The 115,343-nt window shown below is 34.0% G+C and carries 98 protein-coding genes (1 of these 98 running past the window's edge); 31 read left to right on the top strand and 67 right to left on the bottom strand.

The window, feature by feature from the left end; translation table 11 throughout:
- Positions 1 to 84: the 3' end of a TIGR03915 family putative DNA repair protein gene (locus ITJ86_RS12280; RefSeq protein ID WP_195871938.1), read on the top strand. It extends 690 nt beyond the left edge of the window; the window shows 84 of its 774 coding nt (coding positions 691-774); its start codon lies beyond the left edge, outside the window; its stop codon occupies positions 82 to 84.
- On the opposite strand, the gene ITJ86_RS12275 is transcribed toward ITJ86_RS12280, so the two are convergent.
- Both ITJ86_RS12275 and ITJ86_RS12270 read right to left on the bottom strand, forming a co-directional pair.
- A complete protein-coding gene (locus tag ITJ86_RS12275) occupies positions 77 to 1,798 on the bottom strand; it encodes an FAD/NAD(P)-binding protein (RefSeq protein WP_195871937.1) in 1,722 nt (573 codons plus the stop codon). The two genes, ITJ86_RS12280 and ITJ86_RS12275, sit on opposite strands and share 8 nt — an antisense overlap.
- Before the next feature lie 70 nt (positions 1,799 to 1,868).
- Positions 1,869 to 2,351, bottom strand: coding sequence for a hypothetical protein (locus tag ITJ86_RS12270; RefSeq protein ID WP_195871936.1), 483 nt, complete (start codon positions 2,349 to 2,351; stop codon positions 1,869 to 1,871).
- 140 nt (positions 2,352 to 2,491) lie between these two features.
- Between ITJ86_RS12270 and ITJ86_RS12265 the strand changes: the two genes are divergently transcribed.
- The gene (locus tag ITJ86_RS12265) at positions 2,492 to 5,431 is read left to right on the top strand and encodes an FAD-binding and (Fe-S)-binding domain-containing protein (RefSeq protein WP_195871935.1); all 2,940 of its coding nucleotides are present in this window, start codon (positions 2,492 to 2,494) and stop codon (positions 5,429 to 5,431) included.
- A 1-nt stretch (position 5,432) separates the two neighbouring features.
- On the opposite strand, the gene ITJ86_RS12260 is transcribed toward ITJ86_RS12265, so the two are convergent.
- Positions 5,433 to 6,299, bottom strand: coding sequence for a UDP-2,3-diacylglucosamine diphosphatase (locus tag ITJ86_RS12260; RefSeq protein WP_195871934.1), 867 nt, complete (start codon positions 6,297 to 6,299; stop codon positions 5,433 to 5,435).
- Positions 6,300 to 6,531: 232 nt separating this feature from the next.
- Here ITJ86_RS12260 and aroC point away from each other — a divergent pair, with 232 nt between their 5' ends.
- The 5 genes from aroC to ITJ86_RS12235 all read left to right on the top strand — a co-directional run bounded on the left by aroC (position 6,532) and on the right by ITJ86_RS12235 (position 10,630).
- Complete coding sequence (gene aroC / locus ITJ86_RS12255; RefSeq protein WP_195871933.1) at positions 6,532 to 7,596, top strand: chorismate synthase; 1,065 nt, start codon at positions 6,532 to 6,534, stop codon at positions 7,594 to 7,596.
- Between the two features lie 12 nt (positions 7,597 to 7,608).
- The gene (locus ITJ86_RS12250; RefSeq protein WP_195871932.1) at positions 7,609 to 7,869 is read left to right on the top strand and encodes a hypothetical protein; all 261 of its coding nucleotides are present in this window, start codon (positions 7,609 to 7,611) and stop codon (positions 7,867 to 7,869) included.
- Between the two features lie 141 nt (positions 7,870 to 8,010).
- On the top strand, positions 8,011 to 9,456 hold the full coding sequence (locus ITJ86_RS12245; protein WP_195871931.1) for a dicarboxylate/amino acid:cation symporter: 1,446 nt from the start codon (positions 8,011 to 8,013) through the stop codon (positions 9,454 to 9,456).
- Positions 9,457 to 9,475: 19 nt separating this feature from the next.
- Entirely contained in the window at positions 9,476 to 10,291 is an 816-nt protein-coding gene (locus ITJ86_RS12240) for a sulfurtransferase (protein WP_230080293.1), read from the top strand.
- A gap of 3 nt (positions 10,292 to 10,294) precedes the next feature.
- The gene (locus ITJ86_RS12235) at positions 10,295 to 10,630 is read left to right on the top strand and encodes a hypothetical protein (RefSeq protein ID WP_195871930.1); all 336 of its coding nucleotides are present in this window, start codon (positions 10,295 to 10,297) and stop codon (positions 10,628 to 10,630) included.
- Positions 10,631 to 10,852: 222 nt separating this feature from the next.
- Here the strand turns inward: ITJ86_RS12235 and ITJ86_RS12230 are convergent, their stop codons facing one another.
- From ITJ86_RS12230 to ITJ86_RS12215, 4 genes are all read right to left on the bottom strand, one after another.
- Entirely contained in the window at positions 10,853 to 12,991 is a 2,139-nt protein-coding gene (locus tag ITJ86_RS12230; RefSeq protein WP_195871929.1) for a DUF4139 domain-containing protein, read from the bottom strand.
- Positions 12,992 to 13,433: 442 nt separating this feature from the next.
- Positions 13,434 to 13,856 (bottom strand): thiol-disulfide oxidoreductase DCC family protein, encoded by a 423-nt coding sequence (locus tag ITJ86_RS12225; protein ID WP_195871928.1) that lies wholly within the window; start codon positions 13,854 to 13,856, stop codon positions 13,434 to 13,436.
- Positions 13,857 to 13,924: 68 nt separating this feature from the next.
- Entirely contained in the window at positions 13,925 to 16,093 is a 2,169-nt protein-coding gene (locus tag ITJ86_RS12220) for an endonuclease MutS2 (RefSeq protein ID WP_195871927.1), read from the bottom strand.
- A 47-nt stretch (positions 16,094 to 16,140) separates the two neighbouring features.
- Entirely contained in the window at positions 16,141 to 17,634 is a 1,494-nt protein-coding gene (locus ITJ86_RS12215) for a YfcC family protein (RefSeq protein ID WP_195871926.1), read from the bottom strand.
- Between the two features lie 56 nt (positions 17,635 to 17,690).
- On the opposite strand from ITJ86_RS12215, the gene ITJ86_RS12210 reads away from it, so the two are divergent.
- A complete protein-coding gene (locus ITJ86_RS12210; protein ID WP_195871925.1) occupies positions 17,691 to 18,362 on the top strand; it encodes a uracil-DNA glycosylase in 672 nt (223 codons plus the stop codon).
- A 338-nt stretch (positions 18,363 to 18,700) separates the two neighbouring features.
- Here the strand turns inward: ITJ86_RS12210 and ITJ86_RS12205 are convergent, their stop codons facing one another.
- From ITJ86_RS12205 to ITJ86_RS12185, 5 genes are all read right to left on the bottom strand, one after another.
- The gene (locus ITJ86_RS12205; RefSeq protein ID WP_195871924.1) at positions 18,701 to 19,555 is read right to left on the bottom strand and encodes a substrate-binding domain-containing protein; all 855 of its coding nucleotides are present in this window, start codon (positions 19,553 to 19,555) and stop codon (positions 18,701 to 18,703) included.
- 77 nt (positions 19,556 to 19,632) lie between these two features.
- Positions 19,633 to 20,505: a nucleoside phosphorylase gene (locus tag ITJ86_RS12200; protein WP_195871923.1), complete on the bottom strand. Its 873-nt coding sequence runs from the start codon at positions 20,503 to 20,505 to the stop codon at positions 19,633 to 19,635.
- Positions 20,495 to 21,436, bottom strand: coding sequence for a DUF1835 domain-containing protein (locus ITJ86_RS12195; RefSeq protein ID WP_195871922.1), 942 nt, complete (start codon positions 21,434 to 21,436; stop codon positions 20,495 to 20,497). Before ITJ86_RS12195 ends, ITJ86_RS12200 begins: the two co-directional genes overlap by 11 nt.
- Before the next feature lie 5 nt (positions 21,437 to 21,441).
- Complete coding sequence (locus tag ITJ86_RS12190) at positions 21,442 to 21,771, bottom strand: translation initiation factor (RefSeq protein WP_195871921.1); 330 nt, start codon at positions 21,769 to 21,771, stop codon at positions 21,442 to 21,444.
- A gap of 110 nt (positions 21,772 to 21,881) precedes the next feature.
- Positions 21,882 to 22,832: an isopenicillin N synthase family dioxygenase gene (locus ITJ86_RS12185; protein WP_195871920.1), complete on the bottom strand. Its 951-nt coding sequence runs from the start codon at positions 22,830 to 22,832 to the stop codon at positions 21,882 to 21,884.
- 235 nt (positions 22,833 to 23,067) lie between these two features.
- Here ITJ86_RS12185 and ITJ86_RS12180 point away from each other — a divergent pair, with 235 nt between their 5' ends.
- Positions 23,068 to 25,068: an alpha-ketoacid dehydrogenase subunit alpha/beta gene (locus ITJ86_RS12180; RefSeq protein WP_195871919.1), complete on the top strand. Its 2,001-nt coding sequence runs from the start codon at positions 23,068 to 23,070 to the stop codon at positions 25,066 to 25,068.
- 74 nt (positions 25,069 to 25,142) lie between these two features.
- Here ITJ86_RS12180 and ITJ86_RS12175 read toward each other — a convergent pair whose 3' ends face one another.
- A complete protein-coding gene (locus ITJ86_RS12175; protein ID WP_195871918.1) occupies positions 25,143 to 26,441 on the bottom strand; it encodes a dipeptidase in 1,299 nt (432 codons plus the stop codon).
- A 160-nt stretch (positions 26,442 to 26,601) separates the two neighbouring features.
- Here ITJ86_RS12175 and ITJ86_RS12170 point away from each other — a divergent pair, with 160 nt between their 5' ends.
- On the top strand, positions 26,602 to 28,914 hold the full coding sequence (locus ITJ86_RS12170) for a T9SS type A sorting domain-containing protein (RefSeq protein ID WP_195871917.1): 2,313 nt from the start codon (positions 26,602 to 26,604) through the stop codon (positions 28,912 to 28,914).
- Between the two features lie 409 nt (positions 28,915 to 29,323).
- Entirely contained in the window at positions 29,324 to 29,749 is a 426-nt protein-coding gene (locus ITJ86_RS12165; protein ID WP_230080292.1) for a 3D domain-containing protein, read from the top strand.
- Here ITJ86_RS12165 and ITJ86_RS17390 read toward each other — a convergent pair.
- Together ITJ86_RS17390 and ITJ86_RS17385 are read right to left on the bottom strand one after the other, a co-directional pair.
- Positions 29,733 to 29,936, bottom strand: coding sequence for a hypothetical protein (locus ITJ86_RS17390; protein WP_230080291.1), 204 nt, complete (start codon positions 29,934 to 29,936; stop codon positions 29,733 to 29,735). The two genes, ITJ86_RS12165 and ITJ86_RS17390, sit on opposite strands and share 17 nt — an antisense overlap.
- A 54-nt stretch (positions 29,937 to 29,990) precedes the next feature.
- Positions 29,991 to 30,299, bottom strand: coding sequence for an ExbD/TolR family protein (locus ITJ86_RS17385; RefSeq protein WP_230080290.1), 309 nt, complete (start codon positions 30,297 to 30,299; stop codon positions 29,991 to 29,993).
- Positions 30,300 to 30,436: 137 nt separating this feature from the next.
- Here ITJ86_RS17385 and ITJ86_RS12155 point away from each other — a divergent pair, with 137 nt between their 5' ends.
- Positions 30,437 to 31,951 carry a DEAD/DEAH box helicase gene (locus tag ITJ86_RS12155; RefSeq protein WP_195871916.1) on the top strand — a complete coding sequence of 505 codons (1,515 nt, stop codon included), beginning with the start codon at positions 30,437 to 30,439 and terminating at the stop codon, positions 31,949 to 31,951.
- Positions 31,952 to 32,049: 98 nt separating this feature from the next.
- Positions 32,050 to 32,781, top strand: coding sequence for a hypothetical protein (locus ITJ86_RS12150; protein WP_195871915.1), 732 nt, complete (start codon positions 32,050 to 32,052; stop codon positions 32,779 to 32,781).
- On the opposite strand, the gene ITJ86_RS12145 is transcribed toward ITJ86_RS12150, so the two are convergent.
- From ITJ86_RS12145 to ITJ86_RS12095, 11 genes are all read right to left on the bottom strand, one after another.
- Entirely contained in the window at positions 32,771 to 33,334 is a 564-nt protein-coding gene (locus tag ITJ86_RS12145; protein WP_195871914.1) for a pseudouridine synthase, read from the bottom strand. The genes ITJ86_RS12150 and ITJ86_RS12145 overlap by 11 nt on opposite strands.
- 2 nt (positions 33,335 to 33,336) lie before the next feature.
- A complete protein-coding gene (locus tag ITJ86_RS12140; protein WP_195871913.1) occupies positions 33,337 to 34,146 on the bottom strand; it encodes a DUF1853 family protein in 810 nt (269 codons plus the stop codon).
- Positions 34,147 to 34,214: 68 nt separating this feature from the next.
- Positions 34,215 to 34,628 carry a hypothetical protein gene (locus tag ITJ86_RS12135; RefSeq protein ID WP_195871912.1) on the bottom strand — a complete coding sequence of 138 codons (414 nt, stop codon included), beginning with the start codon at positions 34,626 to 34,628 and terminating at the stop codon, positions 34,215 to 34,217.
- A 3-nt stretch (positions 34,629 to 34,631) separates the two neighbouring features.
- Entirely contained in the window at positions 34,632 to 34,934 is a 303-nt protein-coding gene (hpf, locus tag ITJ86_RS12130) for a ribosome hibernation-promoting factor, HPF/YfiA family (protein WP_195871911.1), read from the bottom strand.
- A 172-nt stretch (positions 34,935 to 35,106) separates the two neighbouring features.
- Entirely contained in the window at positions 35,107 to 35,226 is a 120-nt protein-coding gene (locus ITJ86_RS17630) for a T9SS type A sorting domain-containing protein (RefSeq protein WP_195871964.1), read from the bottom strand.
- Positions 35,226 to 36,209, bottom strand: a complete 984-nt coding sequence (locus ITJ86_RS12120) for a PorP/SprF family type IX secretion system membrane protein (protein WP_195871910.1) — start codon at positions 36,207 to 36,209, stop codon at positions 35,226 to 35,228. Before ITJ86_RS12120 ends, ITJ86_RS17630 begins: the two co-directional genes overlap by 1 nt.
- A gap of 28 nt (positions 36,210 to 36,237) precedes the next feature.
- Entirely contained in the window at positions 36,238 to 44,448 is an 8,211-nt protein-coding gene (locus ITJ86_RS12115; RefSeq protein WP_195871909.1) for a T9SS type B sorting domain-containing protein, read from the bottom strand.
- A gap of 68 nt (positions 44,449 to 44,516) precedes the next feature.
- Positions 44,517 to 47,264, bottom strand: a complete 2,748-nt coding sequence (locus ITJ86_RS12110) for a PorP/SprF family type IX secretion system membrane protein (RefSeq protein WP_195871908.1) — start codon at positions 47,262 to 47,264, stop codon at positions 44,517 to 44,519.
- A gap of 1 nt (position 47,265) precedes the next feature.
- Complete coding sequence (locus ITJ86_RS12105) at positions 47,266 to 48,669, bottom strand: T9SS type B sorting domain-containing protein (protein ID WP_230080289.1); 1,404 nt, start codon at positions 48,667 to 48,669, stop codon at positions 47,266 to 47,268.
- Between the two features lie 181 nt (positions 48,670 to 48,850).
- Entirely contained in the window at positions 48,851 to 50,173 is a 1,323-nt protein-coding gene (locus ITJ86_RS12100) for a hypothetical protein (protein ID WP_195871906.1), read from the bottom strand.
- Between the two features lie 281 nt (positions 50,174 to 50,454).
- A complete protein-coding gene (locus ITJ86_RS12095; protein ID WP_195871905.1) occupies positions 50,455 to 50,907 on the bottom strand; it encodes a hypothetical protein in 453 nt (150 codons plus the stop codon).
- 540 nt (positions 50,908 to 51,447) lie between these two features.
- On the opposite strand from ITJ86_RS12095, the gene ITJ86_RS12090 reads away from it, so the two are divergent.
- Together ITJ86_RS12090 and ITJ86_RS12085 are read left to right on the top strand one after the other, a co-directional pair.
- Entirely contained in the window at positions 51,448 to 52,059 is a 612-nt protein-coding gene (locus tag ITJ86_RS12090) for a peptidase associated/transthyretin-like domain-containing protein (RefSeq protein ID WP_195871904.1), read from the top strand.
- Between the two features lie 159 nt (positions 52,060 to 52,218).
- A complete protein-coding gene (locus ITJ86_RS12085) occupies positions 52,219 to 53,145 on the top strand; it encodes a mechanosensitive ion channel family protein (RefSeq protein ID WP_195871903.1) in 927 nt (308 codons plus the stop codon).
- Positions 53,146 to 53,150: 5 nt separating this feature from the next.
- On the opposite strand, the gene ITJ86_RS12080 is transcribed toward ITJ86_RS12085, so the two are convergent.
- Both ITJ86_RS12080 and pta read right to left on the bottom strand, forming a co-directional pair.
- Positions 53,151 to 54,335 (bottom strand): acetate/propionate family kinase, encoded by a 1,185-nt coding sequence (locus tag ITJ86_RS12080; protein WP_195871902.1) that lies wholly within the window; start codon positions 54,333 to 54,335, stop codon positions 53,151 to 53,153.
- A 12-nt stretch (positions 54,336 to 54,347) separates the two neighbouring features.
- Positions 54,348 to 56,456 (bottom strand): phosphate acetyltransferase, encoded by a 2,109-nt coding sequence (pta, locus tag ITJ86_RS12075; RefSeq protein WP_195871901.1) that lies wholly within the window; start codon positions 56,454 to 56,456, stop codon positions 54,348 to 54,350.
- A 261-nt stretch (positions 56,457 to 56,717) separates the two neighbouring features.
- Between pta and ITJ86_RS12070 the strand changes: the two genes are divergently transcribed.
- Positions 56,718 to 56,909: a cold-shock protein gene (locus ITJ86_RS12070; protein ID WP_195871900.1), complete on the top strand. Its 192-nt coding sequence runs from the start codon at positions 56,718 to 56,720 to the stop codon at positions 56,907 to 56,909.
- Between the two features lie 75 nt (positions 56,910 to 56,984).
- Here the strand turns inward: ITJ86_RS12070 and ITJ86_RS12065 are convergent, their stop codons facing one another.
- Positions 56,985 to 57,725 (bottom strand): acyl-CoA desaturase, encoded by a 741-nt coding sequence (locus tag ITJ86_RS12065; RefSeq protein WP_195871899.1) that lies wholly within the window; start codon positions 57,723 to 57,725, stop codon positions 56,985 to 56,987.
- Between the two features lie 123 nt (positions 57,726 to 57,848).
- Complete coding sequence (locus ITJ86_RS12060) at positions 57,849 to 58,418, bottom strand: Crp/Fnr family transcriptional regulator (RefSeq protein WP_195871898.1); 570 nt, start codon at positions 58,416 to 58,418, stop codon at positions 57,849 to 57,851.
- Between the two features lie 198 nt (positions 58,419 to 58,616).
- Between ITJ86_RS12060 and ITJ86_RS12055 the strand changes: the two genes are divergently transcribed.
- Positions 58,617 to 58,865 (top strand): cold-shock protein, encoded by a 249-nt coding sequence (locus ITJ86_RS12055; protein WP_195871897.1) that lies wholly within the window; start codon positions 58,617 to 58,619, stop codon positions 58,863 to 58,865.
- A 56-nt stretch (positions 58,866 to 58,921) separates the two neighbouring features.
- Positions 58,922 to 60,268, top strand: a complete 1,347-nt coding sequence (locus ITJ86_RS12050) for a DEAD/DEAH box helicase (RefSeq protein ID WP_195871896.1) — start codon at positions 58,922 to 58,924, stop codon at positions 60,266 to 60,268.
- Positions 60,269 to 60,302: 34 nt separating this feature from the next.
- Here the strand turns inward: ITJ86_RS12050 and ITJ86_RS12045 are convergent, their stop codons facing one another.
- A complete protein-coding gene (locus tag ITJ86_RS12045; RefSeq protein ID WP_195871895.1) occupies positions 60,303 to 61,049 on the bottom strand; it encodes an arylesterase in 747 nt (248 codons plus the stop codon).
- Between the two features lie 24 nt (positions 61,050 to 61,073).
- Between ITJ86_RS12045 and ITJ86_RS12040 the strand changes: the two genes are divergently transcribed.
- The 4 genes from ITJ86_RS12040 (at position 61,074) to ITJ86_RS12025 (ending at position 66,886) form a co-directional block, all read left to right on the top strand.
- A complete protein-coding gene (locus ITJ86_RS12040; RefSeq protein ID WP_195871894.1) occupies positions 61,074 to 61,763 on the top strand; it encodes an ABC transporter ATP-binding protein in 690 nt (229 codons plus the stop codon).
- 44 nt (positions 61,764 to 61,807) lie between these two features.
- The gene (locus tag ITJ86_RS12035) at positions 61,808 to 64,300 is read left to right on the top strand and encodes an ABC transporter permease (RefSeq protein ID WP_195871963.1); all 2,493 of its coding nucleotides are present in this window, start codon (positions 61,808 to 61,810) and stop codon (positions 64,298 to 64,300) included.
- 98 nt (positions 64,301 to 64,398) lie between these two features.
- Entirely contained in the window at positions 64,399 to 66,156 is a 1,758-nt protein-coding gene (locus tag ITJ86_RS12030) for a transcriptional regulator (RefSeq protein WP_195871893.1), read from the top strand.
- A gap of 205 nt (positions 66,157 to 66,361) precedes the next feature.
- Entirely contained in the window at positions 66,362 to 66,886 is a 525-nt protein-coding gene (locus tag ITJ86_RS12025; protein WP_195871892.1) for a hypothetical protein, read from the top strand.
- Positions 66,887 to 66,976: 90 nt separating this feature from the next.
- Here the strand turns inward: ITJ86_RS12025 and ITJ86_RS12020 are convergent, their stop codons facing one another.
- The gene (locus tag ITJ86_RS12020) at positions 66,977 to 68,317 is read right to left on the bottom strand and encodes an exonuclease domain-containing protein (protein WP_195871891.1); all 1,341 of its coding nucleotides are present in this window, start codon (positions 68,315 to 68,317) and stop codon (positions 66,977 to 66,979) included.
- Between the two features lie 131 nt (positions 68,318 to 68,448).
- On the opposite strand from ITJ86_RS12020, the gene ITJ86_RS12015 reads away from it, so the two are divergent.
- Entirely contained in the window at positions 68,449 to 68,649 is a 201-nt protein-coding gene (locus ITJ86_RS12015) for a CsbD family protein (protein ID WP_195871890.1), read from the top strand.
- A 203-nt stretch (positions 68,650 to 68,852) separates the two neighbouring features.
- Here ITJ86_RS12015 and ITJ86_RS12010 read toward each other — a convergent pair whose 3' ends face one another.
- The 12 genes from ITJ86_RS12010 to ITJ86_RS11955 form a co-directional block, all read right to left on the bottom strand.
- Positions 68,853 to 69,374, bottom strand: a complete 522-nt coding sequence (locus tag ITJ86_RS12010; RefSeq protein ID WP_195871889.1) for a 5' nucleotidase, NT5C type — start codon at positions 69,372 to 69,374, stop codon at positions 68,853 to 68,855.
- Positions 69,375 to 69,476: 102 nt separating this feature from the next.
- Positions 69,477 to 69,770, bottom strand: a complete 294-nt coding sequence (locus ITJ86_RS12005; RefSeq protein ID WP_195871888.1) for a hypothetical protein — start codon at positions 69,768 to 69,770, stop codon at positions 69,477 to 69,479.
- A 131-nt stretch (positions 69,771 to 69,901) separates the two neighbouring features.
- On the bottom strand, positions 69,902 to 70,804 hold the full coding sequence (locus ITJ86_RS12000; RefSeq protein WP_195871887.1) for an EamA family transporter: 903 nt from the start codon (positions 70,802 to 70,804) through the stop codon (positions 69,902 to 69,904).
- A gap of 51 nt (positions 70,805 to 70,855) precedes the next feature.
- The gene (locus ITJ86_RS11995; protein ID WP_195871886.1) at positions 70,856 to 71,497 is read right to left on the bottom strand and encodes a thiamine phosphate synthase; all 642 of its coding nucleotides are present in this window, start codon (positions 71,495 to 71,497) and stop codon (positions 70,856 to 70,858) included.
- A gap of 260 nt (positions 71,498 to 71,757) precedes the next feature.
- The gene (locus tag ITJ86_RS11990; protein WP_195871885.1) at positions 71,758 to 72,687 is read right to left on the bottom strand and encodes a DUF302 domain-containing protein; all 930 of its coding nucleotides are present in this window, start codon (positions 72,685 to 72,687) and stop codon (positions 71,758 to 71,760) included.
- 215 nt (positions 72,688 to 72,902) lie between these two features.
- Positions 72,903 to 73,700 (bottom strand): type 1 glutamine amidotransferase domain-containing protein, encoded by a 798-nt coding sequence (locus ITJ86_RS11985; RefSeq protein WP_195871884.1) that lies wholly within the window; start codon positions 73,698 to 73,700, stop codon positions 72,903 to 72,905.
- 96 nt (positions 73,701 to 73,796) lie between these two features.
- On the bottom strand, positions 73,797 to 74,957 hold the full coding sequence (locus tag ITJ86_RS11980) for an iron-containing alcohol dehydrogenase (protein ID WP_195871883.1): 1,161 nt from the start codon (positions 74,955 to 74,957) through the stop codon (positions 73,797 to 73,799).
- A 19-nt stretch (positions 74,958 to 74,976) separates the two neighbouring features.
- Positions 74,977 to 75,975 carry an NADP-dependent oxidoreductase gene (locus ITJ86_RS11975; RefSeq protein ID WP_195871882.1) on the bottom strand — a complete coding sequence of 333 codons (999 nt, stop codon included), beginning with the start codon at positions 75,973 to 75,975 and terminating at the stop codon, positions 74,977 to 74,979.
- 12 nt (positions 75,976 to 75,987) lie between these two features.
- Positions 75,988 to 76,620 carry an NAD(P)H-dependent oxidoreductase gene (locus tag ITJ86_RS11970; RefSeq protein WP_195871881.1) on the bottom strand — a complete coding sequence of 211 codons (633 nt, stop codon included), beginning with the start codon at positions 76,618 to 76,620 and terminating at the stop codon, positions 75,988 to 75,990.
- Between the two features lie 9 nt (positions 76,621 to 76,629).
- The gene (locus tag ITJ86_RS11965) at positions 76,630 to 77,298 is read right to left on the bottom strand and encodes an NAD(P)H-binding protein (protein WP_195871880.1); all 669 of its coding nucleotides are present in this window, start codon (positions 77,296 to 77,298) and stop codon (positions 76,630 to 76,632) included.
- Between the two features lies 1 nt (position 77,299).
- The gene (locus ITJ86_RS11960; protein ID WP_195871962.1) at positions 77,300 to 77,884 is read right to left on the bottom strand and encodes a TetR/AcrR family transcriptional regulator; all 585 of its coding nucleotides are present in this window, start codon (positions 77,882 to 77,884) and stop codon (positions 77,300 to 77,302) included.
- Positions 77,885 to 78,067: 183 nt separating this feature from the next.
- Positions 78,068 to 78,988 (bottom strand): glutaminase, encoded by a 921-nt coding sequence (locus tag ITJ86_RS11955; protein WP_195871879.1) that lies wholly within the window; start codon positions 78,986 to 78,988, stop codon positions 78,068 to 78,070.
- 173 nt (positions 78,989 to 79,161) lie between these two features.
- Between ITJ86_RS11955 and ITJ86_RS11950 the strand changes: the two genes are divergently transcribed.
- The 4 genes from ITJ86_RS11950 (at position 79,162) to ITJ86_RS11935 (ending at position 83,426) form a co-directional block, all read left to right on the top strand.
- A complete protein-coding gene (locus tag ITJ86_RS11950; protein ID WP_195871878.1) occupies positions 79,162 to 79,782 on the top strand; it encodes a MarC family protein in 621 nt (206 codons plus the stop codon).
- A 221-nt stretch (positions 79,783 to 80,003) separates the two neighbouring features.
- On the top strand, positions 80,004 to 81,842 hold the full coding sequence (locus ITJ86_RS11945) for a cation:proton antiporter domain-containing protein (RefSeq protein WP_195871877.1): 1,839 nt from the start codon (positions 80,004 to 80,006) through the stop codon (positions 81,840 to 81,842).
- Between the two features lie 114 nt (positions 81,843 to 81,956).
- Positions 81,957 to 82,121 (top strand): adenylosuccinate synthetase, encoded by a 165-nt coding sequence (locus ITJ86_RS11940; RefSeq protein WP_195871876.1) that lies wholly within the window; start codon positions 81,957 to 81,959, stop codon positions 82,119 to 82,121.
- Between the two features lie 300 nt (positions 82,122 to 82,421).
- Entirely contained in the window at positions 82,422 to 83,426 is a 1,005-nt protein-coding gene (locus ITJ86_RS11935) for an LLM class flavin-dependent oxidoreductase (protein WP_195871875.1), read from the top strand.
- 70 nt (positions 83,427 to 83,496) lie between these two features.
- On the opposite strand, the gene ITJ86_RS11930 is transcribed toward ITJ86_RS11935, so the two are convergent.
- Positions 83,497 to 84,390 carry an outer membrane beta-barrel protein gene (locus ITJ86_RS11930; RefSeq protein ID WP_195871874.1) on the bottom strand — a complete coding sequence of 298 codons (894 nt, stop codon included), beginning with the start codon at positions 84,388 to 84,390 and terminating at the stop codon, positions 83,497 to 83,499.
- A gap of 273 nt (positions 84,391 to 84,663) precedes the next feature.
- Entirely contained in the window at positions 84,664 to 85,401 is a 738-nt protein-coding gene (locus ITJ86_RS11925) for an NUDIX hydrolase (RefSeq protein ID WP_195871873.1), read from the bottom strand.
- A gap of 263 nt (positions 85,402 to 85,664) precedes the next feature.
- Between ITJ86_RS11925 and ITJ86_RS11920 the strand changes: the two genes are divergently transcribed.
- The 4 genes from ITJ86_RS11920 (at position 85,665) to ITJ86_RS11905 (ending at position 90,720) form a co-directional block, all read left to right on the top strand.
- Complete coding sequence (locus ITJ86_RS11920; protein WP_195871872.1) at positions 85,665 to 86,549, top strand: hypothetical protein; 885 nt, start codon at positions 85,665 to 85,667, stop codon at positions 86,547 to 86,549.
- A 65-nt stretch (positions 86,550 to 86,614) separates the two neighbouring features.
- Positions 86,615 to 88,330 (top strand): purine-cytosine permease family protein, encoded by a 1,716-nt coding sequence (locus ITJ86_RS11915; RefSeq protein WP_195871871.1) that lies wholly within the window; start codon positions 86,615 to 86,617, stop codon positions 88,328 to 88,330.
- A 5-nt stretch (positions 88,331 to 88,335) separates the two neighbouring features.
- Positions 88,336 to 89,835: a mannitol dehydrogenase family protein gene (locus ITJ86_RS11910; protein WP_195871870.1), complete on the top strand. Its 1,500-nt coding sequence runs from the start codon at positions 88,336 to 88,338 to the stop codon at positions 89,833 to 89,835.
- A complete protein-coding gene (locus tag ITJ86_RS11905; RefSeq protein WP_195871869.1) occupies positions 89,836 to 90,720 on the top strand; it encodes a carbohydrate kinase family protein in 885 nt (294 codons plus the stop codon).
- Between the two features lie 289 nt (positions 90,721 to 91,009).
- Here ITJ86_RS11905 and ITJ86_RS11900 read toward each other — a convergent pair whose 3' ends face one another.
- The 21 genes from ITJ86_RS11900 to ITJ86_RS11800 all read right to left on the bottom strand — a co-directional run bounded on the left by ITJ86_RS11900 (position 91,010) and on the right by ITJ86_RS11800 (position 114,992).
- Positions 91,010 to 92,665 (bottom strand): collagen-binding domain-containing protein, encoded by a 1,656-nt coding sequence (locus tag ITJ86_RS11900; protein WP_195871868.1) that lies wholly within the window; start codon positions 92,663 to 92,665, stop codon positions 91,010 to 91,012.
- 700 nt (positions 92,666 to 93,365) lie between these two features.
- Positions 93,366 to 93,983, bottom strand: coding sequence for a Pycsar system effector family protein (locus tag ITJ86_RS11895; RefSeq protein ID WP_195871867.1), 618 nt, complete (start codon positions 93,981 to 93,983; stop codon positions 93,366 to 93,368).
- Positions 93,980 to 95,974 (bottom strand): polyphosphate kinase 1, encoded by a 1,995-nt coding sequence (gene ppk1, locus ITJ86_RS11890; protein ID WP_195871866.1) that lies wholly within the window; start codon positions 95,972 to 95,974, stop codon positions 93,980 to 93,982. The genes ITJ86_RS11895 and ppk1 overlap by 4 nt, the downstream gene beginning before the upstream one ends.
- Before the next feature lie 5 nt (positions 95,975 to 95,979).
- Positions 95,980 to 96,867, bottom strand: coding sequence for a DUF6268 family outer membrane beta-barrel protein (locus ITJ86_RS11885; protein ID WP_195871865.1), 888 nt, complete (start codon positions 96,865 to 96,867; stop codon positions 95,980 to 95,982).
- A 2-nt stretch (positions 96,868 to 96,869) separates the two neighbouring features.
- Positions 96,870 to 98,111, bottom strand: coding sequence for a cation:proton antiporter (locus ITJ86_RS11880; RefSeq protein ID WP_195871864.1), 1,242 nt, complete (start codon positions 98,109 to 98,111; stop codon positions 96,870 to 96,872).
- A 1-nt stretch (position 98,112) separates the two neighbouring features.
- Positions 98,113 to 98,778 (bottom strand): potassium channel family protein, encoded by a 666-nt coding sequence (locus ITJ86_RS11875; RefSeq protein WP_195871863.1) that lies wholly within the window; start codon positions 98,776 to 98,778, stop codon positions 98,113 to 98,115.
- 6 nt (positions 98,779 to 98,784) lie between these two features.
- Positions 98,785 to 99,795 carry a S1C family serine protease gene (locus tag ITJ86_RS11870; RefSeq protein WP_195871862.1) on the bottom strand — a complete coding sequence of 337 codons (1,011 nt, stop codon included), beginning with the start codon at positions 99,793 to 99,795 and terminating at the stop codon, positions 98,785 to 98,787.
- A 227-nt stretch (positions 99,796 to 100,022) separates the two neighbouring features.
- Entirely contained in the window at positions 100,023 to 100,325 is a 303-nt protein-coding gene (locus ITJ86_RS11865) for a YHS domain-containing (seleno)protein (protein WP_317190627.1), read from the bottom strand.
- 19 nt (positions 100,326 to 100,344) lie between these two features.
- Positions 100,345 to 102,294 (bottom strand): thiamine pyrophosphate-dependent enzyme, encoded by a 1,950-nt coding sequence (locus tag ITJ86_RS11860; protein WP_195871860.1) that lies wholly within the window; start codon positions 102,292 to 102,294, stop codon positions 100,345 to 100,347.
- 12 nt (positions 102,295 to 102,306) lie between these two features.
- Entirely contained in the window at positions 102,307 to 102,678 is a 372-nt protein-coding gene (locus tag ITJ86_RS11855) for a hypothetical protein (RefSeq protein ID WP_195871859.1), read from the bottom strand.
- A gap of 4 nt (positions 102,679 to 102,682) precedes the next feature.
- Positions 102,683 to 104,089 (bottom strand): FAD-dependent oxidoreductase, encoded by a 1,407-nt coding sequence (locus ITJ86_RS11850; protein ID WP_195871858.1) that lies wholly within the window; start codon positions 104,087 to 104,089, stop codon positions 102,683 to 102,685.
- The gene (locus ITJ86_RS11845; protein WP_195871857.1) at positions 104,089 to 104,835 is read right to left on the bottom strand and encodes a hypothetical protein; all 747 of its coding nucleotides are present in this window, start codon (positions 104,833 to 104,835) and stop codon (positions 104,089 to 104,091) included. Before ITJ86_RS11845 ends, ITJ86_RS11850 begins: the two co-directional genes overlap by 1 nt.
- An 18-nt stretch (positions 104,836 to 104,853) precedes the next feature.
- Entirely contained in the window at positions 104,854 to 106,464 is a 1,611-nt protein-coding gene (locus ITJ86_RS11840; protein ID WP_195871856.1) for a glutamate synthase-related protein, read from the bottom strand.
- Between the two features lie 28 nt (positions 106,465 to 106,492).
- Positions 106,493 to 110,011 (bottom strand): metallophosphoesterase family protein, encoded by a 3,519-nt coding sequence (locus ITJ86_RS11835; RefSeq protein ID WP_195871855.1) that lies wholly within the window; start codon positions 110,009 to 110,011, stop codon positions 106,493 to 106,495.
- Between the two features lies 1 nt (position 110,012).
- Positions 110,013 to 110,393, bottom strand: a complete 381-nt coding sequence (locus tag ITJ86_RS11830) for a hypothetical protein (RefSeq protein ID WP_195871854.1) — start codon at positions 110,391 to 110,393, stop codon at positions 110,013 to 110,015.
- Entirely contained in the window at positions 110,393 to 110,656 is a 264-nt protein-coding gene (locus ITJ86_RS11825; RefSeq protein ID WP_195871853.1) for a hypothetical protein, read from the bottom strand. The genes ITJ86_RS11830 and ITJ86_RS11825 overlap by 1 nt, the downstream gene beginning before the upstream one ends.
- 230 nt (positions 110,657 to 110,886) lie before the next feature.
- Complete coding sequence (locus ITJ86_RS11820) at positions 110,887 to 112,548, bottom strand: FG-GAP repeat domain-containing protein (protein WP_195871852.1); 1,662 nt, start codon at positions 112,546 to 112,548, stop codon at positions 110,887 to 110,889.
- Positions 112,535 to 113,194 (bottom strand): DUF6796 family protein, encoded by a 660-nt coding sequence (locus ITJ86_RS11815; RefSeq protein WP_195871851.1) that lies wholly within the window; start codon positions 113,192 to 113,194, stop codon positions 112,535 to 112,537. The genes ITJ86_RS11820 and ITJ86_RS11815 overlap by 14 nt, the downstream gene beginning before the upstream one ends.
- Positions 113,195 to 113,635: a DUF2062 domain-containing protein gene (locus tag ITJ86_RS11810; protein ID WP_195871850.1), complete on the bottom strand. Its 441-nt coding sequence runs from the start codon at positions 113,633 to 113,635 to the stop codon at positions 113,195 to 113,197.
- A 119-nt stretch (positions 113,636 to 113,754) separates the two neighbouring features.
- Positions 113,755 to 114,318, bottom strand: a complete 564-nt coding sequence (locus tag ITJ86_RS11805; RefSeq protein ID WP_195871849.1) for a TetR/AcrR family transcriptional regulator — start codon at positions 114,316 to 114,318, stop codon at positions 113,755 to 113,757.
- Positions 114,319 to 114,401: 83 nt separating this feature from the next.
- The gene (locus ITJ86_RS11800) at positions 114,402 to 114,992 is read right to left on the bottom strand and encodes a Crp/Fnr family transcriptional regulator (protein WP_230080288.1); all 591 of its coding nucleotides are present in this window, start codon (positions 114,990 to 114,992) and stop codon (positions 114,402 to 114,404) included.
- Positions 114,993 to 115,343: the final 351 nt, after the last annotated feature.

Here is a 115,343-nt window from a genome sequence, read left to right as displayed (position 1 = left end):
GAATCACGTAAAAATATGAAACTTCATATTAGACATGTGCCCAAGCGCTATTGGAAATATTTAAGCGAAAAACAACCTAATTAGATTTTAGTTGGCTAACATAAGCTTTTGCCCAATCTTCAATTCGTGGTCCAAAACATTCTAAAATAGCATCCACACCAATTACGCTACCTTTAGCCAAACGGCCTAGAACAGCAATAGGTACATCATTTTTATCATCTGGAGTTATGACATAACCATCAGCAGTTGTCTCAATACCAAGCTTTGAATGAATGGGTTGTATTAAATCATTTTGAAGTAGGTTTTTAATAAGCGGTGACGTAACGTCTAACAGTTTTGGAGCATCTAAAACACTATTTATCATAGTAGAACACGTTATAGATTCTTTGTCAGCATTTGTGAAGTTCCAACCTTCAGCTGTCAATTCTATTTCTGGATCGTCAACAAAGTCTAGCGATAAAACATCAGCATCAACTAAAGCTAAAAGCTGTTGCATACTTTTAATTGGAGGACCGTAAGAATACCGTTTACTGTGTTCGTCTAACCCAATCACTTGCTCAATTATGTCATCATTCACTTTAGCATGCGAAAACGCTTCGTATAAACTGGGCTGGCAATGACGCCAAACTTGTCCTATGCAAAAATCTAATGATACCGGAATAGCTCCTAAAGCCATATCAATATAATTCTGAATGAGATTATATGTTGAAATACTAGAATCTTGAATCAAGGGATGACTAAAATTTTCAGCATTCAACCAGTTTAAAATAAGTGTCTTTAATTCTGCTTTGCTTAACGAATGTGAAATTCCTTTATCTTTTAAATCTAAAAAAATCCGCACTGTTATTTTCGCAATAGGATCCGTTAAAAAATCAATGGAATCCGTTGCTGTTGATTGTTGAGAAACGGCTTCAATCTCAGATTTAAAACAATCTAATTCTTCTGCAGTAGGTTGGTACCATAAATCTATACTTTCATTTAAAGGTTTTGGAACCAATGGTAAGCCATCCAAAGAAAAAGGGACAAGTTTTACCTGTTGTTCTCTTACTTTGTAATAAATAGTTTCAAAAGTATCTTGCTTTATTACTTTAAAATTCCCAAAATTATTGATGGTAAGATAACGCATTACATCAATCATAGCCAATCCAAAACCTCTAATTCCTATGTTAATAGTTGATTGATTTTTTATAGATTTAAACTGAGTAATTGGATAAGGATCTTTAAAAAGCGATAATGATTTAAAGGAGTGAGCAAATGATTGCCATGCTTTCATTTGGTCAGAAAGTGCTGTGGGTTGATGTCCTATAGTTAAAAGTAAATCATCACATTGCCAAGAGTGGTTCGCGGTATCAATGTAAAGTTTCTGACTTTTTAAATTAATATTTTGAACTTCAGCATTCCTATATTTGAACGATTCTAATGTCGTTAAAGCAATTTCTAATGATCTATAGCGCTCGTTAAGATAGTTTCCTAGTTTATTTCTTGCAGGAAAAGCATCAGGTTCCTTTTTGTTTTGAGAAAACTGACACCAATCATGATAAGACGGAAACGCTTCAATGGTAATATCACCATATGCGATTTTAGGTCGCTTTTTAATACCAATTAAGGCACGTTCTGTAATATTAATCCAATTAGAATCGGGTTGCGTTTGGTCCCAAACATTTCCGGTTCCTGGGCTGCTATTGGCATCATATACATGGATATCAATAGGTGTATCTGTCTTACTCAGTTCAATGAGAAGGTTCTCTAATGCATATAGACCTCGTGGTCCCATTCCTATGATTGCAAGTTGTTTCATACGGTTTAAAATTAACCAAAAAAACCACCTCGTAAAAGGTGGCTTTAAAGATATAATTTATAACTTTTTTTTAAAATTGGTATCTAATTCCTAAAGCGATATCAAAATCTAAATCATCATTAAAATCGCCAAAACCAAGTTCTGGTCTAAAATCTAAAGATAACAATAGCGGAATATCGAAGTTGTATTCAATACCAACATCACCTGCTACAAAAACAAAAGTATCGTTAAAATCATCTCCATGGTTATTATCATAGCTATAGGTCCCTAATCCACCACCAGCACCTGCATACCAGTTAAAACCTCCATCTATATTCCATACCCATTGGTACAATCCGGCGAGTTTAAAACCATCGTAATTATTTCCACTTCTCCAACCTAAATCTACTTCTAATCTATTGTTGTCACCAAGTGCACGTTGATATGTCACTTCTGTACCAAAGCCATCACTATCACCTAATCTCAATCCAAGCGCATTTTCTGCAATCTCTTGTGCGCTAGAAAAGCTTACAAATCCGATAGCAAAAACACCTAATAAAAATAATTTCTTCATAATAATATTGATTTTTTAATTGTTAGTTTTAACAACTTATAAGTTGCCATTAATCATTGAGCAAATTTAAATCATAATAAAAAGATTTGTCATAATTTTATGACAAAATTATAATCCATATCAATCCATTGTTAACGCTAATGCCTAATATCAACACTGAGGATCTTAAAACACTTAATTCTAAATTAGCAGGTGAGCTGTTTTTTAGTGATTTAATGCGCAAACTCTATGCTACAGATGCTTCAGTATATAGAAAATTACCCTTAGCCGTTGCGTTGCCAAAAAGTAATAAGGATATTAAATTACTAATTGATTTTGCAAAAAACAATCAAACGTCTTTAATTCCAAGAACAGCAGGAACCTCATTAGCTGGTCAGTGCGTAGGAGAAGGTATTGTCGTTGATGTTTCAAAATATTTCACTCAAATTTTAAACATTAACGAATCTGAAAAAACGGTAACCGTTCAGCCAGGTGTTGTTAGAGATGAGCTGAATAATTACCTAAAACCTTTTGGCTTGTTTTTTGGACCAAACACATCGACGTCTAACCGTTGTATGATTGGTGGTATGGTTGGTAATAATTCATCTGGAACCACATCAATTCAATATGGAGTTACACGCGATAAGGTTTTAAAACTAAAAACCATTTTAAGCGATGGAAGTGAGGCTGAGTTTTCGAGTGTAACACGCGATGAATTTCAAGATAAATTAAAATTAGATACACTTGAAGGCACTATTTATAACACTATTTACAATGAATTAAAATCAGAACGTGTTCAAAACCAGATAAAAGAAGCGTTCCCGAAACCCGACATACATCGTAGAAACACAGGTTATGCTATTGATGAATTAATTAAATCTGATGTTCTTTCAACTTCAACTTCAACTTCAACTTCACATTTTAACATGTGTCAATTGTTAGCCGGAAGCGAAGGAACCTTAGCCTTTACAACCGAAATCACCTTACAGTTAGATGATTTACCACCTACAGACAGTGCAATGATAGCCCTGCATTTTGATAGTATTGAAACCTGTTTAAAATCTGTATCACACGTTATGCAACACAATTTGCACACCTGTGAAATGATGGATAATTCCATATTAAACCTTACAAAGCACAACAAAACACAACAAGAAAATAGAGCTTTTATTGAAGGTAATCCAATGGCTATTTTAATGTGTGAGCTTAAAGCGGATAGTTCTCAAGAACTTGAAACCTTAATCGATCATTTTTTAAAAACCGTAAAGACTTTAAATCTTAGTTATGCTAATCCGGTTTTAAAAGGAGATACCATAAATAATGCTGTTGAATTACGAAAAGCAGGCTTAGGGCTTTTAGGAAATCTAATTGGCGACAAAAAAGCCGTTGCTTGTATTGAAGACACTGCAGTTGCCTTAGAAGATTTAGATCATTACATTTCAAAATTTACAGCACTAATGGCGTCCTATAACCAAAGTGCGGTATATTATGCACATGCTGGAGCAGGTGAGTTGCACCTAAGACCAATATTAGACTTAAAACAAACTGAAGATGTTGCGCTATTCCGTAAAATTACGACAGATGTAGCCAAATTAGTAAAGAAGTACAAAGGTTCAATGTCTGGTGAACATGGTGATGGTATTGTGCGATCAGAGTTTATACCGTTGATGATTGGTGATGCTAATTATGAAATCTTAAAACGAATTAAATCGGTTTTTGATCCTCATACCATTTTCAATCCTGGAAAAATAGTAGATGCTTATCCCATGGATAAAAACCTTCGTTATGAAGTTGATCGAAAAGAACCAGAAATAGAAACATTATTAGATTTTTCGCGTTCTGATGGTATTTTACGTGAAGCCGAAAAATGTAATGGTTCTGGTGATTGTAGAAAATTACCCGAATTTGGAGGTGTCATGTGTCCGAGTTATAGAGCAACTAAAAACGAAAAAGATACCACACGAGGACGTGCTAATACGCTTCGAGAATTTTTAACCAATTCTGAAAAAGAAAACAAGTTTGATCATAAAGAACTTAAAGAGGTTTTCGATTTATGTCTGAGTTGTAAAGCGTGCGCAAGTGAATGTCCAAGTAGTGTAGATGTCGCTAGTTTAAAAGCTGAATTTCAGTACCAATATCAGAAAGAAAACGGCGTGTCTTTTAGAACAAAATTGTTTGCTTACAACAATAGGATTAATGGGGTTGCGAGTCGTACTCCTGCATTAATTAATTTTATGTTTTCTAATAGGTTTACGGGGTCTATTATAAAATCTGTTGGTGGAATTGCGAAAGAAAGGAGTTTGCCTTTGTTGTCAACTAAAAGTTTAAGTGAAATATCACAAATAGCTAACAATAATGTAGTTGGTGATGGATATGTAAAAGAAGTTATTTTGTTTATTGATGAATTTACAAATCATCTTGATGCTGAAATTGGAGCGGATGCCATCACACTTTTAAATCATTTAAATTACAAAGTAACTTGTGTTTCTCATGCTGAATCTGGTCGTGCAATGCTCTCAAAAGGATTGCTTGAAGATGCCAAAAAAATGGCGAATACTAATGTTGCAAAATTTAAAAATCTAATTTCAGAAAACACCGTTCTTATTGGCATTGAACCATCGGCTATTTTAACATTTAAAGATGAATATATAAGACTAGCTGACGATAAAGAAGGTGCTCAATCAATCGCTAAACACAGCTTTTTAATAGAAGAATTTATTCAACAAGAAATTGCACTGGGACATATAAAACCAGAACAATTCACCAAAGAAGATAAAACCATAAAGTTTCATGGACACTGTCATCAAAAAGCCTTATCGAATCAGAAATCGAGTTTTGATGTTTTAAACTTACCAGAAAATTACAAGGTTACTATTATTCCGAGTGGTTGCTGCGGCATGGCAGGCAGTTTTGGTTACGAAAAAGAACATTATGAGGTCAGTATGCAAATAGGCGAACAAACCTTATTTCCTTCTATTAGAAAAGCTTCTCAAAACACTGTGATTTCAGCTAACGGCACCAGCTGTAGACATCAGATTAAAGACGGAACAGGTCGTGTGGCCAGACATCCTATTTCGATACTAAAGGACGCTTTGTTATAGGTTAGTCTTTAGACTTCTTTTTCTTTTTGTCAGATTTAGGACGATCAACAATAGTAATTGCAGCGATTAAATCTTGCAATTCCATATCTTTTAATTCTTCATCAGCGTAAAAAGCAGACATTTTATCTTCGTTGTAATTGTATATTTTCCAACGTTTAAACTGATATTCCAATGCCGTAAAGTTTTCTACCCAATCACCAGAATTTAAATAGGTTGTTTTACCGTGTTTGTTTTCTTTTTTGAGCATTTTAGGCTGATGAATATGACCACAAACTACATAATCATAACCATTTTCTATTGCTAAATCGGTAGCTACATTTTCAAAATCATTGATATATTTTACTGCACCTTTTACGCTGTTTTTTATTTTTTTGGATAACGAATAGCGCTCTTTTCCAATTTTGTCTAAAATCCAGTTCGTTAATTGATTAATGAGTATAAGAAAATCGTAACCCCAACCCCCAAGTTTAGCTAACCATTTTGCATTTTGAATGGAAATATCAAAAACATCACCATGGAAAAACCAAGCTCTTTTACCATCTAAATCTAAAACTAGTTTATTGACAATGGACACATTTCCAATTTCGGTATCTGTAAACTTTCGCAGCATTTCATCATGGTTTCCGGTGATGTAAATAACTTCAGTACCATTGGCTGCAAAGTCCATTATTTTCTTAATCACACTAAGATGCGATTTAGGAAAATACCGTTTTTTAAATTGCCAAATATCCACAATATCGCCATTCAAAATCAATTTTTTAGGCTCAATACTATTCAGATACGTTAATAAATGCCTAGCATGGCAACCATAAGTACCAAGATGTACATCTGAAATGACCGCAATTTCTATTTTTCGTTTTATTTTCACTACGAAAGGAATCTATTATTACAAAGAACTTCAATATATTTAAGAAACAGGTTATGACATAATTAACTATGTATGAGCAAAATGTTATTAGAATATTACCTGAATATTAAATGTTTTTATGTTGAAGATTAAGAAGGTTTTAAAAACTATATACAATAGTAATTTTAGGAAAAACGGTATGGTATTTTCGTTTTTATAATATAACAATTACATTAGCGTAAAATAAATGGCAATGGCAGGAAATTCCTTCGGAAAATTATTCAAACTTACAACTTACGGTGAATCACACGGTAAAGCAATTGGAGGCGTTATAGATGGCTGTCCATCAGGATTAAAACTCGATTTAGAAGCCATTCAGCAAGATCTAGACCGAAGAAAACCAGGACAATCTAAAATAGTTACACAACGTAAAGAACCAGATACTGTAGAATTCTATTCGGGTGTATTCGAAGGTTTTACGACAGGAACACCAATTGGTTTTGTAATTCATAACACCAATCAAAAATCTAAAGACTATTCGCATATAAAAGATGTATATCGTCCAAGCCATGCAGATTACACCTATGATAAAAAATATGGTATAAGAGATTATAGAGGTGGAGGACGTAGTTCTGCACGTGAAACCGCATCTAGAGTTGTTGCTGGAGCCATTGCCAAGCAAATGCTGAGCCAAATTAAAATAAACGCGTTTACCTCTTCGGTTGGCGATATATTTATTGATAAACCATATCAAGATTTAGATTTTAATAAAATTGAATCTAATGTTATTCGTTGTCCTGATGAAGCCACAGCTGAAAAAATGATTGCTAAAGTTGAAGCGATAAAAAAGCAAGGTGATACTATTGGAGGCACTATAACTTGTGTGATTCAGAATGTACCTGTTGGTTTAGGAGAGCCTGTTTTTGATAAATTGCATGCAGAATTAGGAAAAGCCATGTTATCTATAAACGCCGTAAAAGGATTTGAATATGGAAGTGGGTTTTGTGGAGCAAAAATGAAAGGTAGTGAGCACAATGATCTATTTAATGAAGATGGTTCTACCCAAAGTAATTTGTCTGGAGGCATACAAGGTGGTATTTCTAATGGTATGGATATTTATTTTAGAGTCGCTTTTAAACCTGTAGCAACAGTTATTCAAAAACAAAATGCCTTAAATAGTTCTGGCGAAATTGTAGAGATGCAGGGCAAAGGCAGACACGATCCTTGTGTGGTTCCAAGAGCTGTACCAATTGTTGAAGCCATGGCTGCTTTGGTTTTGGCGGATTATGTTTTGTTGGACAGAGTTAGTAGATTTTAACTGTTTTATGGCTTGAATCTAGAACAGGAAAATAAAGCAAAAAGAAAGCTAAAGTCGTTAACGATAGAGGAGTGGCTTACATTTTTTCTTTTTCCAATTAAGAGTAGAAATCAATTATTTCCAACAAAGTCCTTTAATGACCTTGAAGAAAAAAGGTTTGAAAAATTTGGATTTGAAAAGAAGAGAAAACAGGCAAATGAAGCTAAATTCTTTGGTATCTTGTTTTATATTAATCTGATACTGGGAATTATTGTTTTAGTAAATAAATATTAATTATGAGAATCTTGCGAAAGCAGGATTCTCGTAGTAAAATAATCAAGACCTCAAAGGTTTTCATAACTTTGGAAGTCTATAAAGAGTTCAAGACATAATTAAGTTTAATTAAAAAGATTCCTGCTTTCGCAGGAAATAAATATGAAAAAACTAGCATTACACTGGAAAATTATTATTGGAATGGTTCTCGGAATTATTTGGGCATTAGTTTCAAGCACAATGGGTTGGAGTCAATTTACTATAGATTGGATTGATCCATTTGGAACTATTTTTATTAATTTATTAAAATTAATTGCCGTTCCGTTAGTGTTATTTTCTATCATCAGTGGAGTTGCTAATATTGGAGATCCAAAGAGTTTAGGTCGTATGGGCGGAAAGACTTTGGGTATTTATTTACTCACTACAATTATGGCCATTTCCTTAGGGTTATTGTTAGTAAATGTGGTTAAACCAGGGAAACTTATAGACGAACAAAGCCGAATTGACAATCGTATTAGTTACGAAATTTGGGCAGATAGCGAAGGTCATGACATAAAGGATGGTATCAATTACCTTCAAGATCCAGATTTTTTTGAACGCGCTCAAGAGATTTCAGAATTATCTAAAAGTGAATTAAAAGAAGCTGCTGTTGCCGATAAAATGGAAACCGTTAACGACCGTAAAGAAACCACGCCTTTACAACCTTTAATAGATATTGTTCCTAGTAATTTTTTCCATTCGTTATCTGATAATGGATTGATGCTTCAAATTATATTTTTCGCTATTTTCTTTGGAGTTTGTTTGTTGTTTATCCCAACAAGTTCCTCGCAACCCGTTTTAAATTTGGTGAATGGAATTAATGAGGTCTTTCTTAAAATGGTAGATTTTGTAATGCAAGGTGCTCCGTTTTTTGTATTTGCGCTATTGGCTGGAGTTGTAAGTAAAATGGCTGGAGACGATATAGGAAAAGTCTTAGAAATATTTAAAGGATTAAGCTGGTATTCCATAACAGTTTTAGCAGGATTGTTATTAATGATATTTGTAATCTATCCGATGATTTTAAAACTATTTGTGCGAAAAATACCTTATACAGGCTTTTTTAAATCTATGAGTCCTGCGCAAACTTTAGCATTTTCTACTTCTAGTAGTGCCGCTACACTTCCTGTAACTATGGAATGTGTTGAAGAGAACTTAGGTGTCGATAAAAAAGTAAGTAGTTTTGTACTTCCAATAGGAGCCACTGTTAATATGGACGGAACAAGTATGTATCAGGCTGTTGCTGTTATATTTTTAGCACAAATGCATATGATAGATTTAACTTTAGGACAGCAAGTTACCGTCGTTTTAACCGCAACCTTAGCATCTATTGGCTCTGCAGCTATACCAAGTGCAGGCTTAGTAATGTTAATTATTGTATTGAGTTCTGTTGGATTAAATCCTGCATGGATAGCCATTATTTTTCCGGTAGACCGTATATTAGACATGTTTAGAACCGTTGTAAACGTTACGGGTGATGCTACTGTTTGTTCAATCATAGCAGATGGTGAAGATATGTTAGATTATAAAGAACACGAAAACCCAACTCAAACGTTTGATTTAGATTCATGATTACATTAGCGTTTACATAATGAAAACCTTGCAACTTAATACTCCTTTAGTTTCTGTTGACTGGCTCAACTCCAATCAAAACGCGTCTAATTTAATAGTCTTAGATGCAACTATAAATAAAGTCATTGACACTGATTCTGAGAGAATTCCGAATGCTAGATTTTTCGATATTAAACAAAAGTTTAGTGATATTTCGGCACCATTTCCAAGTACCTTACCTTCAAAAGAACAATTTCAATCTGAAGCTCAAAATCTAGGCATTAACAAGGATTCTTGTGTTGTCGTTTACGATGATAAAGGTGTTTATTCTTGTGCGAGAGCTTGGTGGTTGTTTAAAGTTTTTGGTTTTGATAATGTCGCTGTATTAGATGGTGGTTTGCCAGAATGGAAAGCAAACAATTATGAGGTTGAAACTTATAAACCAGAAATTTATACAACAGGTAACATTGAGGTAAATTATAATTCAGAATTAATGGTGAATTTTGAAGGTGTGAACCTATTTACTACAGACAACACCGCACTAATTGTAGATGCACGCTCAGCACCACGTTTTAACTGTTTGGTAGACGAGCCAAGAGCAGGATTACGACGCGGCACTATTCCGAATTCAAAAAACCTACCTTACACCGATCTCTTTAATGGAAACACATTTAAATCCGTTAACGATATTTCAAAAATCTTTAATATATTAGTAAGAGAAAATAAGACTTTGGTTTTTAGTTGCGGCTCTGGTATAACAGCATGTATCTTAGCTTTAGCGGCAACATTGTGTAACTATAAAAATTTAGTTGTCTATGATGGTTCATGGACAGAATACGGTAGCTTAACTGATTAAATAATGAAAACAATAGATTGGACAAAAGACGAACTCGTCGCTTACATTTTACTTTTTGCTGCAAATGCAGATTTTAAAGAATCGGTTGCAGAACGCAACTTAATTATTTCTAAAGTAGATGTAGAAACCTTTAAAGATATTCATGAGGAATTTAAGCTTGATAATGACTATCAAGGCCTTAAAAAGATTATGACAAGCTTAGAACAGCATAACTACGATAAAGATGATATCGACCTGTTACTTGAAGATATAAAAGCCATTTTCTTTGCTGATGGTGATTTTGATATTACAGAACAAAACATGTTATTATACTTAAAGCGCTTGTTTAAAACGGTTTAACGACTTTATTCAATTGCATTTAATTTCGTTATGAATTTGATGCTTGGTGGTAACCACTACTAATGGTGCACTAAAAAAAGCCTCAAAACGAAAATAACATTTCTATCAAAATTATTGACACCAATAAGAAGTTAGACATTCTTCTTATGAGAATTAAACTCATTCCCAACTAACAGAAGTTAGGGTTTAATTGAAATTACTTTGTTTTGAGGCTATGTAATACTATAAGTTAACGCGTTTCTCTTTCGGAAATTTTACGGCGTATGAATGTTTAACATTTGCAGTGGCACTCGATTTTAAATTTAGGGTCCATTTTAAGATACCTTTGTCTTCATCGTAGTTGGAATTTCCGGTTTCTATATCATCTATTTTAATTGTTTTATGCTGACTTTTCGGAATGCGATCTAATATAGTTAACTGAATATCAGATTTTTTGTTGTTTTTAATTTCTATTTCAAAAGCTTTTTGAATCACTTTATTATTTCCAATAAATGTGGTCTTTTTAAAGTCATTGAGTTGTTTGCGTTTTACAATAATATTCGGATCTACTCCAAGCGAAACTGTTAAACTATCTGTTGTTGCACTAGGATTAATGTTTGTTTTGCCAGAATAACTCCCTTCAAAATATACATTTGCTTCTGCTGGTAATAGATTGTACTGTTCCCAATTTCCAATTTTAGCAGTTAAGAATACATTTTCGTTTAAAATTGGTGCAGCGAAATAATTGTATGTCGCAGGCACACTGAACTTATCAATTTCTATTACCGAAATATCTCCATCAGATGGAATGTTGTATTTTTTATTAATTTCGAATCTGGTGTTGGTAATGCCAGTTTCAACCGTAATTCCTAAATCGTTTATGTTGCTTTCAGAGCCGTCTTTTAACGTAATTAAGACTACTCCGTTGGCTCCACGACTTCCGTAAATACTTGTTGTAGCAGCATCTTTAAGTACTGATATTTCTGAAATATTATCTGGATTAAGCTGACTTACATCTCCTGAATACGGAGCTCCATCAACAATATATAAAGGTTGAATACTACCACTTAGTGAACTAAACCCTCTCATTTTAATAGTTGAGTTTGTACCAGGTTGTCCGTTACCTTTAACAACATTGACACCAGCCACTTCACCTCTCAATGATTGATATTCTTTAGAGGCTGTACCATACCCAACAGCTACAACTTCATCTAATCGGTTGTTATCTTCATCTAAAACCACATTCATAATGCTAGAATGAATCGGTAATTCTTCAGTTTTCATACCAACATATGAATATGCTATACTATTACCAATTGTCGTTTTTATCGAATAGCGTCCATCAAAATCAGTTTGTATACCATTAGAAGTTCCTTTTTCAATTACATTAACTCCAGGTATTGGTAAGCCATCAGAAGATGATGTTACCACACCTGAAACATGTTTCACCAATGGATTGTACTTATAATTATAATTTCTGGTAGCACGTTGCGATTGGTAATTACTGTATTCACTTATAAAGTTTAAATATTTAGGGTTTACAATAGGTTTTTCGTTATTAGTATTAGGATCACTTGTGGATAATACTAAGTTAACATCTGTCCAATCGCAACCCGAATTTTGAAAGACATGCGCTTTATATTCCAAACTTAACGGACTATTAATTTTATCAGCTTTTAGATCGTAAATAGGAAACCAACCTGCATTTTTTATATTGTATTTTAGTTTTAAATCTAATGTGGTTGCGATGTCACTATTCAGTTTTAACTTAATCTCACCAGTTTGCACTTTTTCATCAACATTTAATTCTGCTAACTGCTTATTTATATCTGCTTTAGTAGTGCGATGTTTTTCAATTTCATAATTAGAGCTATTTGTTAAGGTCTTTAACTCTGTAATCCGTGTTCTATAATACGTAGCAAACGATTTTAGTTTTTCTAAACTTACAACTTCAGTTGCATTGCCCAATTTTTTATTGCTTTGTATCAAACTTAATTCTTCGTTATAACCAGCAATTAAATGGTGCTGTTGTTGAATCTTAGCATCCAAAGTTTCCAATTGATTTTGTAAGGTTGAAATGGAATCGTTCTGTTTTTGCTTTGATAAATAATTGATGCCATAATTAATAGAAAGGATAGATGCATCTTGTAAACCTGATATTTGAATACTACTTTCTTCAATATGCGGTGATAAGCCATTGAATGTAATTTCGGACTTGCCAGCATTTAGTTTTACTGAAGATTCTCGGTTAATTTCAGCACCATCTAAATAAACGGTTACTGTATTGATGTCACTAGATTGCTGGAAAGCATAAATGCATTGTGTTCCTAGTATAAATAGAAACACTAAGGCTGTTTTTAAAATGTTTTGTTGGGTTGTCATTGTGTTTGAGTTTAGTTGTAACCCAAAACTATGATGGAAGTGACGTTTTAAATAGTTGCAATGAGTGAAACACAACAAACGACTAGTGAACCTTAGACTTCACTTAGTGTTGCCTCGTAATTTATATCTTTAATTGAATACTAAACTATACTTTGTGTGTCATTAATTGAGTACGTAAGAAATATATTACCAAAGTGCGATTGGTAGATATAATTTGCATTTTTCATACCTAAATCAATTTTATAAGTTCTTACATCGAATTTTCTATGTACAATTTAAGGAAGTCTATATATTTGCATCAACAAAATAAAGTGCTATTAATCAATTAATTATTTTCCCTCATTATAAAAAATTGAAACTAGAATTTTTGTTTAAATAAAATTAGTTTTAAGTAAGTTGTTAATTTAAAAAAGTCTTTTCACTGGTTATGGAAAGGCTTTTTTTATGCTAAAAATTTAGATTTTAATTCAGGAGTAGGAATCATACAAGCTTCTTTTTTACCATACCATTTGTAACGGTTTTTGGCGATATAATTATAAACCCAATTTCTAATAAACGCAGGTACAATTATAAAAATAGATAATACGTTAGTTGGAAAACCTAAATGTTTAGCTATTAATAATGCAGCTGTAGATTTGTAGGTGAGTTTATTTTTTTGTGGATTATAAAGTAAAATTGAATCTGTTTTCTCAGTATCGATATTAAATTTTTGAATGACTGTTTTTCCAATGTCACTTTGTAATGGAGCAAACAAGAATTTGTTCTTTTTATCTCTTTTTATCACATACAACACACTAGAGTTGCAAAGGTTGCAAACTCCATCAAAGAGAATGAGTTGTTTATGTTTTGGAACTTCATCTATCATTTTACAATTTCCATCTGGTAACACTTTAAATCATTGTATTTAAATTAGTCTCAAAAACTAATATTACTTTACTTTTTTACAGCTTCTACCAATTCTAATTGGTCTAAGCTAACGTTAGTGGTAAACATGCCGTAATTAACATTGGCTTTGCCTTTTTCAATAGAATCTATACTACCAATTGCTCTTCCGTCGTGCATGCGTACGCGATCACCTACACGTAGTATTGGTTTTGGTTTTTCTACTTTAACTTCTTTTTTCTTAGCCGCTTTTTTCTTCTTACGGATGACTTCAACTTTCTTTTCGGCTTCCTGTTTTACTTGGCGTTCTTTATGTTTTTCAGCACGTTTTTGTTTGGCAGAAAGCTTCTTTCGTTTTGAATTCTCAATCTGAACCAATCGGAATAATTCCGCCATTAATTCACGCTTCTTTTTATCTTCGAAGTACTTTTCAGAGATGTCATTGACTTTCTGGCCTAAGTAAATTAAGCGTTGATTAGAATCATACAATTCTTGAAAGTTCTCTAATTTCTTCTGAACTTTTGCATTGATTTCTTCAAGTTTATCGGCTTCAGAGATTTTCTTTTTTTCGTTTTCCTTTAGTGATAACTTGGTTTTTTCAAGCTTACTGCGTTCTTTTTGTAGTTTCGCAATAGTGGCATCAAAACGTACTTTACCACGTTCAATTTTCTTTTTCGATTTGTTGATTAAGCTGTATGGAATTCCGTTTTTCTGCGCCACTTCAAAGGTAAATGAACTTCCTGCTTGGCCAACGACCAGTTTGTACATAGGTTCTAATGTACGCTCATTGAAAAGCATGTTCGCATTTTCTATATGAGGTAGCTCATTTGCTAGTAATTTTAAATTGGAATAATGCGTGGTAATTATTCCGAAGGCTTCACGTTCGTAAAAGACTTCTAAAAATGTTTCGGCTAATGCTCCTCCTAATTCAGGATCACTTCCTGTTCCAAATTCATCGATTAAAAACAGAGTTTTATTATTACATTTTTTTAAAAAGTAATTCATCTGTTTCAGTCGATAACTATACGTACTGAGATGATTTTCAATCGATTGATTGTCGCCAATATCACTCAGAACTCTATCAAACAAACAGACAGAACTGCGCTCGTGTACCGGAATTAACATACCACTTTGCAACATCACTTGAAGCAAGCCAACTGTTTTTAAGGTAATACTTTTTCCACCTGCATTTGGGCCAGAAATGACTATAATTCTACTGTCTTTTTTTAAGCCAATGGTTTGAGGAAATGTTTTTTCTCCTTTTTCTTTATTGGTTAAATAGAGTAGTGGATGGTAGGCATCGCGCAAATACATACTGCGCTCTTTTGAAAATTCTGGCAAAATAGCATTCATGTTTTGCGCATATTTTGCTTTGGCAGAAATAACATCTATTTGCGTTAAAAATGCTTGGTATTTATGAAGAAGTGGTGAAAATTCACGAATATAGTCTGTCAGTTCTTTCAAGATTTTAATAACCTCTTCTTTCTCTTCGTATTCTAAATTGTTGAGTTCTCTGGTGTGTTGCAGTGTGGTTTCGGGTTCAATATAAACGATGCTTCCTGTTTTACTGCCTCCCATTATCGCTCCTTTAACTTTTCTACGATACATCGCTTTTACAGCAAGCACACGCTTGTTTTCTACCACAGACTCTCTAATGTCATCTAAGTACTCGAGATTATGATAGGTGTTTAATGCTGAAGAAAAACTACTATTTATTTTACCTTTTAATTGGTTTATCGTTTTTCGTAAGCTAGACAGTAGCGGAGAAGCCTCATCTTTAATATCTCCAAAACGATCGACCACAGCATCTACTTGCTCAATGATTGATGTGTTGATTTCTATTGGCTGACTGAATTTTTGAAGTTGCGGATAATACTCTTCAAACTTCTTTAAGAACTTTAAAATTGAATTTACCGTAAGTGACATGCTCACTAACTTTTGTAAACTAGACACTTCGAGATAAGTGTTTTCTATCTTTAGAAGTTTTAATTCTTTAGCAATGGTTTCAAAGCCGTGATTTGGTATTCTATTGTCATTCTCAAATGAGGATAAATATTCGCTGACAAGTATTAATTCTTGTTTCAACAACTCTTCCTTTTTAAACGGTAGAATAGCTAAAACAGCTTCCTTTCCTAAAGCTGTAAGTGTATGTGCGCTAATTTGATCTAAAACCGTAAAAAATTCGAGATCTTTTAGGGTTTTTTCATGAATGTTTATCATGTAAAAGAATACGTTTTAGAATTACAAATTTAAAATATTATACACTATTACAAGTATGAAGACACTGCTAAAACGACTAAGGTTACAATTATTAGAATTATAAATAATGGAAAAATAAATTTTAACCATTTGCTAAAGTTGATTTTAGCAACCGCAAGCGATGCTAAAATTAAACCCGTAGGATTTATAAGATAAAACAAGCCTAAACCATATTGATAGGTGTTAACCACAATCTCACGGCCAATACCAACGGTATCTGCTAAAGGAGCCATTATTGGCATGGTTAAGACAGCCATTCCTGAAGAACTTGGTATAAAAAACGACAATCCTGAATAGATCATGGTCATTGCACTAGTAAAAATGCCTTTATTCATGCCTGTTGTCATATCACTGGCGTAATATAATAAGGTGTCACTAATTAAACCATCTGTCATTAATACGGCAACACCTCTTGCAATTCCTATAATTAAAGCCACACCCAACAAATCGCTTGCTCCTTTTACAAAGGTTTCAATAAAATCCGTTTCACTAATCTGAATAATAAATCCTATTAATATCGCACCAACTAAAAACACCGTCGTCATTTCAACAAACCACCAATCTAGTACAGATACACCTATAATCATAAGAATAAAACTACTCGTAAAAACAAATAAGGCTAATTTTAACCTCCAATTAAAATCAATATGACTGCTGTCTTTTATAGTGAACAACTTAGCAATTTGATCGCGTTGATCATAAATTAGAGATTTACTTGGATCGTTTTTCACACGCTTTGCGTAGCGTAAAATGTAGAGTATAGTAATAGTTAAACATAAAAACAGCATAAATATACGTCCATATAAACCGGTTGTCCAATTGATACCAGCGGCATCACTAGCAATAATCGTTGAAAACGGATTTATGGTAGAACACATCGTACCGATGGCAGAGCCTAAAAAGATACAAGCTACACCAACCATGGCATCGTATTTAGCGGCTAAAAACACGGGAATTAAAATAGGGAAGAAGGCAATGGTTTCTTCTGCAAAGCCAAAGGTGGTTCCACCTAAGGCAACTAAAGTTGTGACTAAAACAATGAGTAAAGATTCCCGACCTTTTAGAACTATAGCGAGCTGACCTATAGCTGCATCAAAAGCACCAGAACTGTTGAGTATGCCTATTAAACCTCCAATAATTAACACTAGGAAAATAATATCTGCTGCTTCAATAATTCCTTTTATAGGTGATTTTACAAAATCGTAAAAACTTTGTGGTTGCGGTTCTAATTTTTGATAAGTCTCAGGAATGTTAATGGGTTTATAAATATCGCCATTCGTAAATTTTTCAATAGGAATTTTAATGTTTAAATCCTCAAGTGTGGCTTGAGAAGCAGGTAATACAATTTCTTCATCTAAGCTTAAACGTGTAAATTTGTCTGTAGCTGTATTATAGCTTAATGTATCGTATTTTCCAGCCGGAACAAACCAGGTTAGAAGGGTAACTAAGCCTGCAATGATGAATAATATAGTCTGAGCAGAAGGGAATTTTAGAGTTTTCATTCTGAATTGTTTGTCGGTAAAGTTAAGTTTTAATACTAAATAATCTGTTTTTAAATATGACTATAAATATAGACCAAAGTTGGAAAAACCACTTGAACCCTGAATTTGAAAAACCTTATTTTAAAGATTTAACTGAATTTGTAAAAATAGAATATCAAAACCATACCTGTTTTCCTAAAGGTTCTGATATTTTTAATGCGTTTAACCGTTGTACGTTTAACGATGTGAAGGTGGTTATTATTGGTCAAGATCCATATCATGGAGAAGGCCAAGCTAATGGTTTATGTTTTTCTGTGAGTGATGGTATAAAACACCCTCCTTCGTTAATAAATATATTCAAGGAAATGGAACACGATTTAGGCATTCCGTATCCTAAAAGTGGTAATTTAATGCCATGGGCAGATCAAGGTGTTTTGCTTTTAAATGCCACCTTAACGGTAAGAGCGCATGAGGCAGGAAGCCACCAAAAGAAAGGTTGGGAACAATTTACAGATGTTGTTATTAAAACGATTAGTGCAGAGAAAACTAATGTTGTGTTTTTACTTTGGGGAGGATATGCTAAAAAGAAAAAGAAATTAATTGACACCTCTAAACATATTGTTTTAGAAAGTGGCCATCCATCTCCATTAAGTGCTAATAGAGGGTATTGGTTTGGAAATAAACATTTTAGTAAAACTAACTCCCAGTTGGAGCAAGTTGGTTCGATGGTAATTGATTGGCAGTTATAGCAGGTTTTGTTTTTGCTATAATTGCTTTTGGTTCTGATTTAGCAAAGTGTGGCACTCTATTATCAGTCTTCCTAGATGTTTTATTACAACTAAAGATTAATAATAAAAAGTTAAGTGCAACTAAGAAAGATAAAATCAGAACAATATTAACAATCATATTTATCTATTTGGGTTATAAATAGCGTTGATAAACAAATGTACTTAAATTTTTGAAATTCTGAAAGTTATATCTAAAAACACTTTAACTAAAAATACGCAACCACCTAATAATAAACCAGCTAACCTTTCTAAAATGTTAAAAAGCCATACTGTTTATAACGTTTTTAATTAAGATATAGTTATATTTCATGAATTAATTGCGCATAATCTACTTTTTCAGAAATGATTTTTAAATCATATAGTTGTTCTTGTACATTATCTAGTGTCTTTTTATCCATAATACTTTGCGACCATTCTGTTAACGATAACCATTCTTGTACATCTTCTAATTCTTGCTCGTAACGATTTGCTATCGTTTTATCGATACTAGGAATGGATTTAAAGTCGGAAGTTGTTTCATTAATAATATCTAAAATGATTTTTAAATCGTCTTCATTATTATCAATAAATTCTTGTCTCACTGCAATTACAAAACAAGGCCATGGTGATGGTAAATTGGCGATTCGTCTAAATATACCATCATCTACAATAGGTTTTGTTGTAAATTTTTCCCACATAAAATAATCGGCATCACCATTTGTCAAGCCTTTAATTGCACCATCAAGATTTTTTATAACTTCAAAGTTAAGGTCTTTTTCTAAGTTCCAATTATTATTTTTTGCGTTGATATAAGCCATTAAATGTGAGCCAGAACCATATCTGCTAATGGCAGCCCTAGCTCCTTTAATATCATTTATTGTATTAAATTCTGAATCTGCAGCTACATGAATTCCCCAATTTAGAGGTGTTTCTACAAATGTCTGCACAATTTTTGAAGGATTACCTTCAATGATATCTTTAACAACACCTTCGGTTAATATTACCGCCATATCAATTTCACCAGAACGCAATGCTTTATTCATTTCACCTGTTCCACCGTAATAATCGTGCCATCTTAGATTGATGTCTTGGTTTTTGTATTCACCATCTTTTAGAGTTAAATACCACGCTAAATTAAAGTGTTCTGGGACACCACCTATATTTACTTTTTTCATTTTATGCTGAACTTGTTTCAGAATCTTTTCTGCTAAACAAGATTTTTTATTTTTAAATTAAATAAGCACTTCGACTATTAAATATTCACAATACGCTCTAAAGCATATAAAATCAATTTATCAACTACTTTTTTAGGGTTTTTACTAAAATCCCCATTAGCTCTATTGGCAATAATAGCATTTAAAGACAAGGCTTCGTGTCCTAATAATTTTGAAAGACCATAGATGACAGACGTTTCCATTTCAAAATTTGTAATTCTAAAATCCTTATAACTAAAGTTGTCTAATTTTGAATTAAGATCAGGATCATGCAGTGGTAAACGTAGTACACGCCCTTGTGGGCCGTAAAAACCACCAGCTGTACCAGTCATGCCTTTGTGAATTTTATCTCCTTCGAAATACTTTTCTAAATACTTACTATTATTAATAACAATGGGTCTGGCTTTGTTTTTATCCCAATGAGTATGTTTCATAAATTCATCTTCAATTTCAGGATTGCTAATCCCATCAATTTGATAAAAATGAAGCATTCCATTAATGTCTAATGCATGTGTACTAATTAAAAATGCGTCTACAGGAATATCATCTTGTAACGAACCAGAAGTACCAACTCTAATAATATTAAGACTTGTTAATTCTGATTTTAACTCTCTAGTTTCTAAATTAATATTCACTAAAGCATCAAGCTCATTTAGAACAATATCTATGTTATCTGGACCAATTCCTGTTGAAATAACTGTTAATCGTTTATCTTGATAATAACCAGTCTGTGTTTTGAATTCACGTTTTTGAGTACTAAACTCAATACTATCAAAATGTTTTGTGATTTTTTCTACGCGATCTTGATCTCCAACAAAAATGATGGTATCTGATATATTTTCGGGTTTTAAATTCAAATGATAAACACTACCGTCTGGATTTAATATAAGTTCTGAATCTTTAATGGCCATAAAATATCGTTTTTATAAGTTTATTCTGTTTGATATTGAATTGGAAGCCTAAGCGATTTACACCTCCATAAACCATATCATTATGTATTTCTTTTGCAAAATTGTTTTGTTCTAATAATGCTTTATAACCGTTTCTATTAAGTACAATTCCTGTTTCACTTTCAGTAAAAAATACATCTAATTTATCTATAATTCTAGATAGCTGTATATCAATAAGACCATAATAACCTTGATAATTTAGGCTATAGCCTAAAAGGTGTCCTTTAGATTTTATAAAATTATCCTTTACAATGGTAAGAATATTGGTTTCTAAAACACTAAGGCCACTTTTTTGATTAGGAAAACGTTCTAAATGTGCTTTTAAACAATTACTCAAATATTTAAAATTCGACTTTTTAACAATATATGGCTTTAAAATATTATGGTCTTTACCACAATAGGTTCTCCATATAGCAATTGCTAAATCAATATCTTCTTTTGTTAATCGAATTCTATCCTTATAATGTGCTTTTAATTGTTCCGGATTAAGTTCATTTAAAGCTTTTAAGCGTTTTTCACCTGCCACACGTCCACTACAAATAAGATAAAGTGGTTTATTAATTTCTTTTTGGTGCAAAAGATTAATCACACCTATTAGGTTAATATGAGAAAACAAATCATACTCAAACCAAAGGTTTATTTCGCTGTAAGCATCAATATCATCTAATTTAGATAATTCTGATAAAATTTCTCTGGTATTCACTTCAATCTCGTAATAGTCTTTCAAAAACTCAATACGAAGTTTTAAAAATTCTCTTGAATCGATAGCCGGAATTGTTGGGCCTTCACAAAGCATCTCCTGCCATGTTACAATATCTTCTTTAAAGTCTAAATCTCTTAAATAAACAGTGAGGTTGTTACCATTTGTAATATGTAAACAATTTTTTGCCATATTAATTAACCTCCAACACGTTTTACATTAAAACCTTTTTCTTTTAATATGGTCATAATTTTATCTCTATAATCTCCTTGAATTATTATTCTGTCATCTTTAAAACTGCCACCAACACTAAGCTTTGTTTTTAAGTCTTTTGCTAATTTCTTAAAATCTTCAGTTGCCCCTGTATAGCCTTCAAGTATAGTAATAGGTTTTCCTTTTCGTTTTTCGTACTTACAAATTATAGGGTCGTCTTGCAGCCATAAACCATCATTTGAATCTTCAGTAGTATCTGTAGGTTCTGGAGTGTGATCTGGAAAGAGGTTTTTTAATTGATCTTGTAAATCCATTTTTTCAGTCTTTAGTCTTCGGTTGGCAGTCTTCAGTAGTTCACAGTCTTCAATCTTTAGCCTATCACGTATTGATAATGGACTGCATACTGTGGACTGAGAACTGCGGACTATTTCTTAATAAGTCCTAGCTCTATTAAACGTTCATTTAAAAATTCGCCAGCCGTAATGTCTTCAAATTGTTTTGGATGATCTTCATCGATACAACTTTCTAAAACATCTAACTTCATTTCGCTGATAGGATGCATAAAAAACGGCATAGAATAGCGCGATGTTCCCCAAAGTTCTCGAGGTGGATTTATGACACGATGTATCGTAGATTTTAATTTATTGTTAGAATGGCGCGATAACATATCACCAACATTAATCATTAGTTCATCTGGTTCAGCTATTGCATCAATCCATTCGCCATCGTTACGTTGCACTTGTAAGCCTCGACCTTGTGCACCCATTAGTAAAGTGATTAAGTTAATATCTCCATGTGCAGCAGCTCTTACCGCATTTTTAGGTTCTGAAGTAATTGGTGGATAATGTATTGGTCGTAAAATAGAATTTCCATTATGAATATAATTATCAAAATAGGTTTCTTCTAAATTTAAATAAAGGGCTAAAGCACGTAAAACGTACTTCGCTGTTTTTTCGAGCATTTGGTAGGTTTGCTTTCCTACTTTATTAAAATCATCTAACTCTTTGACTTCAACATTTTCAGGGTATTCTTTTCTGCGTTCTTCGTCATCTTCTACATATTGTCCAAAATGCCAAAACTCTTTTAAATCGCCTTCTTTCTTTCCTTTTGCGCTTTCTTTACCAAAAGAGACATAGCCACGTTGACCACCAATTCCTGGAATCTCGTAACTTTCTTTTACCTCTAATGGTAAATCGAAAAATTTCTTTACTTCACCATATAAGTTATCTACCAAAGTATCATCTAAAAAGTGTCCTTTTAAAGCTACAAAACCAATGTCTTCATAAGCTTTTCCTATATCGTTTATAAATTTTTGTTTTCGCTGAGGATCTTCAGAAATGAAATCCTTTAAATCTACACTAGGTATTCTATCCATGGGATTTGTGTTTAAATTTTTGTCAATATACAAATGTAACGATAATAGTGCTAAAAAATCAGGTAGGATTTATTGACAATTTGAAGTCTAATTTGAATTATTGAAGCAATTTTATTTACATTTGAAATATCTATATCTAAACCTTCTTACAAAAGGAAGTGATTAATTTTGATGTTTTATGTGACCTTTGAATCCAATAACATAAACCTATAAAACATTACTGAAACAACATTCCATGCCAACAATCACAAAGAGTAACATAGCTTATGATAAACGAAGTTTAAATGACAGAACGTTATTAGAACTTTATTATAATATGCTGAAACCGCGACTAATTGAAGAGAAAATGCTCATTCTATTACGTCAAGGAAAAGTATCAAAATGGTTTTCAGGAATTGGTCAAGAAGCCATTTCTGTTGGTGTCACTATGGCATTAAAACCGAGCGAATATATTCTTCCAATGCATAGGAATCTCGGTGTTTTTACGACACGTGAGATTCCCTTAGATCGCTTATTTTGTCAATGGCAAGGAAAGGCTAGTGGGTTTACTAAAGGTAGAGATCGTTCTTTTCATTTTGGGACTCAAGAATACAATATTGTAGGCATGATATCGCATTTGGGTCCGCAATTAGGAGTTGCAGATGGTATAGCTTTGGGGAATCTTTTAAAGAAAAACGGAAATCTTACAGCTGTTTTTTCTGGTGAAGGCGGAACGAGTGAAGGCGATTTTCATGAGGCTCTTAATGTGGCTTCTGTTTGGAGTTTACCTGTTATATTTTGTGTAGAAAATAATGGCTACGGATTGTCAACTCCTACAAATGAACAGTACAATTGTAAGCATATTGCAGATAGAGGTAAAGGTTATGGCATTGAGTCTTTTATTTTAGACGGCAATAATATTATTGAAACCTATACGAAAGTTCAAAAATTAGCTGAAAGTATTAGAAAAAGACCACGTCCTATTTTAATAGAGTTCAAAACCTTTAGACGTCGAGGACATGAAGAAGCTAGTGGGACAAAATATGTACCTCAAGAGTTGATGGATGAATGGGAAACAAAAGATCCTATTAAAAATTTCAGAAGTTTTCTATTCAGTAAAAAGATTTTAACCGCACAAATTGATGAGGTTTATAATGCTGAAATTAAATCTGAAATTGATGCCGCTTTAGACACAGCCAATGCCGAACCAGATATAATACCTAATGAAACTACGGAATTAAATGACGTATACAAATCATTTGAATATAAGCACTATACATCAAATAAAAACACAAAAGAACTACGCTTAATCGACGCTATTTCTGAAGGTTTAAAACAATCCATGCAGAAGCATAAAGATCTTGTAATTATGGGGCAAGACATTGCAGAATATGGTGGAGTTTTTAAAATCACAGAAGGCTTTGTAGAGGAATTTGGAAAAGATCGCGTTAGAAATACACCAATTTGTGAATCGGCAATTGTTGAAACAGCTATGGGACTATCTATCTCAGGTATAAAATCGGTTGTAGAAATGCAATTTGCAGATTTTGTGACATCAGGCTTTAATCCTGTAGTAAATTATTTAGCAAAATCGCATTACAGATGGCAACAAGAAGCTGATGTGGTGGTGAGAATGCCATGTGGTGGTGGAGTGGCTGCAGGGCCATTTCACTCACAAACTAATGAAGCATGGTTTACTAAAACACCAGGCTTAAAAGTGGTGTATCCGGCATTTCCTTATGATGCCAAAGGCTTATTAGCAACAGCAATAAATGATCCTAATCCTGTGTTGTTCTTTGAACACAAGGCTTTGTATCGTAGTATTCGACAAGATGTACCTACCGATTATTTTACGATTCCTTTTGGAAAAGCCGCCGTTTTAAAAGAAGGTGACGCTGTTACGATTATTACCTATGGATCTGGAGTTCATTGGGCTTTAAATACTTTAGAAAAAAATCCTAATATTTCGGCTGATGTCATAGATTTGAGAACACTTCAACCTTTAGACAAGGAAACTATTATTAATTCCGTTAAAAAGACAGGACGCGCTATTATACTTCAAGAAGACTCTTTATTTGGAGGAATTGCTAGCGATCTTTCTGCAATGTTAATGGAAAACTGTTTTGAATATTTAGATGCGCCAGTAAAGCGTGTAGCGAGTATGGAAACACCAATACCGTTTATTGGCCAATTAGAAGAGCAATATATGGCTAAAGGGAAGTTTGAAGCGGCTTTATTAGAACTTTTAAAATACTAGAAGTAAAGCAAAGTATATATAATATAAGAGCCAGCAAATTTGCTGGCTCTTATATTTTAAATAGCATAAAGGAATTAACTTTCTGCCTGAATCTTTTTTGCTACGGCTTCTACATCATCTAATACACGCAATAAGTTACCACTCCAAAGTTGTTCAATTTGGGCTTCTGTATAACCACGTTTTACCAATTCTAAAGTTACATTAAAGGTTTCTGAAGCATCAGACCAACCTTCGATTCCGCCACCACCATCAAAATCGCTACTGATACCAACATGGTCAATGCCTATTTTTTCAACGAGATAATCGATATGGTTTACAAAATCAATAACATTTACTGCTGCTGGAAAATCTTCTATTTGATTTATTTTTTCTTTAGTAATATCCATAACAGTTTTCCTGTTTTCTAAAAATTCCTTTTGAGATGTTTCATCTAACGCTCTAAAGGCACTCCGATTGTACCATGTAATATCTAAAGAATCTATTACTTTGTTTCGTATCGCTTCCATAGCGTCATTATGAGCATTTTGTTTTTCGGTATTCAAATACGACTTAAAAGCGACCGTCTGTACAACACCTCCATTTTCTTTTAACCAGCCTAATTGTTCATCATCTAAATTTCTACTATGATTGCACAAGGCTCTTGCAGAAGAGTGCGATGCAATTATTGGTGCCTTACTCAATGCTACCATTTGTTTCATCGCTTCTTTTGAAGGGTGAGAAACATCGATCATCATACCAACACGATTCATTTCTGTAACAACTTCTTTTCCTAAATCACTTAGTCCATTATGTAACCAAACATCGTCTTCTTCTCCAGTATTACTATCACAAAGCTGACTGTGTCCATTATGAGATAATGACATATATCGCGCACCAAGATTATAAAATTTCTCAACATTGCTGACATCTAATCCTATAGGATAGCCATTTTCTATTCCAATCATAGCTACTTTTTTACCTTTTGCATGTATCTGTTTCACATCAGCAGACGTTACAGCTAGTTCTATTTCGTTCGGAGCATACTCATTCACTAAGTTATGGATGGCATTAAATTTAGACATTGCGTTGTCATAGGCTTTTTTATATCCAGCTTCAGTTAGTGAGTCTTGACCTGTATAAACAATGAACCATGCCACATCTAAACCACCAGCTTTCATTTTTGGCAAGGTAATTTGTGTGTCTAAATCTTGCGTGTAATTAAGTGAGTCTGTAAAATTTTTCACATTGATATCGCAATGTGTATCCAATGTTATCACACGTTCATGTATCGCTTGGGCTTTTGTTAAGTGGTCATCTTCTTTAGAGGGTTCTGATTTGCAACTCGTGTTTATCATAAGTATTAAACTAAAATATAATATAGATTTTTTGTACATGATTGATTTGTTTTTTTAAAAGTAACTAGAAATATGACTAAAAGCAAACTGTATTTTATTTATAGAAATCTTAATTTTAGGTACCATTTATACCAAAAACCTAAAAATAATTTGAAAAAGTTATTAATTCTGTATTTTTACATTTCTAAAAAAATAAAATATGAAATTAAAACTACTTTTTGCATTCTTATTTGTCAGTTCATTTTCTTTTGCACAACAGTTTCCAGAAGACATTAAACCACCTAGTTGGAGTCAAAATTCGTTAACTGATTTAACCCCTTTTACGCTTCCTACTTTCGATTTGAAAAAATTACAAGAAGAAGATAAAATTAATGACCAAAATAAATCTATTCCTTGGAGATTTGGACATGATATTTATGTAGATCATAATTTCAATGATGTAGGTGAGTGGACAACTTTAGAAAACGGAGACCAGATTTGGAGAATGGCTTACACCTCTAAAGGGGCACATTCATTAAATTTTATGTTCGATGTATTTAAAATTCCCGAAGGAGCAAAACTCTATGTATATAATAGTGATAAAACGGATTTATTAAGACCTTTTACACATCACAACAATAATCCTGAAGAAGTTTTAGGAACATGGTTAGTTAAAGGTAATGTAGCTTATATAGAGTATTATCAGCCTGCAAATGTTTCTGGTAACGCTAAAATTACGGTTGGCTCTGTTGTTCATGGTTACCGAACTGCAGAAACGTATCAAAAAGCGCTAAATGATTCAGGTGCTTGTAATCACGATGTGGATTGTGATATTACACCAGCTTCAGATCCATTTGATATAGATACTAGAAAAGAAGAAGTAAAAAAAGCTGGTGGACTGTTGCTTGCTGGAGGTGCTAGTTTTTGTTCTGGTACTCTTGTAAATAATACGAACAACGATGGAACTCCTTATTTTTTAACCGCAAATCACTGTAGTGGAGGAGAAGGTAGCTGGGCATTTCGTTTTAACTGGAGAAGCCCAAACCCATCTTGTGGTACATTTACTAATAGTACTAATGGAACATTTAATCAAACGGTTAGTGGTTCTATAGTTAGAGCTCAAAATTCTCAATCTGATATGGAATTGGTTGAAATTACAGATGCCAGTTTTTTTGACAGTAACCCAGATGTAGTTTGGGCAGGTTGGAATAAATCTACAACGGAAGTTCCTTCTGTTACCTTTGGTATTCATCATCCAAGTGGTGATATTCAAAAAGTATCTAGAAACGATGAAGGTGCGATTAGAACATCGACCTTTTTTAATGGCAATCCTACAACACAAATGTGGGGAATAAATGATTGGGAATTAGGTGTTACTGAAGGAGGTTCATCTGGATCTGGTTTGTTTAATGAAAATGGTCATTTAATAGGTATGCTTTCTGGCGGAACTGCTTCATGTTCAGGCACAAATGATAATGGAGGTTTTGATTTATATGGACGCTTTGGTGTTGCTTGGGATTATGGTCCTACAGCTTCATCACGACTTAAAGATTGGTTAGACCCTGGGAACACTGGTCTTAACTTCGTAGACGTGTATCCTCAATTACAAACGTATGATAATGATGCGCGAGTTACGGCTGGGGCTGGTATCCCAACAGAATTATGTGGAGAAGATTTTACACCTCAAGTAACACTTATAAACTCAGGAGATTTAACTTTAACATCTGCAGATGTTTCATACTTTATAGATTCTGAAACTAGTACTACAGTAAACTGGACAGGTAATTTACTTAATGGAGAAAGTGTTGTGGTAGCAACACCTGTCTATTCTAATTTAAGTGCAAGTAATCACATATTTACTATTAACGTTTCAAACCCAAATGGAACCACAGATGAAAACACATCCAATAACACATTTGCCGTTAATTTTGATGTATCATCTGCATATGCAACAAATACAATCGTTTTTGACCTTTTAACGGATAATTATGGTTATGAAACTTCATGGGACCTTGTTAATAGTTCGGGGGTAATTGTGGATAGTGGAGTTTATTTTGATTCCAATAATCCTACATCATACGAAGAAATTATTACCATTCCGAGTTTTAATGAATGTTATACGTTTACCATTTACGACGAAGAAGGTGATGGTATTTGTTGTTCATATGGTACTGGCTCATATAGCTTAAGAGATGAAAATGATAATGAGATAATTTCAGGTGGTGAATTTACGGCTTCTGAATCAGTAACATTCAATGTACAAGACCCGTTAAGCGTTAATGAATTTAGTTTAGATGGTTTAATTAATTTATATCCTAATCCTGTAAATAACAACTTAAATATTGATTTGAATAATTTAAATGAAGATGTAAGTTTTGAAATATTTGATACTTTAGGTAAGAAAATTAGTAATGGGGATTTAAGAAGTAATGACACTCATATTTTGAATATATCAAACTATCAAAGTGGGATTTATTTTATAAAATTATCTACCAATACGAGTTCTATGACACAAAAATTTATTAAAAAATAAGAACTCAAAATAGAATTCATAAAAAAAGTCAGTTTCTTTAACAGGAAACTGACTTTTTTATTAAACTCTAAATTGCTATGATTAATGTTAAAGTTTAATGGTTTTTAAGTCATCATCTAAACTATTAGATGTATTGACAATTTTGGATAAAACTCTCATAATAATTGATTTTTTGATTGATGAAATTATGTCTTATGCTGTTATCGGTAACGTCGTTTTTTATTCCAGTTAAAACTTTTTGTTTCAGACATAGTACTCGATAATTGATTGTTGTTTAAAGTTCTCATAATGTTTGTTTTTTAATTGGTTATACTAAATAGACGACGAAACTTTATATTTGTTACAGTACCATGCATAACATAATACGTTTTTAACAAATATTAACGAAATTGAATGTATCTTTATAACTATGAAAATACATCATTTTGTTATTATTCTTTGTTGTCTTAGCATGTATAACTGCAATACAAGAGCAGAAGATAAATGTATCACAAACACTATTTTAGTAACTGCTACGGCATACAATTCCTTAGCATACCAAACCAACTCTAATCCAAATATTACCGCTTTTGGCGATAGCTTAAAACCTGGATTGCGATACATTGCGGTTTCGCGAGATTTATTAGATTCTGGCCTAGTACATAATACCAAAGTAAAAATACAAGGTTTTGATAGTCTATACACGGTTAAAGATAAAATGAATCGTCGCTGGAGAAAACGGATTGATATTTATATGGGTAACGATGTAAACAAAGCAAAAAAATGGGGCAAAAAGAAAGTTAAGATTGAATATTGTATCCAAAGTAATGATTCAATTTCTAATGAGAACGTTTAACCATAATTTCTGAAACTATAAAAGGATAGGCCTTTTGCACTTCAATCAATTCGGCTTTTGATAATTGATCTGGTGTTTTATGATAGACTTGTTTAGCATAACGCATTCTTAAATCGTAATAAGCCTTTGTAATTTCATTTTGAACGGACACAAACAAATCGTAATTGGTAGCAGCAGAATGACTCAAAGAAATAACGGCCTTTTTAGGATGATCTGAAGAGGTTACGGATTGTTTTCCTTCTCAATAATCACAATTGTTATTTCCATTATTATCTATAAAGGCTTCCACTAAAGGAGCAATTTCAGTGAGTTCTACACTATTTTCGTTAATCATAATTTGCTGCTTGTCATTCATTGAAACATGTAATAGGTTACGTTCTGGTATATCTGCAGTACAATCTCCAGTTTCACAAATAGGTGGTAATTTTCGTAAAATACCTTTGTCTGCAGAAATAGTGGTCGTTACTAAAAAGAAAATGAGTAACAAAAAAGCAATGTCTGCCATAGATCCTGCATTGACCGATACAGAATGTCTTTTAAGTGATTTCATAATAAAATATTTTAAATGTTAATAAAATCTTAAACACAATAACAGTACCAATCTTGTTAAATCTTGTTAACAATTCATTCCATAAACCTTTACAATGTGCTATTTTTGCGAAATTAATATCGAACTAAATTCAATTTATGTCGTCAGAAACCGAAACCATTCAACAAAATGCTACTGAGAAAAGTCTCTATGATTTCCAGATCAAGGACCTGAATCGCATTTTTGATGTAATGCGAGATGAGTCTGATGATTTTAATCTCTTATATCAGCTTCCAACAGGAGGAGGTAAAACGGTTATTTTTTCTGAAATCGTTAGACGTTACGTGGAGCAACATCAGAAAAAAGTGGTGATTCTTACCCATAGAATTGAACTTTGTAAACAAACATCTAACGTATTATCTGGTTTTAATGTTAAGAATAAAGTCATTAATAGTAAGGTAAAAACACTTCCAGATCAAGATGATTTTCAGTGTTTTGTAGCCATGGTTGAAACCTTAAATAACCGCTTGTCTGATAATGATTTTGAATTAAAAAATGTTGGTCTTGTTATTATTGACGAAGCACATTACAATTCGTTTAGAAAACTATTTAAGTTTTTTGAAAATTGTTTTATTCTTGGTGTAACCGCCACACCATTGAGTAGTAATATTAAGCTACCAATGAAAGATAACTACAAAAAATTAATCATTGGTGATGATATTTCGACCTTAATAAAAAATGGGTTTTTAGCTAAAGCTGAAGTTTCGCATTACGATGTTGGGTTAACCTCATTAAAAATTGGTATTAATGGTGATTATACGGTAAAATCTTCTGAAGCTTTATATACCAATAGCTTAATGCAGTCTAAATTATTATTGGCATATGAGGAATTGGCTAAAGGTAAAAAAACGCTGATTTTTAATAATGGAATTTATACCTCTAAAGAAGTTTACCATACGTTTAAAAAGGCAGGGTATAACGTTAGGCATTTAGATAATACTGCCAATAAACAAGAGCGTAAAGACATTCTAAAATGGTTTAAAAACACACCAGACGCTGTTTTGTCGTCGGTAAGTATCTTAACGACTGGTTTTGATGAACCATCTGTAGAATCTATCATTTTAAACAGAGCCACAAGATCGTTAACCTTATATTTTCAAATGATTGGTCGTGGTAGCCGAATTTATAAAGATAGAGATACATTTCAAGTTATAGACTTAGGAAATAATGAGGCGCGCTTTGGCGCTTGGGATCAGCCCGTAGATTGGCAACACATATTTAAACATCCAGATTATTATTTAGAGAATATTATAGATGACGATCTACTAGAACGTGATTTTGTGTATAAGATGCCAGATTCTTTAAAGGTGAAATTTAAAAAGTCGTACACATTAAATTTTGATGTAAAAGCAGAATACAAAGACGTTATTAATTCTGGTCAAAAATCATTTACAGTCATAGAACGATCTATTGCACAACATTCACAAATATGTATTGATAATAGTGAAGATGTTTTTGATGCAAGAGAGTTAACTAAAGACCTACAAGACGAAATAGCTTTTAGAATAAAACAGTACTGCTACTGCATAATGAATAGCACTCAAAACTACAAAGATTGGCTATTTGAAGAATATAATAGAAAGTTAAGAATTAGCTTCAACGGCAAGTTTTAACTTTTTTTTGTAAAGATTGACGTTTATATGTCTTTATTTTGAAATAGGTACGGTTTTTGTAACTTACTTATTCAATACTTAAAACCCATATTATAAAAGTGAAAACTATAAATATCATCGTATTTATATTCTGCATTTTTTGCAGCACAACGGTTTTTGGCCAAGTTATAAAAGATAAGGAAACGAAATCTATTCGTATTCCGGCAGAAGAATCTAAGAAGAAAAAAGACTCTGCTTTAGTTAAAGTTAAAGTTGCGCCAATTCTTGAAAAAAAAGACGATAAATCGAGTGGTAGCTCTAAGAACGAAGACGAAAAATTTGTAATTAGAGAAACAGAGAAGCCCTTTTCTATGTTTGAAAATGACGGTTTAAAAAGCCCTAGTGAAATTTATGAAAAACGTTGGAAAAAGGAAGCTGTAAAAGGTGGTATTGTTAGAACCATGTCTGATCAGTTTTTAGGTGAACATAATGTAGATACTAAATTTGTAAATATTGTATGTAGAGATCACCAGTATCCTGATGGCGACCGTGTTCAAATTTTAGTAAACGGAACCGTTGTAAAGAATAACTTATTACTTACAAGCAGTTATAGACGCGTAGAAGTCAATTTAGTAGATGGAAAAAACACGGTTGATATTGTGGCGTTAAACCAAGGTGAATCTGGACCTAACACAGCAGAATTTGTGGTGTATGATGATAAAGGTAATGTGATTTCATCTAAAGAATGGAATCTTCTAACAGGTGTAAAAGCAAGGATTATTTTTCAAAATGAAAAAGTAACAATTAAAGAGAAAACGGCTAGTACAACTGAAGAGGTTTCTAGTAACTAACTGGCAAAACTTCAGCAGGTTGCATGGTTTCTAACTTATAATCACCAATCCGTACGCGTACTAATCGCAATGTTGGCAAACCAACCTTTGCAGTCATTTTTCGAACTTGTCTAAATTTCCCTTCGGTTATGGTAATTGAAAGCCAAGTTGTAATTCCATGACGCTCATCGCGCACAAAACGTTCAAAAATATGTGAAGTATCTGTTAGTATATTAGCTTTACAAGGTTTTGTCTTGTATGGTTTTCCTTCCACCGAAATTTCAATGCCACTTTCTAATTCCGAAATAATTTCAGGTGTAATAACACCATCGACCATGACGTGATATTCTTTCTCAATAGCAGAACTCGTTATGTAATTACTAAATTTTCCATCTGTAGTCAATAACAATAAACCTTCCGATTTCTCATCTAAACGACCAACAGCCATCGTATCTTTTGGAAAATTGTATATCTCTCCTAATAGTTTTTTAGACTTTCGTTTAGTCTGATGATTTACAAACTGACTTAAGTAGCCATAAGGTTTGTAAAGTTTATAATAGCTATGTTTATTCATGCTTACCAAAAGGTTATAAAACATTTTACAATGTTGGTCTCACTATATTTTAACCAAACTAAAGGAGAACGCTGTTCTTCGATAGCTTCTTTTATGCTATATTTTGCAGTTTCATAATCTTGCCAAGAGACATTGTTATGAGGTAATACAAGCCAATCTAATTTCTGTGGTATATAAAACCCTAATGTCTTAAAAACAGCTATAGATGCATATGAAATGTAAAAGCCGAATACACAGTCTTCGTTTAAAGACTCCATAGGTACTTTTGAAGTATCATAAGGTAAAAACAGTTGTGCTTTAAAACATAGTTTTTGAGAAATAGCTGCTGAATCAATATTATACTCTTGAAGTTGTTGCTTAGTTTCATCTTTAAAAAGCAAAGGAAATTGTTTGTTTTTTAGCTTGTCTAATTTGTAACAAAGTGAGTCTTTCCTATTAGGACCAATCCAATAGGAGAGTGGGTTATTATAAGATTTTAAAGTATCGTAAAGATAAAATTTATAAACCACTTCTAGGTGAATTGGCTGGTCATTAAAATCGTAGAGCGCATCTAATTCTCCAATGGTTTTGCGGTCTTTTTGAATTTGTAAATTTTCAACAATCCAATGTACAGAGGCGTCTTGTCTTAGTTGGTGAAATACAAATTCTTCTACAAGTTTACCTAACCGTTGATTTTTAAATACAGCTGTGTTGTCTATTGGTTTTGGTGTTGAATCTAGTTCTATTTGGCTAAACTCAGTAAAATCATTCGTCTTAAAAAGAGATGGTGTTTTTACGAAACCTTTATAGCGTAGTAATGTACTTTTATTCATAGCACATTAAAAGTAAAAATATTTTTGACAAAGGAGACTTTGACAACAGATTTATTAGTCCTTTAGTTTTATGAGTGTGACTTTTCTTCAATTCCTGCACTATCTATATCAAAATATTCTAAAACTTCAGTTACTGATGTAATATGCGCTGTTTTATCACCATTCATTACAATTGCTCCTTTAAATATTTCAGGGTTGTTTTCTAATATAGTAACATAATCATTGGCGCTAAATGTTGAGGTTTTGTCTACGTTTTCAACCTTAGAAAGCTCTAAAAACTGTTCTATTCCAACATTTAGATCAGTGGCTAAATCTTGCCATTGCGTTGGTGTAAGCATCGTCTTATTAAGATTAATCATTAAAATTTCTTTTCCAGAGGCTTCTAAATAGCCTTCTAGCTGTTTTCCAAAGTCTGAATCGTTGGCATAAATACAATTTATTTGGTTTTTATCTCTACTAATTACTCCCATTTTGTCTTTCATTTATTAATACGTTTTCATTTTATCATTTCGTTTTTCTAATTGACGTGATAACTCCTTAACGGTTTCAGATATAGCATCTAAAAAACTATCATGAGAAGATTCTGCGAATAGGCGAGGACCTGGTGCACTTAATCTAATACCACACTTTTTACCTGTGTCATCACTGCTTGTATTCTCTGTTTTAAAAAAGACATCAGCTCTAATAACAAAGTCGTATCGTGTGAATAAGGTTTCTAATTTTTCTTTGGCATGTGCTTCAAGTCTATCGCTTGCGGCTACGTCGTGATATTCAATTAGTATTTCCATAATTATTTTATTTGTTGTTTCAACAAGGTAAGTAATGCTTTATTCTGTACTTAACGTAATCACAATATTTATTAACGTAAACCCATTTTTCTAATCTTATGAATCTTCGTTTAGAGCAAAAAAAACGCAAAATCGAATTTTGATTTTGCGTTTTTAAAGTCGTTAATTAAAACTATCTAATTATGAGTTTCTGTATGCGTTTATCTCCATGAGCAGTTTCTAATTCTACGATATAAATACCTGCACTTAGATGACTAACATTTACCGATTGTTTAGGTTTTGTGTCATCTATTACCTATAATAACTCTGGCTTGTTCCTTTTGTACAAGCACAGTTACTAGCACCTTGTAAAAAGTCTAACCCAATGGTTACCATGTGTGTTCCGGAATTAAAACCAGATAAATCATTAATTGTTAATTGGTAGGAATACGCAAAAAAGAATTGATTAAAAGTAATACCTCCTATTGGACCGACGTTTAAAGGCTTAAAGAATTGATCGTTAAGAAAACGATAAGAACCACCTACAAAGTAATAATCTCCTTTTCTATTAAATTTTCGGTATTTAAAATTGATATCTGTACTAGATCGATTGTCACTATCAAACATTTGCACAAATAAGGATGGCTCAAATTCTACATCTTTGTTATTGTTACTTTTTATAACAAGACCAGTATATAATTGATAATTTAAAAGTTTACTTGGCTCAATACCTAAATGGTCATCGATATCTTTATTCAAAATATTATTGGCATTAAAGCTTAAGTAAAACGCTTTCCATCGGTACAAAATACCAGCATCAAAATTATTATTAGATTGCGATCTATCATCTGTAATTGATGGATCTAAAATTGGAATATCATAGGTGGTATTAAAATTCTCAATGTCAATTCTAAAACTATTGATGTTGTAAGATAATCCGAAAGATAAAAATTGTTTTGTCTTATAATCTAATGTTAAATGGTGCGCAAAAGAAAACTTAACTCCTTTTTGGCGTGTGTTTCCATTTTTATCGTTGTAAGCAGAAATACCAATACCTGTACGATTAGAAATCCTAAAGTCAGCATATACAGATTGATTATCTGGTGCATTTTTTATTCCTACCCATTGTGTTAATCCGTTTGCTCTAATTTTTAAATTATCTCCAATTCCGGCATACGTTGGCGAAATAACAAAGTCATTATCTGCTAAATATTGTGTAAATACTGGTAAGTTTAATTCTTGGCCATAACCTTGTGCGAAGACCAAAAAAAGAATATATAGGGTGATTTTTTTCATGATGTTATCTTTAAAATGTGCTTAGCTATTATCTATAAAGTGTAAAATGTCCAACAAACTCTTTGTCGTGTGAAGCGTCATTCGTTTGAACAACAAACCAATAATCTCCAGTAGGTAATTCATTACCCATATACTTTCCATCCCAAACTTCACCAACACGGTATGTGGCAATTTTACGACCGTATCTATCAAAAATATCGAAGGTTAGGTTTGGATAATTTTCAGTACATCCTGGTGCCCATGTATCAAATTCTCCGTCTCCGTTTGGTGTAAACCAATTTGGAATACATATATCTTGAAATTCTAACTCTATTTGTGCAGTTGCATAACAACCACTACTATCGGTCACGATTACAGTATATAAACCAGACTCTGTAATAATGTAAGTGTTTTCTGAACCAACATCTTCTCCGTTCAACGTGTATTGGTAATCACCTCTACCACCAGAGGCAGTTGCTATGAATTCATTTAATCCACCTTCAGCCAATGTTAACGTTACAGGGGCTACGGTATCAATATCGAATAAGTCGGTACGTTGAACACATAAATTTTCATGCATTACATCAATATAATACCCTGTACCTTCTGGTAAATTTGTAAATACATTATCAGATTGATATGGGCCACCATTTAAAGAATATTCGAGAAGGGTAGGGTCTTCAATAGAAGCATCTACAGTCACAGTTACAATATTGCCTTGTATATTGTTGTCACAAATATTTTCAATAACAACTTCTGGTAAAATGCTAACTGATTCTGGGAACGTGATATTCCATTCAGATTCACATCCTTCAGCATCTTTTACAAATACAATATGATCACCACCGCCTAAATTTGTAAAATAAAATTCGGTTTGCGTAGCGTTTCCTGTTGTGTAAGTACCATCATAATCATCTAAACTGACACTGTATGGTAATGTTCCACCTGAAATAGCAATACTAAATTCACCTTCAAGTTCACCTGTACAAACTTCTGGGATTAATGAGTTTGGTACAATACTTAAGATTACAGGTTGCGGTTCCGTTATGGTAACATCGAGTGTTAAATAACAGCCTAATTCATCTTGTACAATGATGGTGTAATCATCAGGAGCTAAGTTTTCGAAAGTATTAATATCGAAGAACTGATTTAATTGTGGTGAAATAGCATACTTAATGATTCCTGTTCCTCCAGACGCAGTAACTTCAATAGAACCATTATTACTTCCTGCACAACTCACATTGTTAACAACCACTGACGCATCGAGTGGAGCATCTGGTTCCGTAATAGTAATTGGAGCAGAAGTAGCAGTACAATCTCCACTTTCTACGTATACAATATAATCACCTGCAAAAAGTTCTGTGAAATAACCTGGACTGTTTTCTGTTGCAGTAACAGGGTTTCCTGCATTATCTTGTAACGTATAGGTGTAATTTCCTAATCCACCTATAGCAGTTGCTAAGATGGTACCATTGTTATCACCAGCACAATTAATTGTAGGGTTGGTTGATTCTAATGTCACTTCTAAAGTCGGCAATGGATCAACTGTAATTTCATTAGATACATTAGTAACACATCCGTTGGCATCTCTTACATAATATGAATACGTTCCCTCTGAAACCGTAAATGTTGTCGAAGTTGTAAACGTTCCAATTAGTGGTGAAAAGGAAGGGTTCTCACTATAGGAATATAATCCTGTTCCACCTGTTGCACTCAATGTTAATGTTGATTCTGTTAAACAGGTTTGGGTTGATGCTCTTACTAAGCTAGCTTCAATTGGATCTGGCTCAGTAATTACCATATTTGCTGATGAAAATTCACAATCATAACCGTCTGTAATTCTTACAAAATAAGTTCCAGGGCCTAGGTTGTTAAACACATTAGAGGTTTGTGGGCCAGAAACACTTGGTGTTGGTGAAACCGTATTTAACGTATACGTATAGTTTGTGCCTTGACCACCAGTAACATTTGTAATAGTAATACTAGCATCCTGATCACCAAAACAAGATAATGTTGTAGTGCTTGGTGTAAATGTAGCTGTTATTGGATCTGGAGTTTCTAATGTTATTACTTCAGATACGATACAACCACCGGCATCTCTAACATTTACGGTGTAATCTCCAGCTGACAATCCTGTAAATGATCCATTTGAAGAATAAGCTACAGTAGCATCGCCCGTTAATTCATATTCATAATCTCCCCAACCACCTGTTGCAATAGCAGTAATTGTACCTTCGTTATCATTACATGTTACATCTGAAGTTTCTGATACATTAAGTGTCATAGCTTCTAGTGGAGATGCAATAATTACATTTGAAGTTGCCGAACAGAAAGGAATATCTGTTTCTGTTATAAGTACAGAAAATGTTCCAGCTTCCATTCCTGTTACTATTTCAGGGTTGGTGGACGTGTTGGCGTTTACCACTCCTGTGACTGACGCTCCAGAACTATCAAATACTTCATACGTATACGCTCCAGAATAGTTGGCAATATTTATCTCGAAGGATCCAGAGTTATCCCCAAAACAGGTTACTTCAGTTGGAGTTAAAGTAAATGTAGGAAGTATAGCTTCAGAAACCGTTACAGAAACCTCTTCTGTACAAGAAGTCACAGTATCTGTTATAGTAATGGTGTAGCTTCCTGAAGGCACACCAGAAAATACATTTCCTGCTAAGCTTATTGAAGCTGGATTTGGTAAAATGCTGTAAGCATAAGATCCAGATCCTCCAGAACCAGTTACCGTAATTTCACCATCATCATTATTACAAGATGGTAGCGTTGTTACTTCTGGTGTAATGTTTATTGGTGGTACAACATCTATTGATACCGTATTACCACAACCATTTACATCTTGAACTTCTATTGTATGTGTTCCTGAATATAAATTTGAAAGTGTAAAAGGGAATGTTTGTGATTGAAATGCTCCTCCATTAATACTTACACTATAAGGAGACAAACCAGGTGTGTCTAATGTAACATCAATTTCATATTCACCTTCAACAACAGTACATTGATTTGTTAATGTTGCTGAAATTACTGGAGTTGGATCCATGTCTAAAACTTGAACCGGGCTCGTAACAATACAGTTATAAGCATCAATAACATGCACATAATAACTACCAGCATCCATATTAAATGTACTTGAAGCATCCCAAGCAGCATCTGTTGCTAATGGAGCAGCGGGTGTTGTTGTAATTTGATATTGATAAGGAGGTGTACCGTTTGAACCGATAGCACTAATAATTCCTGAGTTAGGATTACAATTCGCGTTCTGATCAATAGAAGCTTCTAACTCTAAAAGAAAGGCAGATTCTGTAATATTAAAAGGCACTGTTACAACTCCACAACCAGCATTTGGACCTGAACTTTCGCTAATAGAAACAAAATAATTTCCAAATGGTAATGGCCCTAATTCTGTAACATTTAATGCTCCATTTGCAGGAACAGAACCTGAACCTGTAATTCCAGTTGAGGTTAAACTTAAAGAATCGAATATTTCATAATCTACAGCAACAGAACTTCCATATACACTATTAATAGTAAATGATACATTTCCGTCAGCACTCCCTGTACAGGTTATATTATTCGCGCTAACCGCTGTAGCTGTTAATGTTGAATTAGTTGGAATTGGAACCGTAGCTGGTTCGTAGTAACTACAATTTGTAGATTGGTCATACACAATAAATGTATATAATACACCAGGCATTAACCCTGTAAATGTAGCAGACTCACTTCCTGGAGCGTCTTCACTTAACCATGTTCCAGTAGTAGGATATACCGTACCTGGACCTTCGTATATGCTAAAGAAGAATGGCCCTGCACTAGTAAGAGATGATCCTATACTTACTTCAGCTTCACCACCAGTAGAACAATCGACAGTTGTAGTAATATCAATATCTAAATCTGTTGGAGGAGAGGCTACCAATACATCTTGAACTAGAACAGAACAACCGTTAGCATCTACCACATTTATTTGATATAAACCAAAATCTACCACATCAAAACTTACTGATGTTGAACCGATATTATTAAGTTCAGAATTAGAGTAACCATTTGTACCTGTAACAAAATAGTTATAAGGTGGTGTTCCACCTGTAACTGAGTTTACAATGACCGAACCTTGTGAAACGCCACCTGCACCACAAGTAATATCGATAGCTTCATGGGATATTGATATTTGATATGGTTGGTTAATCGTCACGTTTTCAGTTGCTGTACACATTTTAGAATCTGTTACAGTTACAGTATATGTTCCTGCTGGTAATCCAGACGTTTGTGTACCATAATCAGTTCCTGTTGTATCGTTATTCACATTAATAGTGAAAGGAGGGGTCCCTACTGACGTATCTATTGTAACTTCAATAGCTCCATTTGTATCACCATGACATAAAATAGGTTGCGTTTGTGCAACCAAACTTAATGCAGGTGGCGATAATGGGTTTACTGTAATCACAGAAGATTCCGCTGAACAACCATTAGCATCTGTTATTTCAAATTGATATGTTCCTGCATCTGCCGTTGCATATGTAAATGGAGAACCTGTTGCACCTAAAGATGTATAAGCAGCTCCGTTTATTGATACCGAATATGTGTAAGGCGCAGGTCCAGAAATTGTTCCAGTTATAACCGCATCTGGCGCCGCTGTACAATCCAAACCTTCCGTTAAAACAACAGATAAGGTTGGAGTAGGAATAGGGTCAATAGTATAAGACTCACTATATACACAATCATTTTCATCTTTAACTTGAATCGTATACGTTCCTGGCTCTAAACCTGAAAAATCTGTTGATGTTTGATAAGCCGTTGCTGCCGAAGCTGGTGCTGTAATTTGATATTCTAATATTCCAATACCTCCTGTTGTTCCTGTAATAGAAATTGTAGAAGTATTGGTAGGACAGGTCACTGGTGAATTATCGAAGGTTAAATCCGTTGGTGGATTTAAGGCTTCCACAGTAATGTCATTCATTGCCGAAGAACAACCACTAGCATCTTTTACGATTACAGTATAGGTTCCTGCTGATAAATTATTAAAGCTATTACTATTTTGAAAAGATACACCATCAATACTATAGGTATATGGTGCATCACCTCCTGTAACTCCCGTAACTGTAATGGTACCATCTGAGGTACATGTAAAAGGAGCTGTTAATTCTGCAGTTCCGGTAATTGGTGTGGCAGAATTAATAGTTGCCGTCTGTGGACTGGTTTCGCAAACATCAGAGCCTGTTGCGTATTGTAATACGACTTCATAATCTCCTACTGGTAAACCTGTAAAGACATTTGAGTTAACGAAAGTCGTTCCTCCATCAATACTATATAAAATACTACTGCCATTTGCGTTAATGACATCAATTGATAAAACTCCAGAATCACTAGCGTCTGCACAAGCAATATCGACGATATCTATATTAAAATCGGGTGCAGGAATAGCATCAACTGTAAGGGTTAAGTCTGTGCTACAGTTATTAGAATCCATAACAGTAATGTTATAAACTCCGGCTGTAGGCACAACGACCTCAGGTACAGTTTGAAACTCTGTTGCACCATTAACAAAGTAAAAATAAGGAGGTGTTCCACCAACTGGATAAACTGTAATCTCACCATCAGTACAGTTTAATGGACTTGTTAAAGCTGCAGTAGCCGTTAAAACTGGTGGTTCAGTAATTGTAATATCTTCAGAGAATACACAGCCATTTTCAGATGTAATCGTTGCCGTGTATGTTCCTGTATTTAAGTTTTGAAATGTATGGGTGTTATCTACAATTGGACCAACACTATTCACTAAACTTCCACCTTCAGTCAGTGCAAAAGAATATTGAGGATCTATATCGTTTGCTGCTAAATAAATTGTGCCTTTATCACCATAACAAAGGGGTTGTGTAACTATCGTTGAACCTGTAAATTCTCGATCTCTAATTTGTACATCTGGAACAGTAAACACACAAGGGTTTGTTGCCACACCAACCTGTCTGATATAAGCTGTGTAAATACCAGGAGTATCTACAGAAAACACATTACTATCTTGAAAAGAAGTGCCATCTAAACTATATTCATATCCTGAAGGCACTCCATTTACGGTAATACTTCCATCCGTGGTACAAATGATATCTGATGCATTAACAGTTGCGTTTAAAATGTTTTCATAAATATTGAAATAAAACTGTACAAAACATCCACCAGGATAATTAATAGTTAACCTGTATTGACCTGCTGTGTCAGCCAGAAAATTTGAACCTGTTCCTACTTCATCCCAAGTACAAGAAGCGTCTTCATTTGCACAATCTGCATCTGCAACAGCCGAACAACTTCCTTCATTTAATTGTTCCCATATAACTGACGTAGAATTGGAGATGTTGGTTTCAATTAATCTTGAATCTTCAGCACCACACAAAAAGATATTTGGCAATAATTTTCCGTCATTAGGACACGTTACGACTTCATCTGCATAAGGTATAACAGGGTTTGAAGTATTATTACCATAAATCTCTACATGGTATTCTTGAACAATAGATTGACAAGGAGCTACAGCTGAATTGAAAGAGTAGTAGGTGCCTGTTTGATCGGCAGTTATCGTTTGTGTATTTCCAATAACTGGTGTTCCGGTTGGACTTGTAGACCAAGTGTAAGAATCATAACCATCTGCTGCAGTTAAATCGACAGTTTCTCCACATAACACAATATCTTGAGAAAAAGTACAGTTTAAATCTGCTAAAAAATTTGTGGCTTGAGGTGATAACAAACAGCCTGTGTTATTGTTAATACTTGGATCATCTGAAATTGAAAAAGTTGGATTATAAAACCCATTATAACTTCCAAAAGCCTGATTACTAATAATATTAGTACACGCATCAATTAGTAGGTTACAAGATTCTACAACTTCTACCTCAATACGAATTTCATAAACGGGATCATTTTCTTCTACTAAAGAATCATCAATATTAAAAATAAGTTCTCGTGTGGCAGCATTATAGCTAGAAACAGTTACTCCTGGAGGTAATACTAAATCTTCTGGATAATTAAAAATAACATTCACAGGCAGAATGTCTCTGATTTGAAAGTTTGTAGCATTGTCATTTCCTGTATTTTGAAAACCAATGACATAATTAAGCGAAGACCCAAGGCCTACAAATTCATTACCAATATTATTACCTGAATCATCCTCTACAATTTTGGTGAGCACTATGTTAGGTTCTATAATTTCTACAGCAAAAGCAAAGAAATAAGGAAAATAGGTATCTCCACTTGTTTCTAAACGAATGGTTCCAGAGGTGGCATCATTGGCAATAACTGAATTTCCAGGATTTGGCACATGCATTACACCTGTATCAAAACCTAAGGTATTGGTACTGTTTGGGACTCTATCATTTACAGGTGTAGCGTCTAACTGAGTAACGGAACTGTTGAAAAAATTTGCAATTGGGCGATCTGTAGCTGACAAACTAACTCCGTTTAAACGTAATCGATCACCTAAAATAGGACTATCTCCTTCTAAAGTTGCAAAAGCAAAATTAGCTCTCACTGGAGCGGGAGCAGGAATAGTTCTAAATCCATCTACCGGAATATCTAAATTTGGATTACCACCTGCAACACTAATAGCACTAAAACCATCAAAACTAGTAATTGATTTTCCTGGTAAAGTAGGATCTTCATAAACTACAAATAATGACCAACCAGCAGATTGTCCTGTACCATTATAGGGATTATATGACGCTGTTCTACCTTCTGCAGAAGATACGTTTGCAATTGTATATGTACCTAAATCATTACTAAACGTTGAAATTATAGAGGTTACATCGGCATAAGCTGCATAAGAAAAACTATCTCCACCATCTACAGTATTTCCATCTGCATCATAAATAATAGTACCTTCTATATCATGATAACCACCTTCTGGTCCTTTAAATTTTACTTCTGTTATAGGAGCATCGCCAGGATTTACAGCTCCCCAATATAAACCTGCATATATGATTTTATAACAGTTTGGGTTAGGAATTGTTAGATCTGCACTAGAAGAACTGAAAGTAGAGCCATCACTATCGATATCAATATATTGCATATCGACTTGGTGATTATATACCGAATTATTATTAAATGGGTCATTATCTGGCCCAAGAATATTATTACCGATTAAGACAATATCACCTTTTAAGTCCTCATTAAATCGAGGTGTAAAGGGCTCATAGTTTTGAGCTAACGTTAGTTGTCCCAAAATAAGTGTTAGGGCAATTATGGCTATTCTAGAAAAAGTAGGTTTTTTCATGATACTATTTTTTATTATTTTACTTTACTTCTCGGGGCAAAGAAGAACGTAAAAAGTTGGCTTAACTATTATTGGTTTTCTATTTTTACTATTGACATTTTTCCATTATAAGGTCTATTACCTTTGGCTTCTAAAGCTCTATTGGCACTTGCGATATCATCAACCTTATCATAATAAATATAATATTTACTAGTGTTCACGTCATGAAAGAAATCTACATTTGTTCTTCCAGATGCAACAACTTTAGTTAAAAACTCATCTCTACTTTTCTCATCACCATGTACTGCAATTATGAGATAGAAACCACTATCTATATGATTGATATTCTTTAATATCTTAATACTATTACCTTGTGCTTCTCCAAAATCAAAATCTTCAGCTTTTAAAGGTGTTGCAGATAATTTTGTGGTTTCTCTTATGTTTTTCAACTTGGCTCTTCCTTGACTATATCTATCGTCTTCATTATTAAAAGCTGCACGCTTAATTCGTCTACGCTTTTCAAATTCAGTTGCGACCTGAATAGCTTCTAACCTTACGTCTAATTGCGCTTTTGCTTGTTTAGCCTTTAACTGTTCAGCTTTTAATCTTTTAATCTCCTTTTCATAGAACAGGGTTACTTCATCTAAAGCTAATGAACCAATTGCAGCACGTTCTTCATAAAGTTTATTTAATTCATCAATTTTCTCTGTACGTGTTTTAATAACATCATCTAAATCTGTTCTAATTGCTCTTAACGCATTGTTCTCAGCTGTCACACTTTTAAATGGCTTAGGCTGAACAGTAATTCCTTGATCGCTTAAGTCATTTTCTTCTTTCATATCCTTAAGATCCTGATCTTTAATAGCAACAATCTCATCAAACTGTTCCAATAACTCATTCTGAACTGTTTTTGATGCTTCTGTTGATTTAGTTATTGTCTGCATCGAAACAGCAAGTTCATCTGTTGCATTTGATATCGCATTTTCTTTAACCTGAGCAGCTTCCTCTTCAGCCTTTTGTTCTGCTAATAGTATAGCCTGAGCAGCAGCCTCTTCTTCAGCTTTTTGCTCCGCTACTAATTTAGCCTGAGCAGCAGCAGCTTCTTCAGCCTTTTGTTCTGCTAATAGTTTAGCTTGAGCAGCAGCTTCTTCTTCGGCTTTTTGTTCTGCTAATAATTTAGCCTGAGCAGCAGCTTCTTCTTCAGCCTTTTGTTCTGCTAATAGTTTAGCTTGAGCAGCAGCTTCTTCTTTAGCTTTTTGCTCCGCTAATAGTTTAGCTTGAGCAGCAGCTTCTTCTGCAGCTTTTTGTTCTGCTAATAGTTTAGCTTGAGCAGCAGCTTCTTCTTCAGCTTTTTGCTCCGCTAATAGTTTAGCTTGAGCAGCAGCTTCTTCTGCAGCTTTTTGCTCTTCTAATAGTTTAGCTTGAGCAGCAGCTTCTTCTTCAGCCTTTTGTTCCGCTAATAGTTTAGCTTGAGCAGCAGCTTCTTCTTCGGCTTTTTGCTCCGCTAATAGTCTAGCTCGGGCAGCAGCTTCTTCCTTAGCTTTTTGTTCAGCTTGTAGTTTTGCTCTAGTTTCCGCTCTTTCCGCAGCTTTTTTATCCGCTTCAATTTTTTCGGCTTTAGCCTTAGCTTCTTCTAAGTCTTTTAATTTTTGAGCCTCTATTAACTTCGCCTGTGCTTCAGCTTCTTGTTGTTCTTTTAATTCTATTGCTAATCTTTCAGCTTCCTTATCTGCTTCAATTTTTTCTTGAGCCTCTTGTTCTGCCTCTAATTTAGCTTCTGCATCTGCTTCGGCTTTCGCTTTATTTTCAGCAGCTGCATTTCTACTTGCTACGCTTGAATTTGAAGGTTTAGTAACACGACGTTTTCTTCGTCCGTCTGATGAAAGAATACTGCTCACTTCATCTTCACGGCTATAGTTATAATAATTATCATTTTTAAATCGGTATGCTAAAGTAATTTCATGTGAAGGTCCATAATTGCTTAAATCACCAAAAGCAGTTTCATAATTGTATTCTATTGCAATTTGTGTTGTGATATTTAATCCGACTCCTCCAGAGGCACCGTAAAGTGTATTATAACCCGCTTGAGCCCAAATTCCTTTAGGCACAGTCACCATGGCAACAGCAGATAAAATGGTTTCTTCTTTTTGAAACTCGGAACGTAACAATCCTGTAAATTTACTTTCGTCAAAAAAACCTCTACTATCCATGTAACCTGTATACATTACATGAGCTTGAATGCTTTGTTGTGGGTTATCTTCAATAAGTTCTGAAGCTTCAAAATTGTATAATGCTAAATTGTTTATTGATAATCCGAAATCTAAAAACTCAGTCCCATAATTAATACCAGGATTAATAGTTAATAGGAAATTCTCTGGTACATTCTCTAGCGAAGGGTCGCTGAAATTAGTGATGACGTTTGCAGTATTAACACCACTTTTATAAGCTCCAATATTAAGCCCAAATGTTAGGTTGCTATCGTAACCTAATTGTGCATTGTATGCAAAATTCAAAATACCACCATAGGTGGTTAATACTCCATAATTTTGTTGAAAAAGTCCCAATCCGGCTCCAATATTCTCGCCAAATCGTCCGGAATAACTGGCTAAATAGGTGAGTGGTGCATTTTCAAATTGTACCCATTCTCTTTTGTTATAGACACTGATGTATTTAGTTTGTTCTCTCACAAAACTAAATGTTGGGTTTTGGGTAAAACGGTTAAAGGTTAAAGAATTTCGTGATGGTATTGCAAGCGAAACCACGCCGTCATCTTCTTGAGCGTAGAATGTCTGTAAAGAACAGATACATAATATAAAAAGTAGAAAATGTGCTTTCATATTATTTCACTACAGTTATTGAACCTTTTAATGTTTTATTATCTGATGTTGTGATAATGTAATAATAGACTTTATTAATACGCGTTAATTTTAAATCGTTTTCTGGCCAATTGTTTAAGTAATCTTTGGTTTGTACTACTACTTTTCCTTGACTGTTCATTATCATCACTTCAGTATCTGTACCACTAACATATTGCGTTGGTATAATCCAAGTATCATTAATACTATCTCCATTGGGACTGATAAGATTTGGAATGTTTTCTACGTCAGGAAAAAGATCGAGTTCTTCTTCAATAGAAAATAAATAGTCAACCGTAGTTGTACAACCTGTGGTTTGTGTAATACTAACCCTATAATCTCCAAACTCGGTAGCTTCAAAAGAAGCATTTGTTTCACCTGGAATAACAGATGCATTCAAATACCATGTAAATTCTGGGTTTATAGCTGTAGTCGTTACCGTTACCAGTAATGTATCTTCTTCTGCCATTTCGTTAAACTCTGGAACATTAATTGTGCTATCAAACAATTCACTTACCAATTCTATTGAACCAGAAGCAGAACATTCTCCTAAATCTACTTGAACTGAAAATGAACCAGACGCATTAGTTTGGTAAGTTTGATTGGTAGCATCTTCAATTAAATTTCCATCTTTATACCATTGGTAAGAAAGACCACCAATTGTACTTAAAGTTGTTAGGCCTTGTTCAGGACAATACGGATTTCCTAAACTTGAAACAATAGTGGCATTCGCTTCTCCTGAAACAGCTTCACTTATTGTAACACGATTAGAAAATGAGTTTGAAGTACAAGTGCCGTAGTTCGTTTTAACAAAATAAGTACCTTCCGTGTCTACAGTTAATGTAGGACCATCAGCTACAAAACTAGATGTTGTTGGTCCTGTTTCTTTATACCATTTATAGGTTAGGCCAGGATATTGAAGCGGTGAATCGTTATTTCCACTTCCTGGGTTATCAATAGATAATAAATAGCTTCCACCACTACAAAATGCGCCAGTTGACACGAGGTTATTTATTGTAAATGGTGAATCTTGAATTTTATAATACGCAGCAAACGGAACTGACCTTGCACTGGTTGCGGCAGGAGCGCTACTCTTAACACGGATACGATAGTTTTCACCTGTAGTAGTTTCCGGAATAGAAAACGCAATAGTTGCTGGTGATACTGTTACAGATCCTGCAGCGGTAGTATGCACAATAGTTGGATCAGAAAAATCACCATCCGCATCAGACATTTCAATAATAAATTGATTTGATGCGTTTAATACAGACTCCGGTGAAAAAATAAATGTGGTATTAAAAGTATTAAATGAGTCACTTGCACAAGCTTGACTAAAACCTAAATTAGGCGTACCAATAACTATTTGCGCATTCGCTTTTTGAAACATAAACGCGAGACATATACAAATTCCATATATGAATTGAGATAGGTAAGTAGGTTTAAGCATTAGTTTGGGATTGTAATTTTTAGTCTATAAGCTGTTTAGGGTTTTATCAGAGTCGTAACATATTTAAACTATTATTAAATATGTTAAGAATTAAAAATTTAGGTTAATCGTTTAGTGTATGTTATTCTTCTTCATCGTCATCATCGAAATAATCATTAGAAGCTATAATTTTGTTGATTCTCAATCTAAAATCTGGAGTTCTACTGTTATCAGAATCGATAAATGTTTCTTTATCTGGGCCTTTTGAATATACATTATCAAAAGCTCTACTTCCGTACCAGCTTTCTAAGTCATCGTTGTTAGTTGCATATTTTTTAAAAATATTTCCTTTACAATTATTAAAATAAGAATTTGTAATTTTTACCTTTTCTAAACTCTCATTATTGATATCAATATTTTCGTCTAAAATTATAGCAGGTTTAAAACCAGAAATAACACTTCTATTTAGGTTCAATGATACATCTGGACCAATTAAAATAGCTTCTTGAACTAAACCAACTTGAATATCAGATTTTAAATCATTACTGATATTAACCAACGTAAGGTTTTCCGCATTTACAAACGTTTCTTTTTTAGTTGTATCTGCGTTTTCAATTATATCATAAGAGCTAGCAGAAATACAACGCGAACCATCTGGACTTGAAATATAAGGAGAGCGAATCGCTAAAGCATTTTCAATACTACTTTGTGTACCATAATTAAAATTATAGTCGTTTTTATTAGACCTATAAGACACTGTTTTAGTTAAGTTTACTTCTCCTCCTAATACATTAAAAGAATTACCTTCACTATAGCTAATCATAATATTACTAATAGCAGTTTTTTTACCAACACCAGCAAGGGTAAGACCACTAAAATTTCCAAAATCTTTAGTTTTCTTTCCTGCGTACTCAATTCTTAAATAGTTTAATTTACCAGAGTTACTTTCGGTGTTATCACCACCATAACTAATATTTTCAGTTGATGACGGTTTAAATCCATAATTAAGAGAAGCTACATTACCAAATATATTAATAGGAGCATTGCCTAATAAAAATAGTCCTCCCCAATCTCCAGGCTTTTTATCACTTCTATTAGAGGTAAAAATAATTGGATCTGTTGGTTTTCCCTCTGCTATTATTTTAGAACCGTTTGCTATAATTAATGCCCCTTTGGTTTTATAGTCTCCCAATATAACAGTACCTGGTTCTATAGTTAAAGTCGTACTATCTGTAACAAAAACGTCGCCTAGTAAAAGATAGGTATCTCTTTTATTTAGAGTTATATCTTCTGAAATGTTTCCAGACAATATTTGCGTTGGTTCTTCGTAGTCCGCTTTGTTAGGTTGAAAGTCTGTCCATGTATCTAGCCAGTTATTGTAGCCAGTAATTCCTTTTTCTTGTTGAGCAAATAAATTACCAAACACTAAAAGAAAGAAAAGTGAAGTAAGCGTAATTTTTTTCATAGTAGGTAAATTTAATATTAGATTAAAGGGCGTTTAATACAATTATTATCAAACATATAAATAAATCCCACGAAACACAAATTATATCGACAAAATACACTCAATTATATTAAATGTATTATTTTACCTACACAAAAGAGCACATTATCGGTGTAATTTGAATAAATCATAAAAAAACCACTAAAATCTGCCTGTTCTTAAGTAATTACATAGAATAAAAAAACCTTGACACAATTTCTGGGTCAAGGTTTTTAAAACACATATAATAATAAAAAAATTAACTAGTCCTTTTTAAAATCATCGTAAGTATGTAATGCTTTTAATGTGGATTCATAAAAAAGAATCGCGGCAATTAAATCTTTAGTATCAGAATAGGGAAGTATCTTCTTTTGAAACTCCATAGTACTATCAAAATAAGAGGTAGAGGCATCGATATTATCTTCTAATGCTTTTCTATTATCTTTTGTATCAGGTATTCCAAGATTTTCCATGGTAACACCAGGTTTAGTTGCAAATGCAATATTTGGAAGGATATTTACAATAACTTCAATTCGCTCTACATAAAGAACAAGTAATTCTCCTTTTTTCTTCTGTTTTAAGTCTTCACGACTATGGTATTTTGAGATGTTTACTTTGCCACTAATGATACTTTGAGAATCCTCATCTTTTTGAGCAAAACTTACACTCATCATTAGAGAAAATAGAGCACAAAATAAAGTAGATTTGGTTTTCATATTTACGCTATTTAATTAATCTTAGTCCCACAAATCTATACAATTTATTAAATAAAACAACTTTATTTAAGCATTTTTCATAAAACAATTCATATATGAAATACATATTTTATAGTTAAACTGCACTAATAGTGGATTAAATGCTAATTTTACCGACGAAATACTTTTGCTCGTTTTCTGAATATTTTCAAAATTTACTGACATAAAACTAACAATTATTACTGGTTTAATTTTTCCAATTACAAGCTCTATTTTCCACAATAGCGACACTTTAATATATATATTCTAAGTCATAAATATAAAGAATTGTGAAACGTACATTTTGATATAAAACGGTTAAGATTTCATGTCTTTTTATGGTCTAAAAGCAACCCTAATCACACGTATTTTTATTGAATAACTATTTTAATGAAAAAAAGTAGTTCATCGGAAATATTTGTTTTTTTTTTCGGTTTATCGTAAAAATGTAGCATTGGTGTGATTTTTAAGGCATTATGATTTAAAAGCTGGAATTTTGGTAAAACCCAAAATCTAATTCTCATGAAAAATCTAAAGACCTTATTTTGTATTATATGCTTCCATAGCGTATTGATTGGAGTTTCTGCACAAGAACAGAACTCTAACTTAGATTTTAATAGTCCTATATATGATCGCGCGGAAGACCAGATGAGTCATACAGATACAATACCAGATTATAGATCGAAAACAAATAAGTTAAAGCTAACTGGTATTATTTATCAAAGTGATGGCGTAACACCTGCAAAAGATGTTATTCTATTTATAGAGCAGCCCGATGAAGATGGTGATTTTGATTTGAGAAATACAGGTGATAGACGTTATGTGTTTCATAGAAGTTGGGTTAAAACCGATGCTGACGGACGCTATACGTTATACACGTTTGTCCCTGGAGGAGATAGAAGATATAATCAACCGCAACAAATATTTCCACTTATAAAAGCACCTTCTAAGCAAGAGTATGCTGTAGAATCATTTTTATTTGATGAAGACCCTCTTCTTACAAAATCTTGTAGAAAACGTATGGTGAAAAAAGGTGATCCAACACGAATACTTAAATTAAAATCAGAAGATGGTATTTTGGTTGCTGAACGTAATATTACTTTAAAAGCTAATGAAACATTAGCAAATTTATAATTAAACTCTATAATGTGTTCTTAGCGTCCTAATGCTTTTAGGACGCTTTTTTTATTTTCACTTTTAATATGTTAAAATAAACTTTAACTTAATTGTAATAATTCTTATTTTTAGGAATACGCATTGTTGAAACATAATTAAGAGCAAATTAAAAAACACATGATAATATTACTACAAACAGCTTCGGAAACCATCTCTAAATCTGTTCAAAATTATTACTATGAATTGTTAGACATTTTACCAAGAATTGCACTAGGTATATTGGTAATTGTTGTAGGAGTACTTATTGCAAAACTATTGACTAGTATTTACAAAAAACGTATCTTAAAAAAAGCTGAAGACCCTTTAATGGCTCGATTTCTAGTTCAAGCTATTAAGATTATTTTCGTTTTAATCTCTATATTATTAGCATTAGAAGTTGCTGGTTTAAGTGGAGTAGCAACAGGAATATTAACAGCAGCAGGTGGAGCAGCTATTATTTTAGGGTTTGCATTTCAAGATATTGGTAAAAACTTTTTAGCCGGAATAATTTTAGCTTTCAACAGACCTTTTAACGTTAACGATACTATTATGGTAGGTGAATTATTTGGAAAAGTAAAAGCCTTAAATTTTAGATATACACATATAAAAACATCCGATGGACGCGATATTTTTGTACCCAATAGCGACGTGCTTACAAAAGCGGTTGAAAACTACACGGCTGATGGCTATTTTAGAAATGAATTTATTGTAGGTATTGGTTATGAAGATCATATAGAGGACGCCAAAGCAGCAATTCAAGACATATTAGATAACCATCCCGAAATTGTGCACGATGATGTTCACGATAATTTTGTTATTGAAAACGAATTATCGGCAAGTACGGTTAATCTAAAAGTCTTTTTCTGGGTAGAAACCTTAGATTATAGAAAGTCATCAAGAGTATTACGAGGACTTATAATTAAGCAAGTCAAAGAACTTCTCGATGAAAAAGGATTTAATCTTCCTGCCAATATTACTGAACTTAAATTATATAAGAATGAAGAAGATATTCCTTTAAGGGTTCGAAAAGATCCTCGTGATTTTAACTATGACAAACCACAATAGAAGTTCTAATTCACGAGATTAAACGCCTGCTTAGCAATTTCTAGTTCTTCATTCGTTGGAATAATTAAAACCTTAACTTTTGATGTGTCGGTATTAATTTCTCTTATTGAGTTTGACCTAATTTCATTTTTAGAGGTATCGATAGCAATCCCAAAGAAATCCATATCTTCGCCTACTAATTGTCGGATAATACTCGAGTTTTCACCAATTCCTGCGGTAAAAACAATAGCATCTAATCCATTCATTGCGGCAGCATAAGCACCAATATATTTTTTAATGCGATATGCGTTCATTGCTAAAGCTAGTTGACACTCTTTGTTACCATTTCCGGCTTCTTTTTCTATATCTCTCAAATCTGAATACCCAGTTAAGCCCAACATACCACCTTGTTTTGTCACCATTGTGCTTACGTCATCTAAACTATAGCCTAAAGTATTCACTAAATAGAAAATAATAGCATGGTCTATATCACCAGTTCGTGTTCCCATAATTAGGCCATTTGATGGTGTAAATCCTAAACTATGATCTACACTTTTACCATTTTTAATTGCAGTCATACTACAACCGTTACCTAAATGAATAGTGATAATTTTAGAGGATTTTAGGTTTAAATAATTGAGTGCTTTTTCTGAAACATACTTATGACTTGTGCCATGAAAACCATACACCTGAATCTGATGTTCCTTATATAATGCGTTAGGAAGCGCATATTTTTTAGCTTTTTCTGGTAGTGTTTGAAAAAACGCCGTATCAAAAACAGCCACCTGTTTAGCATTAGGAAACAATTGTTCTGCTACTATTATCCCTTGAAGATTATTTGGATTATGCAAAGGAGCTAAAGAACTACAGTTTTTTATGTCTTGTTTTACGGTTTCAGTAACTAAAGCTGTTTCAGAAAACGAATTACCACCATGAACCACACGATGTCCAATAATTTCAATTTCATCTGTATTTTTTATCACTCCTTTTTCAGGATCTAATAATAAATCTTCAATTTTTTTTAAGCCTTGTTTATAATCCTTAACATGTACAACTTGCTTAATATCTTTGTGTTGCGTTTTATAATTTAAAATAGCATCTTTTTCTCCAATACGCTCAACTAAACCACTACAAACTAGAGTTTCAGAGGGCATTTCTATCAATTGGAATTTTATTGACGAGCTTCCTGAGTTTATAACTAATATCTTCATACAATTCATATTTTAAAGCCCTTGTGCTTGGATTACGGTTACAATTACGGTATTAAAAATATCGTCTATAGTACAGCCTCTACTTAAATCGTTAACAGGTTTATTTAACCCTTGAATAATAGGTCCAATCGCTAAAGCTTTAGTTTCACGTTGTACCGCTTTATACGTGTTATTTCCGGTGTTTAAATCTGGAAAAATAAAGACATTGGCTTGTCCTGCTACCTCAGAATTTGGAAGTTTAGTTTTTCCAACTTTAATATCCACAGCAGCATCATATTGAATAGGACCTTCAACTTTTAAATCTGCTCGTTTAGACTTAATAATATCTGTAGCTTTTCTTACACGCTCTACATCTTCCCCAACTCCAGAAGCCCCAGAAGAATATGACAACATCGCTATTTTAGGGTCTATACCAAAAGCTCTACTTGTCGATGCCGATGATATTGCAATTTCTGCCAGTTGCTCAGAATTTGGGTTTGGGTTAATAGCACAGTCACCATAAACAGAAACACGATCTTCTAAACACATAAAAAATATAGAAGACACTATTGATGTTTCAGGTTTTGTTTTTATAAACTGAAGCGCTGGTAAAATGGTGTGTTGTGTGGTATGAACTGCACCAGATACCATACCATCTGCATCTCCTTTGTGCACCATCATAGTACCAAAATAAGAGACATCTTCCATTAAATCTCTAGCCATTGCTAAATTTACATTTTTATGTTTTCTCAGCTCATAAAGTGTTTTGGCATAAGCTTCAAAATGATCTGATTCAATAGGATTTATAATGTTTACGCGGTTTAAATCTAGGTCAATATCTAGCGTTAACAATTGTGCTTCAATTTGTTTTTTATCACCTAGTAATGTAATGTTTACGGCATCTACATCAATTAATTGTTTTGTCGCTCTTAAAATACGTTCATCTAAACCTTCAGGCAATACAATGTGTTTTTTGTTTACACGAGCACGTTTTAATAAATTATACTGAAACATTCTTGGTGTAATTCCATTGGTTTCAAACGTAATAAGACGTTCAACAAGCGCTTCTGATTTTACATGTTTTTCAAAATCCTTAATTGAAGTTTCTATTTTTTGTGTGTTTTCGGCATAAATCTGAGATTTTATAGCACCAATTTTATTCGTTACCGAAAATGTACCTCTTTCTGCAGAAATAATTGGTACAACATCTGAAAGCCCTTCAATAAGCTTAATAATTGACTCTTCAGGTTTTAAACCACCTGTCAATACAATTCCCGAAATAGAAGGGTAGTTCTCCGAAATATTAGCTTGTAAAGCACCTAAAATAATATCAGCTCTATCGCCTGGCGTTATCACTAAAGCGTTTTCTTTTAAATGGGTTAGATAATTACGCAACTGCATAGCTCCAACACTGTAATTACCCGCTTGGTTATTAATGTGTGCTTCACCAAATAACACGTCTGCATTAAGCACTTCTACAATTTCTTTTATAGATGGATTTGCTAAAATAGGATTTAATGGAATCGCATTAACAATAACACCAGCAGGTAAATCTTTTTCTAATTCAGCAATTACCAATGCTTGATTCTGAGGCTCTACTTTATTTGCTATTACAGCTAAAACTTCAACACCTTTATCTCTAAAAGAATCGTAAGCCATGTGCAAACTACCAACAAAATCGTCCATAGTTTTACCGACACCACTCGCCAAAATAATTGCAGGAACACCTAAGTTTTTAGCAATTAAAACATTAATATCAAATTCTATAATAGCACCTTCACCTATAAAACTACTACCTTCAACTAATACAAAATCGAAACGTTCTTCTATGGCTTTGTATTTATCAATAATTTTACCAATTATCTCATCATCCTTATCGTCATTTTTCATTTTAATCACCTCACTTCGTGTATAAGCGTAAGCATCTTCAAATTTTAAATCGAGATTAAAATACGTGATTATAGTGTTAATGTGATTGTCTATTTCTCCTGCTTTAAAATCATCTATAATTGGTCTGAAATAACCTACTTTTGCAGCTTTTCCTAGTAATAATTGCATTAATCCTAAGGAAATTATAGACTTACCACTATTAGGTTCGGTGGTGGTTATATAGATGGCTTTGTTAGTCGCTTTTTTATTCATTTGTGTTGATGATAAATAATTAATCTTAATGTAAAATATTGTACAAAATTAATGATTTAGACCAGCGAAATTATGAGATTTGTCATGTTTCAGGTTCATTTTCAGTATAAACTTGACGTAATTCAATGTTTTGAAATACTAAAAAAATCACCTGATTTACCTTAAATATAACTATTTATAAAAATAAAAGCCATAAAGTAGTGTAGGTTATAAAAATGGCGTCATCTTTGCGTTTTTAAAAATTATATAAATTAAATTACAATGAATACAGGAAAAGTAAAATTCTTCAACGATACTAAAGGATTTGGATTTATCACAGAAGAAGGTGTTGATAAAGATCACTTTGTACACATTTCTGGATTAATTGACGAAATTCGTGAAGGCGATGCCGTTGAATTTGATCTTAAAGAAGGTAATAAAGGATTAAACGCAGTAAACGTAAAAGTTATCTAGGATATAGACTTAAAAGTTTTACAAAAAAAAGCCCATCAATTTTTGATGGGCTTTTTTAATTCTATAATTTCAAAACTAACGCTTAACTCTAACAGGTTTTAATTGAACAAAACCTACAGCATCTAATACCTTTATAATAAGGTAAGTCACATCGATTTCATACCATTTTACACCAAAATTAGCTCTACTTGCGTATTTATGATGGTTGTTGTGATAGCCTTCTCCCATCATTAAAAAATCGAATCGGAATAAGTTTTTACTTGTATTTTTCATTTTAAAATTCACGTAACCATAAATATGCCCAAACCAATTAATAATAACGCCATGTATTGGTGCCATTAAAAACGTAATTGGTAATAACAACCATTGCCACCAAGCGGTTGCAAAAAAGGCAAAGAATAAAATGTATAACGAAATCCAAAGTAATCTCGAAAATCGTGAACTCGCGAAACTATCAAAGCTTTTCCATTGTGGTACATTTTTAGTAAAACGCTCATCGACTGAAATACGTTGCTTATTAATATCTTGATATATTGTTTTTGTTTTCCACATCATGGCAAACACATTGGCATCATACGATGGTGAGTGTGGATCCTTTTCTGTATCTGTATAGGCGTGATGCATACGATGCATAATACCATAACCATAAGCACTTAAATAACTAGAACCTTGAAAAATCCAAGTTAAAATAAAAGTGATACGTTCCATGGTTTTAGACATGGTAAAGACTTGGTGTGCAGCATAACGATGCAAAAAGAATGACTGAAAAAATAGACCTCCATACCAAAGCACCAAAACAAAAAGTAGTATAATCATAGTTGTTTTTTTGCAAAGATATGTACACACTTTATGCCAAACAATGAATCTAAATCAATAAAATTAGATCTGTTTTATGTGGTACAAATCACTATAATAATCTAAGTAAGACGAAAAATTAATTTAGACACGTTTTCTAATTCTGCTCAAGGCTTGAGCCGTAATACCAATATAAGAACTGATGTATTTCAGTGGAATTATCTTTAACAGTTCTGGGCGTTCTTTAAACAATTTTAAATACCGTTCTTCTGCAGTGAGGTTTAACAGGTTTTGTTCGCGACTAGATTTTAATAAAAAGAGACGTTCTGCTGTTAAACGTCCAATTAAGTTTCCAATTTGGGTGGTTTTATAAACATCTTGCAAATCTGAATATGTTATACTCAACAAGCTTGTTTCTGAAAGGGCTTGTAACTGATATGCTGAAGGCGTCTGTGTTAAAAACGAGTCATAAGCACTAATAAATTGGTCTTTAAAACTAAAGCCAAAAGTGATTTCTTTATCTGGATTATCCTTTGGAATAAATAAGCGTACCACACCAGATTCAATAAAGGAAATATGATTTTCTATTTCATTAACCTTTAAAAAAATGCTTTTCTTTTTAATTACACGTCGCTGAAGTTTAGACGTAAAGAAGTCCCAATCTGCTTGCGATATTGTTGCTATTTGGTCTAAATGCGCTTTAATTTGTTCCACGGTTTATTGAAGGCTAATTAACAAAAATGTAAAGATATAAATTCATATAATCTTTATGATGAAAAATAATACGAATCAACTATATATGAAGTCTTACTGACAAACTCTATTATTTATACTATTTTTGTAGCGATAATTCATAAAAGTAGTCAAATCAATATATTACTTTTACACTATATTAAAATTTAAAACATAAAGATGATTAGAAGTTTCATAAACAAATTATTTAATCCTAACAAAGCAAGCGAAACGAAAGAAGGAACCGTTAAATTTTTTAATGCAAGAAAAGGCTTTGGATTTATAATACTAAAAGATTCTGATGAAGAGATTTTTGTTCATACAACTAATGTAATTGGTAAGATTAGAGAAAAGAATAAAGTAACTTTCAATATTGAAAAAGGTAAAAAAGGCCTAATAGCTACGAATGTTCGTGTGATAAAAAAATAAATAGCATACCAACTTAACGCATGTAGAGCTACTTACTACTGTAAAAATTATTTTTTATGTCCAAACGTTTTTCCGATTTAGGAATTAATGAACAACTACAAAAAGGTTTAGCTGATTTACAAATTTCAGTTCCAACCGATATTCAAGAAAAAGCTATTCCTGCGGTATTAGATCATTCAAAAGATGTGGTCGCTTTAGCTAAAACAGGAACAGGAAAAACAGCTGCATTCGGACTTCCATTACTTCAGTTAATAGATGTAAAAAACACTAATATTCAAGCTGTTATTTTAGCTCCAACACGAGAGTTAGGTCAGCAGATAAGTGCTAATTTATCAGCCTTTTCGAAATATATGCCAGAAGTGGAGATAGCTACAGTTTGTGGTGGTATTCCTATTAAACCACAAATTGAACGCTTACAAAATACCTCACACATCGTTGTAGCAACTCCTGGTCGTTTGGCCGATTTAGTAAAGCGAAATGCCGTTGACATCTCAAATATTTCATATTTTATTTTAGATGAAGCGGACGAAATGGTGAGCGCTTTAAAAGAAGGGCTAGATGCTATAATTAAAGAAATCCCAAAAACAAGACGTACATTACTGTTTACGGCAACTATGCCAGGCACTATAAAACAATTAGTGCAAAATTACATGTCTAAACATGTCAATCATATTGAAGCCGATATGGCAACGGTTGGACATCAAGGTATAGATCATCAATTTTTAGTGGTTGAGCCTATTGAAAAATTAGATGTTTTATTGCATTTCTTAAATTCTAAAGCTGGGCAACGTGGTATCATTTTTTGTAAAACAAAGGCTGCAGTCAATAAATTAGGTAAAAACTTAGCGATTAATAAATTCTCATCTGGTGCTATACATGGTAGTTTAACACAAGGGATTCGCGATCGGATTATGGGACAATTTAGAGATGGTCACATTGATATTTTGGTGGCGACGGATTTGGCTTCACGTGGACTAGATATTAAAGCTGTTGAATTTGTAATTAATTACCACTTACCAGATACCTACGATGCTTATGTTCATAGAAGCGGTAGAACGGCAAGAGCAGGCGCAAAGGGCTTAGCTTTAACCATTTTGCAACAGGAAGAAGTTATTGATATTGACGATTTTGAAGACGAATTGGGTATTGAATTTAAAGCATATAAAAAAGCAGACACCCAAAGTATTGAAGAAAACAAAACCTTGTTGTGGGCTAAAAAAATATTTAAAACCAAACCCAACCGAAATATTTCTGAACAATTAAGAAAAGATGTCAGAACCGTATTCCATCACTTAACAAAAGAAGAGTTAATAGAGAAAGTATTAGCAAATCAAGTCGCTAACACCGCATTAGATGCACAAAAGTCTGACGATTCTAAACCTAAGAAAAAGAAAAAACAGTAAGCGTTCTTAATATAAAGCTCTAAAAAATCAACATCTAAGACTTAAGTAAAGGGCCTAAAACCTCCCAAACTGTATTGGCTAATATTTTATGACCTTCTGCTGTGGGATGTATGCCATCATTTTGGTTGAGTTCTTTTATACCTCCAACATCTTTTAGAATAAAAGGAATAAACTCTAAGTCGTTTTTTTCGGCAATATTCATAAAGACCTGTTTGAAATCTTGCGTGTATTCTTGTCCCATGTTAGGTGGCAATTGCATACCGGCTAATATAATTTTAGTTTTAGGGTTTTTAGATTTTACAGCATCAATAATAGACTGAAGATTCGAGGCCGTTTCTACAAGGTTAACACCACGAAGTCCATCATTAGCTCCTAACTCTAATATAAAGATATCAATCTCTTGGTTTAAGATCCAATCAATTCTTCCTTTTCCACCTGCCGTAGTCTCGCCACTTACTCCAGAATTCACCACGGTATAATTCAAGTCTAAAGAATCTATTTTCTGTTGTAAAACACCAGGGAACGCATCATTAGTATCGTCTAATCCGTAACCAGCTGTAATACTATCACCAAAGCATAAAATAGTTTTTGCAGTCGTTTCAGAAGTTTCTGTGTTTTCTATTTGTTCAGAGGACTGTGGTTCTGTAGCCGTTTTATCCGATTGGTTATTGCCACAAGCAACCAATAAAAAGGCTGTTATAAAATAACAAAACTTTATGAGTTTAGAGACCTTTGAAATTGGTAAAATTAAATGCAAATGATTATTTTGAGCCTTCGACATAAAGAGTCTTAATTAAAAATTGATATGCCAAAGATATTAAACATAACTGGTCTAGAGAAAACTTATTCTAGCGGTAACAAACAATTAACAGTACTACAAAACATTTCGTTTTCTGTAGAAAAGGGACAAACGTTTTCTATAGTTGGACCTTCCGGAAGTGGAAAAACAACCTTACTAGGTTTGTGCGCTGGCCTAGATCAGCCAAATTCTGGGAGCATAGAGTTGTGTGGTCAGGACTTAAGCACTCTTAATGAAGATGAACGTGCACAATTGCGTAATAAGAATGTGGGATTTATATTTCAAAATTTTCAATTACTACCAACACTTACAGCGCTTGAAAATGTAAGTGTTCCATTAGAATTACAAGGACATAAAGATGCTGTTAAAAATAGTCTGGCTTTACTAGATAAAGTAGGATTAGCAGACCGAGTGCATCATTATCCATCGCAATTATCTGGTGGTGAGCAACAGCGTGTAGCGTTAGCAAGAGCCTTTGCCAATGCACCTTCTATTTTATTTGCTGATGAACCAACTGGAAATTTAGATGAGGAAACTGGCGAAAAAGTCATTCAACTGTTGTTAGAGCTCAATAAAGAAGCTGGAACGACTTTAGTCATCATTACGCACGACTTAGATTTAGCCAATAGAACACAACAAATTTTAAGACTTAAAGGTGGCCAAGTTTTAACCAACGAACGTACAGCTGTACTGTAAACATTACATAACACATGAATAAAAATACAACCTGGCTTTTTAAAATGGCCTGGAGAGATGCCAAAGCAAGCAGAGTACGTTTGTTGTTATTTATGGCTTCTATAATTTTAGGTATTGCAGCTGTGGTATCTATTCAATTATTTAGTGCCAATCTCAAAGACAATATAAAGCTTCAGTCTAAAGCCCTAATGGGTGCAGATTATATCATTGATTCAAAACAAGAACCAACAGAACGTGCACAAGCGCTTATAGATTCGTTACAGCCAGATGCCAAGGAGATTAATTTTGTCTCCATGATTGCGTTTCCAAAGAATGGAGGTACTAAACTTGTTAAAGTACGTGGCTTAGGAGGAGATTTCCCGTTTTACGGAACTATAGACACACAACCTAGCGCTGCTGCAGACACGTATCAAGATAAAGGTGGAGCATTAGTTGACGCCACATTAATGCTTCAATTTGATGTAAAACCTGGAGATTCTATAAAAGTTGGTGCGGTAACGCTTCCTATTTTAGGCGCCTTAAAAGCCATTCCTGGAAGTACTGCTATTTCTACTTCGGTAGCACCTCCAATTGTAATTCCTTATGAATATATTGAACAAACAGACCTCCTACAGTTTGGAAGTCGAAAGGAATATCAGTTTTTCTATAAAACCGACGAACCTATTGATTTAGAACAATTTGAAGACATTATAGACCCACAATTAAAAGCTGAAGAGGCTGATTTAGACACACATACAAGTACAAGTGAACGCTTGGGAAGACGCTATGATAACGTTGGTAAGTTTCTAAATCTTGCAGCTTTTATTGCCTTATTATTGGGCTGTATCGGGATTGCTAGTTCTGTTCATATTTATATTAAAGAAAAATTAAAAGCCATAGCTGTTTTAAAATGTATGGGAGCATCGCGAATGCAAAGTTTTCTCATTTTTTTAATTCAAATTGCTGGTATTGGTATAGTTGGTGGTTTAATCGGATCGCTGATAGGTATTGGACTTCAAGAATTATTTCCTTATATCTTACAGGACTTTTTACCATTCTCTGTTGAAATTTCAATTTCTGCACAACCCATTTTAATTGGTATTTTTCTTGGACTATTTATGTCTGTTCTATTTGCACTATTACCATTACTTAGAACCTGGTATGTTTCACCATTAGAGGTGTTACGCGTTGATGAAAAAGGAGCACAAGAACCTCGTAAATTGCGCTATGTAGTAATCGGAGCCGTTCTGTTGTTTCTATTTTTATTTTCGTTTTGGTTATTAAATGATGCCCTTTTCGCCTTAGGTTTTATGTTTGCCACATTAATAGCCTTTGCTGCCTTAGCTGGTGTAGCAACGTTGTTTATTAAAGGAATTAGAAAATATTTCCCAAAACGATGGGGTTTTACAGCGCGACAAAGTTTATTGAACTTATTTAGACCTAACAATCAAACCGTTGTTTTGGTGGTCGCAATTGGTTTAGGGACCTGTTTAATCAGCACCTTATATTTTACCAAAGATATTTTATTAGCTAAAACTGAAGTAGATCAAAGCACTGATAATGCCAATATTATTATTTTAGATGTACAATCAGAACAGCAAGAAGCTATAGAAAATCGTATAACTGAAAACGACTTATCTATTGTTAATAGCATACCTATTGTTACCACAAGGATTCATAAAATAAAAGGACGACTAGCAAATGAATTACGACAAGACACCACCAAACAAATGCGAAATTGGGTGTTAAACCATGAGTTTAGAAGTACTTACCGTGAAACGATGATTGATTCAGAAGAACTTATTGCCGGCGAGTGGACATCACATGCAACACCAAATGCTCCTATTGTAATTTCAATATCAGACAACCTTGCTGAAGACGGCATAGATATTGGCGATAATATAACTTTTAATGTTCAAGGAGTGCTGATGGAAACTACGGTTGGAAGTATTAGAAAAGTAGACTGGAGACAGCTTCAACCCAACTTTAATATTGTATTTCCTGCTGGAGCTCTTGAGCAAGCTCCTCAGTTTCGTGTCATTTCAACTTATGTACCAGATGAAGCCGCTTCTGCAGCATTACAACGCGATTTAGTGGCAGAATTCCCTAATGTGTCTATAATAGATTTGCGACAGGTTTACACCATAGTCGAAGATATTTTAGATAAAGTCTCTTGGGTCATTAATTTTATGGCATTTTTTAGTATTACCACTGGTATTATAGTATTAATAGGCTCAGTCCGAACGAGCAAATACCAACGCATTAAGGAAAGTGTTTTATTACGAACACTTGGTGCTAAAAATGGTCAGATTTTAAAAATTTCGGCGTTTGAATATTTATTTTTAGGATTATTAGGTAGTTTGGTAGGTGTGCTATTAGCTTTAATAAGTAGCCTCGCATTAGCACTGTTTCTATTTAAAGAACCTTTTACGCCATCCTTTATTCCATTTTTAGTGTTTTTACCAGGCATTACGGTATTGGTTTTAGCCATTGGTTTAAGTAATATCCAAACTGTTATTCGAAGTTCTCCTTTAGAAGTATTGCGAAGAGAAGGGTAGATAAGTGTTTTTTATTTAGGTTTTGACTTCAATAATACACCTATTACATATTCTTAAAAAATAAGTATATTTAAACCTGTCTAACCTTTTGATAATTAATGCTTAAGTATTATACATCGTTCTTATTTGTTTTCATAATTGCTATTCCTCAATTATGGTCGCAAAACACCATGCCTACTAGTGAAACCGCTTTTAGACAATATGAACAGATAAGTGATTCTATGGCCATTGCATTTCCGGATAACGCTATACGAACGTTTCGACGCGCTTCCTTTTCTGATGCAGAAATGCAGAAATACTTGTCGCTGCATTTTAAACGTTTAGATGTATTAAATCATATAGAAGGTCATACTAAATTTGTTTTAGATAGTTATTTACATTCTGGAAATTGGTTTAGAGAAGTGGGGTTTCCAAAAGAATCGATAAAATCGTATCTCGACTTTTTTAGGTATTATGAAACTCACGAAAACGAGCTTACCTCTATAGAGCGCGAAGGCTTTTTGGAAATGCGTAGCTACGCTAGAAGCATACTCGCTGAAAGCTATGCGAAACTCGGTCTATTAGATAGTGCGGCACTACAACACAAAACTAATATAGCATTTAGTAAAAACTTAAATTACATCTATCATCCGTCATCTATAAACAATTACGGACTATTTTTTTATTGGCACAAAAAAGACCTCGATTCCGCAATGTACTTTTTTAAGCGCGCTTATGCTTTAACACAAGCTAAATTCCCCAAGCATACACTAAATGGGAGCATACGCGATAATATTGCTGACATATATACAGAACAACAATCTTACGACGATGCACTGCCACTTTATGAGAAAAATTTTAAGTTTTTTAAAACGGCTATTAATGAAAAAACGTTAGCAAAGGATATCCCTAGATTAATTAGCGCTGGTGCACAACTCGTCTCAACTCAAACCCGTTTAAATCAAATAAATGCTGCACAACAAAATTTTAAAGCGTTGGAAGCTATTGTAGATTTTAATGAAACCAAAGCTAATGTAACCACCAGCTCAAAGTTAGAATTTCTGAAAGCAAAAGAACTATTACTACGCACTCAAAACAACATTTCGGAGGCTTATGATACAGCACGACTAATAACACATGTTTCTGATAGCTTACAAGAAATTTCTAATTATGCAGACAAAAAGTGGCAAGAAGAATTAAATGACATTACCATAGATAAAATTGAATTGAATTTTAAAATAGACCGTATTCAAAAAGAGAATATGATAAAAAGCCAGCGAACTAAACTTTGGTTTATAGGGCTATTGTCGTCTATTTTTATCATCCTTTTGGTTGCGCTTATTATCAGTAGGAGGCAACATCTTACCAATGCAAAAAATAAGCAACTGCTGGCAGAGCAAAAACTTGAGAATTCAGCATTAAAAGTAGAACAGCTTAATTCAGAAATAAAATCTAAGGAGCGCGACTTGTCAGATTTTGCTATTAAATTAACGCAAGATCAGGACTGGGCTAAATCACTTGCTGAACAATTGGAAGTGATTAAACAAGCTAGTTCGGCAGATCGTGCTGTTTTAATTAATGAATTGGATACCGCTATTTCTAATAAAATAAGTGTGGATGGCGATACACAAGAGTTTTTTGAACGCTTAGATAAATTGAGTGATACCTTTTATAGTGAGCTTACAAAACGTTATCCTAATTTAAGTAAAAACGAAATTAGACTATGCTCTTTAATTCGCTTAAAAATTGAAAGTCGAAGTATTGCTACCCTTCAAAATATCACTTTGGCATCCCTAAACACAAGTCGTTATCGCTTACGAAAAAAATTAAACCTCTCTGAAGACACCGATTTAGATTTCTTTATTCAAAACTTATAAACACTTGTACAACAAGCACTTAAGACACACCTTGATTTGTTGTCTATTAAATGTCTATCGCTTGTACATTAGTGGTCTATTCCTATTATACGGTGGATTCCGACTTAGGTTATACATTAGCTGTGTTCTACTTAAACTCCATATTTCTGTAGAAAAAGCTTTAACCATTTTAATTATTAAGTATAACTCTAAAACCGTATCACTCATGAAAACATGTCTTTTTGGTTTAATTTTTTTAGGACTAACCAACCTTAGTACAGCACAACACGACCTAGCAATGGCGACCACTCAGTTAAATGACGAAAAGTTTACGTCAAGCAGCAGTTCTATTTCAAATGAAAATTATTTAAATTTAGAAGTTGAAGCTGCTCAACCTTTGGCTATCTGTATTAAAAAATTACAGAAAGTAGCTGCAGATTTTGATGTCACTAAAGATCCAGTGTACAGCAAAAATAAGTCTATAACATATACGGTTAATTTTCAGTCTAACGAAAATCGTATTACTGCAGTTTATAATACTCACGGTATTATTCTAAACTCAGAGGAATATTATGAAGATGTAAGACTTCCTGTAAAAATAAGTAACCAATTGGCTAAAGATTATCCAGGATGGGCTTTTCATTATAGTACTTGTAACGTTAGCTATGATCATGATAAAGGCTCAGAAATCACATATACAATAGATTTAAAAAAGGAAAATAAACATAAATCTATTTCCCTAACGATTTAGTATATGCCACTTATTTTTCTAAATTGAAAGCAGTACATTTTGTACTGTTTTCTCTTTTCAGAAAAAAACCAAGTGATAGCTGTCTTGTCGTTATGACACTTTTAAAATATAAGGTCGTAAGATTTTCTGAATATCTAGACTATCTTTTTGTGGAATAAGATACGTAATGAAATCATCTAAATGATTCACTTGTTCATCATTATCAATAAAACCATATCCTAAATAAGATCCGTCTTTAATCATTACAAAAGCAGTTTCATTAGCTTGCCTTCCTTTTTCTTTTAAGATGATATCGTCCTTTTGATTAGACATGTCGTGAATAGCTTCAAGAACACGGTTATTGTAACTTTCTACAGATTCTTCATCTCTGCAAATTCCTTTACAGTTTTGAATACTATAATGAGAACACTCTGAAACGGACTCTTGTAAATGGCAGTACTTAGGACATAAATTAAATTTAGCACAAAGCTTTTCTACGTAAGACCGTAAATCTCTAATATTGAAAAACGTAATAATAGGATTCGGTACCAAACGGCCTTTATTGCTGGCTAAGTGTAAAATTCCTTTTCGATCTTCATACGAGAAAATAGCAAACGTTTGAACCGTTCGTTTGGCTACTTTATTATACATCGGAAAATGATGCTTAATAGCAGCATCTTCCATTAATAAGGCAATAAGTTCACTTCCTGAAACCTCAAAATCGATATCTGCGGTTTCTCTTACCATGTCTTGGGACTTTTTAGTCTTGCTGTAAAAATGACTTAATACACGCTTTTTGAGATCTTTAGCTTTTCCAACGTAAATGATTTTCCCTTTTTTATCTTTAAAGTAATAAATACCTGCAGCATGTGGCAAGGCTTCAAAAGTGGCTTTTGGTAGGTTAGGAGGCAAGGTGGCTTCTCTAGAATTCTTATTTAGAAATTCGTTAAATACTTCAGAAGCTTCAGTTTGCTGCAATAACAATTCGAATAAAATGACGGTCGCTTCTGCATCACCTCTGGCTCGGTGTCTTCCGACCAAATTAATATCTAAGGCTTTACATAGTTTCCCTAAACTATACGATCGATGTCCTGGTAATAATCGTCGAGATAAACGAACCGTACACAGTTTTTTTCGTGTGAATTCTAAACCAATACGCTGAAATTCGCCATTAATAACCTTATAATCAAAGTTGACATTGTGAGCTACAAAAATAGTATGTTCAGTTATGCTCAAAATATCTTGTGCCACCTCTTCAAAACGTGGAGCGTCTGCAACCATATGGTCATCAATGCCTGTCAAGGCAGTGATATGCTGAGGAATGTAAGTTTCTGGATTGACTAAAGAAGTGAACTCATCTATTACAGTATTGCCATCGTATTTAAATATGGAAATTTCTGTGATGCGATTACTTTGCCCTGTGGTTTCAACGTCGATAATAGTATAAATCATATTAACTTTTTATTGTGGTTATTTGCATCAATAACTAAATGTTTAGCGTCAATAACTCACTGTAGTTTCTCTTATTTTTATAATAGTAAATCAAAGCGGTTTACTTCAACAACTTAAAAACTATAGAAATTATGGATAAACCATGGCAAGATAAAGCAAAAGGCAATTGGAATATTGCGAAAGGAAAACTAAAACAAAAATGGGGCGAACTTACCGATGATGATTTAGATTATGCAGAAGGTAAGGAAGATGAAATCATTGGAAAAATTCAGAAACGTACAGGTGAATCTAAAGAACGTGTAAATGAGTTTTTAAATGACATAAAGTATTAAAACGCCTTTATTTATAGAATAAAAATCCCGAGTTAATCGGGATTTTTTTTATGTGTATTCTTTAAGTTAACTATGCGTTCTTCCTAATCTCTTTTACAATGTTGCGATCTTTTTTTATGTGATTAAAAACCACGTTTCACTCAATGCTTCGAGGGCTTTTGCTTCTTTTTAAAAGTACTCCTTACTGTCTACAATAATAGCATTTATAACAAAAGTGAGGCAATTTCTTCCCAAGTAGCTACTCTTTTATAGCCTGTATCTTCAACATTGTGAGGTGAGTTAAATAATAACGTGTCACCTTCAAATTTTTCTAAATTATAGGTTCTATCGTCAATGAGTAAGTCGCCATTTAAAATAAATTTATCGCCACACATTATACGATGTTGCCAAGTAATGAAGGGCATGTGCTCATCTAACCACTCGCTTTTTTCTATTAATGAGTTTGGAAATTGTGTGGCCGCAGTTGCAATATACACTTCATGTTTATTGTAAAGCGCCTCCATAACTAATATACTATCTTTTATAGGAGCTAGATCTCTAAAAAATCCAGGTTGTAAAGCGTGCTTTCTAATACTATCGTGATGAACTTCGGGCACATTTTGCCACATTTCGCCAGACGTAATATGATTGATGTGTAATTCTTGTTGGTGTTCTTTATTATATAACTCTATGTGTTTGCCATACGTATCGGCTAACACATCATCCATATCTACAAATATTGTCATTGCATTTTTTTTGTAAAGTTCCAGAAAATGAAGTTTAGAGCCAAATAATAAAAGTAGTTTTAATGATAATTTAATGTTTGCACTAAATTTAATGCCGCGTTATCATTTGTCCTTATTATTTTCAATATCTAACTCAAGATTCTCATTATGATCGCTACCAAGGCTGTGATGACGGTTTTCTTCATCTGAATGTCTATCATTTGTAATTGGTCTTGCGTTACGTCCACCTGGAATATCTAAATTTTTTGCAGCAAAATCGGGCTCATTTTCTCGTTTCTTAAGAATTTCATCATCTCCATTGTCTTGTCTTAAATTCCCAGATTTGTCACCTAAGTTTTTTTTGTCTTCTTCTGTAATATCTGAATTGTACTGGTTTTGTTTACTTTCTTTGGTCATAAGTATTTCTTTTTTAAGGTTTGATTCAATTTAAAAATAAAGACTTACGACTATTGACTTGGACGCATAAATTCTTGATGGATTTGCTTAAAGCTAAGTGTTTTAATACAGTGTGGTGAGACTAGATCACTTTAGGTGGCGTACAAGATTAAAAAGACACCAATCATAATGCCTGTAAGAGGCACTAATTTTTTACGCTTATTTTGTTCCTTAAAAATTAAACCACCGACAACCACAGCAATTAGAATCTGACTTCGTTTTACGGCAGACAACAACATAATTAAAGCATCAGGATCTTGCAAAGCTTTAAAGTAGAAGTAATCTGCAGCGACTAACAACACACCAACAGCAATAATGGTCCAACGAAACGTGAAGGCTTTTCGTTTTTCTGGAAAAGGAAACCAGGTTATGGATAAAATAATAAATAGTATTAAAACGGTATAAAAGCAAAACCAAAATTGTAAGGTTTGCGGAGTTAAAGATAAATTCTGAATTAAAAACTTATCATACAAACCACTTGAAGCACCTAAAAACGTAGCGGCAATAATAGCAAGAATCCATTTGTTGCGTTTAAAGATGATGCCTTCTTTCTTGCCGATTTTTGAATATAATAACACCGAAAATATGATAAGAAAGAAACCAAGCCACTGAAATGTATTAGGTTGCTCTTGGTAAATTAAAATCGCACCGATAAAGGTGAAAAACGGCCCAGCAGATCGAATAGGAGTTACAATAGTTATAGGCAAATGCTTTAAGGCCTGATAAGCCAATATCCATGAACTTGCCATGATAGCTGATTTTATTGCAATAAATCCATGAACTTGCCACGATATCTCTGAAATATACAACTGCATTTTTATAAGTTGTTCTTCAAAAAAAATAGAACCTAAATACAGCGGTAATAGCACTAAAAAACCGGAAAAAACAGTACCAAAAAGCACAGGAAACACCTCATTGCCTTGTACGGCATGTTTTTTACATAAGTTGTGTAAGCCTAGGAAAAGGGCGGCTAATAAGCCTAAATAAATCCACATATCGGATACGATTTAGAAGTAGTTTATTGTTGCGAAGAAGTCAATGTTAATTTAATTAAACGTGTGACGGATCTCTCCGGTTGCAGATGCTTTTAGTAACAGATTGAATTGTTTTATGCTGTCGAAATTTTGAGTGATGGCCTCAGAAACCGCAATCCCAGAAATACCAGTTTCTAAAATAGCAGTGACATCATCTGTGGTAATATGACCACAACCTATAATTGGCGTTTCTGATATTAATGCATTATTAATAGCGGTATAGCCTTCTATACCTAAAGTGATAGTTGAACTATCTTTCGTTGATGTTCTAAAAGGTTCTAACGTAATATAATCGATGCCTTTAGCAAGTAATGCTTCACAATCTTCTAAGGTGTTTGCTGTGGCACCAATAATTTGCCAGGTATGTAAATGTGGTCTGATTTCAGTAGGGCATAGGTCTGATTTTTCTAAATGTACACCTTCGGCTTTTACGGCTTTAGCTATTTTATAATTCCCATTGATGATTAATCGGGTTTGAAAATGAAACGTGATATCTCTAGCCGCTTTGGCAATCTCTAAATATTTAGCCTCCGGAACATCAGTTAAATGCAATTGTACTAACTCGATACCTGATGTACATGCACTTTGAATATTTTTAAGGTGATCTTCAGGAGTGTTTCCTTGAGATATGTAATGTAATTTAGATATAATCATGTTATGGTATCTTAATAATAAGCCTGCTCATTAAATGCGGCGCAAAAATACAAATGTTTAGTGGTGTAGATCAATAATTTTGAATTGAAATAGGACTAAAACAAAAAGCCTATAAAAAATTTATAGGCATATGAAATTTCTAAAATTTCAATATCAAACTTTTACCAGCTTTTTCCCTGTAACGTCGAAATAAATAGGCTGGTTTAATTTGAAGAGTTCTGTTTTTAATACTATAGCTTGGATCAAAAGGTATATTGCTTTTAGTCTGCTGAAGCTCCAGAAGCTGCTATATTTTGTAAGGCTTGAGAAATCGTTGTTAGGGTTTCGTCATTAGTATCAATATCATGTCTTTCAGCTATATAAAAGGGATCGTTGTATAAAATTTTCACCTCTCCGTTGCTGCCTTCATAAACTAACATTTTTTGAGGTAATTCTAAGGCTGTTGTTTTTGACGCTGACATCAATGGTGTTCCTAATTCCGGATTTCCGAAAATTATAAGTTTAGCAGGCATCAAATCCATATTAACACTTTGGGCATTGGCTTGGTGATCTAATTCTGCCATTATAGTAATATTTTCTAAACCGTTTAAAGTTGATATAATCGAATTATAAGTGCTGTCGAAATCGGTAGTACTTGTTACGGACATAATTCCATCAGTTTGTTGGGAATTTACAGCATTTAAAATCACTTCTTTAGTGGTTGCAGTGCTTACGATATTTGAAAGTGCATCTGCAATCATAGTTGTAGTTGATAAATTTCCCAAATTATGCCTATTAATTATATAATCTATAGAATTATATGTAACAACGGTATCTCCATCTTCATCTCTATAAACCGTAATTCGCTGAGGAAGATCTAATCCGGCTTCAATATTATTCTGCATCACGGGAGTTCCTAAAGCCGGATTTCCAAAATATACTGTTTTTGTAAAATCTAAAGATAAGCCAACATTTTGTGCGTTTTCAGAGTGGTTGACTTCTGCAACAATACCAATATTATCATTAGAGTTTAAATTAGAAATAATAGTGGTATATATGTCAGCAGGTGCATCGCTGGTTTCTACATATCCAATACCAGCTGTGTCTGGTGTATTGTTAATTAGATACCGCTCGTTGTCATTATTATCTTTACAGGCTGAGACTAATAATAATGCGCTGAATAAGATTGAAGTTAATGTTTTTGGTTTCATGTTTTTTGCTTTACTGTTTTCTTTGTACCCAATATATTCAAGAACAATCACTATTATTATCGCAATACATTTTAAAATTGACTATAATCAAACTGATGTCATGCTATCCCTAAAAATAACTTTTTATAGTAAAAGCATCCCTGGTTTAAAAATAAAAAAGCCTGCAAACATTACGTTATACAGGCTTCTCGCTATTAATCAACTTAGGGAATTGATTATTTTAATGTTTCTAATAATTTTTCTGCAACTAACTCTGACGATGCAGGATTTTGCCCAGTAATAAGGTTACCATCTTGTACGGCATAAGGCGCCCATTGGTCGGCATTTGAATATAAAGCTCCGTTTTCAATAAGCATATCTTCTAATAATAACGGCACAACTTCTGTTAAACCCACTGCAGCTTCTTCAGAATTAGAAAAACCAGTCACTTGTTTACCTTTTACTAAGGCTGAACCGTCTTCATTTTTCACGTCTTTTAAAACTGCTGGTGCATGACAAACAAAAGCAATAGGTTTATTTTGGCGATCGAACTTTTCAATTAATGCTACTGAATTAGCATCATTAGTTAAATCCCATAAAGGACCATGACCTCCTGGATAAAATACAGCATCAAAATCATCTGGATTCATAGCTGCTAAAACTTTAGTGTTTGCTATTTTATTTTTGGCTTCTGCGTCCTTATTAAAACGTTCAGTAGCTTCAGTTGCTGCATCTGGTGAATCACTACTTGGATCTATTGGTGCAGCACCTCCTTTAGGGGTTGCTATTGTTATAGCCGCGCCTTTATCTAATAAGGTGTAATAAGGACTTGCGAATTCTTCAACCCAAAATCCTGTTTTTTTTCCTGTATCTCCTAATTTATCGTGAGATGTTAATACAAATAATACCTTCATTTTCTTTTCTGTTTTTAATTCTTTTTTTGGTTCTGAAACGGTTTCAGAAGACGTATGGCCTTTACAGTTAAAGGCTGTAATTACCGCGAATATAACAACGATACGTTTTAGTGTTTTCATAGTTAAGTACCTAATGTCAGCTTCAACATTTAAAAAGTGTTCTCAAGACATCCCGACATAAAAGTCGGGACATTCAAACTAACATGTTGTTTAAAATTAGTAAGCCATTTTTACAATTTTTTCTACTTTATCTGGAGACAATGATTGATGCTCACCTAAGGTTTTCCATCCACGATCCGTAAAACGTTTTGCTATTTCTTCAGCTGTACCTTCATAATCTTCTGTATACTCCGATAGTTTCGTCTTAATACCTAATTCATGGAAAAATTCAGTTGTTTTTTCAATAGCCGCATACGCTTTATCGTCTATGCTACCTTCGGTTATATTCCAAACACGTTCTGCGTATTGTGCTAATTTTTCCTTTTTTGCTTCAAAATTAAATTTGTAATGGCTTGGTGCAATTATGGCCAAAGTACGCGCGTGATCTATTCCAAATAACGCCGTTAACTCATGTCCCATCGCATGCACAGCCCAATCCGTAGGCACTCCTTTTTGGATTAATCCGTTTAAGGCCATCGTACAACTCCACATAAAATTAGACGCTGCTTTATAATCTGTTGGGTCTTTTAATACTTTTGGAGCCACTTCAATAATGGTTTGTAAAATGCTTTCAGCAAAACGATCTTGCAACAGCGCTCCAATTGGATACGTCATATATTGCTCTAAAACATGGGTGAATGAATCCATTAATCCATTGGCCAATTGACGTTCTGGAATAGAGGTAATCACTTGAGGGTCTAATATGGAGAACTCAGGAAATAATCCTGGCCCTCCCATAGCTAATTTTTCTTTGGTTTCTGCTCTTGTAATAACCGAACCTGAATTCATTTCAGAACCAGTTGCTGGCAAGGTTAAAATCGTTCCAAAAGGCATTCCTTTTTCAGTTCTAATGTTTTGGGTCAAAATATCCCAAGGAGTATCACCTTCATATAAAGCTGCAGCTGATAAAAATTTAGTCCCATCAATGACAGACCCACCACCAACGGCTAATAAATACGTAATATTTTCGTCTTTTATTACTTTTAAAGCCTCTAGTAATTTAGCGTATTCTGGATTTGCCGGAATACCGCCAAACTCTACAACATCTACTTTAGACAAAGCTGTTTTTACCTGATCGTAAATACCATTTTTCTTAATACTTCCTCCGCCGTAAAGCAATAATACTTTAGCGTCTTTAGGGATTTCGTTTTCTAGTTTTTCTATCGTGTCCTTTCCAAAAATGATTTTGGTAGGGTTTTTAAATTCAAAATTGTTCATGTTCTTTTTCTTTTTAATATTATAATTCAACAACCATTTTTCCTTTGTTCTTACCTTCAAATAAATCGATAAAAGCATTTGGGATATTATCGAAACCTTTTACTATGGTTTCTGAATATTTAAGTTTGTCTTCAGCTAACCAAGTGGATAGGTTTTTCATAGCTTCAGGAAATTTATCTGTATAATTAGAAACAATAAAGCCTTGCATTAAAGCACTATTTTTGACTAAGAACGGTTGTACGCTTAAACTTTTTGGTGCTTCTGTGTTATTATACACCGAAATCGCTCCACATACAATAATTCGTGCTAATCTATTAATGTTAACTAATACAGCATCTGAGATCGGTCCACCGACATTATCAAAATAGATATCTACGCCATTTGGTGCCGCTTCTGCAATGGCAGCTTTCATATCTTTTGTTGTCTTATAATTGATGCCAGCATCAAAACCGAACTTATTTTTAAGAAGCTCTATTTTTTCATCTGTACCTGCAATACCAATAACCTTAAGTCCAAGTATTTTTCCAATTTGTCCTACAACAGAACCCACAGCACCAGCTGCTCCAGATACGACTAAGGTTTCTCCTGCTTTAGGTTTTCCGATTTGAGTTAATCCTGTGTAAGCTGTTAAACCTGTCATACCAAGAATACCTAAATAGGCAGATAATGGAGCTTTAGACGGATCTACTTTTGTGAGTCCTTCGCCATGTGAAACTTGTTGTGTTTGCCAATTTAACATCCCAGAAACATAATCTCCGGATGCAAATTTTTCATTTTTAGATTCAAGTACTTTTGCAACGACACCAGACTGAATCGGTTTATTGAGTTGAAATGGTGGCACATAAGATTTTGCATCACTCATTCGTCCTCTTAAATAAGGATCTACAGAAACATATTTGGTTTCTAATAGTAATTCTCCTTTAGCTAATGCGGTATCAATTTCCTCTGATATAAATTCGAAATCTGATATTGAAGGCTTTCCTTCTGGTCTATTTTTTAATAAAATGGTCTTTGTCATAATTTAATGTTTTTAGTCAATTACTGATACTAGTTCTTCCATTGGTTTTCTCACTTTTACAAGGTTTACTAACCAATCTTTATCTTCTTTTCTGTAGCCAAGTGGTAATAATACGGCGCTACGTAAGCCTTTTTCTCTTAACCCTAAAATTTCATCTACAGCGGCGGGATCAAAACCTTCGATTGGAGTGGCATCAACACCTTCAAAAGCAGCAGCTGCTAAGGCTTGTGAAAAAGCGATATAGGCTTGTTTGGCAGCGTGATTAAAATTTTCTTCGGCATCTTTTTGAGGATACGAGCTCAATAACATTTGTCGATAATTTTCCCAACCTTCATTTTTAAAACCACGGATTTCATTGGTTAAATCGAACATGTAATTAATTCGATCTTCCGTATACGTATCCCAAGCTGCAAAGACGAGTAGGTGAGAGCAGTCTGTGATTACCGATTGGTTCCAAGCAACTGGTTTAATTTTTTCTTTAACATCTTGATTTTTAATCATGATAATTTCAAATGGTTGTAAACCGCTTGATGTTGGTGCTAAACGTGCTGCTTCTAAAATGCGTTCTATTTTATCTTCTGCTACTTTTTCACCATTCATGGCTTTAGCCGCATATCTCCAATTTAATTTATCTAATAATTCCATATGATTTTTTTACTTAATTGTTTTTGAAATTTGTTTTATTTCGTCTGAAGTCAAAATGACTTCAGCACGAATTGAATTCTTTGCTAAGTTAATCATAGCTTGAGCAATGTCTTCTGGTTCAATAATTTTATATTGCTTCAACTTTCCTATAAATAAGGGTTGAATAATCCTAAATATAGCTAGACCTATGTTTTCCAATAGTCGACTTTCTTTACGATTACCACCAATTAGTGAGGGTCTTAAAATAAAAGTGTTTTTTATATGTTGTGCTAATACAGCGTCTTCCATTTCGCCTTTCGTTTTATTATAAAAAACCTTACTGTTTTTATTAGCTCCCATTGCTGAGATCACTAAAAACGTATTTATATTATTTTCCTTGGCGAGCTTTGCAGCTGTTACAGGAATTCCATAATCAATCTTTTTATATAGATTTTTATCTGGAGTTTTCTTCGCTGTTGTACCAATACAACAATAAACTTCATCGGCTATAAATTGCGACTTGAAATCTTCTAACGTTAAAAGGTCACCTATAAATTGCGTGACATTACTAGGTAGGTTTTCAATTTTAGAACGCGAAAACAATAGGATATGACCATAACTATCATCATCAATTAATTTTTGAAGCAATAGGCTCCCGGTTAAACCAGTTGCGCCTAATATGATGGCTGTCTTTTTCATGTTAATGACACATTTTGATACTGCTCCAAGCCGATTGGTAAGCATCATTTAATTGCGATTGATCTAATTTTAGAACACCTCTTTTTTCCGACATCATTAAAAATGAAAGTGGATTAATAGAGTAGGCGTACAACATGTAGTTGGTCATTGGTTTTATAATACCTTCTTTTTTTCCGCGTTCCCACAGATCGAGTAGTGGCTGTAGGTGTTTTATACCTTCCTGTCTACTTTCCTCATCTATTATGGGAGTATTATCACACTGTGCTAAAAACATAGCATGCTCGCATTCGTTGAGTTTAAAATCAGCGATACGTTTCCAAATTAATTCAAATCCCGCTTCAATTGGCATATTAGGCTCAAAATTGGCGAAAGCATAGTTGGTATACTCAGCCTTAACATCTATATAAGTTTGATTCACTAAATCTTGTTTGTTTTCGAAGTATAAGTAAATCGTTGCTGGTGACACCTTAGCCATTTTAGCAATTTTACTCATTGGTGTCGCATGAAATCCGTTGTTGTTAACCAATTCTATGGTTGCCTTAACCAGTGCATTACGTTTGTCTATACTTTTCTGAAGTTTTGCCATTGTGTTTAATTCTGATACAAACATACGATAAAAATGAACGTTCATTCTTTTTTTAACAAAGGTTTATACTTCTCAGATTTTAAAAAATTTAAATGCGCTTAAAGTAATGCGTCTAAGCGCTCAGCTAGGGGATAATTGGAGAATTAATTTTACTTATAGTAGTAACCGGTACAATTACCCAGTTTAAAAAATACTCATTTCTGAATGTGTTGTCACTTCTTCAAGTAATTTCATCGCTTTACAAGAATTACCATGTTCGTTAAGCAATGGACTCCAAACGGCTATGGTATAATTATCTGGATATAACGCCACAATACCACCACCAACACCACTTTTACCAGGTAACCCAACTCTAAAGGCAAACTCTCCCGATTCATCATAGAAACCACATGTTAACATTAAGGCATTGATTCGTTTAGATTTATTTACGGTAATAATTGGTTTTCCATCTGATACTTTACAACCATCATTCGCTAAAAACATAAAAGTGTGTGAAAGTTGCTGGCATGTCATTTCAAGCGAACACATATCAAAATAAAAGTCGAGGACGTCATCAGGATCGTTTTTAATATTTCCTAAGGACTTTATAAAATTACACAGCGCGACGTTTCTAAAGCCTGTACGTTTCTCAGAATCTGCTATTTTATCGGAGTAGGTGAGGTTTGGTAAATCGCTTAAATCGCGTACAAAATGAAGAAATGCTTCTTTTGCATTATCCAATTGCGAAATTAATATATCGCAAATCACAATGGCACCAGAGTTTATAAACGGATTACGAGGAACTCCTTTATAGGTTTCTAGCAACAATAAAGAGTCGAATTTAGTACCCGATGGTTCCACATCTACACGTTCCCAAAGCGTCTCACCAACTAACTTGTAGGCTAAGGTTAGTGACAATACTTTAGCGATACTTTGTATTGAAAATTTCTCTATATGATCGCCGATTCCTAAACTTGTACCATCTAAACAAGTCATATGAGCACCAAATTTTGACGGCGCTACATGGGCTAATTCAGGAATGTAGGTCGCTATTTTACCATCATTGTCCTTTTGTTGAATTTCATGATAGGCGTTTTCTAGAATATTTTTATAGCTGAAGTTCATCTCGTTATATTACGATATTAATGTAATAATAAGAAAATATATTTATGTAAAGCAAATAAATAGTAAAAAGCACCTGTCATTTTTTCAATTTTTACTGTGCTACAAATAAATCTTAATTACTTTGTTTATATTGTGATAATTTAAGTTCTTGCGCGATTAAATTTTTTAATAAAATGGATAACCTAATAACGTTTTCAATCACTGTATTTACGGGTTTTTTTGCTATTACTAACCCCATCTCAAACATGACTGTTTTTTTATCACTTACACAGGGAGACGATAGAAAAACCAAGCAGGACATTAACAAGCGTGCTAATATAATTGCCTTTATTATAGTAACCGTATTCATTCTTCTTGGTAAGTTTATATTCGAATTATTCAATATCAGTATTCCAGCATTTAAAATCACAGGAGGCATATTAATTTTTTTCATAGGTTTTGAGATGTTACAGTCTAAAAAATCTAATGTAAAAAACATAAAAAATGTAGATGAAGACGAAAACATAGCGATCTCTCCACTTGCTATTCCAATTTTAGCAGGACCAGGAACTATTGTTACGGCAATGAATTTTGTTGCCAATGTCGAGCCTTTAAAAATATTTTTAGTGATTGCCATTTTTGGGTCTATGAGCATCATTACGTATTTCACGTTTAGCTTAAGTAGTTATGTGGTTAAAATTGTTGGAAATAATGTCATCTCTGTAATAGGTAAACTCATGGGTTTAATCATCGCCATTATTGGTACAGGTATGGTGATTCAAGGGATTAAGATTTCGTTTAGTTTAATGTCATAAAAGTAATTATGCCTAGTATTTACTCGCGATAAAAATCGAAGTATTTCGTTAATGCTCATCTACTCACCTACTAATCGTTCAATTTATTTTTTCATTAATTATATTTAATATTTAAGGATTTCTATTTATTTTTCGTCTACATTCGAAAATAACCACATATTGACGCCGCTGTAAATCTCCACAATAGAAGCAGAGCACAATATTAATACCTTAAATATATTATGACTGGAAGCTTACTTTTTGAAGCTATAATGTTATTAGCAGCAGCTGTAATATGTGTGTCTATTGCCAAGCGACTAGGTCTAAGTTCTGTATTAGGTTACCTATTCGCAGGCATTTTAATTGGTCCGTATCTATTAGGAGTTATTGGAGAAGAAGGCCAAGACATTATGCATTTTGCTGAGTTTGGAGTGGTGATTATGCTATTCTTAATCGGTCTAGAAATTGAACCCAAGAATTTTTGGAACATGCGTAAGACTATTTTAGGTATGGGAGGCATTCAAGTCGCCGCTACAATGCTCTTGTCTTATGTATGCTTTACCTCATTTGGTTACGACTCTATAGTGGCGCTTGTCATTTCCATGGCTGTTGCTTTATCTTCTACAGCTATTGTACTACAAACTATTAAAGAAAAAGGCTTAATGGCCACAACATCTGGAACTTCTGCCTTTTCTATTTTATTGTTTCAAGATATTATTGTCATTTTTATGATTGGTGCTATTCCGTTATTATCGGCATCAGCATCAGAAAACGTATCATCGCATAATAATCATGGCGAACAGGTGAATCTGTTAGATAGTTTACCAATAGGATTGCAAACGCTTGCCATTATACTGTCTGTAGCTTTAATTATTGTCGCAGGTCGTTATTTAATTGTGCCAATGTTACGTAAAGTCGTGAAATCTGGAGTTAGAGAGCTTCTAATCGCAGCCGCATTTTTAATCGTTTTTGGAATTTCATTTTTAATGGAATATGTAGGGTTGAGTCCGGCTTTAGGAGCGTTTTTAGGTGGAGTCGTGCTATCAAATAGTGAATTTAAACACGAATTAGAAAGTACCTTAGAACCCTTTAAAAACCTTATGTTAGGTTTGTTCTTTTTAGCTGTTGGTGCATCTATTAACTTTATTGTTATTGCGAACAGCCCATTAACCATTGGAGGTATTTTAATTGCCGTTATCGCTATAAAAGCATTTGTGTTATTTATTACAGGCCTCATTTTTAAACTAAAAATTGATCAAAATTTAATACTAACCTTCAGTTTATCACAAGTTGGAGAGTTTGCTTTTGTTGTCTTATCCTTTGCGTTTCAATCTAACATTCTAGAACAAGAACAATTAGATATAATGCTTGTTATTACAGCCTTAACTATGGCCATTACACCAATTATTGGGATGATTAACGAGCGACTAATCTTACCGCGAATAGGCACAAAAGAATCTGTTGAAAGACCAATGGATACAGACCATAAAAAAGATGGAAAAATTATACTAGTGGGGTTTGGCAGTTTTGGAAATACCGTTGGTCGCTTTTTAAGATCGCACGATGTGGAAGCTACAATATTAGATCACGACTCCAATCGGGTTGATTTTTTAAGAAAAATGGGATTCGAAGTGTATTATGGAGATGCCACACGTCTCGATTTATTAGAATCTGCAGGAATTGCAAATGCTAAAATTTTAATTTGTGCTATTGACAATCCAGATGCAGCGTATCAAATTACCAAACGCGTAAAAGAAAAATATCCACATGTAGAACTCATGATTAGAGCAAGAAATAGATATGATGCCTATGAATTAGTCAATTTAGGTATCGATAATATTTATCGCGAAACCTTAGAAACGTCTCTAACAATGGCTACTGATGTACTCACTAAAGTCGGATTTAAAAAAGAAGCTTTAAAGAAACAAGTTGAAAATTTTATTAAATACGACGAAGAAAGCTTAAGACGTTTAGCTAGTGAGCCTAATCGTGATGCCAACTATATTTTTAAAGCCAAGCAAGAATTAGAACAACAAGAAAAACTGCTGAACGAAGATTTTAAAAGAGATCATCCGCAATAAGATTGAGCTAGTTTTAATCCGTTGATCGCATTAGCTTAACATAATATTCACGGTTTTTTAGTTGAAATTCTTTAACTTGAAGAATTAAAACATTTAATCCGTTAATTAAAGAACATGCTAACAACATATACCAAATTACTTGCACAAATACCCTCAGGAACACCAAATCCAGGGCAAAACTCAGGGATCGATTTTTCAAGTCCGTTTGATGTGATCGTTTTTATTGTGTTACCTATATTACTTATTATCAGTTACTTTGTTTGGAGAAAGAAAAAGTAACATAGTACCACAGAGAACACTTGTAATTACTGCAAAACCAAGAATTCACTGATCCAATTGAATCCAAAAGCGCATTCAATAACACCTGTCATTCCTATGAAGGCAGGAACCCACTAAATCAGAATAAAATCACCTAGTCGTCTGCGGTATTATAAACACTAAAACACTTTAAAAATAGAGTCCAATAATACCTACAGAAACAATAGTATTTCGAATGGTATTGTAAATATTTACTAAATAAATCGACTATGTTGTTGTAAATTTATCGTTTTAACCCAAATTTTTTACTTGAATATATTTATGAATCCTAAACAAATAAAATATTCTATTTTAGACTTAGCCTTAGTCTCTGAGGGACAAACACTAAAACAGACTTTTAATAACGCTTTAAAATTAGCACAACAAGCTGAGCGTTTTGGTTATAAGCGATTTTGGTTAGCAGAACATCATAATGCTGAAAACATAGGAAGTAGTGCAACGTCGGTACTTATTGGCTATGTAGCGCAAGGCACTAAAACAATACATGTAGGTTCAGGTGGCATAATGTTACCTAACCATTCTCCGTTAATTATAGCAGAACAATTTGGTACGCTAGGCGCGCTATATCCTAATCGTATTGATTTAGGGTTAGGACGAGCTCCAGGAACAGACAGAGAAACGGCGGAAGCCATTCGTTCAGACTTTATGCAAGCCGCACATTCGTTTCCAAATGAAGTTAATAAAATACAAACCTTTTTTTCTTCAAAAAATGAAGACGCCAAGGTACGTGCAACCGTAGCCGAAGGAGTAGAGGTACCTGTTTATATTTTAGGGTCTAGTACGGATAGTGCGCATTTAGCAGCAAAAAAAGGACTACCCTATGCTTTTGCTAGTCATTTTGCTACCACACATTTATGGGATGCTATAACTATTTATCGCAATGAATTTCAACGGTCAGAAATTTTAGAAAAACCCTACGTTATGGCTGGCGTAAACATCATTATTGCAGACACAGACGAAGAAGCCGAACGCCTAGCCACCTCATTAATCCGGATGGTTGTAGGCATTTTTACAGGCAGACGCGCAAAAGTGCAACCTCCAACTGACATGACGGAAGACTTGAGAGATATTATGAGAAATCCGCAAGTCCACCAAATGTTGAAGTATTCATTTATAGGTAGTAAATCTAAAGTAAAAGCACAGGTTAAAGAGTTTTTAGAACAAACTAAAGCAGACGAACTTATTGCAGTCACACATTTATATGATATAAATGACAGAATTCGGTCTTATAAATTGTTTGCCGAAATTATGGATGAGTTAAATTAAGAATAACACATAAAAAAACTCCAAATATGTATAGTATTAGGAGTTTTTTTAAAATTATAAACTAAGCGTATTATCTCGTAGTGTCTGCACTAGCACTTTTAAATTTATATGTAATTCCAAAGTTAATCCCAAAAGAAGAATACGGTACTTTTACTGCTAATTCTTTTGACGAGCCCTCATAATTATCTTCTGGTGCAATCTCATCAACATAAGTCGTCGTTTTATTGGTACCTTCAGGTAAGTTATCTAAAGAATAAAACCCTTGTACTGCAGTTGTTCCATCAGGTCTTACAATATCAGTATTAAATTCTACAATTTCAGAATCTTTACGTTTCAAACTAATACCATAATATTCAGCTTCAGCAAAAACACTAAAATTAGTACTTATTGGATATTCATAACCAATAGCAGCAACGAACCCTAAGGGGAATTGACCATGATAGTCTTCTACAAAATTCGTTTCAAAGCTAGATCCAGAAGGAATATCTGTTCCGTAGGCTTGTGATAATCCTGCAGCTTGATCATCAGACATGACCATATTTTGATAAGCAACAGCTTCCGTTTTTCCGCCTAACTTTACTAAAGCCCCTAAACGGCCATATACATTATTATTAAATTTATAAACTAAAGACAGAGCAGCACCAAAAGCACGGGCTCTAGCAACAGCATCAACCTCAACACCTGGTGCATTAATTTCTAATACGGTTTGATCATCACCATATAAATACCCTAAACTTAAATCGGCACCAAAGGTATCATTAAAGAAATACGTTCCTCGTATTTGTGTGTTTAAACCTTCACCATAACTACCATAGGTGTTTTCGGTTTTATTTACAGTTTGTATTTCACCAATTTTCATTCCGGCACTGCCTATGGCATAGCCACCACTAGCCGAAACTTGAAATTGTGCATAAGACGTTAAGCTTAATAATAGCGCTAAAACTACTATAATTGAATGTTTCATAATAAAAGATTTGGATTAAAAATAAGTGAAGATTTAGACTTCAAATAACAATGAAACAAAGGTACTTTATTATATGTTTTTTGCTGTTAAGCTTAACTTAATTGTTCATGTTTTTTACATGCTATATTTATGCATCTCCTAATATCTATGGAAGGACTGGAAGTATTGAATCGATTGAATGAAGGCTAAGTGTTGCTTATTTAATAACTTAAGCTCACACATGTCTAAAAAATCAAATTGAATCCCTTTTTCTTTTAGCACTGATGAAGTCGACTATATACTAATTAAATAATTTTTTTGAAATACCTTATCATAAACCTCTTTACTAAACATATAAAGCTGTGCAGGCTTTTTAGACACGCCAACTTGTTTTTCGTCTAATGCAATGATGTATTTTTTATTTATCAATTTGCGTCTAAAATTTCGATTGTCAATGGTAATTCCTAATATAGACTGATATAAATCTTGAACTTCATTTATAGTAAACTTTTCGGGTAGTAACTCAAATATAATAGGTTCAGATAAACACTTTCCTTTGAGATCTTCATAAGCTTCTAGTATAATTTGTTTATGATCAAATCCCAACTCAGGTAAGGCATCTACAGGAAACCATTGCGCTTGTGAAGTGTTGTTTTTTAAATCGACCTCTTCGGTTTTTAATAGAAAATAATAGGCGATTGTGGTAGTTCTTTCATGAAACTCTGCATTTTTTATCCATATCAAATCTTTTGGGTTGAGCAATCGATCTGGATCACCAAAGGCTTTAAATTGCTTTTTATATTGACCCGTTAAACCTGTTAGTTCCTTTAAGACGCGCGTCGCAGTGTCATCTAACGTTTCATTAGTGTAAACATGATAGCCTGTTAATACATAATCATCAACCAAAACCTCTTTTTTAGTTTCAGATTCTAGGAAACGTTTTATCACTAATACATTTAAAGATTTAGTACTTAAATCATATCCAAACACAACGCAATCAACAGATATATTCAATATTAATTCAGGTTTCATAGGCTTATTTAATTAGAAATAACAGGTTACTTTATGGACGTCTAATATATAAAAAAATAATATTAAACGTCATATTAACACTAATAATTCAAGATTTTAACGATACCAAAACTAACGCTTAAATTATCAATATAGCATACATAATGAATAATTTAACACACATTATTTTATTTTAATTTGGATTTTATCATTTTTTTACTATACATTTGAAAAATAAACGTAAAAATGACGTTTGTAAGTTTTTGACGTTTAAAACGCATCAAATGAAAAATATAGAAAACAATTTGGCAAAGAACAAGGCAAACAAGACAACTCTTAATTTGGGAAACCTTTATTTACCAATGTTATGTTGTTTATTGTTTTTTGGATGTCATGTAATCGCTGCACAAGAAGAAGAAGAAGAAGAGATGGAGACGCAAGACGATTACATGCCATTTAATATGAACGCGCATTTAAAAAACATGCATACCTGGCATGGGTTTGTTGTCCACCCAGGCGCCATGTTTGCAACAAGTTTAGAATATAATTCACGTAATTCTAAATTGACCATAGGATTGTGGGGCGGAGCGGGTTTAACCACTATTGATGTTTTAAATAGTAATACAGGTGACTATGTTAGTGCTAATTATCAAGAGTTATCGATATATGCAAAGTATCGGTTTTCAGAAAATGTCTTTATTGAAGCAGTTTCACATAATAATTTTACAGGTGTTGAAGAAAGAGGTGATAAATTACGCTATTGGAGTTACGATAGGGATCAAGGCTACAATTTTGTAGATTTAAACTTTGGCCTTAATGTTTCTAAACATACAGCGTTATATTTTGCAACAATTCTTGGTGGAGGTTCAGGAGATTATGAAATTCAAGATAATGGCGATTTAGAAAACTCTTGGACTCATTATTTAGAAATAAAAAGTAAAGTTTGGGAGAAAGACGATTATAAACTATCGCTTTTTGTCGGTGGTGCATGGTCTTTTATTACAGACAAAACGTTTTATACAGAAGGCCAAGGCAACATTGTTAATGTAGGCGCTGCTTTAAATAAAAATATCAATTTAGGTAAAGTGAAAATTCCTGCAGAAGTTACAGCGATGTGGAATCCCGAAAAGCAAAAAACGGTCTTACAATTAGATATCACAATATTTTAAAACATAATAATGACTGCTCTTTATACTAGTAAAAACAATATCGGCTAAATTCAATACATTATATTATGGACACATCCAATAATTTTCAACAGTTCCAAAACTTGGAAGCAGAACAGCTACCAATTGCCAAAAATAAATTGCACAATTGGACGCATTTTGCAGGAATTTATGCCGCTGAGCATGTGGCAGCAACTGAGTTTGTTATTGGTGCAACCTTTGTAGCCTTAGGAGCTACAACCAAAGATATTTTATTAGGCTTGTTAATTGGTAATATCTTAGCCGTTTTAAGCTGGACCTTTATTACATCTCCTATAGCCGTTGATACGCGATTAAGTTTATACACGTACCTCAACAAAATTGCTGGAGACGCTATGACCAAATTATATAATTGGGCGAATGTCATTATTTTTACCGTGATTTCTGCAGCTATGATTACCGTATCAGCTACAGCAGTACGTTTTGCTTTTAATATTCCGGCACAACTCAATTGGTATCCCACCAATTTATGGTTTATAGTAATCGTTTTAATTGTAGGTTCGGTTGTGGTGTCTATTGCCATATATGGTTTTAAGGCCGTCTCTGATTTTTCTGGGATCTGTGCTCCATGGTTATTCGTCATGTTTACTTGTGGTGCTTTTGTCCTTTTACCAGCCTTATCATTAGAAGTATTAGGTAAAACCATACCTAGTGGGTGGAGTGACTTTATAAGCTTAGGTGATCAATCTATTTGGACAGGCATTAACAGTGATGGAGAACCTGGTATCGGTTTAACGGAAGTGATTGGCTTTGCTTGGGCTGCCAATACCATTACGCACTTCGGACTTATAGACATGGCCTTGTTTCGCTTTGCTAAAAAGAAAGCTTACGGATTAACCACCAGTACAGGAATGATGTTTGGACACTATGTCGCATGGATTTCTGCCGGAATTATGGGCGCTGGAGCAGCCGTTATCATTGGGAAGTCTATTGTAGAACTCGATCCAGGTGATGTAGCTTATTATGCCTTAGGATGGTCTGGCTTTGTAATTGTTATTGTAGCAGGTTGGACCACTGCGGTTGCAAACCTTTATAGAGCTGGTTTAGCAGCGCAAGCCATATTCAAAAATCATTCGCGTAAAAAAACCACCATAGCTGTTGGTTTAGTGACCATGGTAGTCGCTTGTTTTCCTTTTGTATTCTCTCAAATATTACCCCTACTTACTTATGCTGGTTTATTAGTAGTCCCTGTCGGAGCGATTGTATTTGCTGAACATCAAATATTCCCTCGTATTGGTTATACACGTTATTGGTTGCATTATCGCCAATTAACCGTGAGCAAGCCTGCAATCGCTTCTTGGGCACTTGGTCTAGCATTTGGGTTTGGACTAAACACATTAGATGTAATGTCTTTCTTTTACCTATTTATACCCACTTGGATTTTCACCATAATCGTGTATACGCTGTTAGCGAGAAAATATGGTGCTAAAGACAAATACCCTGAAGCTGAAGAAAAAGAAAGCATACGAAACGTAAACATCTCAAAATTTCAAGAACAACAAGCAGAAGCAGAGCAGGTGATTATTAAAGACACCTCAATAGGTACTAAAGTATTAAAAAGTATATCTTTAATAGCATTACTCATCACAGTAGTCTTAGCGTGTATTGTGTTATTCGGAAGTGCCGATGAAGTGATATACACGCAAAACAGAGATGTCTTTTATAAATATGCCTTCATCTGTACCTTAACTTATTTTATTACGGCCTATTGGGCACTTCAACGTGGAAAAATCAAAAACACCTAAATATCATGGAACATATAGTCGAACTTAAACAAGAGAATTTAGCAGAAATTGCAAAACGAATACCTTGTCCAACCTATGATAGAAGTCAATTAAAAACTGGCATCGTTCATGTAGGTATTGGTGGATTTCACCGCGCACACGAAGCATTTTATACCGATGAACTATTACATGATGAAGCTAGTAAAGATTGGGGAATCTGTGGTGTCGCCTTATTAGACTTTGATACTAAAATATATAACACATTAAAAAAACAAGACGGTTTATACACCTTAATCGTAAAAGAACTCGATGGCACATTAACCAAACGCGTTATTGGATCTATAACGGAATGCTTATTTGCTCCTGAGAATCCTATTAAAGTGATTGAGAAAATGGCGAGTCCTGACGTTAAGATCATCACCTTAACGATTACAGAAGGTGGATACAATTATAATGAAGCGACCAAAGAATTCGACTTTAGCAATCCCTTAATTCAACACGACTTAAAACACCCTGAAGCTCCAAAGACGATTTTTGGTTACCTCACACAAGCTTTAAAACTGAGAAAAGAACGCGGTTTAAAAGGTTGCACCATTCAATCTTGCGATAATATTCAAGGTAATGGTCACATGACCAAGAGAATGTTAATGAGTTATGTGAATACGGCAGAACCTGAATTGTTAGCATGGATTGAAGAGAACGTCTCATTTCCAAATGCTATGGTCGATAGAATTACACCTGCCACATCAGCCTTAGATATAGAATTACTAAAAGAAACGACTGGGATTGATGATGCTTGGCCTGTGGTTTGCGAACCGTTTAAACAATGGGTTATTGAAGACGATTTTATAACAGGACGACCAGCTTGGGAAACCGTTGGTGCACAATTTGTTGAGGACGTCGTGCCTTACGAAAAAATGAAATTAAGCTTACTCAATGCAGGCCATTCTGTGTTAGGTATTCTTGGGGCATTATATGGCTATTCAACCATTGATGAAGCCGCTAGTAATGCCGATATCAGTTCATTTTTAAGAATCTATATGGGTAACGAAGTCACACCAACCTTAGGTGATTTAGAGGGTGTGAACCTAAAAAATTATAAATTCTCTTTAATCCAACGTTTTGGAAACACGTATATAAAAGACCAAATTGAACGTATTTGCTCACAGAGCTCTGCTAAAATCCCCATATTTATTTTACCAACCATCAACACTCAATTAGAGACAAAGGGATCTATAGATCATGCGGCTTTTATAATTGCGGCATTCGCCATATACAGTGTTGGCGTCAATGAATTTGGCACGCAACTGATGATTAAAGATGCTATGGAAAACGTTTTGAATGAAAAAGCCATAGCCTCTAGAGCGCATCCAAAAGCATTTCTTGAAATTGAAGCCATATTCGGATCGCTTAAAGACAATACAACATTTGTAGCAGCGTACACTAAGGCCTATCAAAACATTGTTCAAAACGGTATTGAAAAGGCGGTAAAGGATATTAATAGTACTATTTTAAACGAAATTTAAATGAAAAATATAGTTTGTTTTGGTGAGGTGCTATGGGACGTATTCCCAACGCATAAAAAAATTGGAGGAGCACCACTAAACGTTGCGTTACGATTGCAGTCCTTTGGTAACAACGTTTCTATGATTACGCGTATAGGTATTGACAAAAAAGGTAATAAAATTAAGACCTATATTCAAGAACATGGCATAAATACAGATAACCTACAAATTGACGACAGCTTTAAAACAGGAAAAGTAAAAGTGATGTTGAATGAAAAAGGGTCGGCTTCTTATAATATTATGTATCCAAGAGCATGGGATAATATTCAGCTTACCGAAAGCGCCATGGAAACAACAGAACTCGCAGATGCTTTTGTTTTTGGAAGTTTAATTGCTAGAGATGATGTATCAAGGCATACCTTGTACGAACTCTTAAAAGTGGCGTCCTATAAAATTTTTGATGTCAATTTAAGAGTTCCTTATTATACTATTGACGTTTTAAACCATTTAATGAATGAGGCCGATTTCATAAAATTCAACGACGACGAAATATTTGAAATTGGCGAAAAGTTAAACTCTAAAACAAATGGCTTAGAAGAAAATATGCAATTCATTGCAAAACACACCAATACCAAAACCATTTGTGTCACTAAAGGGCGTCATGGTGCTATTTTGTATTACAACGATACGTTTTATTACAACAGTGGTTACCATATTAATGTGGTAGATACCGTAGGTGCTGGTGATTCTTTCCTTGCATCTTTGATTAGTAAATTAATTAATAAACACGATCCTCAAGAGGCGATAAACTTCGCTTGTGCCATTGGAGCTTTAGTGGCAGGTAGCGAAGGAGCCAACCCTAAAATATCCCAAGAAGATATCGCAAAATTTATGAACCCTAACTAGTATATTTTGTGATAAATAGTTGATTAATAGCAATTCAATTATTAAAAGCTTTAAGATTTTTCTTAAAGCTTTTTCTTTTTTATAAGAGAACGAAAAGCCCTAGTTCTTAACGGATTGTAGCTAATACTTTAGTCATACAAACATCCTAACCCTTCTTATAATAACACATCAAAGACAACCGCGTCAGTTCGCGTTCTTAATTGGAGTAATCGACCTTAAAAATTAAATAAAAAAAAGCCAGCTGAATCGTTATTCATCTGGCTTTTTAAATACAGTAAGAATATAAGTATTACTTAGACATCACACGTTTTACAATTGTGCCTTCACTGGTTATAAAGCGTACAAATAAGACTTTATTATTTTGAGACTCGGTTGATAAATCAACGGTGATAACCGAATTGATATCATCCTTACTAATCGTATGTGTTAGGCGTTTTAATAATCGGCCGCTAATATCAACAACTTCAATAGTGGCATTAGCATCTAGAGTAGTGCGGTATTTTAAATTCAACGTCCCATTAAACGGAACTGGGTAAGTTTCTAAACCAAAACTACTTCTATAAAAAGGGCCTGCTGCTGCAACTCCATCACAAGCATCTCCTATACCATTACCATCAGAATCCGTCTGATCTGGATTATAGGCATAAATACAATTATCTACACAATCCGCAACACCATCTCCATCAGTATCAGTAAACCCTTCATCGATAACTCCGTCTCTGTTATTATCAATCCCATCGCAAATTTCTTCTATTTCTGGTTCGTCACAAACATCTCCAATACCATTGCCATCTAAATCAGCTTGATCAGGATTGGCTACTTCAGGACAATTATCAATACAATCCGCAACACCATCTCCATCAGTATCGGCAAAGCCTTCGTCTATAACACCATCTCCGTTATTATCAATACCATCACAGATTTCTTCAGACGGTGTTGGCGGAAAACCTATAGTCGTATCAAATATATAAGGGTGAACTTCTCCTGAGTTCTGCTCAAAAGCTTCAACAATAATCTGGCCATCGATATTAAAATTACTTCGGTTATTAAAACGAGCACTTGGTGCGTAAATAGTGCCGTAAATTTGGGATCCTCCGGTATAATTAAGAGTGGAGTTAACATCTGCAAAATTGTACAAAATATAAGGAGCATAACTTAACGGCCCTCCAACAATATTAGGCCAACTGTGTAACGTAACCACATCCTGATCTGCACTCACAACAGTAATATTAACAATGAACGGAGTCGTTTCTGAGGGCACTAAGCCATTAAACTTAATCTCACTAAAACTATTAAATTCGTCAACCGTTAAATTAATGACGTTGGTGGCATTCGGAATTAAATCAACCCATAATTTACCCTGACTAAATGCATTTGAATTCCAAGATACATTGGTAGATAACGTACTTAAATAATCTGAAACCGCTGTAAACTGGTTAAATGCCGCGGCAAAATCTATTTGAGGATCAGCAGCAATAGAGGTAGAGGGCTGTGGAGTGGAAAGCGCAATACTTGGTGTACTATCAAAATGGCCTCCTAATGGAGTAATTCGTGTATTACTGATCACATTGTTTTGGTCCACTTCAAAAATAGTACTCGTAGACAAATCTCCGATCTTAATGTAATTATGTTCTAAAACTTGTAGTCGACCAGAAACATAATTGACTTTACCGTTTACCACCAAAGCCGTAGGTTGTGTATCACCATTATAATACGTGTTACCACCAAAGATATTCAGTGTACCATCTAAGGTTAAATCGCCTCCAACGGCCCATGAGCCTTCAGATTCTGTTTTAATAGCGATAGCATCACCAGAGGTAAATACATTAAAATTTGTAGCGGCTGCTGTGGGATTTACGGGATCAGACTGTGCGTTTAGAGGCTTGCTAACATAAAAAAAGAAATAGCAAACAACGAAACTAAATAGTAGTTTTTTAATTTCCATAAAATAATATTTGTAGGTTAAGTATAACAAAAATAGCATTTTAAGTATCAATTACGTGTCGTTCATCGAAAAGTGACCTGCAGTTCATCGAATAGTCGCAGCGTTGTTAAAATTGAACACTCTAAAACAATTTGTTTTTAATCTAAAGCTCAACCACAGCAGGTTTCGCTTTCACAAAATAAGAAAAAAGAAAGCCTCCTTTTCAGTCGGGATGTATCGAGAACCATCACGTCAGTTCGAGTGTTTCTTAGTGAGAAGCGCAACGAAACATTAAGAAATGTATCGAGAACTCTCAATAATAAAATTTAGCAATCATTAAAAAAACCAACTGTCCGTTCGAGTGTCCTGACGTTTTTGTCAGAATGTATCGAGAAACTCCACGTCAGTTCGAGTGTCCCGACCTTTTTTGGTCGGGAAGTATCGAGAACCAACTAAAAAGCATTTTTGAATTGCAATGCTGAAAGTATCAATAAAAATAGGATTACAAATAAAAACCTGTCATTCCTGCGAAGGCAGGAATCCAGATCCTATGCAGACTTTAGAGATAGCGCCTACCGTTTCGCTTTGATTTTTGAGTTGGAGCGATTATCAAAAATAGCGCCGAAAAGCGCAGGTTTTAAATATTAAATTATGGGATGCGTGGAGGCGTAGAATAACATAGTTAAAATAATATAGTAATGCATAAACCTTATTATATTTATTATCCAAAAAAAACATGACAAGCAACAAATGCTAAAACCGATAAAATAATACCAAATAAAAAGATATTGAATGATTTTCGAAGCAACTTAAATTTACGATCAATCGTTTTTCCTAAATGATACGTGTCTTTGGCAATGGTTTTATAAAGTTCATCGCCTTCATTCATTAAGTTAGTAACACTATTAACGTATTCATCCTGTTCCATATCTTGAAAATTACCGTAAAACATCAAATTGTTCGCATCACTTTTTCCATGCACTAATTCTGGACGGGTTGCAAAAATGGCATAAGCAATAGAGGCTAAATTGGTGAATAGTATCATGATTATAGGATAAATAAGATGCGGGTCGCTACTTAATTGTCCCATAACAGTTCCTAATATCAATGATAAAATTAAAGCATTAATAGATATTAAAATGTTAGACTTTGTATCGATCATGGTATTCAAGGTATATTGGTTTTTAGACAATAACCTAAATAATGTTTCTACACCACGTTCAGACCTTGGTGCTACTTTAGCCAATTTCTTTTTTAATTGCTTTAAGGCGTCTTTATCAATATTTAACTCGTCCATTAAATATTTGTCTTCTGCTTTTTCTTTTGATTTATTGCTCATAGTAACGTTTTATAAATTTGATGTTGCGAAGACGCACTTAAGTCATCTTTAGCAACATAATTATTGGTTTGATTAGCATCTATAACTCTTGATTTTACAGTATCGTTTAATTGCAATTCTAATACTTCTTTTAATTTTAAATGAATATCCCGATCCAAAATAGGGATTATAACTTCTATTCTATGGTCTAGATTACGAGTCATCCAATCGGCAGAACCAAGAAACATTTTTTCTTTTCCGTTGTTGCCAAAAACATAGAGTCGTCCATGTTCTAAAAACCGATCTACAATACTGGTTACAATAATGTTTTCACTTTGATTTTTAATGCCCGGAACCAAACAACAAATCCCACGGATCAGCAGTCTTATTTTTACACCTGCACAGCTTGCTTTATAGAGCTGCTTAATCATTTTAGCATCCTGAAGGCTATTCAACTTTAAAATGATATAGGCCGTTTTCCCTGCTAATGCATTTTTAATTTCTATATCTATGAGTGCTTTAAAATGACGTCGTGTTGTAAATGGGGATATTAAAAATTGCTTTGATTTTGGAATTATAATTTGTCCTTCTAGTATCTGAAATACTTGAGAAAGTTCTTCTGTTATTTTAGGGTTTGCTGTCATTAACCCAAAATCAGTATAGATTCTTGACGTTTTTTCATTAAAGTTACCCGTACTGATATATCCATAAGCACGCGGTGCATTTTCTTCAATACGCTCTATATATAAAATTTTAGAATGTACTTTTATACCTGGGTAGCTGTAAATAACATTCGCCCCATTTTCTTCTAATATTTTTCCCCATTTAATATTATTTTCTTCATCAAAACGTGCTTTGGTTTCAATAAATACAAATACATCTTTTCCGTTTTTAGCTGCATTTATAAGCGCTTTGGCAACCTGAGAATCGTTCGATATGCGATATAAAGTAATTTTAATTTTTAAAACATTAGCATCATTAGAGGCTTCGTCTAACAATTGTAGCACCGGCCGGTAAGATTGGTAAGGAAAACACAACAGCCGATCTTTAGCTTTAATGGCCTTGAACATGCTAGAATACTCATCTAGTGCCTTATTTGATAATGGGGGAAGCTCTAAAAAAGACAAGTTTTTAGAGGTTGGATTAGGGAAACCAAACAGGTCTTTAAAACTATGATATGTACCGCCTTTTATAATATCTGTCTCATTAATATCTAAAACTTCATGTAACTTTAATTGTAGTTTGTTTGGGGTCAACCCATCAATTAAAGCTCTTGTAACTTGACCACTAACTCTATTAGGTAAAGCATTTTTAATCTTATCTAACAAATTACCAGAATATTCATTGTCTATATACAACTCAGCATCTCTTGAAATTTTTATACTATAAAAATCTTGCTTATAAATCGTTTTAAGATGCTGTTTTAAAATATCGTCTACAAATGTTATACAGTGTTTATTATTTGCCGAAGGAAGTACCACAAATCGAGGTGAGTTCTCATTGATTTTTACCCAAAGTAGCATACCATCTTCCATTTGGGAAACTAAATACAGGGCTTCATTTTCAAGAAAAGGTTTGTTTTTACTAAAGTTTAAAGACTGTGAAGGCTGAATATGTTCTTCATAATACGTTTTACTAAAAGCCTGCTGCTCTTCGTTAAACGCTTTATAAGATAATAGATTAATACCTTCGTTTTGTAAGGCCGGAATAATTTCGGTAAAAAAAACACGTCCAAATTCTTTTTGTTGAAGATCAACTTGCTTCTTAATTTCTCTTAATAATTTATTTGGCTTGGTAATTAAACGCTTTCTAAGTGGCTTATCTAACTGCTTTATTTTTCTAATATCTGAGACTCTAACTTTAAAAAACTCATCTAAATTAGAAGAAAATATAGCCAAAAACTTAATACGCTCATACAATGGATTCCTTTGATCTGTGGCTTCTTGTAGTACGCGATGATTAAACCGTAACCATGATAAATCTCTATTATAATAGTCCTTTTTATTCAGCATTATTCTTAAATTTTAAATCTAATTCCTGTTCTTAAATATAAGGCATTTGAACTATCTAGTTCTAAAATATCATCTTTGTTTTTAGCTCTTAAATTCACAGAATTATTCAAAATATACGAGGCTTTTGCATAAAACTGTATGTGTTTTGAAACATGATATTCATATTGTAACCCACCTAAAACTAAAGACATATTAATACTTTTGGCCTCTAAAGTATTATCTATAGGGACACCACGTTGTAGATTGGCTGTAAAACCATCGAGCTCTGCATACAATTTAAATCGGTGTTTACTAGAAGCATGATATTGAAAATTGGCTTTTGGAATCCCAATATTATAGGACCATTTGGAATGAAACTTTTTATAATAACTAATAAAAGGTAAGGGGAAAGGGTAACCTCGATTTCCAGAGTAGGAAGCTCCTAAAATAAGTCTCCAAGGTTTTTTAACAGCCTTATCCTTGGTCTTATCTTTAATAAAAACAACATCTCCAGAGATGATAACATCTTCTAAACTTAAATCATTAGCCGTTAAATTAGAACTAAAACCTGGTGTTAATTGCACCCCCAAACGCCAATCATTGTTTAAAAGTGTAGTATAACCAATATTAAAATCTAGCAATTGAAAATCACCAATCGTTTCTTTATCAAAAGAAGGATTATCATCCATTACAAGCTTTATATTAGAATAATCTAGACCTAATAACAGATAAGAGCCTTCTTTTTTTAGGGCAATAGGGTAGTTAAATAATCCACGTATACGACTATATTCTATATTCGAGTTTCCTCTAGGAAGAATGGTGTAATCAATTTTAGCCAAATCGCTTAATTGGGCGAAACTAAAATTTGTAATACAAACAACACATATTAAATACGCATATTTAAAGTTTTTCATTTTTATTTATACAATTTCTTTACAATTTTACCAATACTCAAACCTTGAACAATAATTGAAAATAACACGATAACATAAGTGATATGAAGTATTAAACCTCCCGAAAGCGCTTCCGTTAGACTTAAGGCTAAGGCAATGGAAATACCTCCACGTAGGCCTCCCCAAGTTAAAACAGCAATCGTTTTAATAGGTTTTTTTTCTTCGTGTTTTAATAATGAATACGGTAAAAACACCGAAACAAACCGTGCAAATAGCACAATTATAATGGCCACGACACCTAATAATATATAGTTAGTATTAAAATCTAATAGGTGCATAGCAAGCCCAATAAGAACAAATAAAATACCATTAAAAACATCATCTAAAATTTCCCAAAAAGAATTGATCGCTTTTTGTACTGGGTTTTTATTTTCACTAATATGTATTTTGTTTCCTATAAACAGACCAGCAACGACCATGGCTAGGGGTGCAGATATATGCAGCATAAATGCGCTCGATGTTCCGCCCATAACTATAGCAAGTGTAATCATTACAGCTAACTGTGGGTTGTCCTTTAAAGATTGTATACATTTTAAGCCTAGAAAACCAATGAGTAATCCATAAAGTAATCCGCCAACGGCTTCTTCTAGAAACAAGGTTCCTATTTCTCCACCTATTTCCGCAGAACTGTGTTCTCCTGTAGCCGTAGCAATTAATAATATACCTGAAAAAACAACAACACCAATACCGTCATTAAACAGGGATTCTCCTTCTATTTTTATACCCAAACTTTTAGAGATGTTTGCCTCCTTTAAAATAGCCATTACGGCAATGGGGTCCGTAGGTGAAATTAAAGCACCAAATAAGAGGGCATGTAAAAACGGTAGTTCTAAACTAAATAATTGTGCACCCAAAAATACTAAGCCACCAACTATAAACGTAGAGATGAGAACTCCTAAAGTTGCAAATAGAAAAATTGATTTTTTTTCTTTGTTAAGGGCTCCTAAATTAACGTGCAATGCACCTGCAAATAGTAAAAAACTTAAAATACCATCGAGTAACAATGTTTTAAAATCTGCGTTGACAATAATGTCACAAAAGAATTTATAAAATTCAGGAAAAATAGTTTCACTGAACGTTATAGGAATCATTAAAAGTAGACTCAGAATCATTAATCCAATCGTGGTTGGTAGTTTTAACCACTTATAATTAACGTAGTTAAAAAGTGCTGCTAGGGTAAAAATTATACTGAAAGATTCGAACATTTTATTTTGATTTTGTATTAATATATTTTCCAACAAAAACAGCTATAACAATGGCAAGGTAAAACTGTCCGATGATATTCATAACAAGTGTAAGCGATTGTGAAGGAGCTGTCAGTGGCGTAATATCCCCATAACCAACCGTAGTAATACTTATAAAACTAAAATAGTAAAAGCTAAAGCCAGAAAACCCTTTAATGAGTTCAAATGAATTTGAATCAAAGAAATTAATAGTTTCAAACAGAATCCCACCAAGTATGCCTAAATAAAGAAATCCTAATAATGGTCCTAAAATAAACTGTAAGCTAATCTCCTTTACTTTTAATAATTGCCGTATTAAAATGACACAGAAGCACGCAAATAACAAAAACGAAAAAACCAATCTACATATTAAAATAAGTTGAGAGTTTTCATTAGACAGTTCTAACCAAATAGCGGCTAACGTTAAAATCCCTAAAATGTAGGTCGTTAGTTTTGCTAATTTCTTAGACGCCAGTAATGCGCTACTTAAAATAACCAAAGTATAATTTATAACAACAACATAAGCAGGACTAAAGCCACTCAAAGCCATATGTATAGGAGTCAACAAAAAATTAAAAGTGGCCAAGAGCGCAATAAAATACTTATATCTCGTGACGTTCTTCCAGTTAATTATTGATTGTAACTCCATTTGATATTATAAATTAGCTTCAAGTGTTATTACTTCTCCTTTTCGCAACACTTCAATAAGTACTTGGCCGCCAACCTTAAGATTATCAATTTGCGTTTTAATCGTACCCAAGTCGTGAGGTGAATTACAACTTAATCCTTGAATACTTAATATAATATCTCCGCCTAACCATAGATTCTGACCTAATATTTCCGCTTGAAAAACACCAGGCTTCAACCCAATTTTATCTGCAAAAGAATTAGGGGTTACACGTTGCACTAAGACTCCTGATTTTTGTGGTGTATTAAAAACTCCTGCTAAGCCTTCGCTTAATAAAACACCATCAAACCCTGTCCAAAAACTATTAACATCAAATAAAACCTTCTTTGCCGTATCAATATCCACAGCAAATCCAAGACCTTCAAACCCTCCACTATTAGATAATATAAAACTAACAATACCAATAACTTCACCCTTTAGGTTAAACATTGGTCCACCTGAGTTGCCTTGATTTATAGACGCATCGGTTTGTATAAAACCAGCCACCTCACCATTAGAAACCATGTTTTTATCCATCTTACGACTAATGTGACCAACAGATAAAGAATGCTCAAGGCCACGAGGTGCGCCTATAATAAGAATCTGCTCTCCAATTTTTGAATTACTAGAATCGCCTACGGTTGCCGGTTTTAGGTTGGGTGGTACTACTCTTAATTTAAGAAGTGCTACATCTGCTGCAGTGGAACTTGAGATGACATCAGCAGGCATAGTCGTACCATCTTGAAATTTAACCGAGATTTTATTTGCAGACTCAACAACATGTGACGCTGTAATAATAAACCCTTCTTTATTAATGATAACGCCAGATCCTAAACCACCTGTACTTGTTAATTGCCTGTCTTTTACTTTATATTCTACAACTTCTATAGTGACAACTGACGGATCAAGTTGTTCAAATAACAGCGATAAGTCTTGGGCATTTACACTTGAAGTCACACATAGTATCACCAAGAAAAATATGCTTTTAATTTTATTCATAATAATTAGTTTAAGTTTATATCTAATGTTCTACGATAGCAACGTAATGTGCCTGCTACTTTTTGAAAAAATACTCGAGAAAGATTAACTGTAGCATTTACTTCAATCTTTCCCTTATCTTTTTTTATAAAGCGCTACAATTATTTATTAAAATCGTACTGCTTTTAAGCATTCATTTTGGCCCAAGCCGTATTCGCTAAAGTTCTTAATTCCTCTGGCCTTTTAACTCATTGTCTTTTAGCTTCTATAATGTCGAATAACATTCTTGTAAAAAGATATAACTTTCCTTCTCTAACTTCCCAACTTTTAGGATTAGGATTAGGATCTAGCTGTTTACCTTCAGACATTGCAATGGCACAAAACCCACCGTATTCTGGTGTATATGATTCTGATGATTTTTCAAATTTTTCTTTATGCTCTAATGAGGCAAAACGATATTTTGCATCGTTATAAGCTGAAGTATAAGACGAATTTCCCTTTTTAGGATTTTCGTTAAAGAATGATACCACGTCATATCCTTGTGCTGCAATTCCGTCTTTTAAATTTTATTTATATTAAAGTGGCATCAGTAATGATTTCTAATAAAGCAGGGCCATTATGATCTCTTAGCTGTTCTAAAGCGGGTAGGAGCTCTTCTTTTTTAGTAACTCTTATACCTAGTGCTCCACAGTTTTGGGCATATTTAGAAAAGTTAGCATTGTGTAAAGAGGTTTTCCAAACATCTAATTCTGCTGCTTTTTGTTCTTTTGAAATTTTTCCAATTTCTGAATTGTTAAGCAATACGTGCTTAATGTTCATATTGTATTTCACCAATGTCATCATTTCACCTAAATACTGTCCGAAACCACCATCACCAGAAACCGACCAAATGGGTCTGTCTTTTCCTTGCGCTGCCCAAGCTCCCATTGCCGCAGGTAATGAAAAACCTATAGACCCTAAATAACCAGACATTAAAACCGATTGATTTTTAGGCTCAAAATAACGTCCAAAAGAGTAGGTGTTATTCCCAACATCTACAGCCATAACGGCATTGTCTGGAACCACTTTATTCATAGCTTCAAAAACAGTAATAGAACTTAATCCAACGTTACTTTCGTCTTTTAATCGACTTGCTTTTTCTTCTTGCCAAATGGCCCAACGCTCAGCAATCTCTGGTCTTCTGTCGACTGTATTCAGTTTTCCTTGCGTTTGTTCTTCTATTAATGCTAAAGTTTCTGAAATTTCTCCCCAAAGTCCAGCATCTACTTTATGAAACTTACTTAAAGCTGCAGGATCGTAGTCCACCTGAATAATTGGTTTCTTAGGGGTAATACCTGTATGGTTTGAAAATGAAGCTCCAAAGACTAGTAATAAGTCGCTTTCATTCATAAACCAAGAAGCTATTGGTGTTCCGCTTCGTCCAAGTACACCACAACCTAATGCATGATTATCGGCTATTAAGCCTTTTCCTTTAAACGTTGTAATTATTGGACAGTTTAATTGTTCTGCGAAAGCGGTAATTGCATCCATATGAAAACGTGCCCCATGGCCAACAATAATAGCTGGCATTTTAGCATTTTCTAACATGCCAACTGCCTTTGCGACCATTTGCCTTGGTGGCGAAATATTCATAGGTGTTATTCTATTTTCTGGTGTTTGCGCTTCTTCTCCTTCTGGTTTGGGCATAAACGCAACCTCATCTGGAAATGTTATATGCGAAACATCTCTGTTTAATAAAGCACTTTTTATAGCTAAACTCATTAACTCGCTATGTTTTGAGTTTTGTTGTACGCTATGATTAAAATTAGCTACCGTTTGAAACGCACCTACCAAATCTACTTCTTGAAACGCACCTGTGCCCAATACTTGCGTATTTACTTGACCAGACAACACTAACATTGGTGAGCGGTCTACTTTAGCATCCCACATGCCTGTAAACATATTGGTAGACCCTGGACCTGCAATACCAAAACAAACAGCAGGTTTCCCCATTAACTTTCCATAAGCTGAAGCTGCAAAAGCGGCTGCTCCTTCATGACGAATACCAAAAAACTGAAATTTATCTTGTTGCTCTAAACGCATCATAGCATCGGCAACCGCAAGATTAGAATGGCCAACCATACCAAAACCGGTGTCAACGCCCCAATTTACCATAGTCTGCATCATCACATCCGAGATGGTATCTTGATGTGCTTCTTCTTCTAAAACACCAACAAAAATTTCGTCACCTTCTTCTTTTACTTCAAAAGTTGTAACACCATCATCAAAACCTCCAGGTGGTAAACCAGAACAGGGATGAAAATCCCAACCGTGCCAAGGACAACGTAGCATCCCGTTCTCAATAGAACCTTCCCCTAATGGGCCACCTTGATGCGGACATTTATTATCTAATGCCGAAAACTTACCATCATAATGTGTTAAACAAATACCTTGATGACCTGCGGTTACCGTCTGTACACGCCCTTCTGGTAAAGTTTTTTTATCTTTTAATACACGATACCATTTTGTTGTTTTCTTCATAATATTTTAGATTTAATCTTGTTTATTTTTAAATTGGTTTTGACGAATGCTTACAGCTCTAAACGAATAGATAATCAAAGAAATAAGCCCAATGAGCGCGAAAATAATTGCCAAAACACTGATGTATAAAGAGGCTTTATCTATGGTATACAAACCGTTACCAACTGCAGAAACTAATAAAAGAGCGACGGCAACATAGAAAAATACCATGGCCATATTTAGCAATTTCAATTGCTTTAATTTTATAACAATGGTCGCTTCTTGTTTAGAATTTTCAATCATGGCATCTATTTCATTACTTAAGGTGACCATTAAGTTTGAAGTCGATAAAATAAGTAGTCCCAAGCCCGGCACAATTGTAATTGGTAAATACCAGTTTTCCATGTTTCTATTTTAAATGATTACGCACACCGTAACTTGCTAATACACCTTCACCAGTCGCTGCAGCAACTTGTGCGATTGCGCCTTCACGACAATCACCAGCAGCAAAAACACCAGGTACATTGGTTTCCCCTAAAGCAGTTGTGGTAATAAATCCGTTTTTATTTAAGTCAATAACACCTTTTACACTCGTTGTGTTTGGAATTAACCCTATAAAGATGAAAGCACCATCTGCCGTTAATTCTTCAACCTCTCCAGTGGTTTTATCTTTAACCTCCAAGCCTTTAAAATTGCCTTTTTCATCTTTGGTAAACGCTAAAGATGCTTTATTCAAATGGGTTTCAATATTTTTTATAGAAGGTAGTTTTTCAATATAGGTTTCCGAAGCTGAAAATGCTGTACCACGATTAACAATGGTTACTTTTTTACAAAAGCCAGCTAAAAAGATACCTTCTTCCAAAGCACTATTTCCGCCTCCAATAACAATAACGTCTTTATCTCTATAAAAAGCACCGTCACAGGTAGCACAAAAATGAATACCTGCACCAATTAAATCTTCTTCATTGGTAATCCCTAATTTTCGGTAAGTAGACCCTAAAGCTAAAACCACAGATTTACTTTGGTATGTGCCCATATTAGATTCAATATCAAATAGGTTTCCGTTTTTAGAAATGCTTTTTACCTCGACACCAGTTTCAATACTTGCGCCGTACACCTTGGCTTGTTCTGCCATACGTTGCATTAATTTAGGACCAGAAATTTCTGTAAAACCAGGATAGTTTTCAATTTTTTGCGTTAAAAAGGCATTCCCACCAATATTCTTTTTTTCAAGAATTAAAGAACTAAATCGATCGCGTTGAATGTAAATAGAAGCCGTTAATCCTGCGGCACCAGCACCAACAATAATACTATCGTAAACCTTTTTCTCTGATTCTTTACCAATATGTAATACGCTTTTTAAAATCGAATTATCTGGATTGGTATAGCTTTTATCTCCAATAAATAGGGTAGGAATAATACGTTTTCCATTATTAATTTCTTCTACTTTTTTGGCTGCCCAATCGTATTTATCGACTTCTATATATTGAAAATTAATATGATTGTCTTGTAAATAGCCTTTTGCTCTCTGGCAATCTGGACACCAATCAGCGCCATATAAAATAACACGACCTGCGTCATTAATCCCTAATACATTTGCTAAAACACTATTATCGGGATTGGTATATGGTTTTTCGTTAATTAGAAGGGTTGGTATAATGCGTTTGCCATTATTAATACCTTCTACACGAGCGGTTGCAGCTTTATCTAAATCGACATCGATAAAGTTAAAATCGACATTATTCTCTTTTAAATATGCTTTTGCTCTTTGGCAATCAGGACACCAATCGGCACCATATAAATCTATAGTATTCATTATGAATTGTTCTTAAGTTGAGTTATGGCATCTTCAAAAAACGCAACACCATCGGCTACTACGATATTATCGGCATTGAGAATTGCACCAGTAAATCCACCTGATTTCCATTCTCCAGATGCTAATTTTGGTAATTGAGACGTGTCAATTGTTTTTCCATTTTTGTAGCCTGAGATATATAAATAATGTTTCTGGCTAACAGTATCAGGAATTGCCAATCCTAGTCCTATAGTAATATCAGAGTCGGGTAGTGGGCTATAAAGACCAGAATCAAAGTGATGTGGCCAAACTCTAATTGAGGTCTTAAGATTATAGTTTTGATCTATTTTTTCAAGAACCAATTCCGCTAACTCACGTAGGTTTTTTAGCGCCAATAATCGGTCGGCATCCAATAATTCAAACGTAAATGAATCGTCTATACTGTAAGGTAAATCGTAATGAAACGCATACTGATACGTTTTATTTAAATGGGCTTTAGAGGTATCCGCTAACCAACTTAAAGCTTCAGCATGCGTAGCACCATCTAGTTCAAAAGTTGTAGTTCCCTTTTTCGATGTCCATTGTAAAGCGAACTTGTTATAATCTAAACATAATTGATCGTCGTTTTCTGAAAGAATATGTGTACATAGTCTTCCTGTGGCGTTATCAAACCCTAAGTTAGTATGACTATCGTCTGGTTGTTTTTCTAAAAAGCTTATTCCCGTTGCAGCTAAATATTGTGCTGCTAAATGCATTTGTTTTTCCATAGTATATTGTTTTGTTTTTTATCTTAATCCTGCGTAATTGATTCCTGTTAAATAGTGCATATCTCTATCGTATGTTGATAAATCATCGTGATTAAATTTTGTGACATCATCATAACCACAAGAACGTGCAACCACTCTAATTAAATCGTTGGTTGCTTCAAAGTAATTTTGAAGTTGCTTCGCCGAAGAATCTATAATTAAACGACTACGTAACGATTCTTTTTGCGTGGCAATACCAACAGGGCAGTTGTTAGATCCGCAAGCACGCATCCCTAAACAACCAATAGCTTGTAAAGCAGAATTAGATACTGCAATAGCATCGGCACCCAACATTAGGGCTTTTGCAAAATCTTCTGCGACACGTAAGCCTCCTGTAATAACTAAAGTAACACCTGTAGCACCAACCTTATCCATATATGCTCGTGCTCGTGCTAATGCCGGAATGGTTGGGACATTAATATGATCTCTTAAAATAGTAGGAGCAGAGCCTGTTCCGCCACCACGACCATCGAGAATAATATAATCCACACCAACATCTAGGGCGAACTGAATATCTTTCTCAATATGACTTGCCGCAATTTTAAACCCGATAGGAATTCCTCCTGTGCGCTCTCTTACGCGATCGGCAAATACTTTAAAATCTTCAATCGTGTGAAAATTTGGATTAGCTGCTGGAGAAATAGCCGTTTCACCTTGCTTTAAACCTCTAACTTCAGCAATTTCTTTACTTACTTTATTACCTGGTAAATGCCCACCTGTTCCTGTTTTTGCGCCTTGACCTCCTTTAAAATGAAAGGCCTGTACGTTATCTAATTTATCCCAAGAAAACCCAAATTGCGCCGAAGCTAATTCGTAAAAATATTTTGAATTACTCGCTTGCTCTTCGGGTAACATACCTCCTTCACCAGAACAAATTCCTGTTCCAGCTAATTGTGCTCCTTTTGATAAGGCTATTTTAGCTTCGCGAGATAAGGCCCCAAAACTCATATCGCTTACAAAAAGCGGCATATCTAATTCTAAGGGCTTCTTTGCATTTGGACCAATAACCACCTTAGTAGCTACATCTTCATGATCTAATAAAGGTCTTGATGCTAATTGCGCTGGTAAAAACTGGATATCGTTCCATTGAGGAAGCGTGTTTCTATCGACTCCCATAGACGCCGAAAACCCGTGATGCCCTATATTTTTTAATCCGTTTGTAGCCAGTTCTTTAATATAACCTGTGTAGGGTTCTGTGTCTTCAGGATGCGTATCGGCATAAGCTCCTAAATACGCATCACGATTAAAGGGTTGCGGACTGTTGACTAAATAGGCATCAATTTCAAATTCATCAACCATTAAATCATCTCCTTCAATTTTCGTAGAAAACTTATGAAGGACTTCTTTATTATTATATTCTGAAACTCCAGAATCTACTCTGTAATCCCATCCGTGTACACCACAGATAAGATTGTCTCCATCTACGTGACCGTCTGACATTAATGCGCCTCTGTGCAAACATCTTCCGTAGAGTACAGAAATAGCATCATCGAATTTTACGATGACTAAATCCAACCCATTTACAAGGGCGTGTTCTGGCTGTTTATTCTCTAATTGACTTACTTGAGCAATTACTATTGGTTTTTTCATGTTATTAAGGTATATGTTACTATATTATTTAAAAAGCGAAGCCTAATACAAAAGCGATTCTTCCACCGTCACTACTACCATAATAACCTAAGTTAGCTGTAAATGTTTCTAAACCACTAACCCAAAAAGAACCACCAACACTATTGTGCCATTTATCTGATGTATCATCTTCTACCCAAACACGACCATAATCAAACCCACCTGTGATACCATATTTTAGAGGGAGAACACTCGTCTTAAACTTTCCTAATAGTACTCTTAGATCTGTATTGTGATAGGCGGCGTATTTACCAGTAAAGCGTTCTTTTCTAAAGCCTCGTAAGTTCTCGCCACCACCTAATTGTGCAGCGTGATACAATTCAAAATCATCACCAAAAATAGCTTCACCACCTAATTTTGTAGCCAATACTAAACTGGCGCTTTTGTTTAACCTATGGTTCAAGGCTAAATGAGGTTTAAGATAACCAAATTTATTATCAATAGCACTATCATCTACATTTACTTTATAACCTGCCGTAAGGCCAACATCTAATCCCATGGTTGGATAAGAGACGTCATCTTTGTTTTTGAAACTATAATCCACTTCAGCACCTGCATAGGTTTGTCTATCAAATAGGGAAGCAGTTGCTGGTAAATTATTAATGAATCTATCCGATACATTTTCAACTTCAAAAGACTCTATCAAAGGCTTAAAGTAAAAAGAACCTCCGTCTCTACCACGCCATATTAATGAAATGGCAGCACTATATTCTTTGATGCTTACACGATTAAAATCGATGTCTACGTCATCTTTATCGTACGTTGTTTCATTTCCAAATCCAAAAAAGTTTTGTGCAAAATTTGGACTGGTATGTTTGGCTTCTACAGCAAAATTCCAATTATGAAAAATGTTTGAAAACTCTCCTTTATAAGACACATCATAACCTGAATTCCCGGTGTAATAAGATGCGCTTAATGAATGTCTTGTAGTAAATGGGTTACGTTGTAAGCCATAGGTGGTAAAGTTATTTACAAAACCAATACGTAAACCATCATCTGGGTTGGCGCCTAGAATTGGTAAAAATTGATTCATGCTATATTTACGTTTTTTATAATCGTAATTATTTATACCATAGTCATCTACTAACCATTTCTTAGAGCGTTTGTTCACTATAGTATTGTTTTTACCTTTATAATCGTAAAGCTTCACCTTTTTTGTATTCTCAAAATTATAGGTGTCATTTTTCTTCCCACCCATAATCTTAATCGTAATTAAATCATTGCCTTCACCAGTAACATTAAAAGTATCTTTTCCGTCCAAACCATAAATCCAAATTTCTTTGGTTTCATCTTTGGTAAACGTTCTTTCAAAAATCCCATGGTCTTTTCTTTGAACGACTATAGTGGTTCTACCATCTGGATGTCTTGTAATGTCAAACGCATCCGATTTTTGCGTTCCGGTAATCACTTCGTGCTTATTAACATACTCATAGTAAGTACGTGCTATAGCAACAATATTACCACGTCTACCTTTTAGCTTTCTCTTAATTTCTTCAATGGTAGCGCCTTTAACTTCATCAGGAACATTCTCAAAGGCTTTTTCTATAACTTCATCTGTGATGCCTGTCTGCAAGGTTTGTGCTTCTCGCTCCCATTCGGCCCAATTAGATTGATTGATAAAAGTCATATCTAAAGGATAAGGCTCAAAACTAAACCACTTAGGACTTGGTAATTCATCGTCAAACGATTGCATCATACGCAAACTTGGTACTGCACAACGCAGAAAACCTAATAGACTGCCGTCAAAAACCGAAAAGGCTTGATCTCTATCTCTTGGAATAGGTTTGCATATTTCGGTACCGTCTTCCTTTTCAAAAAGGGCCCAGCGCCATTGATCTTCGTGCCTGTCCCAATCTCCAATAAGCATATCAAAAAGTCGTGCTCTAATATATGAAGGTTCATCTACGATAGATTTTCCTGATTTATTGATTTCTTGTAGCACATCGCTAGTACTTAAAATCGTTTTAGGTTTACCAAAGCTTTCTAAATCGCTATGTCCAGATTCTACACGTTCTTCTATAATATAAAGCTCATCACCATATTCATCATTAAACTCTCCTAAACTACTGTGTTTTGGAATGTAATACAGCTCTGGGTTGGTATGAAAAATATCCACAGCATCGGCAAGTGTCCCTATCGTTGTTGGGGTGTAAGGGTGTGCTGTGGTATAAAAATCTAATAGAAAACTATCGGCAAAACTGCCTTCTAAATCCTCTTCTACATACTTATCTTGAAAGGCAGTAGATTGCAAAAATTTAATAGCACTTTTACGTAAGGCGCGCATAACATAATGCTTACCATCTTTATCCTCTAATCGTAACGATTTAGATTGGTGACCACCACCACGTCTAATAGGTGTTAAGCCTCCTTTTAACGTGTCTATAAAAGCCACAGGTGCATTTACGGCTTTACTGTAAAATTCTCTATAATGTTTTCCCCAAAGCCCCTGATAAGCCTTGCTCTTTTCTGTTTCTTCCGATGAATAAACAGAAGCGCTATAAGTAGCACCAAAACTAGCTCTGTCTTTAAAATCAGTACGTATATCATCTGCAACAGGGACAATAACCTCAGTGGTGTAAGTGGTTGTTATACCTTGAAACGTCACACTGACGGTACCTCCTTTATAAATATCAATTCGTGCATAGCCATTTTCGCTAGTGCTAAAATCACTTTCGTTTTTTGAGTGCGCCTTTTTTGTTTTTCCTGCTGCACCACTTATAATTTGAGGCACACCAAAGTTGTTAATGTACTGTAAGTTTTTATCGTGTCCGGAAACAAAGAAGATGTTTTCGGTTTGTCGCGCTAAGGTAATCAGTCTATTTCTAAATTTTCTGTTTTGTTTGTTCTGAAAATCGTGTAAAGTGGTACCTCCTGTTCGTGCTAATAAGCCGTCTGTTGTATTAGAAAAGATAGCGTGGTGCATGGCTACCATTATCGTTTTTCCTTGAGATTTTTTTAGCATACTCTCAAACTCTAAGAAAAACTCGGTTCTGTTTTTAATATCGCAATCTTCGTTGAGGTAAATATGGTCGTTCCAATCTTCAAGATACCATTGCGAATCAATAGTAATTAAAACAACATCATCGGTAAGATCCGTCTTTTTAATAGGACAACCTTCATCTGGATAGAATTTGGCCTTACTATTTTTCTGAATATAATCTTCAATAGCTCTAACATCTCTATGGCCATTAACAGCCCATTCTTGGTGTCCTGGTGTAAAAATCACTTTACCATCAAAGGATTTTAAGACCGCTAACTGAGCACTTATTTGTGGTTTTGCCTCTTTTGAGTAGCCTGCTTTAGATACAATATTACCTAATATCAGTAATTTTGTGTCCTCTAATGTTTTAGCTTCTTCTGTAATTTTAGTGAGTACAGCATTAGCTTTTGTCGTACCAGTATTTGCCGTAACAAAAACCGATGTTTCCAGTTCTTGACCTAATGCAAAACAACTGACTAACATGAGTATACCTAGTATACTAATCTTGGTTGGGTTAATAGTTTTCATATTATTTTTGTTTATTAGTTTTTAAATGATAAATCTTAAGGAGTATTAAACTGCTAAAAAGCACTAACGAATAGTAACACATAGGTGTACCAGACGCTGTTTTAGGACATTCTGCATGTCCTGTAAATTGCATTATAGAGGCCACTAAAGCAATGCTACCGGCTAAGCCTGTGAATACATAATACAGCACATTCCATTTTTTAAACAGGTGCGCTACAAGTGGAATGGTAAAACAGATGAAGACCACCAAGCACATAGGGACGTGCAGTAGTTTCGGGCAGCCCTCACCAGTTTTGAATTCTTCAAGAACTAAGGCTCCAGATCCAAATAATCCTATAATGAGGATCACAAGAATGCTGTAATATGTAATTTGCTTTAACATTAGTCTTTGGTTCTACACGTTGGGCACTCTAAACCTCGTACAGTGCTCTTTAGTTTAATCCCATTCATATGGGTTACTATAAAATCTTGTACAAATGCATAATTAGCGCTGTGATTATTAACCGTTATTTGTGCGTCTTTATACTTATCTCTAATTAGGTTATCATACTCTTGATCTCCCCAACAATTAGGACAGTAGTCCTGAGATAATTCAGAGATGTCTTTTTGATTATTTTGACCAAATAATTGCTTTATAAAATTCATTTTTACGTGTTGTCTTTAATGTTTAATTCTAGGTTTTATTTTAAAATAATTGTTGTTTTTATTTAGCATATTTTAATTGAAATAGGGTATAAAACACCCACCCTTAACATCGTATAAATACCATGTTAACGCATCACAATCCTATTATTAGACAAGTTACTGCCTTATGTTAATTAAGAAAAGCTTTATTTTTTCAATAGTTACTTTGCGCGACATTGTAGGTTTAATGTCTACTCTTCAATGGCTTCTGCGCTCTCCAAAAGTGCGTTTTGTTTTTCAAGTTCGGCTGTCAAACTAATTACACTATTAATGATTGGGGTATCAATACTAATAACCTCATCATTGGTCAACCATATCGTCACATTAGAAATGGTCGTTTCGTCTCCTAATCCAAATTGAAGCAATGCCGTTTGATCACTAGCTAATCCTTCACCTGAAACGAGCCAATCTGTCAATGTTTTTGTTGGTGTAGTTACAGTAACTTTAGCACCTTGTACCTGTATCGATTCTCCTAAATCAACCTGTAGGTAATTATGAGTCCCCCCTTTATTTATATAGGCTAATGATGGTGTATCAATATTCACCCATATCATATCTAAATAGCCATCTTGATTAAAATCGCTCACTAAAGACGTAATGCCATAATACGGATTAACAAGTCCACTTTTGTCTTCTGTTGGTGCAAAGGTGCCATCGTTTTTTTGGATGAGTACGCGACTTGGTAATGTAAACAATTTACTAGGGGGGAAGTCTACATAATTTTCGGCCACCATTAAATCTTGTAAACCGTCGTTATTAAGATCTGCAAAGGTACAACCCCATGCAAATTCGTAATCGGCTATTTTAGCTGTCGCCGCCACATCGGTAAATTTAAAATCTCCTTGGTTTTCAAAAAGCATCCATTTGTCTATAAATAAAGACGTGTTTTTTATATCACCTCGTGCTATTTTATTGGGCAATGTGCTTCCGGTGTTCGAAAACATAAAGTCTACCCAACCATCATTATTATAATCCCCAACGGCGAGTCCCATAGGGTAAGCAAATCGTTTGGTCATTGGGTTGGCTTTCATTGTAAACGTTAAATCCCCATTATTTTTATAAGTACGCACTTCGCCTGTATCATGCACCACTACTAAATCTTGCCATGTATCATTATCGATATCTACAAAAACACCTTGAAATGTATTATGAACATAGTCTAAACCTGCTGCTTTGGTAATACTTTTAAAGGTATTATCTCCATTATTAAGCAACAATTCGCTTGTAGAACCATAATTGTAATCTTCAAAAATATTCTGCCCTTCCATCAATTCCTTTTTAAGGTAAGTGGCTAAAAAGATATCCAAATCGCCATCTTTGTCAATATCGGCTACTGTAATTCCGGCAGGATTAGATTTAGCATTCACTGGCGTATCGATGAGCACCTCTGTAAACCTGCCATTGGTGTTGTAATACAAATGAAGTCCGTCTTCACGACTCAATATAAGGTCTGTAAATCCGTTGTTATCAAAATCGGCAGATACAGCACCAACCGTTGTAGAGCTGTTTCCCTTTTTAGGTAAATTAACCTCCGTAGAAATATCTACAAATGCATTATTACGATACGCAAAAATAGCATCCTCTTGCAGCATACCGCCACCAAAAAAGACTTCATCAACAGTATCATTATTAATATCAATTAATGCTGAAGGGGCAATAGGTAATGATTTTTCCCCATGATATTGATGTACAAAATCTAAAGGTATAGGGCTGAATGTAGGAATGTCTTTATCCGAAATACTAATATCGTATTTATCTGAAACCGAGTCGTGATAGAAAAAAACCACGATAAATAAAAGGACCAGGACGACAGCAATGCTTAATAGTTTTAATACAGTCTTAATGAATTTCATGAGATTTGGTTTTTAGTTGGTATAGTGATAATGTAAACAGTATGAAGTGTGTAACATTCATGGCAATTGGTGCGAGATGTTTAGCTAAACCACTAGCCCAAAACATGGTTGAAAATACTAAGAGTAGAATCACAATAGGATTAAAAATAGCCATCCATTTTCTATAATACGTGCCGCCTTTTAATATAGCAACAACAAACACTACCGACAGTGTTGCGATAATAACCCGTAACGCTTGCACCAAGACTTCCATATGATCGGTGTAATGGGTGAGTAGATGTTGGTACGTCGAAGCATCCATGGCATCCTTTAAATGAACAATATGACCTATAGACGCACGTGAGCCTATCCAAATACCACCAACGGCAAAAGCAATAAAACCAATGGCTAAAACGAGTCTTGCTAACATCTCGTTACCAGATTTAAGCATTCTATAGATGTGAATATATCCAGCAAAATAAAAAGGTAATCCTATAACAGCCAAGAAATGGCCTGTGGTAAGATGCTCGAGTGGTACATATTTAAAAAATTCGTAGTCTGCTGCGTGACCTAAAATCTCTGGTGAATAATGCAAAAAGTATTCGCCCAGTCCTACAAGAATAGAAGCGAGAAGGCCTAAATAGCCTAAAATTTTGGTCAGTTTCATTTAGTTGTTAATAAGTTGGTTCCCGGATTTGTCGAGAGCTGTTAAAATTCCTTTCAAAATAAAATAAATCACTATGCCTAAAGGGATTGCCGTAAGCAACCAACCTATAGAGCCGCATAATAACTCATATGACAGTTCACCTACTGTCCCCCAAAAACTAGTATCATAACTTGTTTTAATAGCATTAAAAGAGAGTAGGGTATGTTCAGTTCCAATGACAGAAGCTCCAATATTTATAAAAGGAATTAGAACTAACAGTTTTAAAGGTTCTATAATATAACTAAAGACAATCATTACGGGTAAATTGAGTCTAAACGATAGCGCTAAACATGTTAACACTATAGTGCTAACTCCAAATATTGGAAAAACAGAAACCACAGCAGAGACCACTACACTTAAAGCTAACTGCTTAGGTGTTAGCCCTTGTTTCAGTAATGCCATAAATTTATCCCATATCTTAATCAGCTTAGTTGTCATCTATTCTAATTCAAAGTAATCGTCTCATGGTCTTTAATACATATAGCCATTCTAACTGCGCGGTTAGAATGTAGATAAAAAAATTAGAGCCCTTTAAATATGTTTTCTATATAGTTCTCTAATTGACTGTGAGTACACACTTTAGAAGCCGATGATAAACCAATCATCGAAATCATTAGGTAGTCGGCTTGTGCTTCTGCAATCTTCTTTTCTTTACCATTTTTAAGCAGCAATTGATTACAAAACACATGTCTTAAATCATGTCTAAATTGTTCTACTTGTTCTACAATTTTTAGATCTGCGTTGGCATCTATTTCATTTAAGGTATTACCAATAAAACAACCTTTACCAAGGCCATTGCCTGCAGACAGTCGTAAAAACTTATAGAAATAAGCCTTTATAGCTAAAACAGCATCATTAGACGCTTCTATCTCTTTAATTAATATACCTACTCTTTGTCTATAGAGTTTTAAGCTTTCTATATAGAGACCGTCCTTACTGCCAAAGGTCGAATAAATAGAAAATTTATTAATGCCCATCTGTTTCTCTAGCATTTGCAATGAGGTATGTTCATAGCCTTTTACCCAAAACAAATGCATAGCTTTTTCTACGACATCTTCTTCTATATATTGTTTCTTTCTCGACATTTTTGCTAATAACAATGATGCTAACGGCGCTGTTAATTAATTCAAAATCTAGCGCTTAAAATAATGTAATCATCATTATTCTTTTATTTGGTACTTGATATAAACTTCACATTATAATCTATAACCCCTTCTTTTCTCATGGTACTTAACACATTACTTACCGTTTGCCTAGAGGTATTAGTAAGGTTGGCGATTTCTTTATGCGACAGTAAATTTTTGGCCGTATACGTCCCTTTGTCGTTTAGATTTCCAAACTCTTGCAAATAATCAAAAATAAATTCTCTAATTCTTGTAGTACTATCTTTATACAACAAATCGTGAAGTCGTCGTTCTAATTTCTGAATACGTAAACCATAAATTTTAAGCACCCCATTTTTCAAAGACTTATGTTTTTCCATAAGGTCTTCCATCTGGTCAGCTGCTATGTAACAGATCACACAGTCTTCTATAGCGTAAGCGAGCTCTTCAGTTGCCGCTTCTTTATTGTAAAGCGCAAGCTCTCCAAAGATATTACCGCGTTTTACCACATATTTTACAGCGTCATTAGTAGTATTTACAATTTTTACGCTACCTTTTTTAAGAAAGAAAATACTGTTTTTATGAGCATCATGAAGTGAGATCGCTTGTCCTTTTTCAATATTATCCATCTCTAGAATCTCACAGATCTTCATCATGTGCTGCATTCCTAGTTTTTTGAAAAGATTGAAACCTTCTAAAAACCAATACTTTGTAATCGCTTTCAAGTGTCGTAATAATTATATATCAAAGATAAGCTTTTTAACAATTCAATAATAACTTTAAATTTTCAATAGTTACTTTGGGCGACAATACCAATAAATTAAGGGTAGCGTTTTTATATGACTAATATCTTGCTAAACAATGCATCCTAATCGAACTCCAACCGTCAGTTCGAGTGTCACGTCTCTTTTCGGTCAGAATGCATCGAGAACCTTCACGTCAGTTCGAGTGTTTCTTAATGAGAAGTGCAACGAAGCATTAAGAAATGTATCGAGAACCTTATTAAA

Origin of the sequence: Winogradskyella marina, assembly GCF_015645385.1 — a bacterium.
In the GTDB taxonomy this organism is placed as follows: Bacteria; Bacteroidota; Bacteroidia; order Flavobacteriales; family Flavobacteriaceae; genus Winogradskyella; species Winogradskyella marina.
The sequence above is the reverse complement of the archived record's forward strand: the minus strand, read 5'-3'. Positions and strand labels throughout refer to the sequence as shown.

What these genes read in the sequence shown, in the direction of transcription:
- ITJ86_RS12275 (WP_195871937.1), bottom strand. Translation starts at nt 1,798, where the DNA reads ATGAAACAACTTGCAATCATAGGAATGGGACCACGAGGTCTATATGCA.
- ITJ86_RS12270 (WP_195871936.1), bottom strand. Translation starts at nt 2,351, where the DNA reads ATGAAGAAATTATTTTTATTAGGTGTTTTTGCTATCGGATTTGTAAGC.
- ITJ86_RS12265 (WP_195871935.1), top strand. Translation starts at nt 2,492, where the DNA reads ATGCCTAATATCAACACTGAGGATCTTAAAACACTTAATTCTAAATTA.
- aroC (WP_195871933.1), top strand. Translation starts at nt 6,532, where the DNA reads ATGGCAGGAAATTCCTTCGGAAAATTATTCAAACTTACAACTTACGGT.
- ITJ86_RS12245 (WP_195871931.1), top strand. Translation starts at nt 8,011, where the DNA reads ATGAAAAAACTAGCATTACACTGGAAAATTATTATTGGAATGGTTCTC.
- ITJ86_RS12240 (WP_230080293.1), top strand. Translation starts at nt 9,476, where the DNA reads ATGAAAACCTTGCAACTTAATACTCCTTTAGTTTCTGTTGACTGGCTC.
- ITJ86_RS12235 (WP_195871930.1), top strand. Translation starts at nt 10,295, where the DNA reads ATGAAAACAATAGATTGGACAAAAGACGAACTCGTCGCTTACATTTTA.
- ITJ86_RS12230 (WP_195871929.1), bottom strand. Translation starts at nt 12,991, where the DNA reads ATGACAACCCAACAAAACATTTTAAAAACAGCCTTAGTGTTTCTATTT.
- ITJ86_RS12225 (WP_195871928.1), bottom strand. Translation starts at nt 13,856, where the DNA reads ATGATAGATGAAGTTCCAAAACATAAACAACTCATTCTCTTTGATGGA.
- ITJ86_RS12220 (WP_195871927.1), bottom strand. Translation starts at nt 16,093, where the DNA reads ATGATAAACATTCATGAAAAAACCCTAAAAGATCTCGAATTTTTTACG.
- ITJ86_RS12215 (WP_195871926.1), bottom strand. Translation starts at nt 17,634, where the DNA reads ATGAAAACTCTAAAATTCCCTTCTGCTCAGACTATATTATTCATCATT.
- ITJ86_RS12210 (WP_195871925.1), top strand. Translation starts at nt 17,691, where the DNA reads ATGACTATAAATATAGACCAAAGTTGGAAAAACCACTTGAACCCTGAA.
- ITJ86_RS12205 (WP_195871924.1), bottom strand. Translation starts at nt 19,555, where the DNA reads ATGAAAAAAGTAAATATAGGTGGTGTCCCAGAACACTTTAATTTAGCG.
- ITJ86_RS12200 (WP_195871923.1), bottom strand. Translation starts at nt 20,505, where the DNA reads ATGGCCATTAAAGATTCAGAACTTATATTAAATCCAGACGGTAGTGTT.
- ITJ86_RS12195 (WP_195871922.1), bottom strand. Translation starts at nt 21,436, where the DNA reads ATGGCAAAAAATTGTTTACATATTACAAATGGTAACAACCTCACTGTT.
- ITJ86_RS12190 (WP_195871921.1), bottom strand. Translation starts at nt 21,771, where the DNA reads ATGGATTTACAAGATCAATTAAAAAACCTCTTTCCAGATCACACTCCA.
- ITJ86_RS12185 (WP_195871920.1), bottom strand. Translation starts at nt 22,832, where the DNA reads ATGGATAGAATACCTAGTGTAGATTTAAAGGATTTCATTTCTGAAGAT.
- ITJ86_RS12180 (WP_195871919.1), top strand. Translation starts at nt 23,068, where the DNA reads ATGCCAACAATCACAAAGAGTAACATAGCTTATGATAAACGAAGTTTA.
- ITJ86_RS12175 (WP_195871918.1), bottom strand. Translation starts at nt 26,441, where the DNA reads ATGTACAAAAAATCTATATTATATTTTAGTTTAATACTTATGATAAAC.
- ITJ86_RS12170 (WP_195871917.1), top strand. Translation starts at nt 26,602, where the DNA reads ATGAAATTAAAACTACTTTTTGCATTCTTATTTGTCAGTTCATTTTCT.
- ITJ86_RS12165 (WP_230080292.1), top strand. Translation starts at nt 29,324, where the DNA reads ATGAAAATACATCATTTTGTTATTATTCTTTGTTGTCTTAGCATGTAT.
- ITJ86_RS17385 (WP_230080290.1), bottom strand. Translation starts at nt 30,299, where the DNA reads ATGAAATCACTTAAAAGACATTCTGTATCGGTCAATGCAGGATCTATG.
- ITJ86_RS12155 (WP_195871916.1), top strand. Translation starts at nt 30,437, where the DNA reads ATGTCGTCAGAAACCGAAACCATTCAACAAAATGCTACTGAGAAAAGT.
- ITJ86_RS12145 (WP_195871914.1), bottom strand. Translation starts at nt 33,334, where the DNA reads ATGAATAAACATAGCTATTATAAACTTTACAAACCTTATGGCTACTTA.
- ITJ86_RS12140 (WP_195871913.1), bottom strand. Translation starts at nt 34,146, where the DNA reads ATGAATAAAAGTACATTACTACGCTATAAAGGTTTCGTAAAAACACCA.
- ITJ86_RS12135 (WP_195871912.1), bottom strand. Translation starts at nt 34,628, where the DNA reads ATGAAAGACAAAATGGGAGTAATTAGTAGAGATAAAAACCAAATAAAT.
- hpf (WP_195871911.1), bottom strand. Translation starts at nt 34,934, where the DNA reads ATGGAAATACTAATTGAATATCACGACGTAGCCGCAAGCGATAGACTT.
- ITJ86_RS12120 (WP_195871910.1), bottom strand. Translation starts at nt 36,209, where the DNA reads ATGAAAAAAATCACCCTATATATTCTTTTTTTGGTCTTCGCACAAGGT.
- ITJ86_RS12115 (WP_195871909.1), bottom strand. Translation starts at nt 44,448, where the DNA reads ATGAAAAAACCTACTTTTTCTAGAATAGCCATAATTGCCCTAACACTT.
- ITJ86_RS12110 (WP_195871908.1), bottom strand. Translation starts at nt 47,264, where the DNA reads ATGAAAGCACATTTTCTACTTTTTATATTATGTATCTGTTCTTTACAG.
- ITJ86_RS12105 (WP_230080289.1), bottom strand. Translation starts at nt 48,669, where the DNA reads ATGTTTCAAAAAGCGAATGCGCAAATAGTTATTGGTACGCCTAATTTA.
- ITJ86_RS12100 (WP_195871906.1), bottom strand. Translation starts at nt 50,173, where the DNA reads ATGAAAAAAATTACGCTTACTTCACTTTTCTTTCTTTTAGTGTTTGGT.
- ITJ86_RS12095 (WP_195871905.1), bottom strand. Translation starts at nt 50,907, where the DNA reads ATGAAAACCAAATCTACTTTATTTTGTGCTCTATTTTCTCTAATGATG.
- ITJ86_RS12090 (WP_195871904.1), top strand. Translation starts at nt 51,448, where the DNA reads ATGAAAAATCTAAAGACCTTATTTTGTATTATATGCTTCCATAGCGTA.
- ITJ86_RS12085 (WP_195871903.1), top strand. Translation starts at nt 52,219, where the DNA reads ATGATAATATTACTACAAACAGCTTCGGAAACCATCTCTAAATCTGTT.
- ITJ86_RS12080 (WP_195871902.1), bottom strand. Translation starts at nt 54,335, where the DNA reads ATGAAGATATTAGTTATAAACTCAGGAAGCTCGTCAATAAAATTCCAA.
- pta (WP_195871901.1), bottom strand. Translation starts at nt 56,456, where the DNA reads ATGAATAAAAAAGCGACTAACAAAGCCATCTATATAACCACCACCGAA.
- ITJ86_RS12070 (WP_195871900.1), top strand. Translation starts at nt 56,718, where the DNA reads ATGAATACAGGAAAAGTAAAATTCTTCAACGATACTAAAGGATTTGGA.
- ITJ86_RS12065 (WP_195871899.1), bottom strand. Translation starts at nt 57,725, where the DNA reads ATGATTATACTACTTTTTGTTTTGGTGCTTTGGTATGGAGGTCTATTT.
- ITJ86_RS12055 (WP_195871897.1), top strand. Translation starts at nt 58,617, where the DNA reads ATGATTAGAAGTTTCATAAACAAATTATTTAATCCTAACAAAGCAAGC.
- ITJ86_RS12050 (WP_195871896.1), top strand. Translation starts at nt 58,922, where the DNA reads ATGTCCAAACGTTTTTCCGATTTAGGAATTAATGAACAACTACAAAAA.
- ITJ86_RS12045 (WP_195871895.1), bottom strand. Translation starts at nt 61,049, where the DNA reads ATGTCGAAGGCTCAAAATAATCATTTGCATTTAATTTTACCAATTTCA.
- ITJ86_RS12040 (WP_195871894.1), top strand. Translation starts at nt 61,074, where the DNA reads ATGCCAAAGATATTAAACATAACTGGTCTAGAGAAAACTTATTCTAGC.
- ITJ86_RS12035 (WP_195871963.1), top strand. Translation starts at nt 61,808, where the DNA reads ATGGCCTGGAGAGATGCCAAAGCAAGCAGAGTACGTTTGTTGTTATTT.
- ITJ86_RS12030 (WP_195871893.1), top strand. Translation starts at nt 64,399, where the DNA reads ATGCTTAAGTATTATACATCGTTCTTATTTGTTTTCATAATTGCTATT.
- ITJ86_RS12025 (WP_195871892.1), top strand. Translation starts at nt 66,362, where the DNA reads ATGAAAACATGTCTTTTTGGTTTAATTTTTTTAGGACTAACCAACCTT.
- ITJ86_RS12020 (WP_195871891.1), bottom strand. Translation starts at nt 68,317, where the DNA reads ATGATTTATACTATTATCGACGTTGAAACCACAGGGCAAAGTAATCGC.
- ITJ86_RS12015 (WP_195871890.1), top strand. Translation starts at nt 68,449, where the DNA reads ATGGATAAACCATGGCAAGATAAAGCAAAAGGCAATTGGAATATTGCG.
- ITJ86_RS12010 (WP_195871889.1), bottom strand. Translation starts at nt 69,374, where the DNA reads ATGACAATATTTGTAGATATGGATGATGTGTTAGCCGATACGTATGGC.
- ITJ86_RS12005 (WP_195871888.1), bottom strand. Translation starts at nt 69,770, where the DNA reads ATGACCAAAGAAAGTAAACAAAACCAGTACAATTCAGATATTACAGAA.
- ITJ86_RS12000 (WP_195871887.1), bottom strand. Translation starts at nt 70,804, where the DNA reads ATGTGGATTTATTTAGGCTTATTAGCCGCCCTTTTCCTAGGCTTACAC.
- ITJ86_RS11995 (WP_195871886.1), bottom strand. Translation starts at nt 71,497, where the DNA reads ATGATTATATCTAAATTACATTACATATCTCAAGGAAACACTCCTGAA.
- ITJ86_RS11990 (WP_195871885.1), bottom strand. Translation starts at nt 72,687, where the DNA reads ATGAAACCAAAAACATTAACTTCAATCTTATTCAGCGCATTATTATTA.
- ITJ86_RS11985 (WP_195871884.1), bottom strand. Translation starts at nt 73,700, where the DNA reads ATGAAAACACTAAAACGTATCGTTGTTATATTCGCGGTAATTACAGCC.
- ITJ86_RS11980 (WP_195871883.1), bottom strand. Translation starts at nt 74,957, where the DNA reads ATGAACAATTTTGAATTTAAAAACCCTACCAAAATCATTTTTGGAAAG.
- ITJ86_RS11975 (WP_195871882.1), bottom strand. Translation starts at nt 75,975, where the DNA reads ATGACAAAGACCATTTTATTAAAAAATAGACCAGAAGGAAAGCCTTCA.
- ITJ86_RS11970 (WP_195871881.1), bottom strand. Translation starts at nt 76,620, where the DNA reads ATGGAATTATTAGATAAATTAAATTGGAGATATGCGGCTAAAGCCATG.
- ITJ86_RS11965 (WP_195871880.1), bottom strand. Translation starts at nt 77,298, where the DNA reads ATGAAAAAGACAGCCATCATATTAGGCGCAACTGGTTTAACCGGGAGC.
- ITJ86_RS11960 (WP_195871962.1), bottom strand. Translation starts at nt 77,884, where the DNA reads ATGGCAAAACTTCAGAAAAGTATAGACAAACGTAATGCACTGGTTAAG.
- ITJ86_RS11955 (WP_195871879.1), bottom strand. Translation starts at nt 78,988, where the DNA reads ATGAACTTCAGCTATAAAAATATTCTAGAAAACGCCTATCATGAAATT.
- ITJ86_RS11950 (WP_195871878.1), top strand. Translation starts at nt 79,162, where the DNA reads ATGGATAACCTAATAACGTTTTCAATCACTGTATTTACGGGTTTTTTT.
- ITJ86_RS11945 (WP_195871877.1), top strand. Translation starts at nt 80,004, where the DNA reads ATGACTGGAAGCTTACTTTTTGAAGCTATAATGTTATTAGCAGCAGCT.
- ITJ86_RS11940 (WP_195871876.1), top strand. Translation starts at nt 81,957, where the DNA reads ATGCTAACAACATATACCAAATTACTTGCACAAATACCCTCAGGAACA.
- ITJ86_RS11935 (WP_195871875.1), top strand. Translation starts at nt 82,422, where the DNA reads ATGAATCCTAAACAAATAAAATATTCTATTTTAGACTTAGCCTTAGTC.
- ITJ86_RS11930 (WP_195871874.1), bottom strand. Translation starts at nt 84,390, where the DNA reads ATGAAACATTCAATTATAGTAGTTTTAGCGCTATTATTAAGCTTAACG.
- ITJ86_RS11925 (WP_195871873.1), bottom strand. Translation starts at nt 85,401, where the DNA reads ATGAAACCTGAATTAATATTGAATATATCTGTTGATTGCGTTGTGTTT.
- ITJ86_RS11920 (WP_195871872.1), top strand. Translation starts at nt 85,665, where the DNA reads ATGAAAAATATAGAAAACAATTTGGCAAAGAACAAGGCAAACAAGACA.
- ITJ86_RS11915 (WP_195871871.1), top strand. Translation starts at nt 86,615, where the DNA reads ATGGACACATCCAATAATTTTCAACAGTTCCAAAACTTGGAAGCAGAA.
- ITJ86_RS11910 (WP_195871870.1), top strand. Translation starts at nt 88,336, where the DNA reads ATGGAACATATAGTCGAACTTAAACAAGAGAATTTAGCAGAAATTGCA.
- ITJ86_RS11905 (WP_195871869.1), top strand. Translation starts at nt 89,836, where the DNA reads ATGAAAAATATAGTTTGTTTTGGTGAGGTGCTATGGGACGTATTCCCA.
- ITJ86_RS11900 (WP_195871868.1), bottom strand. Translation starts at nt 92,665, where the DNA reads ATGGAAATTAAAAAACTACTATTTAGTTTCGTTGTTTGCTATTTCTTT.
- ITJ86_RS11895 (WP_195871867.1), bottom strand. Translation starts at nt 93,983, where the DNA reads ATGAGCAATAAATCAAAAGAAAAAGCAGAAGACAAATATTTAATGGAC.
- ppk1 (WP_195871866.1), bottom strand. Translation starts at nt 95,974, where the DNA reads ATGCTGAATAAAAAGGACTATTATAATAGAGATTTATCATGGTTACGG.
- ITJ86_RS11885 (WP_195871865.1), bottom strand. Translation starts at nt 96,867, where the DNA reads ATGAAAAACTTTAAATATGCGTATTTAATATGTGTTGTTTGTATTACA.
- ITJ86_RS11880 (WP_195871864.1), bottom strand. Translation starts at nt 98,111, where the DNA reads ATGTTCGAATCTTTCAGTATAATTTTTACCCTAGCAGCACTTTTTAAC.
- ITJ86_RS11875 (WP_195871863.1), bottom strand. Translation starts at nt 98,778, where the DNA reads ATGGAGTTACAATCAATAATTAACTGGAAGAACGTCACGAGATATAAG.
- ITJ86_RS11870 (WP_195871862.1), bottom strand. Translation starts at nt 99,795, where the DNA reads ATGAATAAAATTAAAAGCATATTTTTCTTGGTGATACTATGTGTGACT.
- ITJ86_RS11860 (WP_195871860.1), bottom strand. Translation starts at nt 102,294, where the DNA reads ATGAAGAAAACAACAAAATGGTATCGTGTATTAAAAGATAAAAAAACT.
- ITJ86_RS11855 (WP_195871859.1), bottom strand. Translation starts at nt 102,678, where the DNA reads ATGGAAAACTGGTATTTACCAATTACAATTGTGCCGGGCTTGGGACTA.
- ITJ86_RS11850 (WP_195871858.1), bottom strand. Translation starts at nt 104,089, where the DNA reads ATGAATACTATAGATTTATATGGTGCCGATTGGTGTCCTGATTGCCAA.
- ITJ86_RS11845 (WP_195871857.1), bottom strand. Translation starts at nt 104,835, where the DNA reads ATGGAAAAACAAATGCATTTAGCAGCACAATATTTAGCTGCAACGGGA.
- ITJ86_RS11840 (WP_195871856.1), bottom strand. Translation starts at nt 106,464, where the DNA reads ATGAAAAAACCAATAGTAATTGCTCAAGTAAGTCAATTAGAGAATAAA.
- ITJ86_RS11835 (WP_195871855.1), bottom strand. Translation starts at nt 110,011, where the DNA reads ATGAAAACTATTAACCCAACCAAGATTAGTATACTAGGTATACTCATG.
- ITJ86_RS11830 (WP_195871854.1), bottom strand. Translation starts at nt 110,393, where the DNA reads ATGTTAAAGCAAATTACATATTACAGCATTCTTGTGATCCTCATTATA.
- ITJ86_RS11825 (WP_195871853.1), bottom strand. Translation starts at nt 110,656, where the DNA reads ATGAATTTTATAAAGCAATTATTTGGTCAAAATAATCAAAAAGACATC.
- ITJ86_RS11820 (WP_195871852.1), bottom strand. Translation starts at nt 112,548, where the DNA reads ATGAAATTCATTAAGACTGTATTAAAACTATTAAGCATTGCTGTCGTC.
- ITJ86_RS11815 (WP_195871851.1), bottom strand. Translation starts at nt 113,194, where the DNA reads ATGAAACTGACCAAAATTTTAGGCTATTTAGGCCTTCTCGCTTCTATT.
- ITJ86_RS11810 (WP_195871850.1), bottom strand. Translation starts at nt 113,635, where the DNA reads ATGGCATTACTGAAACAAGGGCTAACACCTAAGCAGTTAGCTTTAAGT.
- ITJ86_RS11805 (WP_195871849.1), bottom strand. Translation starts at nt 114,318, where the DNA reads ATGTCGAGAAAGAAACAATATATAGAAGAAGATGTCGTAGAAAAAGCT.
- ITJ86_RS11800 (WP_230080288.1), bottom strand. Translation starts at nt 114,992, where the DNA reads ATGATGAAGATCTGTGAGATTCTAGAGATGGATAATATTGAAAAAGGA.